General features: G+C 39.3%; 102 protein-coding genes, 2 tRNA genes, 5 pseudogenes and 1 CRISPR repeat array (1 of these 110 running past the window's edge). Of the genes and pseudogenes, 45 read left to right on the plus strand and 64 right to left on the minus strand.

Translation table 11 applies throughout. The annotated features are described in order from the left end of the window. A protein-coding gene (locus PL9214_RS05010; protein WP_072717735.1) for a HEAT repeat domain-containing protein crosses the window boundary here: on the minus strand, nucleotides 1-674 show its 5' portion. Its footprint begins 2065 nt before the window's first position; the window shows 674 of its 2739 coding nt (coding positions 1-674); the start codon lies at nucleotides 672-674; the stop codon falls past the left edge of the window. Nucleotides 675-841: 167 nt separating this feature from the next. On the opposite strand from PL9214_RS05010, the gene PL9214_RS05015 reads away from it, so the two are divergent. The 3 genes from PL9214_RS05015 to PL9214_RS05025 are packed head-to-tail and all read left to right on the plus strand — an operon-like array spanning nucleotide 842 to nucleotide 2182. Then, a complete protein-coding gene (locus PL9214_RS05015) occupies nucleotides 842-1414 on the plus strand; it encodes a Uma2 family endonuclease (protein WP_072717736.1) in 573 nt (190 codons plus the stop codon). A 34-nt stretch (nucleotides 1415-1448) separates the two neighbouring features. After that, entirely contained in the window at nucleotides 1449-1736 is a 288-nt protein-coding gene (locus PL9214_RS05020) for a hypothetical protein (protein ID WP_072718662.1), read from the plus strand. Further along, a complete protein-coding gene (locus tag PL9214_RS05025; protein WP_072717737.1) occupies nucleotides 1736-2182 on the plus strand; it encodes a type II toxin-antitoxin system VapC family toxin in 447 nt (148 codons plus the stop codon). The genes PL9214_RS05020 and PL9214_RS05025 overlap by 1 nt, the downstream gene beginning before the upstream one ends. 95 nt (nucleotides 2183-2277) lie before the next feature. Here the strand turns inward: PL9214_RS05025 and gltD are convergent, their stop codons facing one another. From gltD to gvpA, 5 genes are all read right to left on the minus strand, one after another. Continuing rightward, the gene (gltD, locus tag PL9214_RS05030; RefSeq protein WP_072717738.1) at nucleotides 2278-3762 is read right to left on the minus strand and encodes a glutamate synthase small subunit; all 1485 of its coding nucleotides are present in this window, start codon (nucleotides 3760-3762) and stop codon (nucleotides 2278-2280) included. A 917-nt stretch (nucleotides 3763-4679) separates the two neighbouring features. Further along, nucleotides 4680-5042, minus strand: a complete 363-nt coding sequence (locus tag PL9214_RS05035) for a gas vesicle protein (protein WP_072717739.1) — start codon at nucleotides 5040-5042, stop codon at nucleotides 4680-4682. An 8-nt stretch (nucleotides 5043-5050) separates the two neighbouring features. Then, nucleotides 5051-6232, minus strand: coding sequence for a gas vesicle protein GvpN (gene gvpN, locus PL9214_RS05040; protein WP_072717740.1), 1182 nt, complete (start codon nucleotides 6230-6232; stop codon nucleotides 5051-5053). 122 nt (nucleotides 6233-6354) lie between these two features. Further along, on the minus strand, nucleotides 6355-7377 hold the full coding sequence (gene gvpC, locus PL9214_RS05045; protein WP_072717741.1) for a gas vesicle protein GvpC: 1023 nt from the start codon (nucleotides 7375-7377) through the stop codon (nucleotides 6355-6357). Between the two features lie 205 nt (nucleotides 7378-7582). Further along, the gene (gvpA, locus tag PL9214_RS05050; protein ID WP_072717742.1) at nucleotides 7583-7801 is read right to left on the minus strand and encodes a gas vesicle structural protein GvpA; all 219 of its coding nucleotides are present in this window, start codon (nucleotides 7799-7801) and stop codon (nucleotides 7583-7585) included. A gap of 262 nt (nucleotides 7802-8063) precedes the next feature. Here gvpA and PL9214_RS05055 point away from each other — a divergent pair, with 262 nt between their 5' ends. Further along, complete coding sequence (locus tag PL9214_RS05055; RefSeq protein ID WP_072717743.1) at nucleotides 8064-8846, plus strand: response regulator transcription factor; 783 nt, start codon at nucleotides 8064-8066, stop codon at nucleotides 8844-8846. A gap of 102 nt (nucleotides 8847-8948) precedes the next feature. Here PL9214_RS05055 and PL9214_RS05060 read toward each other — a convergent pair whose 3' ends face one another. From PL9214_RS05060 to PL9214_RS05090, 7 genes and pseudogenes are all read right to left on the minus strand, one after another. After that, entirely contained in the window at nucleotides 8949-9365 is a 417-nt protein-coding gene (locus PL9214_RS05060; protein ID WP_072717744.1) for a CAAD domain-containing protein, read from the minus strand. 133 nt (nucleotides 9366-9498) lie between these two features. Continuing rightward, the gene (locus tag PL9214_RS05065) at nucleotides 9499-10215 is read right to left on the minus strand and encodes an energy-coupling factor ABC transporter ATP-binding protein (RefSeq protein ID WP_072718663.1); all 717 of its coding nucleotides are present in this window, start codon (nucleotides 10213-10215) and stop codon (nucleotides 9499-9501) included. A gap of 70 nt (nucleotides 10216-10285) precedes the next feature. Then, nucleotides 10286-11053, minus strand: a complete 768-nt coding sequence (gene cbiQ / locus PL9214_RS05070) for a cobalt ECF transporter T component CbiQ (protein ID WP_072717745.1) — start codon at nucleotides 11051-11053, stop codon at nucleotides 10286-10288. A 21-nt stretch (nucleotides 11054-11074) separates the two neighbouring features. Next, nucleotides 11075-11719: a cobalt transporter CbiM gene (gene cbiM / locus PL9214_RS05075; RefSeq protein WP_072717746.1), complete on the minus strand. Its 645-nt coding sequence runs from the start codon at nucleotides 11717-11719 to the stop codon at nucleotides 11075-11077. A gap of 135 nt (nucleotides 11720-11854) precedes the next feature. Continuing rightward, nucleotides 11855-12364: a hypothetical protein gene (locus PL9214_RS05080; protein ID WP_072717747.1), complete on the minus strand. Its 510-nt coding sequence runs from the start codon at nucleotides 12362-12364 to the stop codon at nucleotides 11855-11857. A gap of 62 nt (nucleotides 12365-12426) precedes the next feature. Beyond that, nucleotides 12427-13305 (minus strand): DUF4382 domain-containing protein, encoded by an 879-nt coding sequence (locus PL9214_RS05085; RefSeq protein WP_072717748.1) that lies wholly within the window; start codon nucleotides 13303-13305, stop codon nucleotides 12427-12429. Between the two features lie 175 nt (nucleotides 13306-13480). Next, nucleotides 13481-14414 (minus strand): annotated as a pseudogene (locus tag PL9214_RS05090) (RNA-guided endonuclease InsQ/TnpB family protein). Between the two features lie 170 nt (nucleotides 14415-14584). Between PL9214_RS05090 and PL9214_RS05095 the strand changes: the two are divergent. From PL9214_RS05095 to PL9214_RS05110, 4 genes are all read left to right on the plus strand, one after another. After that, nucleotides 14585-15019, plus strand: coding sequence for a ferritin-like domain-containing protein (locus PL9214_RS05095; RefSeq protein ID WP_072717749.1), 435 nt, complete (start codon nucleotides 14585-14587; stop codon nucleotides 15017-15019). 70 nt (nucleotides 15020-15089) lie between these two features. Beyond that, nucleotides 15090-16022 carry an FTR1 family iron permease gene (locus PL9214_RS05100; RefSeq protein WP_072717750.1) on the plus strand — a complete coding sequence of 311 codons (933 nt, stop codon included), beginning with the start codon at nucleotides 15090-15092 and terminating at the stop codon, nucleotides 16020-16022. Between the two features lie 174 nt (nucleotides 16023-16196). Beyond that, nucleotides 16197-16472, plus strand: a complete 276-nt coding sequence (locus tag PL9214_RS05105; protein ID WP_072717751.1) for a hypothetical protein — start codon at nucleotides 16197-16199, stop codon at nucleotides 16470-16472. Nucleotides 16473-16727: 255 nt separating this feature from the next. Further along, the gene (locus tag PL9214_RS05110; protein WP_072717752.1) at nucleotides 16728-17039 is read left to right on the plus strand and encodes a hypothetical protein; all 312 of its coding nucleotides are present in this window, start codon (nucleotides 16728-16730) and stop codon (nucleotides 17037-17039) included. A 257-nt stretch (nucleotides 17040-17296) separates the two neighbouring features. Here the strand turns inward: PL9214_RS05110 and PL9214_RS05115 are convergent, their stop codons facing one another. Further along, a complete protein-coding gene (locus PL9214_RS05115) occupies nucleotides 17297-18499 on the minus strand; it encodes an FtsW/RodA/SpoVE family cell cycle protein (RefSeq protein ID WP_072717753.1) in 1203 nt (400 codons plus the stop codon). Between the two features lie 330 nt (nucleotides 18500-18829). Between PL9214_RS05115 and PL9214_RS05120 the strand changes: the two genes are divergently transcribed. Beyond that, nucleotides 18830-20101, plus strand: a complete 1272-nt coding sequence (locus PL9214_RS05120; protein ID WP_072717754.1) for a glycosyltransferase — start codon at nucleotides 18830-18832, stop codon at nucleotides 20099-20101. Nucleotides 20102-20222: 121 nt separating this feature from the next. On the opposite strand, the gene ylqF is transcribed toward PL9214_RS05120, so the two are convergent. Together ylqF and PL9214_RS05130 are read right to left on the minus strand one after the other, a co-directional pair. Beyond that, nucleotides 20223-21056, minus strand: coding sequence for a ribosome biogenesis GTPase YlqF (gene ylqF / locus PL9214_RS05125; RefSeq protein WP_072717755.1), 834 nt, complete (start codon nucleotides 21054-21056; stop codon nucleotides 20223-20225). 114 nt (nucleotides 21057-21170) lie between these two features. Then, a complete protein-coding gene (locus PL9214_RS05130) occupies nucleotides 21171-21587 on the minus strand; it encodes a universal stress protein (RefSeq protein WP_072717756.1) in 417 nt (138 codons plus the stop codon). Nucleotides 21588-21752: 165 nt separating this feature from the next. Between PL9214_RS05130 and PL9214_RS05135 the strand changes: the two genes are divergently transcribed. Together PL9214_RS05135 and PL9214_RS30005 are read left to right on the plus strand one after the other, a co-directional pair. Beyond that, nucleotides 21753-22949 carry a phosphoglycerate kinase gene (locus PL9214_RS05135; protein WP_072717757.1) on the plus strand — a complete coding sequence of 399 codons (1197 nt, stop codon included), beginning with the start codon at nucleotides 21753-21755 and terminating at the stop codon, nucleotides 22947-22949. Nucleotides 22950-23067: 118 nt separating this feature from the next. Continuing rightward, nucleotides 23068-23391: pseudogene (locus PL9214_RS30005) on the plus strand (ISL3 family transposase); the annotation flags it as partial. 230 nt (nucleotides 23392-23621) lie between these two features. Here the strand turns inward: PL9214_RS30005 and PL9214_RS05150 are convergent. From PL9214_RS05150 to PL9214_RS05165, 4 genes are read right to left on the minus strand one after another with little or no spacing between them, the layout of a single operon-like run. Further along, nucleotides 23622-25289 carry a tyrosine-protein kinase family protein gene (locus tag PL9214_RS05150; protein WP_072717758.1) on the minus strand — a complete coding sequence of 556 codons (1668 nt, stop codon included), beginning with the start codon at nucleotides 25287-25289 and terminating at the stop codon, nucleotides 23622-23624. Beyond that, a complete protein-coding gene (locus PL9214_RS05155; RefSeq protein ID WP_072717759.1) occupies nucleotides 25286-25795 on the minus strand; it encodes a helix-turn-helix domain-containing protein in 510 nt (169 codons plus the stop codon). Before PL9214_RS05155 ends, PL9214_RS05150 begins: the two co-directional genes overlap by 4 nt. Next, nucleotides 25792-26175, minus strand: coding sequence for a type II toxin-antitoxin system RelE/ParE family toxin (locus PL9214_RS05160; RefSeq protein ID WP_072717760.1), 384 nt, complete (start codon nucleotides 26173-26175; stop codon nucleotides 25792-25794). Before PL9214_RS05160 ends, PL9214_RS05155 begins: the two co-directional genes overlap by 4 nt. Nucleotides 26176-26219: 44 nt before the next feature. Beyond that, nucleotides 26220-26939: a phospholipase D-like domain-containing protein gene (locus PL9214_RS05165; protein ID WP_072717761.1), complete on the minus strand. Its 720-nt coding sequence runs from the start codon at nucleotides 26937-26939 to the stop codon at nucleotides 26220-26222. A 160-nt stretch (nucleotides 26940-27099) separates the two neighbouring features. On the opposite strand from PL9214_RS05165, the gene uvrA reads away from it, so the two are divergent. Further along, nucleotides 27100-30126: an excinuclease ABC subunit UvrA gene (gene uvrA, locus PL9214_RS05170; protein ID WP_072717762.1), complete on the plus strand. Its 3027-nt coding sequence runs from the start codon at nucleotides 27100-27102 to the stop codon at nucleotides 30124-30126. A 145-nt stretch (nucleotides 30127-30271) separates the two neighbouring features. After that, nucleotides 30272-31188: pseudogene (locus tag PL9214_RS05175) on the plus strand (transposase). A 123-nt stretch (nucleotides 31189-31311) separates the two neighbouring features. Here PL9214_RS05175 and PL9214_RS05180 read toward each other — a convergent pair. The 3 genes from PL9214_RS05180 to PL9214_RS05190 form a co-directional block, all read right to left on the minus strand. Beyond that, nucleotides 31312-31647: an MliC family protein gene (locus tag PL9214_RS05180; RefSeq protein ID WP_083579888.1), complete on the minus strand. Its 336-nt coding sequence runs from the start codon at nucleotides 31645-31647 to the stop codon at nucleotides 31312-31314. A gap of 137 nt (nucleotides 31648-31784) precedes the next feature. Further along, entirely contained in the window at nucleotides 31785-32789 is a 1005-nt protein-coding gene (locus PL9214_RS05185) for a phosphoribulokinase (protein WP_072717764.1), read from the minus strand. Nucleotides 32790-33348: 559 nt separating this feature from the next. Continuing rightward, a complete protein-coding gene (locus PL9214_RS05190; protein ID WP_072717765.1) occupies nucleotides 33349-33633 on the minus strand; it encodes a hypothetical protein in 285 nt (94 codons plus the stop codon). Nucleotides 33634-33890: 257 nt separating this feature from the next. Between PL9214_RS05190 and PL9214_RS05195 the strand changes: the two genes are divergently transcribed. Further along, nucleotides 33891-34793, plus strand: a complete 903-nt coding sequence (locus PL9214_RS05195; protein WP_072717766.1) for a LysR family transcriptional regulator — start codon at nucleotides 33891-33893, stop codon at nucleotides 34791-34793. 13 nt (nucleotides 34794-34806) lie between these two features. On the opposite strand, the gene PL9214_RS05200 is transcribed toward PL9214_RS05195, so the two are convergent. After that, complete coding sequence (locus tag PL9214_RS05200; protein WP_072717767.1) at nucleotides 34807-36279, minus strand: site-2 protease family protein; 1473 nt, start codon at nucleotides 36277-36279, stop codon at nucleotides 34807-34809. Nucleotides 36280-36345: 66 nt separating this feature from the next. On the opposite strand from PL9214_RS05200, the gene PL9214_RS05205 reads away from it, so the two are divergent. From PL9214_RS05205 to PL9214_RS05220, 4 genes are all read left to right on the plus strand, one after another. Beyond that, nucleotides 36346-37020, plus strand: coding sequence for an MBL fold metallo-hydrolase (locus PL9214_RS05205; protein ID WP_072717768.1), 675 nt, complete (start codon nucleotides 36346-36348; stop codon nucleotides 37018-37020). Between the two features lie 95 nt (nucleotides 37021-37115). After that, complete coding sequence (locus PL9214_RS05210) at nucleotides 37116-38135, plus strand: ABC transporter ATP-binding protein (RefSeq protein WP_072717769.1); 1020 nt, start codon at nucleotides 37116-37118, stop codon at nucleotides 38133-38135. A 55-nt stretch (nucleotides 38136-38190) separates the two neighbouring features. Further along, a complete protein-coding gene (locus PL9214_RS05215; RefSeq protein ID WP_072717770.1) occupies nucleotides 38191-39066 on the plus strand; it encodes an ABC transporter permease in 876 nt (291 codons plus the stop codon). A gap of 154 nt (nucleotides 39067-39220) precedes the next feature. After that, complete coding sequence (locus PL9214_RS05220; protein ID WP_072717771.1) at nucleotides 39221-39595, plus strand: hypothetical protein; 375 nt, start codon at nucleotides 39221-39223, stop codon at nucleotides 39593-39595. Nucleotides 39596-39665: 70 nt separating this feature from the next. On the opposite strand, the gene PL9214_RS05225 is transcribed toward PL9214_RS05220, so the two are convergent. The 3 genes from PL9214_RS05225 to PL9214_RS05235 all read right to left on the minus strand — a co-directional run bounded on the left by PL9214_RS05225 (nucleotide 39666) and on the right by PL9214_RS05235 (nucleotide 46026). Then, on the minus strand, nucleotides 39666-40268 hold the full coding sequence (locus PL9214_RS05225) for a TetR/AcrR family transcriptional regulator (protein ID WP_072717772.1): 603 nt from the start codon (nucleotides 40266-40268) through the stop codon (nucleotides 39666-39668). Nucleotides 40269-40355: 87 nt separating this feature from the next. Beyond that, nucleotides 40356-45491 (minus strand): nSTAND1 domain-containing NTPase, encoded by a 5136-nt coding sequence (locus PL9214_RS05230; RefSeq protein ID WP_072717773.1) that lies wholly within the window; start codon nucleotides 45489-45491, stop codon nucleotides 40356-40358. Nucleotides 45492-45828: 337 nt separating this feature from the next. Beyond that, nucleotides 45829-46026: a hypothetical protein gene (locus PL9214_RS05235; RefSeq protein WP_072717774.1), complete on the minus strand. Its 198-nt coding sequence runs from the start codon at nucleotides 46024-46026 to the stop codon at nucleotides 45829-45831. A 587-nt stretch (nucleotides 46027-46613) separates the two neighbouring features. On the opposite strand from PL9214_RS05235, the gene PL9214_RS05240 reads away from it, so the two are divergent. After that, entirely contained in the window at nucleotides 46614-47117 is a 504-nt protein-coding gene (locus PL9214_RS05240; RefSeq protein WP_072717775.1) for a hypothetical protein, read from the plus strand. A 13-nt stretch (nucleotides 47118-47130) separates the two neighbouring features. On the opposite strand, the gene PL9214_RS05245 is transcribed toward PL9214_RS05240, so the two are convergent. The 3 genes from PL9214_RS05245 to PL9214_RS05255 all read right to left on the minus strand — a co-directional run bounded on the left by PL9214_RS05245 (nucleotide 47131) and on the right by PL9214_RS05255 (nucleotide 50308). Further along, a complete protein-coding gene (locus PL9214_RS05245; RefSeq protein ID WP_072717776.1) occupies nucleotides 47131-48165 on the minus strand; it encodes a phosphotransferase in 1035 nt (344 codons plus the stop codon). A 393-nt stretch (nucleotides 48166-48558) separates the two neighbouring features. Then, nucleotides 48559-49698 carry an ABC transporter ATP-binding protein gene (locus PL9214_RS05250; protein WP_072717777.1) on the minus strand — a complete coding sequence of 380 codons (1140 nt, stop codon included), beginning with the start codon at nucleotides 49696-49698 and terminating at the stop codon, nucleotides 48559-48561. 37 nt (nucleotides 49699-49735) lie between these two features. Continuing rightward, nucleotides 49736-50308, minus strand: a complete 573-nt coding sequence (locus PL9214_RS05255) for an HD domain-containing protein (RefSeq protein ID WP_072718664.1) — start codon at nucleotides 50306-50308, stop codon at nucleotides 49736-49738. 112 nt (nucleotides 50309-50420) lie between these two features. Here PL9214_RS05255 and thyX point away from each other — a divergent pair, with 112 nt between their 5' ends. From thyX to rph, 5 genes are all read left to right on the plus strand, one after another. Beyond that, a complete protein-coding gene (gene thyX / locus PL9214_RS05260) occupies nucleotides 50421-51143 on the plus strand; it encodes an FAD-dependent thymidylate synthase (protein WP_072717778.1) in 723 nt (240 codons plus the stop codon). A gap of 82 nt (nucleotides 51144-51225) precedes the next feature. Next, nucleotides 51226-51672, plus strand: a complete 447-nt coding sequence (dut, locus tag PL9214_RS05265) for a dUTP diphosphatase (RefSeq protein WP_072718665.1) — start codon at nucleotides 51226-51228, stop codon at nucleotides 51670-51672. A 19-nt stretch (nucleotides 51673-51691) separates the two neighbouring features. Then, complete coding sequence (locus PL9214_RS05270) at nucleotides 51692-52258, plus strand: deoxycytidylate deaminase (protein ID WP_072718666.1); 567 nt, start codon at nucleotides 51692-51694, stop codon at nucleotides 52256-52258. Nucleotides 52259-52350: 92 nt separating this feature from the next. Further along, entirely contained in the window at nucleotides 52351-52899 is a 549-nt protein-coding gene (locus PL9214_RS05275) for an adenylate kinase (RefSeq protein WP_072718667.1), read from the plus strand. A gap of 48 nt (nucleotides 52900-52947) precedes the next feature. Then, entirely contained in the window at nucleotides 52948-53694 is a 747-nt protein-coding gene (rph, locus tag PL9214_RS05280) for a ribonuclease PH (protein WP_072717779.1), read from the plus strand. An 87-nt stretch (nucleotides 53695-53781) separates the two neighbouring features. On the opposite strand, the gene fcmC is transcribed toward rph, so the two are convergent. Beyond that, complete coding sequence (gene fcmC / locus PL9214_RS05285; protein ID WP_072717780.1) at nucleotides 53782-54345, minus strand: filament morphology membrane protein FcmC; 564 nt, start codon at nucleotides 54343-54345, stop codon at nucleotides 53782-53784. Nucleotides 54346-54539: 194 nt separating this feature from the next. Further along, on the minus strand, nucleotides 54540-55652 hold the full coding sequence (gene fcmB, locus PL9214_RS05290; protein ID WP_072717781.1) for a filament morphology actin-like protein FcmB: 1113 nt from the start codon (nucleotides 55650-55652) through the stop codon (nucleotides 54540-54542). A 574-nt stretch (nucleotides 55653-56226) separates the two neighbouring features. On the opposite strand from fcmB, the gene ftsH2 reads away from it, so the two are divergent. From ftsH2 to PL9214_RS33385, 4 genes are all read left to right on the plus strand, one after another. Further along, nucleotides 56227-58110: an ATP-dependent zinc metalloprotease FtsH2 gene (gene ftsH2 / locus PL9214_RS05295; RefSeq protein WP_072717782.1), complete on the plus strand. Its 1884-nt coding sequence runs from the start codon at nucleotides 56227-56229 to the stop codon at nucleotides 58108-58110. Nucleotides 58111-58253: 143 nt separating this feature from the next. Continuing rightward, entirely contained in the window at nucleotides 58254-59564 is a 1311-nt protein-coding gene (locus tag PL9214_RS05300) for an aminopeptidase P N-terminal domain-containing protein (protein ID WP_072717783.1), read from the plus strand. Between the two features lie 263 nt (nucleotides 59565-59827). Beyond that, nucleotides 59828-60958 (plus strand): MGDG synthase family glycosyltransferase, encoded by a 1131-nt coding sequence (locus tag PL9214_RS05305; protein ID WP_072717784.1) that lies wholly within the window; start codon nucleotides 59828-59830, stop codon nucleotides 60956-60958. Between the two features lie 38 nt (nucleotides 60959-60996). Next, nucleotides 60997-62511 carry a glycoside hydrolase family 1 protein gene (locus PL9214_RS33385; RefSeq protein WP_072717785.1) on the plus strand — a complete coding sequence of 505 codons (1515 nt, stop codon included), beginning with the start codon at nucleotides 60997-60999 and terminating at the stop codon, nucleotides 62509-62511. A gap of 5 nt (nucleotides 62512-62516) precedes the next feature. Beyond that, a CRISPR array of direct repeats spans nucleotides 62517-63739; the repeat unit is 37 nt; unit sequence GTTTCAATTCTCAATCCCCATTGCTGAGGATTGTTAT. A gap of 340 nt (nucleotides 63740-64079) precedes the next feature. Here the strand turns inward: PL9214_RS33385 and cas7c are convergent. The 5 genes and pseudogenes from cas7c to cas5 (PL9214_RS30465) all read right to left on the minus strand — a co-directional run bounded on the left by cas7c (nucleotide 64080) and on the right by cas5 (PL9214_RS30465) (nucleotide 69703). Next, nucleotides 64080-64931, minus strand: coding sequence for a type I-C CRISPR-associated protein Cas7/Csd2 (gene cas7c / locus PL9214_RS05315; RefSeq protein ID WP_072717786.1), 852 nt, complete (start codon nucleotides 64929-64931; stop codon nucleotides 64080-64082). A 3-nt stretch (nucleotides 64932-64934) separates the two neighbouring features. Next, on the minus strand, nucleotides 64935-66608 hold the full coding sequence (locus tag PL9214_RS05320) for a type I-C CRISPR-associated protein Cas8c/Csd1 (RefSeq protein WP_072717787.1): 1674 nt from the start codon (nucleotides 66606-66608) through the stop codon (nucleotides 64935-64937). Next, the gene (locus tag PL9214_RS05325) at nucleotides 66602-67195 is read right to left on the minus strand and encodes a type I-E CRISPR-associated protein Cas5/CasD (RefSeq protein ID WP_083579889.1); all 594 of its coding nucleotides are present in this window, start codon (nucleotides 67193-67195) and stop codon (nucleotides 66602-66604) included. The genes PL9214_RS05320 and PL9214_RS05325 overlap by 7 nt, the downstream gene beginning before the upstream one ends. A gap of 110 nt (nucleotides 67196-67305) precedes the next feature. After that, nucleotides 67306-69026 (minus strand): annotated as a pseudogene (gene ltrA / locus PL9214_RS05330) (group II intron reverse transcriptase/maturase). A 584-nt stretch (nucleotides 69027-69610) separates the two neighbouring features. After that, nucleotides 69611-69703, minus strand: a complete 93-nt coding sequence (cas5, locus tag PL9214_RS30465; RefSeq protein ID WP_139294968.1) for a CRISPR-associated protein Cas5 — start codon at nucleotides 69701-69703, stop codon at nucleotides 69611-69613. A 45-nt stretch (nucleotides 69704-69748) separates the two neighbouring features. Between cas5 (PL9214_RS30465) and PL9214_RS05335 the strand changes: the two genes are divergently transcribed. After that, on the plus strand, nucleotides 69749-71728 hold the full coding sequence (locus PL9214_RS05335) for a CRISPR-associated helicase/endonuclease Cas3 (RefSeq protein WP_072717789.1): 1980 nt from the start codon (nucleotides 69749-69751) through the stop codon (nucleotides 71726-71728). Between the two features lie 231 nt (nucleotides 71729-71959). Here the strand turns inward: PL9214_RS05335 and PL9214_RS05340 are convergent. The 3 genes from PL9214_RS05340 to PL9214_RS05350 all read right to left on the minus strand — a co-directional run bounded on the left by PL9214_RS05340 (nucleotide 71960) and on the right by PL9214_RS05350 (nucleotide 74557). Beyond that, nucleotides 71960-72031: transfer RNA gene (locus PL9214_RS05340), tRNA-Val, on the minus strand. 45 nt (nucleotides 72032-72076) lie between these two features. After that, entirely contained in the window at nucleotides 72077-73303 is a 1227-nt protein-coding gene (locus PL9214_RS05345) for a glycosyltransferase (RefSeq protein ID WP_072717790.1), read from the minus strand. Between the two features lie 42 nt (nucleotides 73304-73345). Further along, entirely contained in the window at nucleotides 73346-74557 is a 1212-nt protein-coding gene (locus tag PL9214_RS05350; RefSeq protein WP_072717791.1) for a glycosyltransferase family 2 protein, read from the minus strand. Nucleotides 74558-74977: 420 nt separating this feature from the next. Here PL9214_RS05350 and PL9214_RS05355 point away from each other — a divergent pair, with 420 nt between their 5' ends. Both PL9214_RS05355 and PL9214_RS05360 read left to right on the plus strand, forming a co-directional pair. After that, complete coding sequence (locus PL9214_RS05355) at nucleotides 74978-76450, plus strand: SLBB domain-containing protein (RefSeq protein ID WP_072717792.1); 1473 nt, start codon at nucleotides 74978-74980, stop codon at nucleotides 76448-76450. A gap of 181 nt (nucleotides 76451-76631) precedes the next feature. Beyond that, nucleotides 76632-78947 carry a polysaccharide biosynthesis tyrosine autokinase gene (locus PL9214_RS05360; RefSeq protein ID WP_072717793.1) on the plus strand — a complete coding sequence of 772 codons (2316 nt, stop codon included), beginning with the start codon at nucleotides 76632-76634 and terminating at the stop codon, nucleotides 78945-78947. A gap of 115 nt (nucleotides 78948-79062) precedes the next feature. On the opposite strand, the gene argJ is transcribed toward PL9214_RS05360, so the two are convergent. The 8 genes and pseudogenes from argJ to PL9214_RS05390 form a co-directional block, all read right to left on the minus strand. Continuing rightward, nucleotides 79063-80304 (minus strand): bifunctional ornithine acetyltransferase/N-acetylglutamate synthase, encoded by a 1242-nt coding sequence (argJ, locus tag PL9214_RS05365; RefSeq protein ID WP_072717794.1) that lies wholly within the window; start codon nucleotides 80302-80304, stop codon nucleotides 79063-79065. Nucleotides 80305-80528: 224 nt separating this feature from the next. Beyond that, the gene (gene gifA, locus PL9214_RS05370) at nucleotides 80529-80720 is read right to left on the minus strand and encodes a glutamine synthetase inactivation factor IF7A (RefSeq protein ID WP_072717795.1); all 192 of its coding nucleotides are present in this window, start codon (nucleotides 80718-80720) and stop codon (nucleotides 80529-80531) included. A 64-nt stretch (nucleotides 80721-80784) separates the two neighbouring features. Next, nucleotides 80785-80976 (minus strand): glutamine synthetase inactivation factor IF7A, encoded by a 192-nt coding sequence (gene gifA / locus PL9214_RS05375; protein ID WP_072717796.1) that lies wholly within the window; start codon nucleotides 80974-80976, stop codon nucleotides 80785-80787. A gap of 81 nt (nucleotides 80977-81057) precedes the next feature. Then, nucleotides 81058-81249 (minus strand): glutamine synthetase inactivation factor IF7A, encoded by a 192-nt coding sequence (gene gifA / locus PL9214_RS05380; protein WP_072717797.1) that lies wholly within the window; start codon nucleotides 81247-81249, stop codon nucleotides 81058-81060. Nucleotides 81250-82031: 782 nt separating this feature from the next. Continuing rightward, a complete protein-coding gene (gene cas5, locus PL9214_RS30470) occupies nucleotides 82032-82124 on the minus strand; it encodes a CRISPR-associated protein Cas5 (RefSeq protein ID WP_139294968.1) in 93 nt (30 codons plus the stop codon). Nucleotides 82125-82238: 114 nt separating this feature from the next. After that, nucleotides 82239-83756: pseudogene (locus PL9214_RS05385) on the minus strand (glycoside hydrolase family 57 protein); the annotation flags it as partial. A 155-nt stretch (nucleotides 83757-83911) separates the two neighbouring features. Beyond that, on the minus strand, nucleotides 83912-84037 hold the full coding sequence (locus tag PL9214_RS32655) for a hypothetical protein (RefSeq protein ID WP_281250304.1): 126 nt from the start codon (nucleotides 84035-84037) through the stop codon (nucleotides 83912-83914). Nucleotides 84038-84194: 157 nt separating this feature from the next. After that, nucleotides 84195-84893 carry a pirin family protein gene (locus PL9214_RS05390; protein ID WP_072717799.1) on the minus strand — a complete coding sequence of 233 codons (699 nt, stop codon included), beginning with the start codon at nucleotides 84891-84893 and terminating at the stop codon, nucleotides 84195-84197. A gap of 98 nt (nucleotides 84894-84991) precedes the next feature. Between PL9214_RS05390 and PL9214_RS05395 the strand changes: the two genes are divergently transcribed. After that, a complete protein-coding gene (locus PL9214_RS05395) occupies nucleotides 84992-85318 on the plus strand; it encodes a winged helix-turn-helix transcriptional regulator (protein WP_072717800.1) in 327 nt (108 codons plus the stop codon). A gap of 87 nt (nucleotides 85319-85405) precedes the next feature. Here PL9214_RS05395 and PL9214_RS05400 read toward each other — a convergent pair whose 3' ends face one another. Together PL9214_RS05400 and PL9214_RS05405 are read right to left on the minus strand one after the other, a co-directional pair. After that, complete coding sequence (locus PL9214_RS05400; RefSeq protein WP_072718668.1) at nucleotides 85406-85570, minus strand: transcriptional regulator; 165 nt, start codon at nucleotides 85568-85570, stop codon at nucleotides 85406-85408. A 25-nt stretch (nucleotides 85571-85595) separates the two neighbouring features. Next, nucleotides 85596-85808, minus strand: coding sequence for a helix-turn-helix domain-containing protein (locus tag PL9214_RS05405; RefSeq protein ID WP_072717801.1), 213 nt, complete (start codon nucleotides 85806-85808; stop codon nucleotides 85596-85598). Between the two features lie 115 nt (nucleotides 85809-85923). Here PL9214_RS05405 and PL9214_RS05410 point away from each other — a divergent pair, with 115 nt between their 5' ends. Next, nucleotides 85924-86409 (plus strand): hypothetical protein, encoded by a 486-nt coding sequence (locus tag PL9214_RS05410; RefSeq protein ID WP_072717802.1) that lies wholly within the window; start codon nucleotides 85924-85926, stop codon nucleotides 86407-86409. Nucleotides 86410-86487: 78 nt separating this feature from the next. Here the strand turns inward: PL9214_RS05410 and PL9214_RS05415 are convergent, their stop codons facing one another. Both PL9214_RS05415 and PL9214_RS05420 read right to left on the minus strand, forming a co-directional pair. Further along, on the minus strand, nucleotides 86488-88434 hold the full coding sequence (locus tag PL9214_RS05415) for an ATP-binding protein (RefSeq protein ID WP_245824178.1): 1947 nt from the start codon (nucleotides 88432-88434) through the stop codon (nucleotides 86488-86490). A gap of 59 nt (nucleotides 88435-88493) precedes the next feature. Next, nucleotides 88494-89435: a phosphate/phosphite/phosphonate ABC transporter substrate-binding protein gene (locus PL9214_RS05420; RefSeq protein ID WP_072717804.1), complete on the minus strand. Its 942-nt coding sequence runs from the start codon at nucleotides 89433-89435 to the stop codon at nucleotides 88494-88496. A 706-nt stretch (nucleotides 89436-90141) separates the two neighbouring features. On the opposite strand from PL9214_RS05420, the gene PL9214_RS05425 reads away from it, so the two are divergent. The 4 genes from PL9214_RS05425 to PL9214_RS05440 all read left to right on the plus strand — a co-directional run bounded on the left by PL9214_RS05425 (nucleotide 90142) and on the right by PL9214_RS05440 (nucleotide 95857). Continuing rightward, nucleotides 90142-91914, plus strand: coding sequence for a choice-of-anchor I family protein (locus tag PL9214_RS05425; protein ID WP_072717805.1), 1773 nt, complete (start codon nucleotides 90142-90144; stop codon nucleotides 91912-91914). 187 nt (nucleotides 91915-92101) lie between these two features. Continuing rightward, nucleotides 92102-92482 (plus strand): DUF1823 family protein, encoded by a 381-nt coding sequence (locus tag PL9214_RS05430; RefSeq protein ID WP_072717806.1) that lies wholly within the window; start codon nucleotides 92102-92104, stop codon nucleotides 92480-92482. Between the two features lie 80 nt (nucleotides 92483-92562). Then, the gene (locus tag PL9214_RS05435) at nucleotides 92563-93171 is read left to right on the plus strand and encodes a hypothetical protein (RefSeq protein WP_072717807.1); all 609 of its coding nucleotides are present in this window, start codon (nucleotides 92563-92565) and stop codon (nucleotides 93169-93171) included. Between the two features lie 211 nt (nucleotides 93172-93382). Next, entirely contained in the window at nucleotides 93383-95857 is a 2475-nt protein-coding gene (locus tag PL9214_RS05440) for an ATP-dependent Clp protease ATP-binding subunit (protein WP_072717808.1), read from the plus strand. A 314-nt stretch (nucleotides 95858-96171) separates the two neighbouring features. Here the strand turns inward: PL9214_RS05440 and PL9214_RS31125 are convergent, their stop codons facing one another. Continuing rightward, nucleotides 96172-96312 carry a hypothetical protein gene (locus PL9214_RS31125; protein ID WP_186440298.1) on the minus strand — a complete coding sequence of 47 codons (141 nt, stop codon included), beginning with the start codon at nucleotides 96310-96312 and terminating at the stop codon, nucleotides 96172-96174. Between the two features lie 39 nt (nucleotides 96313-96351). Here PL9214_RS31125 and PL9214_RS05445 point away from each other — a divergent pair, with 39 nt between their 5' ends. The 4 genes from PL9214_RS05445 (at nucleotide 96352) to arfB (ending at nucleotide 100908) form a co-directional block, all read left to right on the plus strand. After that, nucleotides 96352-97569, plus strand: a complete 1218-nt coding sequence (locus PL9214_RS05445) for a glycosyltransferase family 4 protein (RefSeq protein ID WP_072717809.1) — start codon at nucleotides 96352-96354, stop codon at nucleotides 97567-97569. Nucleotides 97570-97749: 180 nt separating this feature from the next. Next, nucleotides 97750-97956: a hypothetical protein gene (locus PL9214_RS05450; protein ID WP_072717810.1), complete on the plus strand. Its 207-nt coding sequence runs from the start codon at nucleotides 97750-97752 to the stop codon at nucleotides 97954-97956. Nucleotides 97957-98065: 109 nt separating this feature from the next. Then, the gene (locus PL9214_RS05455) at nucleotides 98066-100411 is read left to right on the plus strand and encodes a hypothetical protein (protein ID WP_139294969.1); all 2346 of its coding nucleotides are present in this window, start codon (nucleotides 98066-98068) and stop codon (nucleotides 100409-100411) included. Between the two features lie 80 nt (nucleotides 100412-100491). Then, nucleotides 100492-100908, plus strand: a complete 417-nt coding sequence (gene arfB / locus PL9214_RS05460) for an alternative ribosome rescue aminoacyl-tRNA hydrolase ArfB (protein ID WP_072717812.1) — start codon at nucleotides 100492-100494, stop codon at nucleotides 100906-100908. A gap of 67 nt (nucleotides 100909-100975) precedes the next feature. On the opposite strand, the gene PL9214_RS05465 is transcribed toward arfB, so the two are convergent. From PL9214_RS05465 to PL9214_RS05480, 4 genes are read right to left on the minus strand one after another with little or no spacing between them, the layout of a single operon-like run. After that, nucleotides 100976-101587 (minus strand): cyclin-dependent kinase inhibitor 3 family protein, encoded by a 612-nt coding sequence (locus PL9214_RS05465; protein WP_072717813.1) that lies wholly within the window; start codon nucleotides 101585-101587, stop codon nucleotides 100976-100978. Nucleotides 101588-101640: 53 nt separating this feature from the next. Further along, nucleotides 101641-103119, minus strand: coding sequence for a DUF1802 family protein (locus PL9214_RS05470; protein ID WP_072717814.1), 1479 nt, complete (start codon nucleotides 103117-103119; stop codon nucleotides 101641-101643). A gap of 27 nt (nucleotides 103120-103146) precedes the next feature. Next, a complete protein-coding gene (locus tag PL9214_RS05475) occupies nucleotides 103147-105093 on the minus strand; it encodes a hypothetical protein (protein ID WP_072717815.1) in 1947 nt (648 codons plus the stop codon). A gap of 45 nt (nucleotides 105094-105138) precedes the next feature. Then, on the minus strand, nucleotides 105139-105834 hold the full coding sequence (locus PL9214_RS05480; RefSeq protein ID WP_072717816.1) for a hypothetical protein: 696 nt from the start codon (nucleotides 105832-105834) through the stop codon (nucleotides 105139-105141). Nucleotides 105835-106154: 320 nt separating this feature from the next. Here PL9214_RS05480 and PL9214_RS05485 point away from each other — a divergent pair, with 320 nt between their 5' ends. Beyond that, nucleotides 106155-107684 carry a carboxypeptidase M32 gene (locus PL9214_RS05485; protein ID WP_072717817.1) on the plus strand — a complete coding sequence of 510 codons (1530 nt, stop codon included), beginning with the start codon at nucleotides 106155-106157 and terminating at the stop codon, nucleotides 107682-107684. 4 nt (nucleotides 107685-107688) lie between these two features. On the opposite strand, the gene PL9214_RS05490 is transcribed toward PL9214_RS05485, so the two are convergent. From PL9214_RS05490 to PL9214_RS05500, 3 genes are all read right to left on the minus strand, one after another. Next, nucleotides 107689-107761: transfer RNA gene (locus PL9214_RS05490), tRNA-Ala, on the minus strand. A 104-nt stretch (nucleotides 107762-107865) separates the two neighbouring features. Continuing rightward, complete coding sequence (locus PL9214_RS05495) at nucleotides 107866-108078, minus strand: hypothetical protein (protein ID WP_072717818.1); 213 nt, start codon at nucleotides 108076-108078, stop codon at nucleotides 107866-107868. Between the two features lie 121 nt (nucleotides 108079-108199). Continuing rightward, nucleotides 108200-108664: a Fur family transcriptional regulator gene (locus tag PL9214_RS05500; protein ID WP_245824179.1), complete on the minus strand. Its 465-nt coding sequence runs from the start codon at nucleotides 108662-108664 to the stop codon at nucleotides 108200-108202. Nucleotides 108665-108800: 136 nt separating this feature from the next. Between PL9214_RS05500 and PL9214_RS32905 the strand changes: the two genes are divergently transcribed. After that, complete coding sequence (locus tag PL9214_RS32905; protein WP_072717819.1) at nucleotides 108801-109514, plus strand: rubrerythrin family protein; 714 nt, start codon at nucleotides 108801-108803, stop codon at nucleotides 109512-109514. Nucleotides 109515-109821: 307 nt separating this feature from the next. Here PL9214_RS32905 and PL9214_RS32660 read toward each other — a convergent pair whose 3' ends face one another. Continuing rightward, complete coding sequence (locus PL9214_RS32660; protein ID WP_281250305.1) at nucleotides 109822-109944, minus strand: hypothetical protein; 123 nt, start codon at nucleotides 109942-109944, stop codon at nucleotides 109822-109824. Between the two features lie 171 nt (nucleotides 109945-110115). After that, nucleotides 110116-110454, minus strand: coding sequence for a 2Fe-2S iron-sulfur cluster-binding protein (locus tag PL9214_RS05515; RefSeq protein WP_072718670.1), 339 nt, complete (start codon nucleotides 110452-110454; stop codon nucleotides 110116-110118). A 381-nt stretch (nucleotides 110455-110835) separates the two neighbouring features. Between PL9214_RS05515 and PL9214_RS05520 the strand changes: the two genes are divergently transcribed. Further along, nucleotides 110836-112209: a helix-turn-helix domain-containing protein gene (locus PL9214_RS05520; RefSeq protein WP_072717820.1), complete on the plus strand. Its 1374-nt coding sequence runs from the start codon at nucleotides 110836-110838 to the stop codon at nucleotides 112207-112209. Nucleotides 112210-112426: 217 nt separating this feature from the next. On the opposite strand, the gene hisF is transcribed toward PL9214_RS05520, so the two are convergent. Further along, nucleotides 112427-113206 carry an imidazole glycerol phosphate synthase subunit HisF gene (gene hisF / locus PL9214_RS05525; protein WP_072717821.1) on the minus strand — a complete coding sequence of 260 codons (780 nt, stop codon included), beginning with the start codon at nucleotides 113204-113206 and terminating at the stop codon, nucleotides 112427-112429. A 184-nt stretch (nucleotides 113207-113390) separates the two neighbouring features. On the opposite strand from hisF, the gene PL9214_RS05530 reads away from it, so the two are divergent. Further along, complete coding sequence (locus PL9214_RS05530; protein WP_072717822.1) at nucleotides 113391-114992, plus strand: tetratricopeptide repeat-containing S1 family peptidase; 1602 nt, start codon at nucleotides 113391-113393, stop codon at nucleotides 114990-114992. A 106-nt stretch (nucleotides 114993-115098) separates the two neighbouring features. Here PL9214_RS05530 and tatA read toward each other — a convergent pair whose 3' ends face one another. Then, the gene (gene tatA / locus PL9214_RS05535; protein ID WP_072717823.1) at nucleotides 115099-115293 is read right to left on the minus strand and encodes a twin-arginine translocase TatA/TatE family subunit; all 195 of its coding nucleotides are present in this window, start codon (nucleotides 115291-115293) and stop codon (nucleotides 115099-115101) included. Between the last annotated feature and the right edge of the window lie 50 nt (nucleotides 115294-115343).

Here is a 115343-nt window from a genome sequence, read left to right on the forward strand (position 1 = left end):
TGTATTGCTAACTCATTTCCCATGGCAATTTCCCCCAAATCAATGACAACCCAGTGGCGAGTAGTTTTATCCTCAGTAGTTTCTAAAACCCGAATTAACGCCTGTATTGCTAACTCATTTCCAACGGCAATTTCCTTTAAAATCTTGGTATTGGCAAACATATCTCGATACCCAGTGGTTTCTAAGACTTGAATTAAATTAGTAATAACTTTTTCTCTGATTTTCTCTGCTAATACTATTTTTGCACCTTGCCATATTAGGTAAATAAAAGTTATCCTTTCTTGCTTTTCAATATCAAAATAACCATAAGCCCATTTAACAATCTGTTCTATAATTTCATCAGATAAACTACATTGTTTAAAATTATTAATTCCCGCAGCAGCCAAAAGATAGGCATGATATTCATAAAAACCTCTATCTACTTTTGCATAACTCCACTCTCCACACCCATCATCAAAATTAACTAACTTCTGAATAAATGCTTCTTTTTCCTCTGAATTGATATCATCACGCCCCAACCAGAATAAAATGATCTGTTTCCATTGGGGTTGAAAAATCCGATACTCTTTGCCCTCCACCGGACTATTCACATGATTTCTGGGTAGAAAATAATCCCAATCGTTAATCCCTAAAGCGGTCTGATATTCCTGAGATGTGCGATCGCTAGTTTCCATTGTAACCTCCTAATTTTAAAGCCCAATCAAATATAGAATTTTCCCGTTGCGGTTTTCGTAAATACTGTTCAACAAATTTTTCCTCAAGATATAATTTGAGTCAAGTTAAAAGAGCGATCCCATTTTCTATCAAATCAGTCATAACAATCAATTTGGACTTCTTTACCATGCCTCAAATGACCGTCAAAGACCTAGAACGCATTGAGTCAGTCCTGAGTGAAGCTGGCTTGGACTATCAAATTGAAATCGAACAAGGTAATATTACCATTATCGGCCCATCAGATATCGTCGCCAGTGAAGTTTCCCTAGAATTTGCTTGTCAACTCAGTAATTGGGTCAAACCCCGTCGCCTGGGTCGTGTTTTTGACTCCGCAGGGGGGTTTATTTTACCCAATAGTGACTTAAAAGCGCCGGATGTGTCTTTTGTGTTGCGCCATCGCCTTCCCCGTAGTATTCGCTATTTTGCCACTCTCGTTCCCGATTTAGTTGTTGAAGTTAAATCTCAAAGCGATCGCCTCAAAAAAATCCGAGATAAAATTCAAGTGTATCTGCAACAAGGGGTTAAAGTTGCCATTCTAATTGATCCCGATACCTGTCAACTGGAAGTTTACCAACCTAATCAGCCTATCATTGTATTAGGAAATGGTGATATTTTAACCCTAAGCGATCTCCTCCCCGGATGGGAATTAGTCGTTTCAGAGATCTGGCCTCCTGTATTTGATGAAGATGAATCATCCTAGACTAAAATTAAACCCATTATCCTCTATTAATATTATGAATACTATTGAACTGCGAAAGCAAATCGAGAAAAATCTTTTACAAATCTCCCCTAAAAACCTAAAGACAATTGCTAAATTTGTTGAATTTATTAAACAACAAGAGAATTCCCAAAATATTCATCCCCTATTGTCAGAAACAATAGCCTATAAACCTGCTTCTGGTCAATCGGTATTACGAAACGCAGGTCAATGGGTTGGTGATGACTTAGAGGACTGTCTTGACTTCGTAAATCAAACTAGAGGAAAAGTATTAACCAATAAACATATTAATCCTTTTGAATAATGTACCTTTTAGATACCAATCACTGTAGCCTTATTCTCCTAGAAAACCAAGCTGTTATCCAAACCATAAAACAAATAGGAGAAACCAATATAGCCACCTCAGTTATTACAGCAGGTGAGCTAATTTACATGGCAGAAAATTCTAAAAATAAACAGCAAAACTTAAGCTTGATCAACCAATTTATTGAAGATATTAGAGTTTATTATATTGATGAAGAAATAGCCAAAGTCTATGGACAGATTAAAGCAGCCTTAATCAAGGAATTTGGCCCCCAACAAAAAACGAAACGAAAAACAACTAAAATTACAGAATTAGGTTTTGATGAAAATGATCTGTGGATAGCTGCTATTACTCGGTTTCATGATCTGACCTTAGTAACATCTGATAGCGACTTCACCCGCATCCAAACCGTTATCAATTTAACCCTAGAAAACTGGAGAACATAAAGAGTAAGGCGATCGCTAATTTCTTCAAACTCTCCAATAACACCCGCAAAACGTCAAAAATCCCCCCAAAAACAGGAGGGATTTCTAACAACAAATTAAGGTAAATCCGTCTGTCCCATCAAATATAAATCACATTCACGGGCAGCGCCACGACCTTCATTAAACGCCCAAACCACAAGGCTTTGACCCCGACGACAATCACCCGCCGCAAACACCCCCGGAATACTGGTAGCATACTTGCCATGTTCAGCTTTAACATTACTGCGGGCATCCCGTTCTAAACCCAAAGCATCTAATAGCGGTTGTTCCGGCCCTAAAAATCCCATCGCTAATAACACTAATTGCGCGGGGATCACCTTTTCTGTCCCCGGAATGTGCTGTGGAATAAACTGACCCTTCTCATTTTTCGCCCACTCCACCTCAACGGTATGAATGGCTGTAACATTGCCATTGTCATCCCCTTCAAACTTCGTGGCGGTGGTCAGATAAACACGGGGGTCAGCCCCAAATTTTGCTGCCGCTTCTTCCTGACCATAATCCATTTTGTAAACCTTCGGCCATTCCGGCCAGGGGTTATTGGCAGCCCGTTCTAAGGGAGGTTTGGGTAAAATTTCCAACTGCACCACACTGTTGCAACCGTGACGAATAGAAGTGCCTACACAGTCTGTCCCCGTATCTCCCCCTCCAATAATCACCACATCTTTCCCCTCGGCGGAGATAAAATCACTTCCGGGTTGTCGATTTAAAACCGCTTGGGTGTTAGCCGTCAGGAACTCCATCGCAAAATGAATTCCCTTGAGATCTCGCCCTGCAATGGGAAGATCACGGGGTTTGGTCGCCCCGGTACACAAAATCACCGCATCAAATTCTTTTAACAGGTTTTCGGCGGGAAAGTCCTTGCCAACTTCGGTATTGCAAATAAACTTAACGCCTTCGTCTTCCAGCACCTTCAGCCGTCGTAGTACCACCTGTTCTTTATCGAGTTTCATATTGGGGATACCATACATTAATAATCCCCCTGGACGGTCAGCCCGTTCAAAGACCGTGACCCAATGACCCGCTTTATTCAGTTGCGCCGCCGCACATAATCCCGCAGGGCCAGAACCAATCACCGCGACTTTCTTTCCCGTGCGTTTGCTAGGAGGTTCAGGAGTGATCCAACCTTCATCCCAGCCTTTATCAATAATTGAACATTCAATATTTTTAATCGTAACCGGAGGGTTGTGAATGCCCAGAACACAGGAACCCTCACAAGGCGCCGGACAAACCCGACCTGTAAATTCAGGGAAATTATTAGTTTTGTGGAGACGGTCTAAGGCTTCTTTCCAAAGTCCGCGATAAATTAAATCGTTCCATTCGGGAATCAGGTTATTGATCGGACAACCGCTTGCCATCCCACTAATAATGGTTCCTGTATGACAAAAGGGAGTGCCACAGTCCATACACCGGGCGGCTTGGGTGCGAAGTTTATCATCCTCCATCGGGAGATGAAATTCATCCCAATTCCCAACTCGATCTAGGGGGGCGAGTTCCGCAGCAAGTTCGCGGGCATATTCCAGAAAGCCAGTCGGTTTTCCCATAATTTTTTCCGTTAAACTGTTGAGTATTGGTTGTTAGCAATCTTGATTCGGTTTACGGTCAAGGTTGTTTAATATATTCGCAGGGCTGTTGTTGAAAGGCTTAAATTGTTAGTTTTTCAACCTTCAGCCTGTTTTTTTTCTGGAAATCGTCAACAACTGATGACAAATTAGTAATTAACAAATTTGAGATACTTTAATTTTCCTCATTGTGATTCGCCCTGTTGAATTTTAGGGCATTTTTCAGATTAATTTAAGGACTGTTCAATATTTCTTAATGATGCCGAGGGCAGAAATCCATCCGGTTTTATCCGTCGTGATCACAAAACCTTTGGCAAAACAGAGATATCGAATTCAGTAGAGAATTATCGAGAAAACTATTAATAATCAAAAGCTTAGGTGTAGAGGATACCGTTTAGACACTGGGCAGAGTTATCCCCATTTTATTATTAAATAACTCCCTTCAGAGATAACCTAAACATTCCCTTGTCATTGCGATGGGCTTCGCGCCACCGTAGGCGATCGCTATTTCCCCTCAATACATAAGTTATTGATTTTGTCAAGAGTCCTTTCTAGGGTTGAACTGTCCCTCTCAAAAACTCGTGCATCGCCAAGCAAGAATTCTGTCAGCAATTCAAGATATTTGACGATGGCATCAGGGTTTTAACCTCAATTTTGACCCATAGACAGAATAACCCCTTGGGTGGTGTTTTTTATAGTCTACCAGAACCCCCATCAATTCGTCAACTATTTGAGAGTAATTTTCAATAAAATATCAATATTTCCTGACAATCTTTTGAAAAACAAAACAATATTGAAAAATGGATTAGAAAACCCGAACATTAATCCCGATTAGAACCATAGGTTCACCTCGGCTACAATAGATGAAATCGGAAGCGATTTATAACCCAAAGTTCATATTATTGCGTTTCTTCGGGTTGTTTTTGTGCTGTTAAAGCTTTTAATGCTTTGACTTCCTCCTCTAATAATTTCACCTGTTCTAATAATTGTTGATTACTGGCGGCTAAAACTTTCGCCTGACTGCTTAAATAGGGATCACTTTCCCACCAATTAATCCCAATTTCTCTGGCTTTATCCACCGAAGCAATTAACAACCGAATTCTAATATTGAGGAGTTCTGTTGAACCGACGGAAACAGAAATATCCCCAGCGATAACAATCCCTTTATCTAATACCCGTTCTAAGATATCAGCTAAACTTGATCCTTGGGTAGATGTGGGAACACTCCGTTGCAAATTTGAGAGAGGTTGCTGTGAGTTCATAAGTTAAATTAATTCTCCTTCTGCACAGCAAAAAAACGATTATCCTGCTGTTTAAGATAACCTTGTTTTAATAAAGAGCGCAATACATTCGTGGTTTGGACTCGATTTAATCCTAACGCCACTTCAATTTCTGAAACCCTCGCCCCTGTAGATTGTTGTAAATATTCATAAACTTTTTCTTCAATTTCTAAGTCATTGTTTTCTGTTAATAGTGCTTCCAACAAGAGTAAAGAATTCTGCTCAGAAGTGTCACCATCAGTTAATAGAATTTTGATCACTTTTTCTAATTTCCGGCGAGATTCTATTGATGGTAAAGCTGTGCGAGATAATAATACATCCGCACAAACGTCGATAAAATCTTGACTGTCTGCCTCAATGGTAATATCATGTTCATGACAGATTTTGGAAATCATTAATCCCGGTCTTAAACCTGATAATTTATTAATAGGGGCACGGAGATATTTACCATCTTGGACAGGTTGAATTGCTTGTTTTGGGGTAGTTATTTCTAAATAAATTTTGATTAATTTAATGATTTTTTGAGCATCTTCTGAAGAAATGCCAATTTTTTGAACTAAAATTTCTTGCTGTGTTTCCTCGTCGGGTTCTGGCATATCAATGGTAATTAACCGATCTAATAACGCATCTTGAGTTGCATGAACTCCACAGTATTCCTCTGGGTTTGAAGTCAGAATGGCTCTAAAATGGGGATGAACTCGAATATATTCTGAATTATTATTACTAGGAGGAAGCACTAATAATCTTTCCTCTAAAGCAGAGAGTAAAACGTTATTTGCTTCGGGATGAGAACGGTTAAATTCATCATAAACCAGGGTAAACCCTTCTTTACAGGCTAGGGTTAGACGAGAATCAACCCAATTTTGTCGGAATTCATCTTCTAATTTAACCACACTATGAATAAAGTTATCGACTACTTTTTTGCGAGTATAGCCAAGTTGGTTGCCAATTAAATCGGAAGACTGGAGCTCGTCATCGCCAAAAATTAAGACAATGGGACGGTTTAATAAATCCGCTAAGTGCATCGCTATAGTCGTTTTCCCGGTTCCGGCTGGCCCTCGTAAATGGAGAGAAAACCCACTATGAAGATACCTCAACCCTCGAATGGTAAGTTGTTCAAGTGCTGGAGTATTGACAAAGCCTTTAGGACGAGCTTGAAGCACGGTAGTCATATTTTTAATTCAATTAACAGCTAAAACACTGCCGAGTTTAGACGTTATCGGCAGGCTTAATTAAATGTTATCGCAGGGAACAGAGAATAGAAACTAGGGAGGGTAAGGAAACCTCGCCCTTACTATTTTTTAACAGGAATATAAACGCGATCGCGTTGAGAAATACGTCCCTGTTGTAATAAGATCCGAATCGCATCGACAGTCTGCACCCGATTAATTCCCAGAGCTTGTTCAATTTCCGCTAATCGAGCACCGTTCTCATGGCTTTGGATATAGTTGTAGACCCGTTGATCGAGAGTGGCGGGTTCAAGTTGCAATGAGGTATTGGTGGGTTGCGGTTGAACTGAACGCGGGGGCGTTTGGGGTTTAGGGGCGGGAGACTTAGCTTTTAAAGGAGGTTTTGAACTGAGAGGAGGTTGGGGGGTAGTGATAGCTGTTTTGGGCGGAATCGATTTGGGAGGGGTGACAACTGGGCTAGGTTCCCGGCGAGAATCGCCCCAAATACTGTGTTGGAGTTTTAGGTGATAGTCTTTCAGTTCGGCGCGAAAATGCCCCAAATCTTCAAATAACGCCTTCACTGTCTCTTGTCTTTGTATCCGACTTTCTTGGAGTTGTTGTTGTAACCCTTGTGCCATTTGTTGGTGCAGGCTGTCTAACTCCGCCAAATACTTTTGTACCGATTGGGATAGGGTTTGGCGAAATAACGCTAAGTCCTCAAGCAAAGGTTCCCGTAAGTCAAAACGCTGTTGCTGATAGTCTGCTAACAAACTTGCCACCGTATTTCCCAGGTCTTCTCGAAATTGCGATAACCGTTGATGCAGGTCAGTTGCAATTTCAGACCGTTCCTCAGAGGTTTGTTGCAGAAACTCCTCTACCTCTTTGGACAATTGCTGCATGAACTCTTCGAGTTGCTGTTGCAGTTCCTCGGCGAGTAACAAACGTTCTTCTTGGTTATTCGTTAATAAACCGTGAATTTGCTGTTGCAAATTCGTGACAAACTCTTGTCGAATTGCTTGATCGTCTAATGCTTGATTGTGGCGTTCCTGTTGCCAAAGAGTTAATGTCGTTTGAACCTGCTGTTGACGGTCTTGAACCGTCTGTTGGCGCTGGATGCGATCTTGTTGCCACTGGTCTTTCAAAGCCATAATTTCCAAACCCTCGTATCGGTGGATTGTGTCGTATTGGGCAATGGGTATGAGCCTTTAATCGGGTTAGTTGAACTTACATCCTAGCTGGATCAATCCTATAAAAGATTACTCTTGACAACTCTGACGCGCTCAAGCAATTTTCCATAACCTTAGCAAATCTTGGTGCTTTTTTGTTTCATACCCGTTGCTAATTTCAGAATTCTTAGACCGCAGGAACAGCCGCCTGTGAGGTTAAACCAACGGCTTCTGCATATTTGAGATAGGTTTCTACAGAAGCGATTACAATTCTCGCTTCGATAGCCAAAAGTTCGATCCCAACCAGGGAAACACGCACCCAAGCGTCAATGACAATCCCTTTATCTAAAATCCGATCAATCACTTCAGCCAGACTGGAGGATGAATTTACTTTTTCAACAGCCATGAGTCTATTGCTCCTTTTTGGTGGAAAGAACTGGGTATATCCTGATACAGTCCTTTGATGTCATCATACCCTAAACAACGACATTTTTGAGTCCCTTTTGTTACTTCTTTTTACAATTGCCGATATGGGGCTGGCTATTTGTTCATCAAACTTTACATTCTCAATAATGCTCTAACAAAAGTTTAAAATTTTTTACTATTCTATTATGGAACCCAATTCACATACACTGTGAAGACCGTAGCCCAAATTACTAGAGTAAATGATGCCCCGGATATTAGTCATAGATGATGACCCTGCGATCGCGGAACTGGTAGCCATCAACCTAGAAATGGCTGGCTACGAAGTTAGCCAAGCTGAAGATGGTATAAAAGGACAAGCTTTGGCAATGCAACTGTTGCCAGACTTAATTATTTTGGATTTGATGTTACCTAAAGTCGATGGGTTTACCATCTGCCAACGTTTACGTCGGGATGAACGCACGGCAGATATTCCCATTCTGATGTTAACGGCGTTAGGACAAACCCAAAATAAAGTGGAAGGGTTTAATGCAGGTGCGGATGATTATCTAACCAAACCCTTTGAGTTAGAAGAAATGTTAGCGCGGGTCAGGGCGCTCTTACGACGAACCGATCGCATTCCGCAAGCGGCTAAACATAGCGAAATTCTCAGCTACGGTGCTTTAACCTTAGTTCCTGAACGGTTTGAGGCGATTTGGTTTGAGAAAACCGTCAAGTTAACCCATTTGGAATTTGAACTGTTACACTGCTTGCTGCAACGTCATGGTCAAACGGTTGCTCCCAGTGAAATTTTAAAAGAAGTTTGGGGTTATGATCCCGATGACGATATCGAAACCATCCGAGTTCATATTCGTCATCTGCGAACCAAGATGGAACCCGATCCCCGTCATCCTCGATATATTAAAACGGTCTATGGTGCAGGGTATTGTCTGGAACTTCCGGGGAACGGTAAAGGAAACGCGGACGACCCCGCCATCGCTACAGAGTCTTCTGTAGATGGTAATGGAGTCAAGGGGAAGAAAAAGTAGGCATCAAGGGGAATAGGGGGAGTAGAGGAAGCAGGGGAAGCAGCGGGGGGAGAAATCATTAACTCCTATTTTCTGTCTCCTGTCTCCTTCCTCTATCTAAAGTTAGTCCCCAGTGATTTGTTCTTTGTAGGAATTAAATTCTTGAACTAATTCTTGACGGGTTGAAGCTTTTAGTAAGTAGCGGTAAACAAACCAAGCTGTATATCCCATGCCAATTAACTCAAAGGTAGGAGATAAAAGCGGAACATCATTGAGAGCATCAATGACGGCAAATAATACCTTCAGAGAAACAAGACCAGCTAAAATCAGAACAACGGTAATAATCGGTTTTTGGTAGGAGCCAAAAAAACTGGAGATATAACCCGGAAGTTCAGATAAAACCACGACAACTTTTTCTTTAATTTCATCAAACTGGGCATTGGCTGAAGTGGAAGTAATTGCACCGCCTGTTTCCACACTCACGTCTATTTGTGTTCCGCTAGAGGTAGATGTGTCCGTGATTTTCGTGGGTTCTTGCATTTTTCGTCTCCTTGTTTAAAAAAATGTGCAGTACCAATCGATTTTAAGCGAGAGAGAACAAGTTTTTGTCAGAATTAAACGATTTAGAAGTTAATTTTCAGCCAATTGACAGACCTAGACTGTTCCCAAACGCTTAATAATCTAACGGTAAACCACACTGTTCTAGGGTGGATCGATTTTGCAACAATTCTTCAGTGGGTTCATCCACTTGTATCCTTCCTTGTTTGAGAATCATGGCCCGTTGGGTAACTTGGGAAATCCACTGTAAATCGTGGGACGCAATCAACATCACTTCCACCGGAAGTTGAGATAAAATTTGCGCCAGTTCCCGACGCCACCAAGGGTCAAGACCATTCGTGGGTTCATCTAAGATTAAAATGGCTGGTTCTAAAGCTAAAACCGCCGCTAAAGCCGCGAGTCGTTTTTGTCCCCCGGATAATTCATAAACAGAACGATTTACACAGTCGGCTAACCCAAAATCTGCTAACAAATGAGTCGCTTGTACTAAGGCTTGCTCTGGGTCAACGCCATAGTTACAGGGGCCAAACATCACATCTTCTAAAATACTGGGCATAAACAGTTGATCATCGGGATCTTGAAAACAAAATCCCACCCGGCGACGAACTTCGGGTAAGGTGGGGGGTTGAACCGGAATTCCTTGAATCAAAATTTGACCAGAATTGGGTTGTTTTAATCCAATTAAATTTTCCATTAAGGTACTTTTTCCGGTTCCCGTTTGCCCTAATAAAGCAATCCGTTCTCCGGCCGTTAAGGAAAAGGAAATGCCTTGCAAAATTGGATCGTGCTGTGAATAACCAAAGACTAAATCTTGGACAAAAACAGCAGGAATCGGGGGGGTAGTTTCTCCCACCACAGAAATAGAGGGGTTTAAATAAGAATAACTCAAGGTTCAAGATCCACTAAAGAAACAGTTCAAATCCAATTAAGCTAGAGGCTATTAGTAAGGTGAGCAATAGAGCGATCACACTATAACTATCTAGGGTAACTTTTTTTTGAGTTCGGAGTTGAGTTGGGACTCCATATCCTCTTAATTGCATAGCTTTGTAAACTTGTTGGGATTGTTGATAACTTCGGATTAACAAACTTCCCGTTAAAGCTGCATAAATTTGTAAATTCCTCCGACTGATATTCCGAGGTTGAAACCCTCGCAATTGGGTAGCTCGTTGCATTTTTTGGAATTGATGCCCTAATTCAAATAAATACCGATAGGAAATCAACATAATATCTGTTAAAATGGGGGATAAACCGAGCGATCGCAATCCTTTAATTAAGGTTAAAAAAGAACTGGTTCCCAATAAAACTAATCCTAACGTAAAAATTGCTAAAAATCGGCTTACAATTAACAAAACAGCTAGGCAACCTTCCTGTCTGATGGTGATAATTCCCCCCTGCCAAATAATGGTATTTCCTGACAAAAACGGTAATAATCCCACCACTCCGACTAAGAAAAAACCTGGATAAGTTAACCGACGCAGGAGAAATTCCAGGGGGAGTTGAGACAGGGAATAAAATAAAACGGTAATCGTTAAAATGACGGGGACTAAACGCAAATCCTCCACTGAAGCAAAAGCAAACATTAAAGCCAATAATCCAATAATTTTGGCACGCACATCCCATCGATGCACCGGGGAATTAAAATTTGCATACTCATCAAAACTAAAATTCATGGAGATAACCACAGGAAGAGATCAATTGATTAAGATTTCGGGTTTAACTCGCCGTAAAAAATTCACGACCATTGCGGTAAAAATTCCCTCAATAAAAATCAACGGGACATGAGCTAACATTAATCCATAAATCGCTGCTTTTTCAGTGTCCTGATCCCAAGCTGAGGGTAAATTAGTAATGACAATACTAAAAAATAAAAGAGCAGCTAAACCGACTCCCACAGCACCGGATAAAAATCCAAACAAATTTAAGGATAAATTTTCACTCAATTTCAGCTTGATTTTGTTGCGGAGATTAAAAATAAAACCCGCAATTAAAGCTGGAATTCCCATAATTACGGCATTGATTCCGAGTGTTGTTAATCCTCCATGTCCAAACATCACAGCTTGAAATAATAAACCCACAAAAATTGCGGGAAACGCATACCAACCTAATACCGCCCCTAATAGTCCATTTAAGACAAAATGCACACTTGCAGGGGGGATAGGAAGATGAATTCCCGACGCTACAAAAAAAGCGGCTGTCAGTAAAGCAGCTTGCGGAATGCCCTCACTGGGATTAGATTGTCGATTAAGTTGTCGTAGGGAATACCAAAGGGTTAAACTGGTGATTGCATAGCCACTAATTAGAATTTTACTAGGAAGAATTCCTTCGGAAATGTGCATAAAATTTTACTCGATAATTAGCATTATTCCATGATGGTTATGACCTTTATTTGAAAAATCGTTAAACGGATAATCAAATCCTAACGATTGAGATAAAATTATCCTCTATCTAAAGAATTAATTCTGATTGTAACATCAAGATTTAGGGCTAACTATCTCTCTGTCTAGCTCTGGAGATAAACGCGGTGCTTTTGAACGCTGAAAAAATAAAGCCGTCCCGATACAACCCCAAATCACAGAAGCGATCATCACGCCTTTTTGGAGAGGACTCAACTCAGCTTTATTTGGAGTTAAAGCAGTCGATTTCCCCGTGAGAAAATTTTTAGATTCCAGGGGAATACTAATTAACGCTCCATGACCCGCTTGACGCACTTTAACTTCCCAATAGCCTGTTTTTTTGACATCTGGTGTAAAGGTAAAAGAGCCTTCTTCATCGGTTAATCCTTCTTTCCAAGGTTGGGTAGGATTATCGGGGGCATAAACCGTGACCTGGGCTTTTTTCATCGGAAACCCTGAGTCATACAGAGCTTTAATTTCAACGGCTGAAGTGAGTTGATATTCGGCTTTTGCTCCATGAGCGATCGCTCGTTCTTGTACACTTAAAATGGGAAACAAGAGGAACACAATGATCCATTGGTATTTCATATTGTCTACCTCCTAATTTATGATTATTCTTCTGATTGTAAACAATTTTTGAACAATCGGTTTTACTTTTTCAACGTTAATTCTTGACAATGGCCTTCCCCAACGTGAGCAATACTGGATAAAATACCGATTAATTTTTGATAATCAGCCGGAGATAATTTTTGTTTGAGTGTGGGTAAATCTGCTACTAATTCTCCGTTTGTAGCAATTTTTGACAAAGGTTCAAAACCCAAAGCCGTCGTATTAGGTTCCTCCGTAGCTGCGATTTTTCCATTTCCAAATAAATGATCAAAATGGAAGGTTGCTTCTAAATCCGCTTTTCCTCCAGGCTGCAAAATGCCCTTTCGTTCCTCTCCCACATAATCTCCACACAAAAACTGCATTTCTTGATCAAATTTGAGAATAAAAGGAACTTGTTGATCTCCTTTTTTTGCCACCCCTTCTATGACCATTACTTGACCTGCTAATATTCCTTCCGTTCCCTTGTTCAAATTCCACGAAATCGCGTTATACTTGCCAGGAGGAGCCGGAACTTCATTAATGACAATCGCCTGAGTATTTTCATCCCCTTCGGCTAAATCAACCGTTTTTTTAACCACTAAACTAATACTTGTTTTAGCAATGGGTTGACCTCCAGCTTCCGGGTTATAAGGGGGATCAGATTGATAAGCTGTTGCTTCACCAAAGTTGAGATAAATATGATCAAAATTGATGTTCCACCCATCTTTAGAAACCAATCCTTTCCGCACAAAATCTTCTCCATTTGCTTGAAATTGTATTGAACCGATTTCCCCGGTTTGGGTTGAATTGGGAGTAATTTGGGCTTGGGGAGTTTCCGACGTAGATGTTGAAGCAGTTGGAGTCTGAGGTTGAGAACAGCCGATTAGCGTAGCTACAATGAACCCCATTAGACAACTGCGCTGAATTTGTTGTTTTTTCATCTAAAGCTGCTCAATACAATCCTTCATCCTCTAGGAAACAGGTTTTTTCCTGTTATTGCAATACCCCCCTAGGGCATTAAAATCTGATTTAAGTCTTAAGAATTAATTCTGAAGATAGGCAACAATTTTAACTTCTTTCTTCCCCTAGGGAGAAACTCTTTTGACACTCACCGCCCTACAAGTGCGGTGATTCTTCGTTCACAGATTCAACATGCTTTGGCAGGATTGCTCCAACCAAAGTAGAGGCTAAATCTCCCGTTAGCGAAGCTGCGGGTCAGCGCTAGCGTTCGGATTTAAAATCCAGGTTCCTATGTGACCCGTAGTACCCAAGGCTAAATTCAGAATATTAATTGCGGCGTTCCAGTCTCTATCTAATACAAATCCACATTTACAAATATGTGTTCTAGTTGATAAAGATTTTTTGACTGTAGTACCACAGCTAGAGCAATTTTGACTTGTATAAGCTGGATTAACTGCAACAGTTACCCTACCAAATTTAACACCAAAATACTCTAACCACTTTCTGAATTGATGCCAACCTGCATCATTAATAGATTTAGCAAGACAATGATTTTTCACTAAATTCTTGACCCTTAAATCTTCGTAGGCTACTAAATCGTTAGATTGGATTACGCAACGCGCTATTCTCTTAGCGTGTTCTTCACGTTGCCTACTTATCTTAAGGTGTGTCCTGCCTAATTTATTAATAGCTTTTTTTCGATTAGCAGAGCCTTTCTTTTTGCGAGAAACGCGACGTTGATAAAATTTCAACCGTTTCTCACCTGTTCGATAAAATCTGGGATTGGGTTCTGTATGTCCGTTGCTATCTGTGTAGAACTCCTTAAGTCCTACATCCAAACCCATCGTTTTACCCGTTGGTTTAACGTCTACTTTCACATCAGTTTTAATTAAAAACTGAAGGCTTTAACAAACGGGTATTCGGCTCTTAATGCTGTGTTATGACGATAAAGCTCTTTTTGTCCTATGCCTCGGTTATCCATCCAAAAACGGATACACTTGTTACGGACAAACTGAGCAGTTTTAATCGCCTCGTCTATAGCAGCGTATTGAGTTGTTTTCCCTTTTGCCTTAAACTCTAGGACGAGCATTTGACGTGGAAAAACTCTACGGCAATATCATAACACAAATAAAATCGCCCTAAAAGGCTTGCCCTGAGACTTCGGTGTGAACTCAGTCGAACGCTTATCGAATGGGGCGAGGCTTGTATCCCATTTTTTTGGTCATAATAGGTAAAGTGTTTTTAGGTTAAAGACAAAGCATGAGAGATCTAGATCAAGGAAAAGCGATTGAATTGCTCAACACGATTATGGAGTTTGAATTAGCTGGAGTGGTGCGCTATACCCATTATTCACTAATGGTAACAGGGCCAAATCGTTTACCCATTGTACAGTTTTTCAAAGCTCAAGCGACAGAATCTTTACTTCATGCTCAACAAGCGGGAGAAATTCTCACTGGTTTAGAAGGACATCCCAGTCAAAAAATTGCCCCCATTGAAGAAAGCTATCAACATTCTGTTAGGGACATTCTACAGGAAAGTTTGGCTCATGAACGCAAAGCTTTAGAATTATATAAAGATTTGCTAGAAATTGTTGAAAATGCGAGTATTTATTTGGAAGAATATGCTCGGACAATGATTGGTCAAGAAGAATTACATAATATTGAAATCAAGAAGATGTTACGAGATTTTAGTTAAGTACAAAAAATATTTGGAGGCTGGGTTACGCCCAGCTTATCTAATTTTTTAGATCATTAACAAAAGGGATATGGAGATTACAGCCGCTTTACCGACATTTTTAATTACTTTACGAGAAGGATTTGAAGCTGCTTTAGTGGTGGGAATTGTTCTCGCTTGTTTAAAAAAAGCCGAACAAAGTCATCTGAATTCCTGGGTCTTTTCAGGAGTTGTAATTGGCATTCTGGCGAGTGCAGTCTTTGGTGTTCTATTTGGCTGGTTAATTCAAGGAATTGCCACCTCTGAACATCCTTATGCTCCAGTCTTTGGCGAATTTTTAGAAGCCGGAATTGGGTTATTTGCCATTACAATGTTAAGTTGGATGTTGATTTGGATGACCCAACAAGCTAAATCCTTAAAAGCTGAAGTAGAAGGAGCAGTTAAAGCCGCGATTGAAAATCATCAAACCGCCGCAGGTTGGGGAATTTTTGGATTAATTTTTATTGCAGTTCTACGGGAAGGTCTGGAAACCGTTATTTTTATCTTAGCCACATTTCAACAAAGTATCATGGCTGCTATTGGGGCAATTTTAGGGTTATTTGTAGCCGCAGGATTAGGGCTATTATTATTTAAGTGGGGGGTAAAAATCAATATTCGGTTGTTTTTCCAAATCATGGGAGTGTTTTTGTTATTAATTGTTGCCGGATTAATCATTTCGGTTCTGACACATTTAGATGCAGGGGTGGGAATATTAGCTCAGATCAATTCTAACTATGCCGGATTCTGTTTAACTCAACCGACTTCCTGCTTATTAGGAAATTTAGTCTTAAATGCTGAGGGATTTTTACCCGATAAACAATTTCCCGGTATCGTGCTAAAAGCATTATTTGGCTATCGAGATCACTTATATTTTGTGCAAATTGTGAGTTACTTCCTGTTTTTAATTACAGTGGGAGGCTTTTATTTAAAAGAAGTTAATGGAAAAGCAAGCCTACCTTTAAAACCCGAAAAATCGGCTTCTTAATCAGATTAAAATCAGGTAAAATCTGACTTTATTAACAAGCAAACTTAAAGATATTTAAACCCAAACACAATTCCGGCTTTCAGGATTCCCACCTGTCAGGGATTAATAGTATGATTCTCTGACAAAATTGGGTATACTGATAGTAGTCCTTAATTTATCCAAAATAAGTCAATTATGCTAAAGTTTGTCATTGCAGCTTTAGTGGCTTTAGAAATCGTGTTACTGAATTCTTGGGCGCTTCCCCCTGCCAATGCCACATCTCCCGGTGCAGAAGTCTATATTTGGGATTATGCTTCTGTTGGAAGTCATGAACTCGTTTGTAAAAAAGTTGTTTTCCATCCCAAAAATCAATCTCTCCCTTCCAGTGCTGAAGTTCAACCGGTCAGGATTGATTCTCGAATTGTTAATGATGCTGATTGTAGTCATTTAACAAAACCTATCTTGAAATAAAATAGCCCAGGAAAGAAAATTGAAAAACTCTGAAAATGAAAAGTCTTCAATTTTCTTTCTTTTATATTGCGAATGAACCCTTTTCTATAAGGCAGAAATATTGATTAAGGTGCGCGGAAGAATCAGGGTACAAAGCAGAGTTGGAGGATGACAGCCGACCCTGATCAAAATTTAGGCATGAGATTGGTAACAGTTTGTGATAAAATTTTACAAAACTTAAAATTATTCACAACCGTAAATCGGTAGGAACGTAACATGGCAGGACTGTTTGGCTTGTTTGGCAAAAAAGCAGATTCCAATTCCCAGGAGACAACTGGAGACGGTTTCTATATGGAGGGTGATGTAGCCAAAGGTCTTGGAGAGATGGACAGATTCAAGAATATGCCTCCGGTGAAAAAGACTTTCCCGGTTGAGGTTGAGGTTCCTACATTGACAACCCTAAATGGTTTGAGCGGTACCACTTCTAATAATGTGACGGAGGAATCTGCGACCAAAACTGAACGCCGTCGTGCGGATAGCAGTATGGATATGTTTCGGAATCTTGCTCGTGAGATCAAAAAACCTTAACGTTTACTAGAAGAAATCTAATCTCGAATGGGGTTCACAGCCAATAGCAAGGGGGAGTTAAAGATGCTTCTCAGGCTATGTCTGTGAACCCTATTTTAATGTTGAAAAAGGGAATTTCCTTTCATCTTGATGGTAATTCTATTCTTCTTTTTTCTGCGCAATAGGATCTTGTTTACTGGAGTGTACGGTTTAGGTTTCAGCATCAGTCTATATCCTCACACCCCAGCCGCGACTGCTATCAAATTGACTCTCCTGATTTAACGTCTCCGTAATCGCTCTTTTCTGCTACGTTGGTCTTGAGTAGAACGATGTTCTGCTAAAGAAATCACACTGGCTTCATTTTCTTCTCTCGCTACGCGAATTAAGAACGCTGCTAAAGCCAAACTGGCAATCATTGAACTTCCGCCATAACTAAATAGAGGTAAAGGTAAACCAGTAGTAGGTAAAACACCCGTTGCTACCCCAATATTTAATAGAGATTGTCCGACCATAACGACCATCACCCCAATGGCTACTAATTGATGTTCAATTTGTTGTGCTTTCAGGGCGACTCGTAGAGCTAGAGTTCCATAAATTGTTAATAGAAATAATAATAAAATTCCGCCAATAAAGCCAAATTCTTCTGCATAAACCGAGAAAATAAAATCACTATACTGAATTGGTAAATAATAGATTTTTTGGTGAGATAATCCCAATCCTGTCCCCCAAAAACCACCAGAACCCACCGCTAGAAGACTTTGCACTAACTGGTATCCATCCCCCATCGAATCAGCCCAAGGATTTAAAAAGGATAAAACTCTTCGTCTTTGATATTCTTTAATACTAATACTTAAGGTGGCTAAAAGTATTCCCCCTAAAGCCGTCCCCCCTAAATAGTAAAACGGCAATCCTGCGGCTAAGGCAACTAACCAAAGGGTCATCCCACAAAGGGCGGTGGTACTTAAGTTGGGTTGCAATAAAATCGATAATAATACAGTTCCAAAAATTCCTAACCAAATCAACCGAAGTTTCCAACTTAAACGAAACCAATTACCAAAAAAACGGGCACTTTGTAAGACAAGAAAAGGCTTCATTAACTCTGAAGGTTGAATCGGAATCGGCCCGATAGAAATCCAGCGAGTTGCACCATTAATGGTTGTTCCTAATCCGGGAACTAAGGTGAGAAATAATAATCCTAGAACAATTAAAACTCCCCATTGGGCAATTTTTAACCAAAATCTCAGAGAAGATTGAACAATAAAACTAAATCCCAATAATCCTACAACTGTCCAGATTAATTGACGTTTAAAATAATATAATCCATCTCCCTGTTCTGCGTAAGCAATGGGATAAGAAGCGGAGAACATAATAATTAAACCCACAAATAACCAGAGAAAGGTTATCCAATGTAACCATCGAGCTTCCGTTGACCAATGGGTCACAGAAGAGGTAAAAAACGGGAAAATTTGTCTTAAATTCATCTCAAGAATACAACCGTAAACGGGAGTATAGAGTTATTGTTCATTCTCAGTATCTTACGTTCAAAAGGATTAAATTGGCATTCAACTCCCTATTAATTCTGTGTACAGCAACCCCAAATCGAAATTTAACCTTTAAACTTTGACTTGTTTTCCAGGAACAGCTAAAAGCACAATTCGTGATAAAATGATATAAGAATTTTGACTAATTTTTTCAAATCAACGGCAAAACTTGCCATTTTTTTCATAGTCCTTCCTCGAAAAATTCCCCCTGTTTCGGTGTAATGGGGGCTGTAACCGTCTCCCTCTTGACATCCGTTTAATTTCCTCTCTATGACATTTCAACCCCGAACACCCGTAGCATTAATTTCGATTCATGGCGATCCCGATATTACCATCGGACAGGAGGAAGCCGGAGGACAAAATGTGTATGTCCGTCAGGTAGGGGAAGCCTTAGCTGCGTTAGGATGGCCCGTGGATATGTTCACCCGCAGAAGTCATCCTGATCAACCTCTGATTGTTCAGCATCGTCCCAATTGTCGCACGATTCGATTAATTGCTGGCCCAGAAGAATTTATTCCTAGAGATCAAGGATTTCCTTATTTATTGGAATTTGTGGAAAAATTTCAAAAATATCAAGCCGAAACCGGGATACAATATGAATTAATCCATACCAATTATTGGTTATCAGGTTGGGTCGGATTGGAATTAAAAAAACATCAACTTTTACGACAAGTTCATACCTATCATTCTTTAGGAATTGTTAAATATCAAGCCGTTTCTGATATTCCTAAAATTGCTCACACTCGATTAAATGTTGATAAACTTTGTTTAGAAACCGCAGAACGAATTGTTGCGACTAGCCCCCAAGAACAACAGTTTTTACGAGAATTGGTGTCTGAGATTGGCAACATTAATATTATTCCCTGTGGAACTAATATTGATCAATTAGGTCAAGTTTCTAAGGCAGATGCCAGGGAAAAGTTAGGATTCGATCCCCAAGGAAAACTGGTATTTTATATTGGTCGATTTGATCCTCGAAAAGGAATAGAAACTTTAATCAGGGCGATCGCTAATTCTAAATTTCGCTATGATCCTCAGTTAAAATTAATCATTGGCGGGGGTTCTCGTCCGGGGTGTAGTGATGGATTAGAACGCCATCGTTTGGAAAAAATTGTTGATGAATTAGGGTTAAATGATATTACCCAATTTACAGGCAGAATTTTAGACGAAGAACTACCATTATATTATCGAGCGGCGGATGTTTGTGTGGTTCCCAGCCATTATGAACCCTTTGGTTTAGTCGCAATTGAATCCATGGCAAGTTATACTCCTGTAGTCGCTTCTAATGTGGGGGGATTAAAATTTACAGTTATTCCTGAAGTTACGGGGTTATTATGTCCGCCAAAAGATGAGATGGCTTTTACTGAAGCGATTGATCGAATTTTATCTAATCCTAACTGGTCAAAACAACTGGGAGAAGCGGGAAGAAAAGAAGTAGAAACCCAATTTAGTTGGCAAGGGGTTGCCTTAAAATTAAGCGATCTTTATACTCAAATTTTAAGTGAACCCGCCCAACTATTAAGAATAAAACATAAGTTTTAACAGGAGTCCCTTAGAAACCGGGTTTCTGATTGTTATTGATTATGTCGGTGAGATTATGAATTTACTCCGAGGCGACAAAGAATCTTCTATCAATGCCTATGTTTAATTACTATCCCTGTGATTAATGAGGGGGTAATTCTAACGCAATATTTCCTAATAATCCCTTACGAAAATCATTTAATAATTGACGAGCCGTTCTTTCAATATCCCCTTTATGTCGATGTTCTGCTAATTCTTGTAAATAAATATCCCCACTGAGGGCATTAAATTCTAATTGATACCGGGTGGCTAATAAATGTTGTAAATTCAAATCTTGTAAGAATTCTATTAATGCCACAGCGACTTGTTGATTTTCATAAGCTGCTTCCCCAATATCTTCACAGATGGCTAATTTTAACGCATCTTCTTGTTTTTTGATTTGAGTCGGAATCACCCCTGGGGCATCCAATAATTCCAAAGTCTCCGAAATTCTCACCCATCTTAACTGACGAGTCACCCCCGCTCGTCGTGCACTGTCCACAACCCGCCGCTTTAATAACCGATTAATTAACGCCGATTTTCCCACATTGGGAAACCCAATCACCACAGCCCGAACCGGACGGGGTAACATTCCCCGTGAGGCTCGTTTTTCATTCATCTGCACCCCGGCTAATTGGGCAGCTTTTGCGACCGCTTCCACCCCATTCCCCAACTGAGCATTGGTAAAATATGCCGTTTCCCCCCGTTGTTGAAACCACTCTTCCCACTGTTTCTGAATATGAGAAGGAATCATATCCATACGGTTAATCACTAAAACTTTGGTTTTACTCCCCACCCACTGGGGAACTTGGGGATGATGGGTCGCCAAAGGAATCCGAGCATCTCGTACCTCCAACACCACATCCACCCGTTTCAGTTGTTCGGTAAGGGTGCGTTCCGCTTTAGCAATATGACCGGGATACCATTGGATAGACATAGGGGTTTAGGGCTGGGGGAATGGGAGACAAGGGGACGGGGTGACAAGAGGGGACAGGGTGACAAGGGGACGGGGAGCGTTCTTGCTGGGTTACAGTTAAGCGTCAATACCTTGTTAGGGAACAACCAGAACTGGACAGGGAGACAAGTTAATGACGCGGTTAGTGACGCTATCGGCGGCACCTTCTTCAGTCAGACCAGTACCCCGACTGCCGATGACGATTAAATTAGCATCGATTTCATCAGCAACATCACAAATCGTGAAGGCTGGTTTTCCTTGTCGTTCTAGGGTTTGAACCTGAATCCCCTCCTTAGAAAACAGGGCTTGAGCTTGTTCGAGTAAGTCCGCCACTGCTTCCGGGGATGTCATTTGTTCATCGTGGGGCTGAGGGTCACGAACCTCAGTGTCAGGTTCCACAACAGCCAGAACATAGAGAGTAGACTGATAGGTCTTGACAAGGTTGGTCACAATTACAGCCGCTTCGTGGGCTTCACGGCTTTGATCAACAGCAAATAAAACAGTTTTAAACATAATCGCGCATCTCCGAGACGCGGACTTCGGTAGAATGTTTACTGTGAACGATTGGGTGGTAGACCTCATTGGGTTGACAGACAATATCAAACTGTCCGAAACCTGACCAATGCCACCTAAATTTAATCTGATTAAGACAAGAACACATCCTAGGAGGATAATCCTGTGTCAAAAAAAACTGTAGCAGATTTATCAGCATCAGATTTATCTGGGAAACGAGTATTAGTCCGCGTTGATTTTAATGTTCCCCTTGATAATGGTTCAATTTCCGATGATACACGGATTCGCGCTGCTCTGCCGACAATCCAAGATTTAACCTCCAAAGGTGCTAAAGTTATTTTAACTAGCCACTTTGGTCGTCCCAAAGGAATAGACGACTCCATGCGTTTAACCCCTGTGGCAGCCCGGTTATCGGAATTGTTAGGCAAACCGGTTAAGAAATGTGACGATTGTATTGGGGATGAAGTCGCCCAAGTTGTTGCTGCTATGGAAAATGGGGATGTCACTGTCTTAGAAAATGTCCGTTTCTATGCCGAAGAAGAAAAAAATGATCCTGAATTTGCTCAAAAATTAGCTTCTGTTGCCGATTTCTACGTTAATGATGCTTTTGGAACTGCCCACCGTGCCCATGCTTCTACTGAAGGCGTAACCCATTATTTGCCTTCTGTGGCGGGTTATTTAATTGAAAAAGAACTCCAGTTTTTGCAAGGTGCAATTGAAGAACCCAAACGTCCTTTAGCTGCTATTGTTGGCGGTTCTAAAGTGTCTTCTAAAATTGGTGTCATTGAAGCCCTTTTAGATAAATGCGATAAATTACTGTTAGGCGGTGGGATGATTTTCACCTTTTATAAAGCTCGTGGTTTAAATGTGGGTAAATCTTTGGTAGAAGAAGATAAACTCGATTTAGCTCGTGCTTTAGAAGCAAAAGCCAAAGAAAAAGGCGTAGCGTTCCTGTTACCGACCGATGTGGTTGTTGCGGATAAATTTGCCCCTGATGCAGAAGCCAAAACCGTTAGTATTAATGATATTCCCGATGGTTGGATGGGGTTAGATATTGGCCCTGATTCTGTTAAAGTTTTTCAAGCAGCTTTAGGCGACTGTAAAACCGTGATTTGGAACGGCCCTATGGGGGTTTTTGAGTTCGAGAAATTCGCGGCGGGAACCAAAGCGATCGCTTTAACTTTAGCAGATTTAACTAAAACAGGCACGATTACAATTATCGGTGGTGGTGATTCCGTTGCGGCTGTTGAACAGTTGAATTTAGGCGAACAAATGAGCCATATTTCCACTGGAGGTGGCGCGAGTTTAGAACTGTTAGAAGGAAAAGTATTACCTGGAATTGCAGCGTTAAATGACAAGTAATTTTAGGATAATTTAATCCGAACTGTAGGGGATATGGCCGTGTCATTCCCCTACTATTTTTTGACCCTGAACGTTTAATTATGGAACTTGAATAATAGGGTTCTTCTAGGCTAGTTATGAGATCTTAAATCAAATAGAAGAAGTCAGTATAGACTTGTGGGTTCCCTATAAAAGTGTAGTGGAAGAACTGATGCCGAATGCACAAGTAGTTGCCGATAGATTTCATGTCATCAAACAAGTCAATGAAGAGTTAGACTAAACAATCAAAAGGTGGATTGCCGAAATTCTCGCCTATTTCGACAATCGAACTACCCAAGGGGTCGTCGAAGGAATCAATCAGAAAATTAAGTTAATTAAGAGAAGAGCGTATGGCTTAAATAATTTTGCTAACTTTAGAAGAAGAGTTCTCTTAAATTGGCATTTTTCTTCTAATTTATCATAGTTAGTCTAGAAGAGCCTTAATTTTTACTATCCCATACTATAGTAACAGTCCCTTTTTAGATCCACAACTCCCAAATCCCAATGGTAACGCTAAGATAATAGCGATCGCCTCCTAAAACTTCCCTCCTCCCCCTCGTTTCTAGGTTCTACCTAGAAATGATATTAGGGTGGCTCTGCCACCTGTCAAAAATTCACTATCAACCATGATTAAAAAGAGGGAAATTAATTTAATTACAAATTATAATAACTTCTTTCATAAATTTTCAAAAAATAATCAGCTAATTTATGTAATTTTAATTTATTCATATCTTCATAAAGTGTCGGTTGATCTCTACTTAATTTTTGAAGATATTCAGCATCTTGTAAAACCTCTACTAAATCATCTATTCCATCAAACTTATAAGCAAGATCTACTGCTATTTGTAAGACAGGCTTACTATAAAAATATTTAAAAATTTCTTGTGAAACATAACAAATCTCTAGTTTATCTTTACATAAAGATAGAGCTACTAAAGATAGCTTTTCTGCTAATTCCGGCTGATTGTCTTTTGAGGCTGCTTTAACGGCAGTCAAACGAATGTAGATATGAGTTATATCATCTAATTGAACCCTGTTGCACAGAGGTAAAACAAGTTCTAAGCTTTTTTTATAGTTTCCTATGTCTGCAAGAAAAGAAGCAAAAATTTCTATCTTTTCAGGCTCTAATTTTCCTTGTATCCATCTTTTTTCTACAAACTTTAAAACATTTTCTATTAATTTTTTGTCTTTTCGGGTTTCCATTTTATTTTTATCGGAAATATTAGACAATATTTCCGATAATTTATTAGTTAATAAATTGTCAGCTTCTTCATCATTAGGTATTAAATCAACCATCTTAAATCCATAATTTATCCAGGCTTCTTCATTTTTAGTAAAATAGAAAAATCTCATTGCAGTTCTATATACTTCAGGATGAGGGTACATAGCTGCAATTTCAAGGATTCTTTTTTCCGTTTCTTGCGGAGGAAGAGACAGCAAACTCTTACTAATATTTTCTACTTGCTCACGAATATTTTTATCGGCTAATTCTATATTTAATCCATAGAATAAACTAACATAATTTTTTAATAGTTCTTCATCTTTATTAGAACTAACCAGTGCTAAAAACTCATTTTGTTCTAGCAAAGACGAAGAAAATAGAAAGAAAAGTTTATTATCTTCTACTTCAAAACGTTTACAACATCTTATTTTAAAAGTTGAAATATCGTTGGGTTTAGGGACACGAGAAACAACAACTTTAACATCAATTTTCTTGTCCAGTGCTTGAGCAACTTGACTTTTTTGAATTAAGTTTTTAATATGCTTCGTGACTTTGATACTTTCTGAACTCATAGAGGAAAGCATTACGACTTCATCAGCTAATTGTTGGGTGCATAAACCAGCAATTTCAGTAATACCTGTACGAGAGTCTATAATGACAAAATCTGCTTTTAAATCTTCCTTGATGTAGGCAATAAATTGTTGAAAAAAGGCAACCCCATTAAGTTCTTCAGAAAAAATTTTACCCCAATCTAACTGACTCAGTTGTTTATAATAATTTTCAGATAAATATTGACCTGATGGAATTAACCACAGGGGAATAGACTCAGTAGAATCACCAAAAGGGACTTTAAGACAAATATCTTGAATTTGACACAACTCTTGGTTATGAATTTGATAATGCAAAATATAATCTAAAAGCCCTTTGTGATCCTCTGGTACTTTCAAACTATGAAATTTAGCATCAATTCCTGGAGCTTCTAAATCAAAATCAATAATAACTGTTTTTAGCCCAAGTTTCGCAAGATAAACGGCAAAGTTAGCAGCAGCTAAGGTTCTACCCACACCACCTTTATAGGAATAGAATGTAATGGTTTTCATGCTGCTGTCCCCCAGAAACCATCCTTAGAAACAAGATTCTGTGCTTGTTTACATTTTGTTTTTTGTTCTGATGAAATTAGATCAAATTCTGGCGTTTGTGGATTTTCTTGAGGGGGTAATTCTTCTATATCATCTAAAACAGTTTTAATCGTTTCTTCAAACTCTTGGGGTGTTATCCCTAATTTAGCCGCAACTCCAGCAACTTTTTGACCATTCAGCAAAAATGATGCTTCAAAGTCAGCACCCAACGCATCTAAATAAGCTAAAACGGATTCAAATGTATGATCATTATTGGCGCTTTCTAATTTAGAAACCCAACTTTGACCTACTCCCATTTTTTCAGCTAACTCCGCCTGAGTTAACCCCATTTTTTTACGCAAATTTCGCATCACTTGAGTTAAAGCAACTCGAAATAATTCCTGTCTTTCTACCAGTCGAGTGTTTGGTGTGTCTGGAATAATTTCATTGAGGAATGCTAAAACATCTTGAGTTTGATTATGAGTCATTTTTCACCTTCCTGTTGTTTCATCAAGCGTTCACGCCGTCTTACTGCCTGGTCAATTTCTCGTTTAGGAGTTTTTTGAGTTTTCTTTTTAAAAGCGTGCAATAAGACAAACCGTTTACCGACTAAAGTACAGAAAAAGATGCGAGGATTATTCGGAGTATTATCTAACCGCAGTTCATATAAGTTAGTTTGGGTTGCAATTTTGTCTAAAATATCTGATCTTTCCCTCAATAACCTTAATCCGTAACTTTGTAATAGCTTTAGCCGTAGCTGGAGTTGCTTCAGTTCTCCGGGTGTGAGCGAAGGATCTTTCAGAAACTCCTTAACGGGGGCTGTTCCATCGGCATCGAAGTAAAATTCAATGTGCCATTGCTCCGTCACTCCTCTATCTCCCTAGTATAGCATGACATATTTAGAATAAAATTTCAACTCGCCGTTGCTTCTGAGACTAGGTTAGGATCATACTTTAAGTCAGGAGCGTTGAAAAAATCTTCAATCAAATCAGCAATCACACTCTGATCTGTTGTTTTTACACCCATCTCTCTTGGCGCAGATAGGCTGCTTTCGTGGGAACTCAGAACGTTGTGACTCCCGACCATCGCAAATTGGTGATCGCAAAGAATATACTTTTCATGGGTTCCCGTTAATTTGAGTTCCAATTGTTCAGGATAGCGTTTCCGTAGTTCTTGTAGCTTAGGGAAAGCACTGTAATGTCCTGCGGTATCAGCAGTCATATTAATGAAGCATTCACCTGATGGAAAAATATTAATGATCTTGCCATAGGGACTTATTCCTTTTATATCATAACTATAGCCCCAGCCAATATAGAGATAACAGCCTCGATCCAGTAAAGCCGTCATTCTTAACAAGATATCCTGATCAAGACTACGTTGGCTTAACCAAGGACTACTAATAATCACAAATTCCTTCGCTTTGGAAAGTGCATCAATGAGGATGATCCGGCTTTCTATACGACCTTTAACGGTTTCGATCACAGGATGTTGATCCGCTTGTACCTGTTGGTAGAACTCTTGATACTGTCTCAACAACTCAACCCCATTCGGGTGATCGACTAATTTGTCCAAGAGTAAAAGCGGGTTGAGAGACGATTGAACAGACAAAGGATCTGAGTTGATTAGTGACATTATTCTATTTTTAGAATTATTGGTTGATTCAGATTATGACATAAATAGAATTTAATCTGCAACCACACTAGATCTGTTGTTCTGAACCAAAATTTTGCTTGAGAAACAGCCTTTCTGTCAGAACGCTAAGATAATTAAGGACTGTACGACTTGAAATGCAGTGAACTCAACATCACTTTCTGACCCCCTACCCTATCCCAACAACACCCCCAACCGAATTCGCATTCGGGGTGCGAAACAACATAATTTGAAAAATATTGACTTAGAATTACCGCGCGATCGCTTAATTGTATTTACAGGGGTTTCCGGTTCGGGTAAATCTTCCTTAGCCTTTGATACCATTTTCGCCGAAGGTCAACGCCGCTATGTAGAATCACTGAGTGCTTATGCGCGCCAATTTCTCGGACAACTGGATAAACCCGATGTGGATGCCATTGAAGGGTTGAGTCCGGCGATTTCCATTGACCAAAAATCAACGTCCCATAACCCTCGGTCTACGGTGGGGACGGTTACGGAGATTTATGATTATCTGCGGTTGCTGTTTGGTCGTGCGGGTGAACCCCATTGTCCGATTTGCGATCGCAATATTGCGCCCCAAACGATTGATGAAATGTGCGATCGGATTATGGAACTCCCCGACCGTACCAAATTTATGATTCTCGCCCCTGTGGTGCGGGGGAAAAAGGGAACACACCGTAAACTTTTGTCCAGTTTAGCGTCTCAAGGATTTGTTCGCGTCAGGGTCAATTCTGAGATTTTTGACCTGTCCGAAAACATTGAGTTAGATAAAAATTATACCCATACCATTGAAATCGTCATTGACCGCTTAATTAAAAAGCCAGGACTGGAGGAGCGTCTAGCGGATTCCTTGAGTACCTGTTTAAAGCAATCCAGTGGAATTGCGGTGATAGAGGTATTAGATGATACATCGGACAAGGTATCCGCGTCGCGAGCTAATAATAAGTATATATCAACTGGCTCAAAAATTGCAAGATCTGGAGATAAAAAAGTTGCTGAAAATAGCGATAATTCTTACGAAGTAGAAACCGAAAATTTAGAAGCTTCATCTATTTCATCACAATTGGTTTTTTCTGAGAATTTCGCCTGTCCTGAACATGGGGCGGTGATGGAAGAACTTTCGCCTCGGTTATTTTCTTTTAATTCTCCCTTTGGTGCTTGTCCGAGTTGTCATGGTTTAGGACATTTGAAAACCTTTTCCCCGGAGTTAGTTGTTCCTGATTTAACTCAACCCGTTTATACAGCTATTGCGCCTTGGTCAGAAAAAGATAATTCCTATTATTTATCTCTCTTACATAGTGTGGGTCAAGCGTTTAATTTTGAAATTACCACTCCTTGGAATCAATTAACTCAAGAACAGCAACAAATTCTCCTCTATGGTTCAGAGGAACCGATTTTAATAGAAACGGATTCTCGCTATCGAGAAAATAAAGGATATTATCGTCCTTATATCGGGGTAATTCCGTTATTACAACGTCAATATCAAGAAACCGCTTCGGAATTACAAAAGCAAAAATTAGAACAATATTTAATTGATCAACCTTGCGAAGTTTGTCTAGGAAAACGATTAAAACCAGAAGCATTAGCGGTGCGTGTCGGACAATATCACATTCATCAATTAACAGCAGTTTCGATTCGAGACTGTTTAGACCGAATTAATCAGTTAAACCTAACAGAAAGACAGGCGAAAATTGCTGAATTAGTCTTGCGAGAAATTAAAGCGCGATTACAATTTTTACTCGATGTGGGATTAGATTATTTAACCTTAGCTCGAACCGCATCAACGCTATCAGGAGGAGAAGCTCAACGCATTCGGTTAGCCACTCAAATTGGCGCCGGATTAACGGGGGTTTTGTATGTTTTAGATGAACCGAGTATTGGGTTACATCAACGGGATAATACCAAACTATTAAATACGTTAATTAAATTACGAGATTTAGGGAATACTTTAATTGTCGTTGAACATGATGAAGAAACGATTCGGGCGGCGGATCATTTAGTAGATATTGGGCCAGGGGCGGGGGTGCATGGCGGTGAAATTGTAGCGCAAGGAAATTTAGAGATATTGTTAAAATCAGAACCTTCTTTAACAGGTGCTTATCTTTCAGGACGGAAAAAAATTGAAACTCCCCCAGAACGTCGAATAGGGAATGGAAAAAGCCTTAAATTAGTTAACGCTAGTCGAAATAATTTAAGAAACATTACTGTTGAGATTCCATTAGGAAAATTGGTCAGTATTACAGGGGTTTCGGGCTCAGGAAAATCAACGTTAATGAATGAATTACTTTATCCTGCATTACAACATCATTTTACCCGAAAAGTACCCTTTCCTAAAGATTTAAAAACAGTAGAAGGGTTAGACGCATTGGATAAAGTGATTGTGATTGATCAATCTCCTATTGGTCGAACTCCCAGATCTAACCCCGCCACTTATACCGGAGTTTTTGATATTATTCGAGAGGTGTTTACAGCAACCATTGAAGCCAAAGCTAGAGGTTATAAAGCCGGACAATTTTCCTTTAATGTTAAAGGCGGACGCTGTGAAGCTTGTGGCGGACAGGGAGTTAATATTATTGAAATGAACTTTTTACCGGATGTTTATGTTCAGTGTGAAGTGTGTAAAGGAGCGAGATATAATCGAGAAACATTACAGGTGAAATATAAAGGATATTCCATTGCAGATGTGTTAAATATGCCTGTAGAAACTGCTTTAGAAGCGTTTGAAAATATCCCCAGGGCGGCGAGTCGTTTACAAACGTTAGTGGATGTTGGTTTAGGTTATATTCGTTTAGGACAACCTGCACCGACGTTATCGGGAGGAGAAGCACAACGGGTTAAATTAGCGTCAGAATTATCGAAACGCGCAACGGGGAAAACGTTATATTTAATTGATGAACCAACAACGGGTTTATCGTTTTATGATGTGCATCAATTGTTAAATGTGTTACAACGGTTAGTGGATAAAGGCAATTCTATTTTAGTGATTGAACATAATTTAGATGTGATTCGTTGTGCAGATTGGGTGATTGATTTAGGGCCAGAAGGGGGAGATAAAGGCGGTGAAATTATTGCTGAAGGAACCCCGGAAGATATTGCTAAAAATGCTAAATCTTATACTGGGATTTATTTAAAACAGGTGTTAAAACAACATCCAACTGTGAACTTATAAGCAGAATAAGTAGCATAATATGTTTTTTTTGCCAACATAAAAATGCTATTGAATTAATAAAATTTAACCTATCCCTCTTCTGTCAGTCTCCGAGGAGTAAAATTAGAAAATAAACCAGATGGGTAGCTAGAAGGGAGATAGGGTAATGGATGTAGAATTACAGATGCTCAAACATTTAGCCCGAGATGCACAACCAACAGTTTCCGTGATTGATGAATATTGCCAAGGTTATAAAGACCTATTCCCAGAAGTTAGAAGTTACGAATGTTTTAAATACTTACATCTAGGAATCATCTCACCAATTCCGAGAAAATCTTTACCGGAAATTGCTAAAATAGTAGGAATTAGATCGCCACAATCACTCCATCATTTTTTAGCCAATTCGCCTTGGTCAGCAAGGGAATTAAAGGAAAGAAGATTAGCTCGAACTCTAAAAGGATTGAAAGAAGAGAAGATTATAGTAATAATTGATGAAACAAAGAATCAGAAACTAGATATATTAGAGAAATCATATTTGGGAAAAGAAGTCCGAGAACCTATTGGGAAATTACCACAGATCCAGAAACGATGCCAGAAGCCTCAACTTCGTTTGTGATGACAAATTTAACAGAGAACAGAAGCCAGCTTAAAAAGACATTAGGTAATTTATACGGGTTAAGAACATGGGTGGAATATGGATTTCGACAATGTAAACAAGAACTGGGTTGGACTGATTATCGGTTGACGGATTTTCCAGATATAGAAAAATGGTGGGAAATCATTTTCTGTGTGTATTTAATGATTAGTTTCAACTCCGAAGTTTTCCGGTCTTTAAGTCAAGGTATTCCCCGAGAATCTGAGAGCAAAAAAAACACCGCAGATTGCTCGAATCACCGACAATGGAATCATAAAGAGGGATGGAAAAATGTTTTAAATAATCTGCGTTTAATAATTCAGCCTACTATTATATTGTGGTTGATTGTCCCGTGGCTAGATATTTTTCCCGACCGCCATTTATTAGTGGGTTTTCATAAATTAATTGAGAATATTAATCAATTTCAATCTTATTTTCCCAATGGATAACTCTACTTTTTATTACTTGTTGATTTCGGAGAGTGACAGAAGAGGGATATTGAATAAGTTAACATTTTTGAAATCAAATTAAATTAGCTGCTAAGAGGTGCGACCAAGCAAAACTATCAGGTTTTACCACAACCCACGAATCATAGGTTTAGTGGTTTCTTGAGCTAGACATTGCTCATAGAGTTTGTGATCATTCTTCTCAATAAACGCTTCTTTTCCTTTGGTATAAAGGGTAATTTTCCCATCCGAATAGCGAACACCGGAAGCGGTGGGAACTTGAGTTAACGTGAGGGTTTCATCAGACGATAGTTGAACTTGGGCGGTGTTTGGGGAAAATTGGGCTTCAAAGGTTTTGTTTTGAGTACATTCGTAAGTAATACGCTGTTCTGCTTGGGCACTGAAAGAAGCGATCGCAACAAGCCCGACTCCCATTATTAAACTCAAACTGATTTTTTTCATAGCTTTATCGGGTAGGAATGTATTTTTACTTTTACTATAGCGCTTGGCTTTCTAATCTAAAATTAAGATAAAAAATAACGCGAGATCAGTTTATCCCGCGTTATGTTGGTTTGAGTTAATCACTAACAGTCAAAAACTTAGACCGTTGCTGCTACTTTTTCAGTAACTCCAACTAAGCGCTCGTAAGTTGCGCGCATTTTCAAGCCAACTAACACCTGGAATAATCCGCTACCATTATTGGAACCGGGATACTCTTGGTGTTCGCGGAGCAGATGGGTCATTTCCCCATAGTATTTTGTAGACAGGTTGCTTAAGTGTCCTTCGACGTAGATCATTTCATCGAGGTTATCGAATTGACCATCGACTTCAAGGATAGACACTTCATTTCCGTAGTAGTTATCAGGGCCATAATACATTTTTAAACCCGGATAAGAACAGGTGAGTTTGCGTCCGCAAGGTGTCCAATGAATTGTCGATCCTTGATCAAATAAGTAGGCGGGTTCGAGTCCTTCCACCCCTTCTTTCTGTACCAGACGCACCCGCAGGATTCTGTGTTCTTTATCTTCAGCAATCAGGTTCGTGGGCAGAATTTGAACCACCACATCAGCGTATTTCTTTTGGGGGTCAATATAAGCTTCAAAATCAGGACGACGGGCATTAATAGCGGCGAGAACATCTTCATAACGATGACCGCGTTCTGCCATGTCACGCTGAATTTTCCACGAAATTTTAACTTCGTCGCTGATATCGAGATAAACACTAAAATCTAGCAGCGAGCGCACCCGTTCGTCATATAACGGATGTAACCCTTCAATCACGATAATATGATTCGGATCGATCCGTTCGGGAGGATCGATCTCGCCAGTTTCGTGGTTATAAATGGGTTTATCAATAGAGACACCATTTTTAAGAGCGTTGATTTGCTCATACATTAAATCAAAATTATTAGCTCTAGGATCTAGAGCCGTAATTCCGGTTTCTTTACGTTGCTTTCGATCTAAACAATGATAGTCATCTAAACAGATAACCGTCACAAAATCTTTCCCAAAGATATCTGTTATCCGACGTAAAAATGTTGATTTTCCGCACCCGGAATCTCCAGCAACACCAATTAAAACCACGCGATCCGGCTTATTTCCCATCTTCCTCTAACCTAAAAGAAACTGTTGACAATTTAATCATTGAATTTTGAGTATTAAAACTATTACCAACGCCAGCATTGTCGAGTCCTCACCTCATCTGAAGGCAAAGTAAACCTCAACTTATGGTAGTGAACAGACTCCCGACTGACAGAAGGCCTTGCACTCAGGCAAGCTAAGTATTTAATACTAACTTTTGTTTCTGATTTTACCAGAAGGGGATCATCCCCACAAGGCTTAATCTGAATATAGTTACAGATTATGGGTCTTCGGTAAAGATGTTGAATCCCCAACTTTGTAATTTTCTTCCTTTTATCCGCTTTATGGAGGTCAATAACTCAGCTATGTCTAGGTTTACCCGCTTTGGGTCAAGTAATTGTCATCAGAATAACATTTTTGATTCTAACTTGAGATGATGTCATCACATCTGATCCCGATTGTCCCCCAAAATTATTGCAGGTCAGCAGGAAAAACCAGGATCAGTTTAACAGAAAGCATTCTTAGGTTGTAAAATCAGTTACACAGAGTTAAGAAGTGCTGTATCTTAACACCCAAATTCCCTTTAAAAATGATATCGCTCTTCAATCCAAATTCGCATTTCTCCTTCTGATAAATGTTCAACAAAGCAATGGGTTTGCGGATCAAAGGCATTCCAGTAGCGTTTGCCTTCCGCATCAGAGGATAACCAAATTTTGGGTTCTTTTCCCGCCGTTAGCATCGCGATCATTTTATTCCAAGTGGATTGAAATTTTGTCAGAAAATGGCGGGATGAGAAAGCGGGTTTTGAGGGAAACGGGTGAAGCGAGTTAAGGGAATCCAAAATTAAATAAACGGTGAGGTTATTCATAACAATTTCTCTCCTCATTACAGAAGAATTTGAGAGTTTTTAGCGGTTAAACTTACTCTATTTCCCTTACAATAAAAAATCAACGGATAACATCGATAGGTAATATCGATAAAATCGATAGATATAGCAGTCGCCAAGGCAGTTAGGACATAGACTGAGGCGACAAACTAAGAGGGGTTAAGTCTTTTTTCCTGCCTGTTCCCTGTTCCCTGTTCCCTGTTCCCTGTTCCCTGTTCCCTGTTCCCTGCTATTGTCCTATGAATCCCCAAAATTTGAAACTCTCCCAACTCCGGGCTTTAGTCGCCGTTGCTGAGACGGGAAACTTCAGCGAAGCTGCATTGAACCTGAATTTATCCCAGTCTACGGTTAGTCATGCGATCGCAACCTTGGAAGCTGAATTAGGCGTTATCTTGATCAAACGAGGACGATATGGAGCGGTTTTAACGCCTTTGGGAGAAAAGATGGTCACTCAAGCACGTCAAATTCAACAGCTTTTAGCGCAAATGGTTCAGGAAGCCAACCGCGAAAAAGGATTACAAGGTGGCAATATTCGGATTGTTTCGTTTCGCAGTGTTTCGACTCATATTTTACCGTCTGTGATTGCTCAATTTCGCAGCCATTTTCCAGACGTGACGGTGAGTTTAACAGAATTTGATGATACCCCAGAAATGGAACACGCAGTTCGCACGGGTCAAGCGGATATTGGATTTACTTATTTACCCACCAGTGCCGAATTTGAAGTTTGGGAAATCTTACAAGATGATTATATCGCCATTCTTCCTCCTCATTATAACATTAATAGTTCCCGTTTAACCTGGGAACAATTAGCCTCCTATCCCTTAATTTTGTCTTCAACCAGTTGTTGTTCTTCGTTGATTTTAAAATATTTAAAAAAAACGAATTTTCCTTTAAATATTGCCTATCATGTGCGAGAAGATTCAACAATTTTAGGCATGGTGGCTCAAGGTTTGGGAGTCTCAATTATTCCGGGTTTAGCAGCACGTCCGGTTCCTCCCCAGGTTCAAGTTTGTCAATTACCCGATCCCTTAATTCGAGTCATCGGTGTAATGGTCTTAAAAAATGCCCTCCATTCTCCGGCGGTTTATACCTTTTTAGATGCCTTAAGACAGGTTGGACGCTTCAATAAAAAAGCGGTTTAACCAGATTTTAAGATTAATAATTCAACCATTGACCAACAACAGAAGGCATGGGTAATAAAAGTAACAATAATAACCCCAAGGTTACAAACCCAATAATATCCCGAATATTATTCAATTCACTGACATCATTTAAGGCGGGTTCATCTTGTAACGGAAAAAAGAATAATAACAAAGCTAAGGCTATAAATTCACTGTGGATTAATGCTAAAATTAAGATAAAAAATCGAGTGAATTGACCCATCACGAAACTGGTTTTTTGACCAAACATAGCATGAACCAGATGACCCCCATCTAATTGTCCCACTGGTATTAAATTAATTGCTGTGACAATTAATCCTAAATATCCCGCGATCGCCAGAGGATGTAGATGAATGGCTTGTTCCGAAGTCAAGGCATCCCCTAATATTAATTTACTCAATATTGTTAATAAAAACGAAAAACTGGGATGCAAGGATTCAAAATTTAAAAATCCAGAGTTTTTCGGATCAAAGGGAACAACCGTTGACTGATTTAAGCCTAAAATTAATAACGGTAAACTGATGATAAATCCCGCCCAAGGGCCAGCAATACTGACATCAAATAACGCTTTCCGGTGGGGAAAGGGTGATCGCATTTGGATAAACGCCCCCAAGGTTCCTAACCAAAATGGAATCGGCAGAAAATAAGGTAATGTCGCTTTCATTTTATACCGAATCGAAGTTAAATAATGAGCTAACTCATGAACTCCTAAAATTGCCATTAAGGACAAACTATAAGGTAATCCAGATACTAATAAACGGGGATTTGCTTGCCAAGTATCTAGGGAAATATTCTCCATTTCCACACCCGCCACCGTTGTTGTAAATAAAGTAATTAATACCAGTGCTAAACCTAAAATTGGACGGTTTAAAGCATCAGGCTTGAGTAAATTTTCGGTATTTTCTGGATAAGGATTAGGAACTAAGGCAAAAAAGGGTTTATCTTTGAGATCTTGTTGAAAGGCAATCAAAAAGCGATCGCTAAATTTAGCTTTAATATTATCTCGAATCGTTCGATAAGCTACATCAGGATTTGACCGTAACTGACCCCGACAAATCACAGCTTGTAGCCGATATTCAATATTATGCAGAGGAAAAACAGTCCAAGGAAAACAAGTGCGAAGGGTTTCTTCTTCTTGTTGATCTAAAGGACGAGGTAAGTGGGGATTTTCCACAGGAAGACTAGGTTCGGTTGGAATGGCGGACTCTGATGATGTAGGCGGCGGAAGACGACCCCATTGGACTAAAAACCAATATAAACAGGGACAAGCAATAAAAGGAATAATCACTAATTCTGCTGGAATGGGTTTTTGATCATAAGCAAACATCCAGGTTCCCCAAATGAACGCTGGAGTCATCATCACCAACCATAGCAACCAAATGGGAGTTCGAGTAATTTGAGCAACTCCCCGTTGTAGAAGCCAATAGGTCATCAACCCTAAAATCAGTAACCAAAATAACATGATCATCTGTAGTTTTAATTCAATAAACAAGTTCGATTAAAATCAAAAATTGAACCTAAAAACAATAACGATATGTCCCAGGAGCGTTCTGTCCCCAAAACTCCCCGACTTGTACTGGAAAATATTTATGCTTTCCCACCCAACCGGGACACTTTGGGCGGAACTGCCTATTTTATTGTAGAGAACCAGATGAACATCTTGATCGATGCACCTTTATGGAATGAAACAAATCAGCAATTTTTAGAGCAACAGGGTGGTGTTCAAGGGTTATTCATTACCCATCGGGGTGCAATCGGTTCATCACGAGAGATTCAAAACAGATGGGGATGCAAGATTGTCATCCAAGAACAAGAAGCTTATTTATTACCGGAGTCAACGGTGACAACCTTTGAGAAAGAGTTAAGGCTGAGTTCCCAGAGTTCGGTTTTTTGGACACCTGGACATTCTCCCGGTTCATCTTGTCTTTATTTTAGTGGGCAAGTCGGGGTTTTGTTCACCGGACGTCATCTCTTACCCAATCTCCAAGGTCAACCCGTTCCCCTCCGCACCGCTAAAACCTTTCACTGGCCACGACAGTTAAACAGTATTCGATTCATATTGGAACGCTTTAATTGTGATACCTTGCACTATATTTGTCCCGGTGCAAATACAGGAGCATTACGAGGAGAACGCTTGATTAATCATGCTTATGAAAAATTGGCAAGTCTTGATTTAGATGCGTGTTTGTTGAGTCCAGCTATTCTCTAGGGAAAGAGAGATACAATACAAAAAAGGAACCTGACGGCGAATAAATTCCCCTCGGACTTACCCCATCAGTAATTTAGTTTATTTAAACGTGCACTATGATTCCTGCTGTTGTGATCCAAAATTTACAAAAATCCTATGGCTCTATCCAGGCTGTTAAAGATGTGTCTCTTGATGTCCAACCCGGAGAAATCTTTGGTTTACTTGGCCCCAATGGAGCCGGAAAAACCACAACCCTGCGTGCATTGTGTACGTTAATTACTCCTGATGCTGGACGTTTAGAAATATCGGGTATTTCTGTGATTGACCAACCGAGATTAGCTCGTCAACGCTTGGGTTATGTCGCTCAGGAAGTCGCCCTCGATAAAGTCTTAACCGGACGTGAATTATTGCAATTACAAGCCGCCCTGTATCATATCCCTCGTGCTACGATTGCCGAACGAATTCATCAGGTTACGAATTTATTAGGATTACAAGATTGGATTGATCAAAAAACTGGAACCTATTCCGGGGGAATTCGGAAACGCTTAGATTTAGCATCGGGGTTACTGCATCAACCGGATTTATTAGTATTAGATGAACCGACCGTTGGCTTAGATATTGAAAGCCGGGTCGCAGTGTGGAATTTCCTCCGTCAATTACGAGAAAATGGGACAACGGTTTTAATTACCAGTCACTATTTAGAAGAGGTAGATGCTTTAGCAGATCGAGTGGCAATTATTGATCAAGGGGTGGTGATTGCAACGGGTACACCGTCTGAGTTAAAAGATCAAGTTGGAGGCGATCGCATTACCCTGAGAATTCGAGAATTTTCGCCCTTGGAAGAAGCTGAAAAAGCCAAAGCTTTATTACAATCTCTCGCTTTTGTACAAGAGATTATTATTAATAATGCTCAAGGCAATTCTTTGAATTTAGTCGTTCAACCTCAAAGTGATGCGTTGTTTACGATTCAACAGGCGTTAAAAGATGCGGGTTTACCGACCTTTGGCATTGCCCAATCTCGACCCAGTTTAGATGATGTTTATTTAGCAGCAACAGGTCGAACTTTACTGGATGCTGAAATTGCAGCAGCCAGTAATCGAGATTTAAAAGCTGAGAAAAAGAAAAGTATGCGCTAGAAACTGGGTTTTTAATTCCCAACCCTGAACAGTCAACCCTCAATCGTTAACAACTATGAGCAGTTCAACAACATCTGTTAAATTATCAACTTCCCATCAAACGACTAATCAACAACCGAATTTAGTCGGAGAATTCCTACAAGAAACCCTAGCCTTAACCCGTCGGTTGTTTATTCAATTACAACGTCGTCCTTCTACCTTAATTGCTGGGATTATTCAACCTTTGATGTGGTTAATTTTGTTTGGAGCTTTATTTCAAAATGCCCCCAAAGGATTGTTTGGAGAAACGTTAAATTATGCTCAGTTTTTAGGGGCTGGGGTTATTGTTTTTACAGCCTTTGCGGGAGCTTTAAATGCAGGTTTACCTGTCATGTTTGACCGAGAATTTGGGTTTTTAAATCGGTTATTAGTCGCTCCTTTAGTGTCTCGCTTTTCTATTGTTTTAGCTTCAGCAATTTATATCGTTACCTTGAGCTTAATTCAAACTTCAGTGATTGTGGCAGCCGGAGCCTTTTTAGGGGCAGGATTACCCGGAATTGGGGGATTAAGTATCATTACTTTGATTGTGCTTTTATTAGTGCTAGGGGTAACGGGTTTAAGTTTAGGATTAGCCTTTGCTTTACCCGGTCATATTGAATTAATTGCTGTGATCTTTGTGACGAATTTACCGCTTTTATTTGCCAGTACCGCCCTCGCGCCTTTATCTTTTATGCCTACTTGGTTACAAGTTGTGGCTTCGCTGAATCCCCTCAGTTATGCCATTGAACCGATTCGTTATTTATACTTACATCAGGATTGGGCACTCAATAGTGTAGTGATGCACGCTCCCTTTGCAACCATTACTTTTGGGGGTGCATTATTGGTTTTATTCGGATTTGCAACGGTCGCTTTACTCTCAATTCAGCCGTTATTAAAGCGTCGGTTTGCTTAAAACCGGAATAAAATTTATCTAAAAATTAATCCCCCCAGCATTCCGAATTTCTCGAACGTTAGGGGGAATTTTTATTTTAAATTTTCCAAAAAATAGCTACAATATGGAAATCTAAGTTTTTATAGTTATTTTTTCAGGTAGTGAGGTTGTAATCATGCACTTTAATGGATTGAAATTGGGTCTAAGACTTTTCTCTTCTACAGTTGTGGCTGCTGGAATTGGGATTTTGGGATTCACTTCAGTTAGTTTTGCTCAGTCTACTTCAGTTACTCCTTTACAAGAATTTCAACGGTCTGATAATCCTGACCCTCTGAGTGGTTCCAATAGTCAGAAGACCATGTTAGATATTATTCATAATTCTCGATTAGGACGATTTAATGTTGATTATGAAGCCGTCGGTAATCAACAACGTCAAAATATTCAGGACGCAGCGACTCAATTTCGGCAAAAACAACGCCAACTTCTGGAAAACCCCCAACCTTCCACTCCTACCGAACCCTCAGCTAACCCTGTAAACGTTCAACCGTAGTCGGGTTTTGGAACCCCGTAGAGACGCGCCAAAAGCAAGTGCGGCATGGCTGGGCAAAGGCGCGTCTCTACTACGAATTACTGATTACTGTCAACAACTCTTTTTGATTAATAATTAAACGGATTAAACTATTAATCATCCGATCTTCTTCGATGGGCATAATTTCTTTGCCGGATAGAACTTCTTGAACCAACATAAAATGGATTAATGAACCAACGAAAATACGGGCTGTAGCTTCACAATCAATAATATTTAATTCGGGATGTTCTTGAAGATATTGGGTCAGAATAATCACCGCAGGTTGACAAAGTTTCTTTAAAAATAATTGCGCTAAATCTGGACGTTTTCCTGATTCAGCGACAATTAAACGAACAAAACACAAATATTCATTATCATTAATATTTTCCTTAACCAGGCGTTTCGCTAAATCCCGCAAGACTTCTTCAGGTTGACCTTCTAAAGGGTGTGACCAAACTAAATTAAATTTCTCAGTAGCAATGCGTTCAACTAATGCCGTAAATAATCCATCTTTATCGGAAAAATGGCTATAGAGGGTTTGTTTAGACACACCAGCCGATTTTGCTACCTTGTCCATACTTGTACAAGCATAGCCATTTTGCAAAAACTCCGGCATGGCACCATTGAGGATTTGTTCGGCTTTTTCTGTCACCATTGAAGATTAGGATTGAGGGTAATCGGGTTTGCCAAAATCATACACTGTCTTCCTGAATAAGGGAATAAGCAGACACTAAAGCAATATTTATTTGTTTATCCCATTCGCCCTTGAAGAATCCGTATTTACAGGATAATTACATAAATTGCGGTTTTGTTCCTGCAATTGGGTTGAGTTAGTGGTGAGATAATCGTGTAACCAGGTACAACTTTGTTCCATCTGATGATGTAAGTCTAAATTCGCTAAACTCCACAGAATCACTGTTCCATTATCCTTGGCAATAGCCAGAAGAGGGGCATCCCCAGAACTAAAACTAATATTATTGACAAAATCATTTTGTTCTAACACCATTAAAGGTTCAATACCATTGCAGTTTGATAAATCCCAAAGACGATCATTAATCTGCCACAATCTAACTTTTTTATCATCACTAGCCGTTGCTAAAATCTGCCCTTGGAAATAATAACTTAAACTTTGTACCGTTGCATGATGTCCTAATGGACAGGAAGAATGGGATTTTTTATCGTTCAATTCCCAAAGTGTAACCTGATCATTAACAGCAACAGCTAGTTGTTGAGAATTCCCTAAAAAACTTAACGTTGTTACGGGATTTTCCGCAGGTAATTTTGAGGTGGGTTGCCATTGTTTCCCTTGTTTTGTCCAGAGGGTAACGCCGTTAGCTGGCGGTTGGTTTGTGGGTTTGAGCGTACTCGCCGATGTGGCTAGGGTCTTGCCATCGGGACTAAAGCGGACATCCCAAACGGCATCTTGATGGGGTAAGGTGGTGATCAATTTTCCTTGTTTGTCCCATAATTTTACGGTTTTGTCTTCACTGGCGCTGGCTAAGGTTTGACCGTCAGGACTAAAGGTTACGGCTTTAACCGCTTGGGTATGACCGCTCAAGGTTTGTAACAACTGACCGTCTTTTCTCCAAACTCGCAGAATTTTATCTTCGCTGGCTGTGGCAATTTCTTGACTATTGGGACTGAAACTCACCCAGTTCACTTTACTAGGATGCTGTAAGGTCAAAAAAGGCTTTGAACTATATTGCAGAGGTTTTTGATATCCCCATAATTTTACGGTTTTATCTTCACTTCCAGTGGCTAAAATTTGATTATCGGGACTGAAACTCACACTCCATACCCGTCCAGTATGACCTTGTAAGGTTGTATTCAAGGGATCTCGACTTCGATCCCAAAGTCGGGCGGTGGTATCGGCACTGACAGATACCAAGGTTTGGCCATCGGGACTAAATTCTACACCCCAAACATCATCTCGATGACCAGTAAAAGTTTTGAGTAAGATGCCTTTTAGGTTCCAAAGTTTAACGGTGCGATCGCGGCTACCACTGACTAAAAATTGACCATCGGGACTAAAATTGACACTTAAAACATCATCATTATGACCTTTTAAGGGAACTTTAATTTCTACTCCGGTTTCTGCGTTCCAAAGTTTTAGGGTGCGATCGCCACTAGCAGAAACAATTAGTTTGCCATCGGGACTAAAATCTAAATCATAAACGGGTTGATTATGGGCTTTAATACTGTGAATTAAGGTTCCATCTATTGACCAAATTTTCAATTCTCCATCTTTACTACAACTGGCAATCTTTTGACCGTCAGGACTAAACTCAGCGTCAAAAACTCGATCCTTATGACCTTTAAATTCTCGAAGTAACGTTCCATCTAAGGCCCATACTTTAACGGTTTTATCATTACTAGAGGTGACTAATTTTTTGCCATCGTAACTAAAACTAATACTATTAATCACTTCTTGATGTTTCATCAGACGGTGGGGAATAGGCGTTCCGTTTTCTGTCCATAATAAAACTTGATTTTGATTGGGGTCATCAACACTAGCTGTGGTGGTAGCGATGATTTTGCCATCGGGACTATAGCGAACACTTTTAATCGGACTTGTATGCGGAAATTGCCCAGGTTTAGTTAATAATTTACCATCAAGGCTCCAAATTTTCAGCGTCCGATCACTGCTGGCTGTGGCAATTCGTTTACCATCGGGACTAAAATTAACGCCTAGAATTGTTCCTTGATGTCCCTCTAAACGATTTCGTTCTTGAATTCTCGAAATCATTTGCATTAACCCTTGGGCAATTTCGGTTTTTGTTGCTTCTGATGCTTTTGTTTCTAAGGTATTTTGACCAATTTGTACGGTGGTTGTTAATACCCCTAATTGATCTTGTTGATCTGCTAATAATAGGGCATCTTTGGCGGATGTCAAGGCTTGAATTCGAGCTTTCACTTGATTTTGGGCATTGAAATAAAACATCCCAGCAACACCAATAACCACTGTTCCAATAATTAATCCTAGAAATCGTTCTAAACGACGATTTTTTTCTTCAGCTTTGTGACGTTTTTCTTGTTCTTCTACCACTTTTTCCCTCTCTTTTGCTAGTTTTTCCTGTTCTTCAGCGAGTTTTTTACTCATTTCTTTTTCCCGAATTAGTTGGGCTTTTTCTTGTTGCAATTTAGCAATTTCTTCTTCTTGTTCATTTCTGTTTTGTCGTCGAATAAATCCGGCTAAATAATCATGCACCAGTTGATAAAATTCCCCTGTTGGGCTAACATCTCGATAAACTAAGCCAGATTTTTCTAAAATATAAAGAATGATATCTAAGCAGTTTAAGACCTGCTCTGGATTTAATTTTTGTTTTAACTCTTCAATTAATTCTGTTCTGGTTTTCAAGGGACGAGTATCATTTTCATCCGTTAAGGCATATAAAACGAAACGCGCCATTGCTTCATTTTCCGGGCCACAATCTTGAATGACTTCTTCTAAAAATCGTTCGACTAATTTTTGTTTGGGGCCTTGTTGTTGATAAGCTTCTAAGGTGGTAATATTTTCAGCTTGGAGTTGAGTCCCAACAACTTGCAATTCTATCGGACGGATTTCTCCCCTATCTCCTGCTAAATCTTGAACTAAGGCTTGAATTAAGGCATCTTCTAAATAAAAATGGGCGCGATCCGTTAAACTTTTGATCACGTTATAAGCTTCTGTCTCGCTAAAATTTCCTAAATAAAACAAAATGTCTTTACTTAAAATATCATTATTAATGGCTTCTAAATTAACTTGACGGCTTCCTTCTAGTAAATAATGTAAATAATCTTCCCTCAAGGAAATAATGACTTTTACAAAGGGGAGATTTAAAGCATCTTTTAAAAATTCAAAAAATAGCTTTTGATTATTGGGAGACTGGACAAAAAACAATTCTTCAAATTGATCAAAAATCAAAACAGTCAATAAATTTTGTCTGCCATTTTCTTGGAGTTTTTCAATAACTTTTGTTAAAATAATGGTATAATTTTGAGGTTCTAGTTGTGTCTCTGCGTCATTGAAATCAGTATCTAAAATTAAAGGAACAGCAGGATTTAAATCCTCTAAGTCCTGCTTCATGATTTTCTCCTCTAACTCAATAATAAAAGAATTATAGGTTTTAATAATAATTGGGATACTAATGCGAGCATCAATAATTTTTCGGAGTACGGCGGGAACTAATCCGGCTCTCAAAATCGAACTTTTTCCCACTCCTGATTGACCATAAATAACGGTTAATTTATGATAGTTACTCGCCATGCGTTTTAACAGATAGTTAATTGCTTCTTCCCGTCCTGAAGCGGTGATTTCATCGGTAAAATTGTCGGTAAATTGGCTGGGATCTAACGTTGAAGTAACCGCTTGTTTCCGAGGTTGTAATCGTCCGGCTCCGACAAAGGCGGTATAACCATAAGCACTGGATTGATTGCGATATTCCTCTTTAATTTGAAATGCTTCTTGATAATCTCCCCTTTCAAAATAAAGGTGACTTAAGGTTTGTAAAATATACAAATACAATCGGATCAAACTCACCGTTAACAAAGTCGTTTTAATGGTTTGAGCCGATGTTTTTAAGGTTTCAATCGCTTCTAATTTTAATCCTTGCTGTTCAAAAGCTCTTGCCAATACAAATAAACAAAAACTTTTGATAACTGGAATGCAAGGATTATCGGGATTTTTTCGAGACTCTAGAACCAAAATTTCTAAGGAAACAGACGCTAATTCTTGAGTATTATTCCAATCCTGATCCGCCAGGGCAACAAAAGCGAGAAATCCATAATCCTGGGCGAGTTGAATGAGGAAACGATCTCCTAATTTTTGATGTAATTTTCGTCCTTTTAAAGCTAAATTACGCAGACTTTTCCAATCCTGCAAATGGATTAAGGTTTCTCCAATCTTATTTAAAAATATAGCGACTAAATCAGGTTTTTGAGCATCTTCAAATCGTTTAACACACTGTTGAAAACAATCCCTTGCTTGCTTCCATTCTCGTTCCCCATTGCGATGACGATGTTGTTCTGCTAAATAACACCAACATAAGCCTATCTCAAACCAGATTAATCCTTGCCAGAGAAGGAAATTATCAGCAGTATCAGAAGAATTAATTAACTCCTGTAAAGACTTGCCATGCTGCGTTTCTAGGGCTAACTGCTGAGGATATTGTTGCCAAAATCTTAAGGCTTGTTGATACTGTTGCAGAGCCAGAGGAATGTGTTGTTGGGAATAAAAATAGCGACCATAAATCCATTTTAACTTCGCTTCTAATGATTGATCAATCGTAATTTCTCGCTTTTTTAAATCTTGATAAGCCGCCTGAAGTTCTGTTCCTGATTCTGAGCCTAAAATAGCAGCAGTAGGTAAAAATCCTTCTGCACCTGCGGCGAGAACTTTGGCAAAGACTAAGGATGATCTTTCCTCTAAAAACCGAATTAATTCATCGGAACTTAGCAAAAATTCATAGGTTGTTGCCCAACTGGTAAAATCCGGTGCATTGCGATTCAGTTTTTTCCATAATTTATCATTAATCCATAACACGATTGGAAAAGGGAAATTACGAAAAGCTTCTCTTCCTAAATTCGCCGAATGTAAAACTAAATCTATTGCAACAACCGATTCTAATCCATAAACCATTAATACGGAAGGATAATTCGATTCTACTTCAGTTTTAATCGAACCATATAAGGTTTGACTTGTTGGAGAAAGTTGGAATTCATCGATGAGAAGGGAAGATTCTTGTTTAAGTTGAGTAACAATTTGTTTCCGTAAACTTTCATAATTACACCGTACCAGCAATAAAGAAAAACTCCCTTGCATTTTCGCCAATGCTCGACCCAAGGTATGAATTTGCTGATGATTATGGCTAATAATATCGTTTACGGGATAAAGTGCCATCGTTAAAAATCTCCTTGAGGGATTGTCATTAAACGGTTACTTTAGCAAGGGATAGTTAAGTTTAAATTTCTAATTACCACTCCAAGCAGTTAACAAAAACCCCATAGTTCTTGTTAGCCGATAAAACTTGATTAAGTTTTAACAATTAGAAATAATTAAAAGAATCAATATGGGATTTTGAATAAAAATTTAGGCACATTCCGCCCCTGCTACCTCTTTAGCCAAAGAATGGCGGATAGATTCCAGCAAAGGAACTCTAACAGGATACGGCGCGTCTGTTGAAACTTAGTGAATCGAGGGTTGATCAGTACCATCGACTTTCACCAAGGGTTAATATCTAACATAACCCATTATCGTAGCATTCAGAAATCCGTCTGCTGACTTGGGGCCCCTTTAACAGGGATTCTAATGTTGAAGTCTGGGGCTGTATGGACTCAGAGGTTGAGGGTATAATCGTTGAAGGGGTAGAAGTTGCCCCCGGCGGATAAGCTAAACTAGGAGTAGCATTCATCACTCCAACTAATGATAATGCCATAATCCCACTGTATTTTTTTCTCAGGTTGTTCAACATAATATTCACGTCCTAATTCTGTTAGTTTCTATTATCTGTAATTAACAACGCCTTTATTCTCTATCCTGTGACAGTTCAATTCTAAGTTGGGGCGGATTTTACTGCTCCCTCTGTATTCTAGTCTGGCTGATCAACGGTTCTACCGCTTTCGATGGGAGATCAGTCGCTAAAATTTTTGCCAGGGTTATAAACACTTGAACAACTGACACAAGAGGCTAAGGCTACATCGAGCACATTCCTAGGGTTTTATCTCTTAAGCCGCCACAAACCGTTCAAGTAGAAATATAGCAAACGTTGATTAAAATGTTTAATTTCAATACCCTTAATCTAGTATTATTCAGTGGAAAAGGGGGTGTGGGCAAACCCACAGGAAAGGGTGGTTTTTCCCTACAATAGGCCAAAGAATTTCCTGATGAACAAATCTTACTCCTTTCGACAGATCCCGCCCATTCCTTGGGGGATATTTGACAAATTCCCGTTACAGAAAAAGCTGAGAACGTTGGAAATTTATCCAATTTAAAAGTTAGAGCGTTAGATGCGGAAAAATTAATATGATGAAAAATCCTTTCAATATTTTGCTTACGCTTCTCCTTCTGGGAAGTGGAGTTATAGCTTTTAATACTCTTCCCATTCCATTGGGAATTTCTGCAAGCGTGGCTGATCCTTCCCCAGAAAAAGAATTGGGTTTAGGAGAATTTCGCTTAGGAGATTTACCCTCAAAATTAGACGTTTTAGGAACACCCCTTCAAATTTTAAAACATCCTCCGGGGAACTATAATACCTATGCTCGACTGGTTTATCCTAATTTAATAGTTGATATCGGGGACGAAAAAATTGTGGTTTTAACGACCACTGATTCGAGTTTAGCCACACCGGACGGGGTGCGGGTGGGAGATTCTTTAAATCGTGTATTCGAGGTTTATGGTCAACAAGAACTTCACAGTCAGGGGGAAAATCAAGTTGTCAGCTATTCCTTTTCAGGGGGATCGTATCTCTATTTTAAATTAGAGAGCAATCGCATTATTGAAATTAGTTGTGGATTTCTCCCGGACTAATTTTGAATTGATTTTATTGCCAGTCTGGGGAATGTAAGCGTTTTAATTGTTGTAAATATCGAGTAAAATAACTCGGATCTAAACGGCTATAGTTAAACTGTTCTGCGTTAATAATACTAATTGCCCAAGCCCAAATATGAGCCGTTTGAGTTAAGGCTTGAATATTGCTTTTTTCCAGTTCAGTTAATGGGTTAATGCCTTCATACCCGACTAAAAAAGCTTCTCGAACTTTTTTACTCAGTCCCGACTGTAAGGAGACTTGTAAAAACTTAGCAATATCAAATGCTCGCCACCCATATCCACATTGATCAAAGTCAAATAGGGTAATTTGATCATCGGAAGTAAAATGAGCATTCCCACTATGGGGATCACCCCAACAAATTCCCCAAAAAGGAGGGTTTTGAGGTAAATTTTGCAATTGAGCTTTGAGTTGAAATACAATGTCTGCTAAACAGTTTAGATCTGTTGGTCTTTTTTTTAAATGGGGAGCAATGGTTAGGAAGGAACTCTCTAATAAATAATCAGAATTTAAAGGTTGGCGTTGAACCGAAGGTTGAAAATTTAAAGCCACTTGATGAATTTTACCAACGGTCGCGCCTAATTTTAAACTTTGGCTGATATTCAAATCTCCAATGGCAATTTGACCGGGCGCATTAACTAATAATACTGCATATCGTTTGCCTTCAGGTGCATTAATTTCAATGAATAATTCTCCCTCTGTTGTTCTTAAGGGATAAGCAACTGGGATTTGATGATCATGCAAAAAATCTAGCAATTCAAGCTCAAATTCAATTTCTGCTCGACATCGCCAATGTTGATGGGATATTCTTAAAAAATAACGAGAAGTTTGAGTTTTTATGAAATAAACATCACTTAACCCTCGATGCCAAAATTTACATTTTTCAACGGTATCAATAGGATAACAACTTAAAATTTCACTGATTAATGCTCTAACATCCAGGGTAGAGTAACTAATCGGAAAAATATCATTATGTTCCCTAATTTCAGATTCATCCTGTTTCAAATTAGGTTGATTTAAAAGCATCATATTGGTTTTAGGGGGGTAGGGAATAGTCCTGAATGGAGGATAGATGAGGATTTGGGTGAAACAACCCCAATAGTTGACGATTTCACTCTTCCCACCGGACAGCGTACTATCCTCATCGACTCAGGATTTATTTTTAAGTATGATTCAAAATTAGGAAAATAGAATATTTTTTATGTAGAGTTTAATTTTTTTTACGGATTTAATAAAAATCCATATTAGTTCAACTTTCTTTACTAATTTCTGGACTTTAATTGCCTCTCTTTTTGACTTTGAAGAGGATGTTTCTAAGATAATCTAAAAATCATAGTTTGTCAAGAATTTCAGTTACTTTAGATACAAAATTAATGAGTTGGGTGGTGCGTGGAACTTGACCTGACGCACCCGATGAAGATTTTAAGGATAGAGAGTATCGCCTGTTGTGGAATTAAAGATTAAAATCTGATTCAAATCTAGTTTGATGGTTAAGCGATCGCCGGGATGAAGGTGATGGTGAATAGGGACTTGAAATTGAATAGAATATTGTTCATGGGGTTGCGAAGAATTAGGAATATAAGCGCGAACTAATATTTCTCGACCCAAGGGTTCGACAACACTAACTTCCACATCCAGGGGGACTTTTTCAAAAGCCCAAACATCTTGTTGTAAATCATCAATAACATTCTCGGAAGTGATAAATTGAATATGTTCAGGACGAATACCTAAATCAAATTTTTGACCCTCCTGGGGTTGTAATTTTTCTCGAATTGCGCTTGGACAAGTTAAGGATTGATTGGCAATCCAAAATAAACTATTTCCATAGGTAATGGGTAAAATATTCATTGGAGGATTGCCTAAAAAAGTGGCAACCATCCGATTTTTAGGTCGAGAATAAACCCTTTGTGGATCACCGATTTGTTGAATTTTTCCTTGATGGAGAATTACCAGTTTATCGGCTAAAGTCATCGCCTCTACTTGATCATGGGTAACATAAATGGTTGTAATTCCTAAACGCTGATGCAGTTGTTTAAGTTCGGCACGGGTATCATCTCGCAGTTGAGCATCTAAATTTGATAAAGGTTCATCTAATAGGAAAACTTTCGGTTCACGGGCGATCGCTCGTCCTAATGCTACCCGTTGTTGTTGTCCTCCTGAAAGTTGTTTGGGTTTGCGATTTAATAAATGTTCAATGGAAAGAGATTGAGCTACTTTTTGAATAATTTCTTGCGTTTTTGTTGGGTCAACTCCCCGCATTTTTAAGCCGAACGCTAAATTTTCAGCAACACTGAGATGGGGATAAAGAGCATAATTTTGAAATACCATTGCCACATCTCGTTTACGCGCGGGAATCTCATTCACTAAGGTATTATCAATATAAACATTGCCAGAAGTAGCTGTTTCTAACCCAGCAATGGTTCTTAAAATTGTTGATTTTCCACAACCCGATGGCCCTACTAACACCCAGAATTCTCCATCGGGAACTTCAAAATTAATCTCTTCAATTGCAAGGGTGGTATGATAACGTCGGGTAATATTTTCTAAACGAACATTTGCCATTAGTAATCCATTAAAATAGAATAATTTTTTTTCAGCGTTAATCAGCCAGTTTAACTAATTGTTCAAGCTCAGAAACAACCCGATCTAATTCTTCAACTAAAGGTGTTGATTCCACTTGACGAAAGGCATCTACCAAGGATCGATAGTACCATAAAGTTCCTTCTTTTTTGCCTGTAAATCTTTGCCATAAATTCTCCCCGATTTGACGATAATCTTTTAAAATCGATTGAGCATTATAGAGTTTATCAGCCGCAGAAACCAACCGCACCGAAGCAGAAGCGTGGGGAATATGGGCAATATACTCTTCTTTTCGTTGTCGCCAAGGAGGTTTAGGGGTAATATCAGTATCGGTACATCCTTCAACAATTTGGGCGACGGTTTCCCCAAAACGGTGTTGAATTTCGTCTCGAATTTTAGCACCTCCTTGGTCTTCAATTGCATCATGTAAAAGGGCTGCCATCGCTTCTGATTCGTTAGCCCCATATTCTAAAGCAATACTGGCAACTCCCAACAGATGAGCAATATAAGGCACTCCTGAACCTTTACGAATTTGGGTGGCGTGGAGTTGCGCTGCATAAACTAAGGCTTCGGTAAATTTGTCGGAAAGCATAATTAAGAATTCTGTGGTTAATCTTAAAAATAACTTAAATTGATCCATTTGGTGCTTTAATGTTAAAGGCTTAAAATTGTAAAGTGTTTAATTGGGTTGGTTGTGATCAAAAATGGATCGATTTCGTGTAGAAGTAATTGCTAAAACTCCCTTTCCTCAGCAGGTGATTTACGCTGCAATGCACCAAGATTATAGCGATCAGTTTGTTGTTGAGGAACGAGAATCTTGGCCGTCTGAAGACAAAGCTGGGGAAATCATTGTTAAGCGTTTATTAGCGGGTGAACGGGGACATTATGGGCCGTTAGAACACTGTCAAATTGTGTTTAATTGTGGTTATTTTCCCCATAGTGTGATGCAGCAAGCGAGAACTCACAGGATAGGGATTAGTTTTGATTGTCAATCGTACCGCTATACTTCTGGAAAAGTATTAGCTGTTGCTGAAGGAAAAGTAGATATTGAAGAAGCTTTTTATTTACGTCCAGTGGGTTATTATAGCGATCGCCAAGGGAAAAAATATTACTATTCTCCTGAACAGCGCCAACAGGATTTAAACTGGTGTTTTGAAGCAGCAAAACGCTATAAAATTGATATTGAAAACGGAATGTCCGAAGAACACGCACGGGGAAAAGTTCCCTTTGATTATCGTCAACATTTTGTTGTCAGTTTTACCTTAAGGGCGTTATTACATTTTCTGGATTTACGGTTTAAAAAAGATGCTCAGTTAGAAATCCAAAAACTCTGTGATTTAATGTGGCCTCATGTGGAAGACTGGGTTCCTGATATTGCTAAATGGTATGAACACACTCGCCTTGGAAAAGCTCGACTTGCACCGTAATTCAGTTATCAGTTATCAGTTATCAGTTATCAGTTATCAGTTATCAGTTGTCAGCTTATTTCCTATTCCCTATTCCCTATTTATGAAATTAAACATTTTGAAACTGAAAGAAGAAGCAATTTTACCTCAATATGCTCATATTGGGGATGCGGGATTAGATTTATTTTCCCTAGCTGATACAACAATTGAACCTGGAGAAAGTCAATTAATTCCGACTGGAATTGCCATTGAATTACCCCTAGGAACAGAAGCCCAAATTCGGCCCAGAAGTGGGTTGGCTTTGAAACATCAAATCACCGTTTTGAATACCCCTGGAACCATTGATGCGGGATATCGGGGAGAAATTGGAGTGATTTTGATCAATCATGGTAAAACATCCTTTAATATTACTAAAGGAATGAAAATCGCTCAAATGGTAATTGCACCTGTTTTGCAGGTTGAGATTGAAGAAGTTCAACAGTTAAGTGATACCACAAGACGCGATAATGGATTTGGGTCTACGGGATTAACATCCGCAAAACTCAACTAATTTTTACTGTTTTATGGGTATGGAAAATTCACCTGAAACCTATCAACCGCCCCTACGACCCACTTGGGATGAGTATTTTATGATGATGGCTAAACTGGTCGCCACACGCTCGACCTGTTTAGTGTTTCCGGTGGGTGCAGTCATTGTTAAAGATCGACAAATCGTTGCTACGGGTTACAATGGTTCGCCCTCCGGTTCCATTCACTGCACGACTCAGGGCTATTGCTATCCGGGGTTAAGTACCTGTGATGCCAGTCCAGTTTTACCCTCTCGTGCGGTTCATGCTGAAGCCAATGCGATCGCTCAAGCCGCGAAACATGGAATTTCTTGTGGGGGAGCCAGTATTTATGTTACCTTAGAACCTTGTATTTCCTGTTTAAAATTAATTATTTCTACAGGAATTAAAGAAATCTTTTATGAGACTATTTTTAATAGCGGGGAAAAGGCAATGGTACGAGATTTATATATTAATGATGGCTTAGTGACATTAAAACAGATTTATCTTTCTGAAGAAATTACTCAAAAAGGAGCCTCATTTTTATTAAATCCGACTTCAGTTTCGACAATGGTTAAAGGGGGACAATAGATCATAAAGTTAGATTGATTTTTGGGATTTCAGGAATTAAATTCAGTGATTTTAATAAGGGTCAGATTTCAACATCGGAGGAGCTAAATATTGTGAGACTGGTAATTCTAGGGGGGCCGGGAGCCGGAAAGGGAACTCAAGCCAAACTGCTATGCAGCTATTTGGGTATTCCTTGCTTAGATATCGGTCAGATTTTGAGACAAAAGATCAGGGCTCAGACAGAACTAGGCCGACAAGCTAAACCCTTTGTTGAACAAGGGGAATTAGTTCCCGACGAAATCATGATTCAATTTGTCCGTCAACAATTGTTAGATCCTGATGTAGCAAAGGGTTGGCTTTTAGATGGTTATCCCCGCACAGCATTTCAGGCAGAAGAATTAGATTTTTTATTAGAAGATTTAGACCAACGGTTAAATTGGGTCATTTATTTGAATGTTCCAGAAAAAGTGTTAAAAAACCGTTCTTTAGAGCGATCGCGTGCGGATGATCAACTGGGAATTATTGAGCGCCGAATTGAATTATTTTATCAACGGACTATTCCGATTTTAGAATATTATGAACCTAGAGGTCATCTTTTAGATGTGAATGGGGAGCAACCTCCCGAACAAATTTATCAAGAGATTTGTCAACGTCTTAAGTAAGAATAGATTGATAAAGCCCTGAAAAGCTTACTACAATTACTGTTAATAATTATGTGGAAACGTCCTGATCATAGAGAACCCAATCAACTCCGTCCTGTGAGTTTTGAACGAAATTTTACTCGCTTTTCCCCGGGTTCTGTTTTAGCGAAAAGTGGAGATACAAAAGTTTTATGTAGTGTTAGTATTGAACCGGGAGTCCCTAAATTTTTACAGAATACAGGACAAGGGTGGTTAACAGCAGAATATCGAATGTTACCCGGAGCAACTCCACAACGTCAACCGAGAGAATTTTTAAAATTATCAGGACGAACCCAAGAAATTCAACGATTAATTGGACGGAGTTTAAGAGCCGCGCTCGATTTAAAAGCATTAGGGGAATATACCATTACCGTTGATGCGGATGTGATTCAAGCCGATGCTGGAACCCGAACCACAGCCATTACAGGGGGGTTTGTGGCGTTAGTAGATGCCTTAAATTCATTAATTCAAAAAGGACAACTTCAACAATTACCGATTTGTCATCAAATTGCAGCGATTTCTGTGGGGTTATTAGAAGGAGAACCTTATTTAGATTTGAATTATACCGAAGATGTGGCTGCTGACATCGATTTTAATTTAGTGATGACGGAAGAATTAGAAATTATTGAACTGCAAGGAACGGCTGAATTAGGGAGTTTTAGTCGAGAACAATTAGATAAAATTTTGAATGTTGCAGAATTAGGAATTCAAGAATTATTAAAAGCTCAACGTCAAATATTAGGAGAGTTTATCCTCCTAAAAAGTGGGGAATCATAAATAATAAACAGTAGATTTTTTTTCTATTACCCATTCGTAATTCGTAATTCGTAATTCGTAATTCGTAATTCGTAATTCGTAATTCCCCTAAAAATCATCTAATAAAGAACCTAAACGTTTAAGTAACGGATCAGCTTCTTCCATTGCTTCTTTAGAAACAGGTTCTGGATCTGTTGGGAACGGATTTGATTCTGTAACAATTACAGGTATAGATTGAGGTTGAGATTGAACCGCTTCTAAACCGGTAGCAATTTCAGTTAATTTTTGATTAATAGAGATTTGTAATTGAGTCATTTGTTGGGTTAACTGATGAAGTTGAACATCCAAACGGTCTGTTGGAGTTCCCTCTTCCGTTAATACTTTCTTTTCTAAATCTGTTAATTTATTTTGAATTTCAAATAACCGCTCTTCAACGCGCTGCAAATTGGGTAAAACTTGAGGAGGATTCGGGGTAGAATTTGCCGAAGGAGGAGTTGGAGATTCGGAACGAGAGATTAATAAAAATTGCCAAAGAGCTTGTTTACAAAGATTACTAAAGGTTTGATATTTTGCCTGCGATAATTCGGTCTCAATCGCATCTAATAATGTCTGATCTGCTGCATCTTCGGTGAATGTGACTGACTGAGTTTGTTTACGATTTGCCCACAGCATAATAGAAATCCAGACCTATTGTTATCCCATGACTAATTTTGGAGCCTGGAAAATTTAAGATCAAAAAATAATTAACCAGATCCACCTTTGTTAGTGTATCAGAATTTTGAGGGGGTTTGGAAAAAATTAAACCCATCCTTTTTCCATTTTTTAACCGATGTGAATGGAATCAAGGACGGGTTTAACGAGGGGAATTAACGTCGGGTTAACTGAGCTTCACCATAGACAAACTGCCCTAAAGCATTAGATTTACGCGAAGGTTGCACCAGATGTGCTCTCAGACCTGCGTTTTTCAGTAGGGGTTGCAGGTCTTCCCAGAAAAATTCCCCACCCCCTCCGGTGATAACAACATCCGTCACCCGTTCAGGGAGCCATCGGACAACGCGATCAGATAAATCACGGGCGAAATTTTTCCGTAATTCGGGGACAATATCATCTAAGTTAAACGGTTTAACGGCTCCACGAGGACGATATAACCGTTCTCCGGCGGGTTTGTGAACGGCTTCGAGTAAATAGAGAGACTGACTATCGGCCCCTTCAATTTTACTCGCCACTTCTTCATAGAATTTACCCATCGCAAAGGTATCACTTTGGGAAACCCCTCTAGCAAACCGGAACCGATCAACGGTTAAGAAATCAGTGGTTTGATGACCGACATCCACAATGGCGACGGAGAGATCCGCGAAATTGGGAACTGAGTTGCCACCTTGGGCTTCCAGCCAAATCAAGCTGCCATAGCCTTCGGGCATAACGCGAACATTCGTAACCGTAATTTTGATCTGCTCACCCCGATAGAACATTTCGTGGGTACCAATGAGTAACCGAGTGATATGTTCTTTTTCTTGCTCAAATTGGGCTTGAGAATAGAAGGGTAGACCTAGAACGACATCGATCTCCCCCTGTAGCTTGAAGTAGCCGACACAAGCAAACAGTTTAATTAAAGCATCATCAACTTTGGAAGGAGAATCGGAACCATCTTTAAATAATGCTGCTCCAAAGTCAGCCGCGAGTTGACCGACGGCATAACCCATGCCCTGATATTCTACCCAAATATCGAGCAGGGGATCAGTATTTTTGGACTCAAAGCCACCACCTCTGGCGGTATCCACCGTTAGGGCTTTGATATTAGAGGGAATGAAAACAACTTCATTCGGGTTACGACTGGTACAGGCTTTCGTTGATGTCCGCCCTAAATCAAGACTTAAAATCGTTTTTTTACCGCTTGTCGGCGTTGTTTGCCGATTCAGCATTGAAGCAGCGGCGGCTGCGGCTGCTGGTTGTCCGGGCTGTTTATTACCACCTTGCATCGGAATACGTTACCTCACGGAGATTCAAGATTTATAATGCCTTATCTGTTGCCAATTTCATCCCTGACCTGTTGACAATATAAATATAAAGTGGAAATTCCACTTATAAAATCAGGCACAATTTAGAACTTCTCAGGAGCAGGAGCCATTTCTGGAGAAACCCTCTCAGCCCCCTTATCAGGGGAAAGCCGTCCTCCGCACGACAACCCGTTAGTCCTACTGAATCAGACAATACTCAGCAGCCTAACCCTACCGTTTGAGTCTTCTTGAAAGCTGCATCATTGCATGGACGGTTTATTTCTAGTCTTGAATTCACCTATCCTTTCACAGAAGGTCAGGGGTTTGGGTCAATCGTGCGGGTTTAGCCTGAGTTATTGTATCTCGAAAGGGGTAACGGATGGCTAACTCTTGACGTCCCCTATCGAGCCCCTAGCACAAATTGAAGTGAGTGAGTTGCTTGATGCCCAAATCTTAAGTTAAATTTAGTTAAGATTATGAATAACAAAATGCGATCGCAGTCCACCCGCACTGCATCTGTACATTCAATACCCCATAACCTAGAGCAACGCACTTTATGAAGACGTCGTGGAAAACAATACTCCTTTGGACTTTACCCGCTTTGGTCATCGGGTTTTTTGTCTGGCAAGGAGCTTTTGCCACTGCACCCGCAGAATTTGGTAAAAACACCGCCAGCACCCGCATGAGCTATGGTCGTTTCTTAGATTATTTAGAGGCTGGTCGTGTTACCAGTGTAGAACTCTATGATGGCGGTCGTACAGCCATTGTCGATGCTGTTGATCCCCAACTGGATAACCGCATTCAACGGTTGCGGGTGGACTTACCCAATAATGCTCCAGAATTGATCGCCCGGTTAAGGGCATCTCAAATTAGTTTTGATAGCCATCCCCCTCGCAATGATGGTGCTTTATGGGGATTGTTAGGAAATCTGATCTTCCCTATTTTATTAATTGCTGGTTTATTCTTCCTCTTCCGTCGGTCTAATAATGTTCCGGGTGGCCCTGGTCAAGCCATGAATTTTGGCAAGTCCAAAGCTAAATTCCAAATGGAAGCCAAAACCGGAGTCTTATTTGATGATGTGGCTGGGGTGGAAGAAGCCAAAGAAGAATTACAAGAAGTTGTCACTTTCCTGAAAAAACCCGAACGGTTTACCGCCGTTGGGGCGAGAATTCCCAAAGGGGTGTTATTAGTTGGCCCCCCAGGAACTGGGAAAACCTTATTAGCTAAAGCCATCGCCGGGGAAGCGGGTGTTCCCTTCTTCAGTATCTCCGGTTCGGAATTTGTGGAAATGTTTGTCGGGGTGGGTGCGTCCCGGGTTCGTGATTTGTTCAAGAAAGCCAAAGAAACAGCCCCTTGTATTGTCTTTATTGATGAAATTGATGCCGTTGGTCGTCAACGGGGGGCTGGAATTGGTGGGGGAAATGATGAACGCGAACAAACCCTGAACCAATTGTTAACCGAAATGGATGGGTTTGAAGGCAATACGGGAATTATTATTATTGCCGCGACCAACCGTCCTGATGTTCTGGACTCTGCGTTACTGCGTCCGGGTCGTTTTGACCGTCAAATTACTGTTGACGCCCCGGATATTAAAGGTCGTTTAGCGGTGTTGGAAGTTCACGCCCGCAATAAGAAAATTTCTGAGGCAGTGTCCTTAGAAGCCATTGCCCGTCGGACTCCAGGGTTTACCGGGGCTGACTTAGCCAACTTGCTCAACGAAGCGGCGATTTTAACGGCCCGTCGTCGCAAAGAAGGCATCACCATGTTAGAAATTGATGATGCGGTGGATCGGGTGATTGCCGGGATGGAAGGAACCCCCTTAATTGATGGCAAGAGTAAACGATTAATTGCTTATCATGAAATTGGTCATGCTATTGTCGGAACTCTGCTCAAAGACCATGATCCGGTACAGAAAGTAACCTTAATTCCCAGGGGTCAAGCTCAGGGGTTAACTTGGTTTACCCCCGATGAAGATCAAGGGTTAATTTCTCGTTCTCAAATCCTAGCGCGGATTAGCGGAGCTTTGGGAGGACGGGCAGCCGAAGATATTATTTTCGGAGATTCGGAAGTGACGACGGGTGCAGGAGGCGACTTACAACAGGTTGCAGGTATGGCCCGCCAGATGGTGACTCGTTACGGAATGTCCGATTTAGGGCCGTTATCGCTAGAATCTCAGCAGGAAGTGTTCTTAGGTCGAGATTTTGCCACTCGCACGGAATATTCTAATGAAATTGCCTCTCGCATTGATGCTCAAATTCGGACTATTGCCGAACATTGTTATCAGCAAGCTTGTCAAATTATTCGGGATAATCGGGAAGTGATTGATCGGTTAGTGGATCTTTTAATTGAGAAAGAAACCATTGATGGCGATGAATTCCGGCAAATTGTGGCTGAGTACACAGAAGTTCCTGAAAAAGAACGGTTTGCGGTTGTTCTTTAATCTCAATTTCTGTCAAAATTAACCTAAAATTAACGAGGGTCAAGCATTGCTTACCCTTGTTTTTTATCCAACCGTAGTAAGCCCTTCAGGGCTTAATTTCTGAGGCGTTCACGCCTCACTACGATTTGTAGGAGATATTAAGGATGATTACTCAAGCAGAATATCGGCAACGACGAGAACAATTAATGGCAAATATGAAGCAGGGAACGGCTATTTTTAGAAGTTCGCCAATGGCTGTGATGCACAATGATGTTGAATATAATTTTCGCCAAGATAGTGATTTTTTCTATTTAACCGGGTTTAATGAACCCAATGCGGTTGCAGTTTTAGCTCCCCATCATGAAGAACATCGATATATTTTATTTGTGCAACCGAAAGACCCGGAAAAAGAAACCTGGTCAGGTTATATTACTGGAGTTGAAAAAGCCAAAGAACTGTATGGAGCGGATGAAGTTTATCCGATTAATGAATTAGATGAAAAATTACCTCAATATTTACAAAAAGCTGAACGGATTTATTATCGTTTAGGACGGGATGAAAAATTCAATGAAACCATTTTAAAACATTGGCAACGCTTATTAAGAGTATATCCTAAACATGGCACGGGGCCGATTGCAATTGAGGATGTTTGTACGATTTTACATCCCATGCGCTTAATTAAAAGTGAGGCGGAATTAGCATTAATGCGGAAAGCGACAGAAATATCGGTGAAAGCCCATAACCATGCTTTAGAATTTGCTCAACCCGGACGATATGAGTATGAAATTCAAGCGGAAATTGAACATATTTTTGGCTTAAATGGCGGAACCATTGCCTATCCTTCGATTGTTGCGTCTGGAAAAAATGCTTGTATTTTGCATTATGTTGAAAACAATTGTCAAATGCAAGACAATGATTTACTGTTAATTGATGCCGGATGTTGTTATCAATATTATAATGGAGATATTACTCGAACTTTTCCAGTAGGGGGTAAATTTACCCCGGAACAAAAAATTATTTATGAACTGGTTTTAAAGGCTCAATTAGCTGCTATTGAACAAGTAAAACCCGGAAATCCTTATAAAAATATTCATGATACAGCCGTGAGGGTTTTAGTGGAAGGGTTAATGGATTTAGGATTATTAGTAGGGGATATAGAGGAAATCATTAAAGAAGAAAAATATAAACCGTTTTATATGCACCGAACCGGACATTGGTTAGGGTTAGATGTGCATGATGTGGGGGTGTATCAATGGGGTGAAAATCCACAACCTTTACAACCCGGACAGGTGTTAACCATTGAACCCGGAATTTATATTTCTCCTAATATTAAACTTGTTGAAGGACAACCAGAAGTTCCCGAATGTTGGCGAGGAATAGGGGTGAGAATTGAAGATGATGTATTAGTCACTTCTGAAGGGTATGAGGTGTTAACCGCAGGGGTTTCTAAGTCTGTAGAAGCAATGGAACGTTAAACAGTAGAGACGTTTGATTTAACGTCTCTCTTTTGATTAATATCCGGGTGGGAAAACCCCGCCCCTACGATGGATTTTCTCAACTATTTCAACACAATACAGTAATAGCAGTTGCGTAAATCGGGTCATTGACATAAGCTGATGCTTAAACCCAGGACGGTGAAATATTTTTCTTTCTGTTACGCTGTTCCCTGCTATATAATAGAAATATCTATACTGAGTTAAATTAACCTTAATTTAGCCTTAACAATTCTTAATTCATTATGACTCATATTTTGATATTGTACTCGTCTTTAGGGGCTGGACATAATAGTGCTGCTAAAGCCTTAAATCAAGCGTTTTCCCATTTTACTGATGTCACTGTTACCGTAGAAGATGCGTTAGATTATGCGAGTTCTATTTATCGTAATACCGTTACCAGTATTTATAAACAATTAAGCGAAAAAGCCCCTCAAATTTATCGCGCTTATTATGAAGGAACGGATTTAGAAGATTTAGAACGGTCGTTAGAATTAAATATTGTTACGGCTAAATTAGAACGAGTTTTTTTTAGAAAGCTGCGACATTTTATTGAAAAAGTGAATCCTGATGCGATTGTTTGCGTTCAACAAATTCCTAGCCGCTTGTTACAATTATTAGAAGAGGAAGAACGGATTTCAAAACCTCATTATGTCGTTATTACTGATGTAATTGCTCACAGTAGTTGGATTAATAAAGAAGTCGATGGTTATTATTTACCCAACGATTTAACGGCTGATTTCATGATTAAACGGGGAGTAGACCCTGAAATTCTTCATGTTACTGGAATACCGATTAAACTGGAGATATTAGAACCTAAATCTCAAGTGGAAATGCGGGAACGTCATGATCTGCCAACTAACAAACCTGTTGTTACAATATTTGGAGGAGGGTTACATTATAAACGGGTGCGTTTGATGGTTTCTCAACTCATGGATAACCTGAAAACGGGTACATTAATTGTAGCAGCCGGACGCAATGAACAACTGTTAGATTCCTTAGCCGAATTAGACTCTACCCCAGATATAGAATTACGAAAATTAGGATTAATTGATTATGTTGATGATTTAGCGGTGGCGAGTGATTTAGTGATTACCAAAGCAGGGGGATTAATTGTTAGTGAAGTGTTAGCACGAGGAACACCGATGATTATTGTTGATCCCTTTCCCGGTCAAGAAGAATGGAATGCGGATTTAATCGTCGCCGCAGGTGCAGGAGTTCAGTTAAGATTACCTGAAATGGTAGCGCCTTGTGTAAAGTTTTTGTTAAACCATTCTGAACGTTTATCCCAAATGCAAACGGCTGCGTTAGAATTAGGAGAACCCCGTGCGGCTCTCAATATTGCTGAACATATCTTATCACAAACTAAGCATTAATTAATTTTATTTCAATATTACCAAAAGGAGTATTTATTTTGACTGGTCAAAGTAACTTTTTATGGGGCGTTGCTACGTCTGGTTATCAAAGTGAAGGGGGGTATAATGGTGTTGGACAACCCCAAAATAATTGGTCAGAGAGTGAACAAAAAGGCAGAGTCATGCGAACTGGGAACGCTTCTGAGTTTTGGACTCGTTACCCAGAAGACTTTAATCAATGTCAAAAATTAGGCTTAAATTCTTTCCGCTTAGGATTAGAATGGAGTCGCATTCAACCCACAACAACCCCGGAAATTTCTCCCGCCCCCAATTATGATTTTCAGGTGTTAGATGACTATGCAGAACGCATCGCGACTTGTCGTCAATATGGCTTAGAACCTATTGTCACCTTACATCACTTTACCCATCCCGCTTGGTTAGGAATTGATGCTTGGTTATCCTCAGAAACCATTGATTGTTTTATTGACTATGTGACCGTTACTGTTACCTATATTAACCAACGTTTAACGGATTACTATCAACAACCTCCGATTCATTGGTATATTACCATTAATGAACCCAATATTTTAGTTCTAAATACCTATCTAAGCGGTCAATTTCCCTCTGGGAATTTTACGGGAATTCTAGCGGTTTGGAAAGCTTATAATCATTTATTGGCGGCTCATATTCGCGCCTATAATGCAGTTCATGATATTTATGAAAAATATGGATGGACAAAACCGCTTGTGACCTTAAACACCTATTGTAGTGATTTATATTGGTCAGAAAAAGTGATTTGGGATTTGTTAGATACCCAGACCAGGAAAGTCAAGCCTAAGGAACTCAGAAATTATGTTTATGCTCAAGCCAAACATTTAGAAACCGCTTTGCGTCGAGCTTCTTTACCCTTTCGTAAAGATATTCCCTATCAATTGGGACGGTTAGCCCGTTGGATGGGAAATCGCATTGGTCATCGAACCTTTGATATTAAACATTTAGACTATTATTGGCAAGAATTAATGGTTTCTCCTCGCCAAAAAGTCTATGATTATCTCGCTATAGATTATTATGATCCCTTTATTGCTCATACGTTCCGTTTACCGTCTTTTTCTGATTTTGAATTTAAAACTAAAGGAATTAGAAATTGGTTAATGACCGGAATTACGAGTAAATGGTGGGACTGGCGAGCGCTCCCTGAAGGATTATCGTTTTTCTGTAAATATTATGCTCAGGAATATAACCTCCCGATTTTAATTGCTGAAAATGGCATGGCGTTACGTCGAAAACCGGATAATAGTATTGCAACTCGTCGTTCTGACCAACTGCACCGCAGTCAATTTTTAGAAGCCCATCTGCGCCAAATTCAACAGTTATTAAAGGAAAATATTCCGATTTTGGGATATATGCACTGGTCGTTAACAGATAATTATGAATGGGGGTCTTATACGCCCAGGTTTGGGTTATTTAGTATTGATTTTAATCGCGGAACAGAACGGGAAATTGAGGATCATTTAGGCGATCGCCCTGCGGAAACCTATGCTAAATTAATTCAAGAAATTCAAAATAGTGTCTGATTCTGGTTTCAATTCTCAATCCCCATTGCTGAGGATTGTTATTTTTCCTTGAATTTTATATGGGCATCCCAAAATAGTTTCAATTCTCAATCCCCATTGCTGAGGATTGTTATCATAATTCAGATTCTAGCACAATCCCCTAAATCTAGTTTTAAAATTCTCAATCCCCATTGCTGAGGATTGTTATAGGGATTAACCCAGGTGACTCTATTATAAAATCTGGTTTCAATTCTCAATCCCCATTGCTGAGGATTGTTATCGACGAGATTTTCCTTGTTCATTATAGGTGTTAACGTTTCAATTCTCAATCCCCATTGCTGAGGATTGTTATCAACAATGAGTTTAGAAAACATTGGAGGAGAAGAGAGTAGTTTCAATTCTCAATCCCCATTGCTGAGGATTGTTATGATTTATTAACTCAGGAGTGATCGCACTGGCTAGAGTTTCAATTCTCAATCCCCATTGCTGAGGATTGTTATTCTATAGGAGATGTTGCTAAAATCAAAGCAAGAAAATAAGTTTCAATTCTCAATCCCCATTGCTGAGGATTGTTATACATAGGCAATTAAATCTTTACGAGCTTGATAGATATCATGTTTCAATTCTCAATCCCCATTGCTGAGGATTGTTATTCAAGGCGGTCTATATCTGATTGAGTGAGATAGGGTTTCAATTCTCAATCCCCATTGCTGAGGATTGTTATCCCTCGTTTGATAGTTTGTTGGAATGGTTGATCCTTGTTTCAATTCTCAATCCCCATTGCTGAGGATTGTTATGGTTTTGCTGCCTCTGCCTTTTTTTCTTGTTTTTTTGTTTCAATTCTCAATCCCCATTGCTGAGGATTGTTATACTCCACCACCGCGAGGGGTTTAGTCCTTTCTGTATTTCAAGTTTCAATTCTCAATCCCCATTGCTGAGGATTGTTATAATGATTAATTAACATTTTGGAGCAACCTATGAGTCAAGTTTCAATTCTCAATCCCCATTGCTGAGGATTGTTATGTGAAGGATTTTATCGGATTTATGCCTTCAGACAAGAAAAGTTTCAATTCTCAATCCCCATTGCTGAGGATTGTTATTTAACCAATATTGAATACCCTCCTGCTAGTGGGAATTTTTGTTTCAATTCTCAATCCCCATTGCTGAGGATTGTTATCGGCTAGTCCTATTCTGATTGCTAGAAATTCATTAGTTTCAATTCTCAATCCCCATTGCTGAGGATTGTTATAGCAGGCTGCTGGAACCCCTGTGATATTTAATTTTCAAGGTGCAATTCCGCCAATCTAATTTAATAATAGCAAATCTTCCCATTATTTGTCAAATTTGTATTAAAAAAAAATCCTTGAATCCCTTTCAGATTAAGCCTTACACAGATTGCGCCAACCTATTTTTTAAATAAATGCCAGAACTCATACAGAATAAGGGTTCTGGCATAAACGCCCAAAAACAGCTAAGGGTTGTTTCAATTCGCAATCCCTATAACTGAGGATTGTTAGGTTCAGGCTGTTTCTCCCACACCTCGAAGTATTGTTTAAATTCTCAATCCCTATAAAAAGGGGTTGTTCTGGTTATTGATTAATATCCCAGAGATTCACACCATCAGGAATTTGCCCATCAATTTTAATCTCGTAATCATTAATACTTCGAGGGATATCAGATTGTTTTTCTACTGACAACAAATCAAACAATTTATGAGAAGGAAAATTTCCCCATTTGCTATCATGGGTAAACACAAATAAGCCACGACAATTCATTGAAGAACGGGAAGAACTGCGATCAAATTCCCAACAATTTAATAATGATTCCCAGAACAATTGGAGATCATCACTAGAAACCTTACCGCCCAAACCCGGGTTATAATGAATTTCAATCTTAAACAATCCATAAGGAATTAACTCTTTCCGTCCCATCGTTTTATTGTCTTTTTTCTCCTTAGCTTCCGTCGCCGCACACCGGGTAATAGTAGCAGAAATAGGCAAAACTGGATCATAAGAGCGCCCCCAAGAAATTTGTAATGGCCCCCAAACTTGACCCGCATTTAAACCCGTAGAAAGCACCGCCCCAAACATCCGAATATCATAGAAGTTTTCAATCATCCAGTTTCGAGCTTTTTCTTGTTGGTCAGACGTTGATTCCTTTTTCTTGACTTCAATTTTTAACTCTGAATAAGCTTTCTCAATTTTCTCATTTAAGACGCTGCCTTCTTCAACAAAAATTTTATAATTGACCTCTCCCTTTTTCGTCAGTCTAACATAGTTGCGAACCTTCCGTTTCATACAAGCATCACTGATTAAACCATGTCTGGTTTCTGGGTCAATTCGGGGTTGATTTCCTGCATCTGGGTCGCCGTTAGGATTACCGTCCAGACAATCAACTAACAGAATTGCATCGTGTTTTTTAGAAGGATCAAAGTGTAACATAGTTTATTCTTCCTCGTTATTTTTATTGGATTTTTTGGTAAAAAACTCAGCCCGTTTCTTAGCAAATCCTACAAAAAATAAGGATTGCTGACGGAGGGTAAAATTGTCGGGTAAATTGTCAGGAGAAATAGTTCGGAACTCCTCATCTAATAGAAGTTTAATGTACTTAGTTTCTTCTTCCAAAAGGTGATGAGCATAACACCCTTGATAAAGTCGTCCGAAAACTTGAGAGGGAGTTGTAGAAAGTGTTTTCAGAGAACGGGTAACATTAGTATCTTCTTTCTCCTGTTTTCGTGCTTTTATTTGTGCCATGTGCATTAGGAAAGTTATCCGTCCTAACTGATAGGCAATTTGATCATTTGGGTCGTTCATATTGGGATATTGGGTATAGAAAAATAAAGCTTTTGCCCGGTCAAAAGATGCAAAAGTGTCCTGTTCCGCACAGATTCTATCAATGACTTTCTTGGCATAAATTTGAGGAAGTTCTTTCCCTAATAATGCAAATTGAATCAAGGCAGTATCAATCACTTCCGTATGTTCTTTATTGGGATCAAAGAACGCAGCCTTACGGAAAACCCAGATCGGTTTGATCCATTGTTCAAACCACTGTTGAAGTTGACAAAACTGTTCAACATTATCTGCAATTGCATCCGGGGAAATGGAGTCAATTTTGTTGATGGCAACCCGCCCCATGTTCCCTTTAAGAATACCCAGATAAAACTTGCTGGAATAATGACGGGTATTTAAACTTTTCCCCGTGTTAATGCCTTGAATTAAACCCTTTAAACGGCAGGCTTGAACATCTTGCCAAAACTCAGGATTGATGCCTTCTTGGTTCTGATTTCCCCAAAAAACAAACATCTGATTCCCAAACTTCTGATGATGTCTGGGATTACTTTGCAACATTTCCACACCTCCTAAAAACCCTAATGCGGTATCAATTCCAATGGGTGCATTCTGACAGTTATCCCATGCCCAACTTTGATACGCTGACTTATCAAAACTGGAAATAGCAGAACCCGTTGATTGACCCCCTGGAATGCCTTTAAGTTTGCCGGGTAGGATATGGGTTAAAACTTGCGTTTCTTGACCTGTAATAATGCAATTACCCGCTTTTTTTGTCTGTTTAGATAGGAAATGTTGACTCCAAAACTGTTGAATTCTGGGACGATTGGTGACAAGTTCAGCTTGTTCTGTTTCCGGGTTTTGATAATAGAAAACAAACCGTTCCGACTCACCCGGCTTTTTGTCCTTGGGTGGCTTATTTCCCAGGGTTTCAAGCTGAGAAATAATAGATTCTGGGGTAGATTCCTGAATAAATTTTAGAACCTTTTCCAGAATCGGGTCTGATGTCACCTGCCAGCATTCTTGCAGGAGTTCTAAATAGCTGGATACTTTTTTATGGGTATCTTTACTTGACCCAATGCCAAATAAATATTCTCCCGTATCAGCAATTAATAGAGGAGCTACACCATTACGATTGAGATTAGGAAGAATCAGTTTTTCACCCGGCTTAAAGAAAACCTTATCTTCTTTCTTCCCGATTTTAATTGTTTTTGTTTGCAGGAGGGAAATTAAGCTTGTTTCCAGGTCAATACTATAATGAGCAGTATTCGTTGAATAACCCACAGGAGGAAGTTGAAGCTGTTTTGAAAACTCATAAAGTTCAGCTAACATCTCACGACCCCATCACGCATAATGGCTTCAAAGAATTCAGCTAAAACACGACCTTTAATAATCTTCTGAGATTCGTTATCTTTCCATTCCACATTCCCTTTTGGATCTTGGATAAAGTGCATTTTCTTCAGGATTCGTCCGAAGTTAAACGTCCCCAAGAGTTCAGGATGAATTTGCTCATTCCCATCAGGAAAACTGAAATTAGCGGTGAATTCCCGCACACCTAAACAAGGTTGTTTAAAGCATTGTCCTCGTTCAATTCTTCTAGAACAGATAGCATAATATTTATCTATGGGTTCTGTCGCTTTTGTTGTTAGGTGTAAGCTGAAATCTATGATGTAAGCCACATTTTTTAGAACAACATGATTTCGCTGGGATCTATCTTCATTAATCAAATACCGTCCAGAGGGGTTTTGAGTGGCCCAGGTTTTGACCGTGGAAACAGCAATTTTGCTTTGTCCCATATTACGGAATAGGGATTGATACCGAATCGGATTCAATACCGTGATCGTTTGGATACTGTAGGTTATTTCCGGTTTCCAGAAAATCGCCTTTAGGATTCCCTCTGCTGCCGATGGCGTTAGGATTGGTTAGAGTCGATAGGAGCGTTACCACTCCTACCTCTCCTTCAGAACCGTGCATGAGACTTTCATCTCACACGGCTCCTTGATAATTCCACCTTTGTTATAGGTACGATTCAAAACGGTTTATTGTCGTGATTCTTGATTAAGGAACCGTCGTGTGCCGTTTTTATGTCGTGACAATGTTTGTGTAGAAGTTGCAGATTATCATAGGTATCCTTTCCACCTAATGATATTGGTTTGATTGTGTCCCAACTTCCACAATGTCTGTACTTGTAAAATACAGACCACAGTGAGGACAAATACCTTTTTGTTTCTTGATTAATTTGGAAACCCTGGTAGGTGTTTCTGGGTATTCGCCTCGTCGCTTACTCCAATAAGTCCAGTTTCCATCAAACGGACTAGCTTCACCTTTGACCTTTGTATGCCTTACGATTGGCGTACTGCTATGGGTGAGTAATTCTAATCCATCTTCTGTACTGAAACACCAATTTCTGTCTTCTACTGTTCTCCAGTATTTGTTTTTATTGATGTTCCCTTTTCCCCTCATTCTTGCCCAAGCTCTCAGTTTGTCATAAGTTAGATGGTCAACCTTTGAGAAGGTTTCTTTACTAACAACTGTTGAATAATAGTTTGACCAGCCTCTAATAATTGGATTCAGCTGACTAATTAAAGCAGCTTGAGGCGCAGTCTTATGATTGTCTATTACTTCAGCTATCTTGATAAGATGAGTCTTGATTTTTGTTTTTGAGGGTGTGATTATTGTTTTAAAACCTAGTGGTGTTCCCTGGGAATTCTTAGCACTTCTGTAATTTCCTGTTGTGTGCTGTTGAATGTGGAACCCTAGGAACTCAAACCCAACATTTCCATCAATTTTATCGAGGGTGTGGGTTAATTTTGTTTTACTGGGTTTTAATTCCAGTCCCATATCACTTAACCATTCGGCGATTATCTCTTGACACTTTTTGACAACGTTTAAATCCTTGTGGATGATCACAAAGTCATCAGCATATCGGATTAGACTAAGGGATTCACGGTTAACCGATTTTTGCCCTTTTAGAGTTTCTGCATATTGCTTGACTCGTTCTTCCATACCATGTAGGGCAATATTCGCAAGTAGGGGTGAAATTACCCCCCCTTGCGGTGTACCATTATTGGTAAGAAAAAGTTCTTTTCCATCCATATACCCTGCCTTAAGCCATGATTTAATTTGTCTGCTTAATGTGGGGTATGTTTGTATTTTGGAGATTAATGCCTTGTGGTCTATCCGGTCGAAGCATTTTGATATATCAGCATCTAGCACATATTTAGCTTTTTGCTTAATACTGTTATAAATTGCATCAATCGCATCATGACAGGAACGTCCTGGTCTGAAACCATAACTGTTTGGCTCGAATTTAGCCTCCCATTCTGGTTCTAACGCTAGTTTGACTAACGCTTGTAATGCACGGTCGTTTATTGTGGGTATTCCTAATGGACGGGTTTCGGTTGTTCCGGGTTTGGGAATTATTACCCTACGAGTAGGTTTTACCTTACCTGTTAACTTTAATCGTCCTACAAGGTTCATCCGTTGTTTTGGTGTTAGAGATTTGACTCCATCCACACCTGCGGTATTTTTGCCTTGATTATCTTGTGTTACCCGACGTACCGCGATACATTTTGCCGACCAAGACCTAATCAGGGTCTTCTGAAGTTTGCGAACTGCTTTAACATCGCCTCGTTCACTCGCTCGAAATATTCTCTTTTGCAACTTAAAAGTCACCTGTTCTAGCTTGCGCCAGTTGATGTCTTTCCACTCCACCGTCTGATTTTTATTCAGCGTTTTAGATTTATTCATTGCTACTTGTTCTATTTCTTTGGAATTACCGAGTATCTGTCAGCATATCCCTTGCATTACCAAGGGCATTCGCTTTTGATACCATCCCTCCCCTAGTTACCATTCGTTAGCTACTTACTGGTTATCGACCTTTTTACCAGAGATAATTAGGGGTTACTTCGTTCCGATTACATATTTGTTTGAAGTCTTTAGCGTGATGCTCTCCACCGGGTTTATTGGGCTTGTGCTAATAAGTCGGGCTATCAACCGCTTATGCCCTTTCCTTGCCTTTTGGCTTGGTGTTTATCAAGTTTTATCTTGATTTAGCCATTACACCATTTCGTATCACGATGGTTCGGACACATCTTTGCTTACGCTACGCATGAACTTCTTGCTCGATAGTTACCAGATTTGGCTACCAGTAGTTCTACCTTTTAACCCCGCTTTAGTCTGTTAGTTGCTACCTAGTAAACTAGGGGTTATGCTTTCACCTCAGCACTTGAGGGATGGGACTTAATTCACAGAATTTCACCCATAAATGTAATCAGTTGTCACTAACTGTTTAGACAGTTAGGCTAACCTTCCCATAAGCTTTTCAGCTTATTTTAGGTTAAACGAATCGCACGATAGGAATACGGATCTGCTTTTGTTTCGGGGCGAGTAAACAATGCCAAGTCACCCCATACCTTTAATTTCATGTTCTATACTGTCATAAAGTGAGTATAAACTAACACAAGATAAAAATGTTTGCAAGGAAAATAAAAGGGACAGAAATCAAACAGCCTTTAATTGAACACCTAGAGGGAGTTGCAGCGAAGTCACGAGAACGCCTCCCAGAATTTCTCAAGGAACTTGGATACTATGGGGGACTGCTCCATGATTTAGGTAAAGCCAAGAAATCTTGGCAAAAATACTTATTAGAGGGAGGAAGTACAGTTTTTCATTCCTCTGAAGGAGCAAGAACAGTATATGAACTCACAGCAGAAGATGATACTCACCCATTGGTCTACATCATTCGGTCGCATCATGGGAAGCTAAAAAACACTGCTGTAGATAGAGATTTTTTTGAAAATTCAAAACACTGGGATAAATGCTTAAAGCGGTTATTTCCTGACCTAACTAATCTACCTAATCTAACGGTTAAAGGTTGTGAAAAAGAGTTAGCTATTAGAATGTTGTTTTCCGTTTTAGTGGATAGCGACAGATTAGATGCGATGGAATTTGAGCTAAAATACCAAAACTCCCAAAAGGAAGAATTTAAAACAAAATCCAGTTTGTTGCAATTCGCAATTTTGCCTCCTTCTCAAAACCAGTCAAAAATTGTTCAGGAGAGGGAAAATTTTCGCTCTCTGGTCATTCAGTATGCAACATCTAGTAAAAATATTTATCGGTTAATTGGAGTAACTGGAATTGGGAAAACACTAACTTCTTTACAGTTTGCTGTTGAGCATTGTAACCATCATAATATGGATGGAATTTTGTACGTTGCACCCTTCAAATCTATCCTTGACCAATCAGCCAAAGTGTATCGGGATGTCTTGGGAGATGAAGCAGTATTAGAGCATCATTCTGACTTTATCCCAAAATATGGAGAAGAAATAGCCTATCGTTTATCTTCTCAACGTTGGGATAGTCCGGTTATAGTAACTACTGCGATTCAATTCTTTGAATCCCTATTTTCTAATGATGCTTCCAAATGCAGAAAATTAGCCGGAATCATGAACCGGGTCATCCTGATTGATGAATATCAAACAATACCCACTGAATTCTTACCTTCTATTGCTAATGTCTTAAATGAATTAGTTATAAATTATGGATGCTCAGTTGTATTAATGTCTGCTACAGCACCTAATTTAAATGGCTTTCAACTCCCCCATATTGATATGATTCCCCAGGAAAAATTAGTTAATCAGTTTAAAAATCTGTCTCGTTGTAGCTATCAATTTATCAGTAAAAATATATCTTGGCAGGAAATTAGCACCATTCTCCAGAAAAAATTAGTCATCGTTAATACTACAAAAACTGCTCAGGAAGCCTTTGAAATATTCAATCATCAACAACCGTATCAATGGGTTCCTTTGTCCTCTCGGATGTGTGTAGCGCACCGCAAACAGGTTATTAATCTGATCAAGTCTTCTGATATTAATTGTGTTTCTACACAGATTGTAGAGGCAGGAATTGATATTGATTACCCAATCGTATTGAGTGAAGAATGTCCTCTCGATTCCCTGATTCAAAGAGGGGGAAGATGCAATCGCGAAGGGTTATTAGAGAACGGAGAAGTGTTGATCTTGAATTGTGATAATTTCCCTGATCAGATTTATCAATCTCTTGCTAAATTTTCCTCTAAATTGATTAAAAAATATGGATTAAACTCTGATAATTATTTAAATCTACTGAAAAATTATTTTGCCCAAAAGAATAAGCAAACAGGTCAAGATGAGATTCAAGAATTAAGGCGAGATTTACAGTTTGAATCTGTAGCAGAAAAGTTTAGTTTTATTAACAAAAAGCAACTTTCAGCCGTCTGTAGATGGGGAGATGGAGCCGATCTAATTGATTGTTTAAAAACCCAGGAAAAACTATCTTTGTCTGATTGGAAAAAATTGCAGCAATACACTGCAACAATTCCCCGTCAGGGGAAAGACTTAATCAAAGTATTTCCTAATGGTTTATCAGTTTGGGATGGCCAATATTCTGATGATTTTGGTGTTTTTTATTGAAGTTTTAGCATCTTATTTTCTAGTTTTGCTTCCCGGAAAGTAACAGAACTGGAAGTAAATCTGAAAGTTGACAGCGCCCCGGTAAGGGTAAAGGTGATGTGAAGGGTTACTGTCAAACTTGTATCTATCTTGTATCCTTGAAGAGTAACTAACTGGATACAAGCAAGGGCTATTAATACAGTGGTAGCGCAATTGCTTTACACTGAAGGGTTTATAGGTTTGTCGTCAAAATGGGCGATACAGGATTTGAACCTGTGACCCCTTCCGTGTGAAGGAAGTGCGCTACCACTGTGCTAATCGCCCGCACAACTTATTAATATAACACACCTTTCCTCGATTGACAACCCCTTACGGTTTCAGATCAGGATTGAGGATTGAGTCTCCTTGAAATAAGCGAATGAGTTTTTGGGCTTCAATGTCGATATTGTGATGTTCAGCCACTTTCAGGGCTCCGAATTTGCCCATTGTTGTTAATTCTTCTATAGGAGTTGTTAAGGCGGTTTTGAGAGCTAGGGTTAAATCCTCTAAAGACCCAGCAGGAACTAACCAACCATTTTTCCCCGGTTCAACCAATTCAGGAATTCCAGCAATATAGGTACTAATCACCGGACGAGATAAAGCCAAGGCTTCCATCAGAACAACGGGTAAGCCTTCCGCAAAACTGGGTAATACAAACACCTGGGAGGATAAAATCTGTTGTTGGACTTGAGTATTGGTTGCCCAACCTGTAATTTCAATATAATTTTCTAACCCAAAACGATTAATTAATTGTTCAATCTCTGGACGCAGGGGGCCATCTCCCACAAAAATTAATTTAAACTCAAATCCAGCCTTGACCAGTTGGTTAACGGCTTCTACCAACAATAAATGACCTTTTTGCTCACTTAAACGACCGACACAAACGAAGCGACGTTCTGAAGGTAACCGAACAAAAGGATGATCCAAAAACATCGGATCAACACCACAATGGACAATTTGAATTTTTGACCAATCTTGATAATCACACCAGCGTTGACATTGACTTTTTCCAAAGGAACTAATGGCTACTACAAATTGAGCGCGTTTGATTTTTTCCGGTAATGCGATCGCGCTCACCTTATCAAATTCTTCCGGCCCATGTATCGTCATACTATAAGGGGGGCCTCCTAAAGCTTGACATAATAACGCAACGGTAGCGGAATTAGTTCCAAAATGAACATGAAGATGGTCAATTTTGTCTTGAGATAACCAATGGAATAAAACACAAGCTTCAGCCAGATAAATACCGTGTAGGAAAACACCTCGTTCTGAACCCCAACCCAATTTTAATGCTAATCTTCCTGTCTGCCATAAACGTTGAGGATGAGTGAGTCCAACTTGTAATAAATGACTCAGTAAACCCCAAATCCCCACTTTCAGAATAAACCGAGTTTTTTCAGATTCCTGTTGATCGGCCGGATCAATTAATTCGGATTCTAAAGAACGAATTGCGAACCGACTGATCTCCAGTCCTTGAGCTTCAACGGCTAAGATTTCCCGACGAATAAAACTGTGACTGACTTTAGGATATTGATTAATCAGATAAGCAACTTTCATGCGGTTTAATGCGATGCAGGGTTATTGATTCAGGGTTAAAGGTTAAGGTTCTGAAGAGGGAATTGTATCTCGCTGAGTTCTGACCCATTCCTGTTGGGGTTTTTTCAAAAACCCGAAATACATCGGTAATTTCCAAAGAATATAAAAAGGAATACTCAGCAGCGTTTTTAACGATAGAATCGAACGACCAAACTTAAACCAAGTTAGAAGAATTGCAATTAATAATAGTATTCCTTCAAAAGCTAAACAGTAGAAGGGGAAGACAGAAATATTGAAGATTGCCACCCCGATACTGGCAATTAAAGTCGCAGTCCATAACAGAACTAATAAAGCTAAGGGAGGAACACAAAGGTCTAAGGCAATTGCTAATAAATCCAGGCGTTGTTGACGAAAAGAAGCAGAAATCAAGGGAGGAACTTGAGTCAGTAAGGTGTTTAAGTGTCCATGTTCCCAACGGGTTCTTTGGGTTTTTGCTGCGGTTTCTTGAGCGGGTAAAATTCCCAGGGTTTTAGCGTCTTCACAAAACAGAGGGGACGCTCCTGATAACGCTAAATCAATCCCAAGCTGCATATCTTCCACAAGATTAGAACTCGCTAGGGACACTTGACGAATTACAGACCAAGGAAATGCCATTCCCGTTCCTGTGAGCAGACAGGGAAATCTTAATCGAGCTAATCCTTTAGGACGAACCCAATTTTTCACTAAAAAAGCAAAGGCGGAAATAGAATCTTTGGGAGTTGGATTTTGGGGCGTTTCCATTAAATAAGTTGATTGTACAGGTCGCTGTTTGACCATCGCCAGTTGAGCAATTTTAGTGATTGTCCCAGGTTCTGCATGACAATCAGCATCAATCATGACCACGACATCAGGTGGGCCTTGAGCTAAAAACTTTAAACCATAGTCTAAAGCATAGCCTTTGCCACGGTGTTCTAAATCCTGACGTTCTAAAACCGTTGTTCCCATTTGACGCGCTATTGCTGCGGTTTCGTCAGTGCAGTTATCTGCGATTACGACAATTCTTCTGGGAGAATCAACTTGAGGCAAAATAGCCTTTAACGTCCCTTCAATTCCCGATGCTTCATTGTGTGCCGGAATCAGAATAGAAACTTTAGGAATAAAACTTTCCCCATCTTGAAGAGATGAATGCTTCTGCATCAATGCAGCAAGGCATTCGAGAAAAAAGACTGAAACCGGGATGCCAAGGGCTACAGCAATTATCGTTAATCCAATAATCAGTTGAGTTGCTAGGCTCATAGGTAAAAGCGATCAACAGGGAAGTTAAGCCTGATCATATCTTGTCTATGTTAAGATGTCTCAAATGCTTAGATCATGAATTTCTCACATGGGGAAAAGGTTTACATAAATTTTACAATTTTACACATTAAGAGTCGTTATTTGGACTTGTGGATATCTCCCGCGTGCAGACAAAATCAGATTATCAGAAAGCACACCTCCTAGTCCTAGTTTCCAGACCCGATCGTCAAAATATTTAGGCTATCTGTTAGCTGTTGTTTTACACCCAACTTCACTATCCGTGACTTAAGGCAGAGTCGTCTTGTGATTTATAAGATAAGCTATTAACAGAGATCAAAAAAACGCACTTAGTCATGAACTGGGACGTGCCAGAGTAAAACCTTTGCTCGGTTTATGTTTTAATTCGCACCCAATCATTATATGTTTGTTCGATGTGTTAGTTGTTCTTTAACGCACTTAATTTTAGGCCTAGGAGTTCCCGCGATCTCCACCCTAGCTGTTCAGGCTCAAAGCCAACCCCCAGAGTATCCTGCTCCTCAACACCGTCAACAGGAACGTACTGAAAATCGGCTTCAGGATTTTCCTTACCTTTTAGGAGTGGGCGATCGCATCCGAGTGGATGTATTCGGTGTTGAGAAATACACGGGTGACCAACTGGTTCTTACTGATGGAACGATTAATTTGCAGGGTATTGGGTCTGTATCCGTTGCGGGTTTAACGCTTCCACAAACCCAAGTATTGATTGCTCAACGATATTCTAGTTTACTCCGACAACCGATTATCACCATTACTTTAATCGCACCCCGTTCTGTACAGGTTGCAATTGCTGGGGAAGTAGTTCGTCCGGGTTCCTATAATTTATCTTCCAACGCTCAACAATTTTCTCGACTCAGCCAAGCCATCTTAACAGCCGGAGGCATTACGCAATCTGCCGATTTAGCCTTAGTCCAACTGCGACGGGCTGATCCTCGCCAACCCGTTGTCACTTTAAATTTAAAGGAATTATTGGATACGGGAGATTTAAACCAAGATCCGATTCTCCGAGATGGAGACAGTATTTTTATTCCCACTCTCACCACCTTTGAACCCGCCCAAGTGCGTGAGATGGCTACTTCGAGTTTAGCCGCCCCTCCTAACCAATCAATTCAAGTTGTGGTGGTTGGAGAAGTTTTTCGTCCTGGTGCTTATTCCCTTAATCAAGATGGAGGTCTTACCGATGCAGGTACTGGAGGAACTGGACTAAAAATTGTCAAAAGCAATTTACCAACCTTAACCCGTGCCATTCAGACGGCCGGAGGAATTACGAATATGGCTGATATTCGCAATATTGAAGTCCAACGTCTGACTAATACAGGAGTGAAAAGCACAAAAGTTAATCTTTGGGAACTATTGCAATCGGGAGATATCAATCAAGATATATTTTTACAACAGGGAGATACAGTCATTATCCCCACTGCAACTGAAATTAATCCGACCGAATTAGAAGAATTAGCGTCTGCTAGTTTTTCACCCGCAACGATCAGTGTAAATGTAGTCGGGGAAATTAAACAGCCCGGCTTGATTCAAGTTCGTCCAAATACTCCCTTGAATCAAGCTTTATTAGCTGCTGGAGGGTTTGATAGCATCCGAGCTAATCGGGGTACAGTCGAACTGATCCGTCTAAATCCCAATGGTTCTGTGACTCGCAGAAAAATCCAGGTGGATTTTAAATTAGGAAATGCAGCCGTCAATAATCCCGTCTTACATCATAATGATGTGGTTATCGTGCATCGGTCTTTAGTTAGTAGAATTACTGACACCACTTCCTCTGTGTTACAGCCTGTGGATAATGCCTTTACATTTTACAGGTTATTTGAAAGTTTAATTCTGCAGAGAAACTCTAACTCTAATTAAAAATAAAATTGAGCATTAATTGATAGAAAGCCTTTTAGAACTTCTTAAAATTTATCCCATTATGGGTTATAATCTTGATATGTATCTGTTTTAGAAAAGTTCAGAAAAGGTCAGATCAGATAAAACTTTAGGGTAAATTCTCGAAGGGTTAAAATAATAATAATAGGGGTATTCAGTCACTATGTCACAAGATATTCAAGTTTTTGAAGATTCACAACAGATAATCGAACCTAAAAAGAAAAGTCCGGGTATCCGTCCGGTGTTACGGACATTACAACGCAGGGTGGTTCTGATTATTGGAACCGCAGGAATAACAACTCTAGTGGGTCTTTCCTTGATGGGTGGAGAAGCTCCTCCGGTTTATAAAGGAAATTTTCAATTGTTAGTTGAACCTGCCACATCTGAACAGCAGTTAGCTGATCCCTTAACCCTAACTCGTTCCGAAGGACAACCCAGTGATAAATTTTTCAGCTTAGACTACCCTACCCAAATCCGCATTTTAACCAGTCCTGAAATTTTAAATAATATTACCCAACAAATTCAAGTTCGTTATCCTAAATTTAAAGTAGAGGATTTAACAGATAAGTTACAACTGGAACGAGTTTCTAACGGTTCTGGTATCAAGGATGAAACCAAAATTTTAGAAATTTCTTATGAAGGAAAAAATACTGATGAAATTTTATTTGTATTGCAAAAAACGGCTGATAAATATTTAAAATATAGTTTAGACGAACGCAAAACTAGGATTAGTCAAGGGGTTGAATTCATTGATGAGCAATTACCCTTATTACAAAAACGAGTCGCTGAAGATCGAGGAAAACTTCAGAAGATTCAACAGCAGTATGAATTACTTGACCCAATGGTACGGGGACAAACATTATATGAACAAATTCGGACTCTGGAAACTCAGAGCCAAGACGTAGACAGACAACTTCAAGAATTGAGAGCTTTATACCAACATCTACAAACGCAATTATCCTTTAGTCCAGATGAAGCCGTAGCTGCTTCTGCCTTAAGTGAAAGTCCCTTCCGTAAACAAGTCTTAGATGCTTTAATGACAGTTGAAACTCAAATTGCGATTCAATCTGCAACCTTCAGTGCTAATAGTCCAGAAGTGCAACAATTAAAAGAACAACAAGCTAATTTATTAAAATTATTAGAACAAGAAAACCAGAAGATTTTGGGAGAAAAAACTTCAAAACTGCAAAATAATTCTTCAGTAATGGCTTTTCAAACTTCTATCCGTCAAAAATTAATTGGGCAACTTGTAGATACAGATAATCAAATAAAATCTTTAGAAGTTCGATTAAAAGGATTAAATAATGCACTCAATACTTTAACTCGGGAAGCTCAACTTTTTCCAGGTGTTGCTCGTGAATATAATGAAATACAGCAACAGCTTGATTTAACTAATAAACGACTCAATTTATTTTTGGATGAGCGAGAAAAATTAAGAATTGAAGCCGCTCAAACTAATATCCCCTGGGAGATGATTTCTAAGCCGAAAATTCTTTCTGATAGTCAAGGGATTCCCATTGGTTCCGAGCCTGGAAGTCCAGCCAAGAAGCTGATCCTAATCTTGGGTGGAGGACTTGCATTAGGAATAGGATTATCACTTCTTTTGGAACGGCTTCGCAATATCTTTTATACCAGCCAGGATATAGAGGATATTATTTCATTTCCTCTGTTGGGAAAAATTCCTCAACACAATAATTTTTTCATGGTTTCTCATCTTCCACTAGAGAATAATCTTGGCTCATCAGGATTAACAAAATCTCACCGTCGTGCGTTAGAAAAAATGACTCAATTCTTGAGGGCTTTCGATGACACTTACGCCAATCTTAGATTTTTATATGCCGATTCTTTAATCCGATCTATTGGAATTTGCTCCGCAGAATCTAAGGATGGTAAATCAACAATTGCCTTACACTTAGCACAAACGATGGCTCATATGGGGCAGCAGGTACTATTAGTAGATGCTAATTTACGTTATCCCCAACTTCATGCTGTTTTAGGGGTATCTAATCAAAAAGGACTCAGCGATTTATTAACCGAAAAAGCAACACCTAATGCCGTTATTCAAAGGACTTCGCTCTCCGAAAATCTCTTTATTTTAACCGCAGGAGTTCCCTACGCTAATACCTTTAAATTGCTTGCTTCAGATCAAATGCGACACGTCGTGGAGTCACTCCAAGAAACTTATGATTTAGTGATTTATGATACGCCTGAATTGCATGGATATAATGATGCTATTTTCTTGGCTGAATATTTAGATAGTTTAATTTTAGTCACTGCGATTCACAAAACCCGTAAAACGGTTTTTAGAAAAATATTAGATAAACTCGATACCTATAGGATGCCTTGTATTGGTGTCATTGCTAATCATCTTCAACTCAATTCTTCTATTACTTATCCCTTTTATTTAACACAATCTTTGAATTCCACCGAATCCGTTCTTGTCAATGATTCAGTCATCAGTAATCAGTACAATAGTTAAGAGTTAATGAATGACCTAATAATTGATAACTAATAACTAATAACTGATAACTGATACAGACGCGCCATGGCGCGTCTCTACACTGATAACTGATAACTGATAACTGATAACTGATTTAAGTTGTATATTCAGCGTTAATTTTCACATAGTCATAACTTAAATCGCATCCCCAAGCTTTGCTGGTTCCAGGGCCATTGCCGATTTGAACTGAAATTAACACGGTATCTTCTTTGAGATATTCTCCCGTTGGTGCTTTCTTTAAATATTCATTAGCTGCATTGCGATCAAACGCTAAGGGTTGACCATATTGCATTAAAAGAAAATCCCCTAACTTAATTTCTAAATGATTCTGGTCAAAATGGACTCCAGCACGTCCAGCCGCCGCCGCAATGCGTCCCCAGTTGGGATCACGACCAAAAATTGCCGACTTCACCAAGGATGAACCCACAATAGTTTTCGCAACTTTACTCGCGGAGGCTTCATCTTCTGCACCAGAAACTTGAACTTCAATTAAACAAGTAGCGCCTTCTCCATCCCGCGCAATTGCTTTGGCTAAATATTCACAAACCGCCGTTAACATCCCTTCTAATTTTTCGGCTTCTGGCCCCATGGCGGTAATGGCCGGAGTCCGAGAGGCACCATTGGCTAAAGCAATTAAAGAATCATTGGTACTGGTATCTCCATCAACAGTCACTTGGTTAAAACTCCGGTTGGTCGCACGAGTTAACATTTCTTGCCAAAGGGGAGGAGAAACCGCAGCATCGCAGGTGACAAAGGCTAACATAGTGGCCATATTGGGGTGGATCATTCCCGAACCCTTGCAAATTCCGCCAATTCTCACCGGACGATCCCCAAACTGGGTTTCTAAAGCAATGGTTTTGGGAACTAAATCCGTTGTCATGATCGCTTTGGATGCGGCTTGATTACCCGTTTCTGACAATTCGGCGACTAACTTCGGAATTCCTGCTTTGAGTGCATCCATTTTAATCCGTTGACCGATGACTCCGGTGGAAGCGAGTAAAATTGATTCCGGTGCAATATTTAAAACAGCAGCTAAAGCTTGGGCTGATTCTACGGCATCTGTCCAACCTGCTTCTCCTGTGGCGGCATTGGCTTGTCCTGAATTACATAAAATTGCTTTCGCACTAGGTTTGGCTTGCAGCTGTTGACGGCAATAGTCTACACAGGCGGCTCTAACTTGACTGGTGGTAAACACCCCCGCCGCGATCGCATCAACATCAGACACAATTAAGGCTAAATCGGGTAATCCTGATAGTTTTAATCCGGCTGTAATTCCCGATGCTCGATATCCTCTAGGTGCTGTGACTCCACCCTCAATCACTTTCCAATCTGACATGATTTCCCCTTCCAATATTACTGACAAGCGATTATATCAATAACCGTAGGCAGGGGGAGAAGAGGAGTACTCCTGAGTAGGGGAAGAGAAGGAAATAATTAACACCCGTCAACCGTCAATAACAGGCAAGATGCCTGTTCCACAAAAAATATCCCCACTTGCTACAGCAAAGCGGGGGCATTGATAGATTCATGGTAAATTTCAGGTTATGTAACAACAATCAATTAACTCATGGATGATCCACTACGATCATAGTTGCTTGCATTTTCAGTCGGTTTGCCTTGAATTGTTGTCCGATAATCACCCGGTTCAATGCCAACTTCATCCGCCACACGATTGAGTAAAGATTGTTGACGATTTTTGATCAGTTTATGGTGACGCATCATTAAAGAACGAGCTTGATCTTGGGTATCCATAATCTGTTTCTCCTTTTTTTAAAATTGAATGTTTTCCTGATTTTAAAAGAACTCAAGTTGAGACTTAGCTCATCGTGGCATTGCTACGTCCATAATTATTGGTAGCATTGGAGTTGGGTTTGCCTTGAATCATCGTGCAATCACCCGGTTCTGTACCCACTTCATCCGCCACACGATTGAGTAAAGATTGTTGACGGTTTTTGATCATTTGATGATGACGCATCATTAAAGAACGAGCTTGATCTTGAGTACCCATAATCTGTTTCTCCTGTTGTCGCTTGTGTAAGTTAAGGTTTGTTGAACGAAATATTAAGAAAGATTAAAATTCTTAATCGGACTAACTCATTGTGGCATTGCTGCGATCATAGCTAGTTGCAGAATGGTTGTTGGGTTTGCCTTGAATCATGGTGCAATCACCGGGATCTGTACCGACTTCATCCGCCACGCGATTCAGTAAGGACTGTTGACGATTTTTGATGGTGTGGTGATGACGCATCATTAAGGCGCGAGCTTGATCTTGAGTACCCATGAGTTTGTCCTCCTAAGTAACGAGCCTAAAAAAGAACAGGCTGTTTTTGTCTTCAATTTTTAATATACCAGAAGATTCTGTATTCTATTTTACAAAATGCCTCAACTTAACAAAAATTTACAAATTTCTTATCATTCACACATCTACAAAAAAACCTCTACCGCAGGGGAGAGGAGTGGGGGGACGGGGGGACAAGGGGANCTAGTAAACTAGGGGTTATGCTTTCACCTCAGCACTTGAGGGATGGGACTTAATTCACAGAATTTCACCCATAAATGTAATCAGTTGTCACNGTTACCATTCGTTAGCTACTTACTGGTTATCGACCTTTTTACCAGAGATAATTAGGGGTTACTTCGTTCCGATTACATATTTGTTTGAAGTCTTTAGCGTGATGCTCTCCACCGGGTTTATTGGGCTTGTGCTAATAAGTCGGGCTATCAACCGCTTATGCCCTTTCCTTGCCTTTTGGCTTGGTGTTTATCAAGTTTTATCTTGATTTAGCCATTACACCATTTCGTATCACGATGGTTCGGACACATCTTTGCTTACGCTACGCATGAACTTCTTGCTCGATAGTTACCAGATTTGGCTACCAGTAGTTCTACCTTTTAACCCCGCTTTAGTCTGTTAGTTGCTACCTAGTAAACTAGGGGTTATGCTTTCACCTCAGCACTTGAGGGATGGGACTTAATTCACAGAATTTCACCCATAAATGTAATCAGTTGTCACTAACTGTTTAGACAGTTAGGCTAACCTTCCCATAAGCTTTTCAGCTTATTTTAGGTTAAACGAATCGCACGATAGGAATACGGATCTGCTTTTGTTTCGGGGCGAGTAAACAATGCCAAGTCACCCCATACCTTTAATTTCATGTTCTATACTGTCATAAAGTGAGTATAAACTAACACAAGATAAAAATGTTTGCAAGGAAAATAAAAGGGACAGAAATCAAACAGCCTTTAATTGAACACCTAGAGGGAGTTGNAACCGGAATCAACTTTACCAATTTTGATATCTTCGTAGATTTTATTAAATCGCATCAGGTGAGAACGGGTACGACGCACAGCATAGGGGGTCATGGTTCCCGAACTCATGATAAAAGCCCAGTCGGAGGACTGTGCTAACAATAATTCTCGTGCGGCTTGATTCAGGGCGCGTAACTCTAATTCACTACAGGGTTCTCGACCTGCCATTTTAATCATCCGTTCTGCGGCTTTGTGAAGATGGGGATAAATCCAAGCATTGGTATGATTGAGCCAATATTCATGGAATCCTTTATATCCCCAACTCGACTGAGCCGGATGACACACTTGTTGGGTGGGGAAGGCTTGAAGATAATCGGCTAAATGGGTCATTCCATAGATCTTTTGATCTTGCCAAGTTTTACGGAATAATTGATCCAGAAACCAAGGCCCCTCATACCACCAATGTCCGAAAAGTTCCGCATCATAGGGAGAGACAATAATCGGGGGGCGCTGCATAATCCCATGCAGATGTTCCACTTGGCGTTCACGGTTAAACACAAAATTCGCAGCGTGTTCGACGGTTTTCAACTTTGCCCAATAGGGATCATAAAGTTCCTTATCGGATAATCCTAAACCCCGACCCGTAATTTTGTAATACTTCACCCCGGTATTTTTACGCTGACCATTCGGCATAATGTAGGGCTTAATATACTCATATTCCGCTTCCCATCCCAAATCTTTGTAAAATTCTCGATATTCAGATGCTCCTGGATAACCCACTTCTGAAGACCACACCTGCTGAGAAGATTCGTTATCCCGTGCAAATACCGCTACACCGGATTCTGTAAAAATCGGGGAATAGGTTCCAAAGCGAGGACGGGGACGGGCGTAGAGAATTCCATGTCCATCGGTGAGAAAATACCGAATTCCCGCATCGGCTAACATTCGTTCTAAGCCATTATAGTAGGCACATTCGGGCAACCAAATTCCACGGGGACGACAGCCGAAGGTTTCTTCATAATGTTGACAGGCGACTTCAATTTGTCCCCAAACCGCTTGGGGATACATATTCATCAAGGGTAAATAGCCATGAGTCGCACCGCAGGTGATAATTTCTAAATTATTGGTATCTTGAAATTGTTTAAAAGCCGTAACTAAATCACCGTTGTAGCGTTCCCAAAGTTTACGGGCGTTCTGCCATTCTTCAGCATAATGTTCCGCCAGATAACGAAGATGCCCATTTTTTTGATGACGATCTATTTCCTGTTCGATTAAGTCTTGGAGGAGAGTGAGATGTTGATCATAGCGTTCCTGAAGGAGCGGGTCTCGCAACATGGACACCAGAGGAGGAGTTAAACTCATGGTCATCTTGAAATCAATTCCGTCCCGCTTTAACCCTTCAAACATTTGGATTAAGGGGATGTAGGTTTCGGTAATTGCTTCAAATAACCATTCTTCCTCTAATACATAGTCACTTTCAGGATGGCGGACAAAAGGAAGATGGGCATGGAGAACCAGGGCGAGATAGCCAATAGCCATAGGGAGTTAATGGAAATACTAGGTTATCGGAGCTAGATAGATTTACAATATTTTAAGATTTTAAAACGAAAAGGTAAGATCCGAGCCAATAGAATTTTGATTAGTCATTTTAGAGGAATTTTTGTAACAAAGCTACCCTAGGAAGTGAAATTTGATCAGTCAAAGTCGCTGTGTTGATCCGCAGGTGTTAAATTGAAGGGTTTGGTGAGAATTGTCACGACATCCGATTGTTTTGCTAACGGTGCGATCGCACCTAGGACAAATCCAACCCTAAACTGCATTCAATCTTACTGTAAATATGACGTTGATCGAGAATTAATTTTTTAAACAAAAAGTTATTAGAGATACGGTTATTTCACAATCCGTATGTTAGAGTTTTATGTTCAGTGCAGAACTAGAGTAAAGATGTTCTCGCAACATCCTTACTCTGTTGAAAAATTAGGCTAAATCAAACAGCAGAATTTCTGCATCACTAGAAGCGGTGAGAGTGATTTCAGGTTCTTGGGAAATCGCTACACCATCACCTGTTGTCAAAGAGACTTGATTGAGAATCACGTCACCTTTAGCCACTTGTACCCAAGCATAACGTTGGAGAGGAAGGGAATAGGAAATGCGATCATTAGGTTGCAAAAGGGCTGCATATAAATTAACATCTTGATGAATTTTTACAGCTTGATCGACACCATGGGGTGAAGCAATTAATTGTAATTGACCTGGATGTTCTAATAGATTAAATGATTGCTGTTCATAGCTCGGTGATAAACCTTCAGTATCAGGAAGCAGCCAGATTTGTAATAAATGCACCGCCTCAGTTGTAGATGGATTAAATTCACTATGACGAATTCCTGTACCTGCACTCATGCGTTGAACTTCACCTCGTTGAATAATTGAACCTGTTCCTAAACTATCTTTATGTTCAAGGGAACCCTGCAAAATATAGGTAATAATTTCCATATCTCGATGGGGGTGAGTGGGGAAACCTTTACCCGGTTGTACCCAATCTTCATTAATCACTCGTAGGGATCTCCATCCTATATATTCAGGATCATAATAATTCCCAAAGGAAAACGTATGATAGCTTTCTAGCCAATCAATATTAACGTGTCCTCGATCTTGAGACTTGCGAATTGTAATCATATTTTTCTTAGATTTAACCCTACTCTTTTTAATTTAGAAAAAAAACACTAGAATGGGAAGTACGCACTTTTTCGTTCGTCACGCCCGAACTTGGAACTATGCAAGGGTCTGAATTACCTTCAAACAAATCAACCTGTCCGGCTGAAATCACGTTAAAAGTGATGAGTGGACGCTGGAAAATTTTAATTATTCAAGAATTATGGACAGAGGTAAAACGGTTTAATCAACTCCAACGTTCAATTCAGGGAATTACCCATAAAATGCTCACAGAACAATTGCGGGAACTCGAAGCCGATGGGGTTATTCATCGACAAGTTTATGCTGAAATTCCCCCTAAAGTTGAATATTCATTAACAGAATTAGGAGAAGGATTAAAACCGATTTTAGAACAAATGCACCATTGGGGAAAATCCCCAACTAACTGATAATGTATAGGGGTTATTATTATAATACCTAATCCTCGGACTTTTACTTTAATTAAACCCATATTATTTTGATAAAAAATGACAATTTTATTCTTCTATAATTTCTACTAAATTTTCAATCATCACATCAAATGTTCTTGCTAATTTGTGTTTAACACTGTTATAAAATACACCAGAACGCTCTGCAACTTCCTTTAATGTCCAACCTCTTTCGGCTGCCAGTTCTTGAACTTTTACTCTGATTAAACCCACGTTATTTTGATAAAAAATAAACATTTTATTCTTCTATAATTTCTACTAAATCTTCAATCATCACATCAAATGTTCTTGCTAATTTGTGTAATGCCGTAAAATCAACCATTGCCATCCCAGAACGCCGAGCATAACTTCTGACGGTGCTATAAATTACGCCAGAACGTTCAGAAACCTCCTTCAATGTCCAGCCTTTCTCTTCTGCTAATTCTTTAACTTTGACTCTAACTAAACCCATACTTGACAAATGATGTAATTACATCATAGTATTAGAGAAAATCAAAAGCGATCGCCCCAGTCTCGCAAACAAACGGCGATCGCTGTGACTCCCTAAAACCAAGGAGACAATTTATATGATAGCAACACTCACGCCAAACGCACCCATTATTACCGAATCAAAAATTCTTCATAAATCTGCTATTTTGCATCCCTTAGCCAGATTTGTGAGTGAACAGACGGTGGCGTTAATGTTTAACCTTCAGCTAGAACAGATCTATCAAATTCAATGCTGGCGATATGTGGTTTATGTTCATGGTCAGGGAATTAGCCAGTTTGTGAGTTATGCCGATTTTCCCGCTATCCTAGAAGTAGAACCCCCCAAAGCCCAGGATTTCGTGCGGTGGCGTCAACGCTGGTACAGAAGCCGTCGCAGTCAAAAAGCACCAGAGTTTTGGACAAAATTTTATAGTTTTCAATTTCATTACGCCGCATCCTGCAAACAATTGTATCAATGGGGTGAATTAGTGGGGTTAGTGAAAACTGCGATCGCACCCTCCGCAATAGAAAGATTAAGACAAGCTTATCGGGAAGAACAAGAAATCTGGGATAATCGGAATTAATCTGATCAAAACAGTCAGGAATTGTAACATTAGTCTAGGTTAGGGCGAGATCTTCAGGGTCAATATATTCTATTTTTTTTATACCTGTCTTCTGTTGCTAGTGTGTTTGAGTTTGTCTTTTGCTTCCGGCTTTGAGGTTATCTCTTCAATGATTCTAGGTAAGAAAAAAGTAAACGTTGAACCCACATTAATTTCACTAGAGACAGTAATATTTCCTCCCATTAATTCACAAAGCTGTTTAGTAATCGATAATCCTAATCCAGTACCTCCATACTTACGAGTGGTAGAATTATCAGCTTGAATAAACGGATCAAAGATTTTCTTAATTTGTTCAGGAGTCATACCAATTCCGGTATCAGAAACACTAAATGTAATCCAATCTTCGGCTTTTAAAGAGAGAGCTTGATTAACGGAAGAAGAATGTAAATTAGGTTGATGTTGACTAGAGATTTGCCGAATAGAAGAATGAGAAATCGTGAGAGTAATAATTCCTGCCTCTGTAAATTTAGTAGCATTACTCAATAAATTAAATAAAATTTGCTTAACTTTTGTTCGGTCTGCAACCATTTTGCCTAAATAATTCGCGCCCTTAATAATCAAAGTATTATTATTGGTTTGAATCAGAGGTTGAATCGTAGATTGAACTTCATTAATTAACGTAGAAATATCAAAAGTTTCTAAATGAAGAGTCATTTCTCCCGATTCCAATTTAGAAATATCTAAAATATCTTGAATAATCGTTAGTAAGTGCAGTCCTGATACTTTAATTTGTTCTAAATCCGGGACTAAATCCAAATATCCTAAATCTTTAGCATCTTCTTGCAGTAAATCACTATAACCAATAATTGCATTTAAAGGAGTCCGTAATTCATGGCTCATTCGCGCTAAAAATTCACTTTTAGCTTGGTTCGCGGCTTCAGCCACTTCCATCGCTTGCTGCAATTCTATTTGGGCTAATTTACTGTCGGTAATATCCCGAACAATGGCTAAGACTTCTTCCTGACCACTGACCACAATTCGAGCTTCAAAATGACGGCGTTTCCCCTGAACAAACCATTCATACTCAAAAATCTGTATGTTGTGGGTTTCTAAAGCAGTGGTAACATAGTGAACATAAATCTGGGCAATATAATCGGGCAATAAATCATAAACCGTCCGATTCATAAATTTACCCAGCGATCGTAAGAAATGATCTCCTCTAGGGGCTTTAAAATCCAAAAACAAGCCATCTCGATTAAACCGAAACATCAAATCGGGGATAGCATTTAATAAGGCTCGATTTTTCGCTTCACTTTGCCGTAAATCTTCAGCCCTTAATTCCAAACTTTTAATTAACTGTTCTTTACTCTGAATTAAATCCCGCAATTGATCCGTCATACTATTAAACGAATCCGCCAAAACTTTTAATTCATCCTGGCTATTAATCTCAATTTTTAAACTCAAATCTCCGGCGGCTAATTGTTGCGTTGCTACGGTCATCTGTTGTAGGGGTTCAGTAATAGACCGACTAATTAACAACGCCAAAGACGTTCCTGCACCTGCTGCAATTAACGCAACAATAATCCCTTGAGTGCGAACTTCTTCCATTTTTTTGTATAAAGGGGCTGTAGGCAACCCCACACTGACAGCACCCAAACGTTGACGGCCCACTACGACCGCACGACCCGCCAATAATTGATCGGCTTCCCACAGGAAAATCGGCTGATCACTCTTAATTAATTGTTGACCTAACGGATCTGGTTTAATCCCATAGGTTAGAACTGAATTACTATAAGCATCCGCCACCACCCGTCCGTCTTTTTCATAAACTCGACCCGCAACTAAGACATTATTTCGTCCCAATTGCTGCATAATTTCTTCTAAGAAATCTGCATCTAAAGTGTAAAGCGGATCGGAAGTGGTAACTGCTAAAGTATTAAGTAGAAGTTCAGCTTGTTGTTCCAACTCTTGGCGAAACGTTTGTTGTTGACGGTGGAGTGAGAGCCAAGTAACACCCGCCACCGCCACAATGACCAAGCTGGTCATAGCTAACGAAAGTTTCGTGGCTAGTGATAATCGTTTGTGTCGGAATGGGAGCATCCAACTCACCTGTTTTGAACTTGTTCATATAACTCTTGCATTCTGGCGATGTCCTTTTGAGTCGGGAACGTGTCAAACTTTGCCGTTTCCTCAAACTGTTCTAAGACAGCCTTTCCTTCCGGGGTTTTATCCATGTCTAGCATGATCTGCTTAATGGCTTCCACCTGTTCAGGGGGTAAACCGGATCGAACTAAAACAACGTGTCTGGCTACTTCCTCAGTTTCCCCTAAAATTACCATTGCATTGCGACTTTCTTCGGGAATTTCTAAATAACTGCGATAATCAACTGCTGCTGCATCGACTTTACCGCTAATCACCCATTGAATATTATTTTGATCATCTTTACTAAACACATACCCCACTTCATCACTCGCTACCTCATCGGTAGCAGAGTCTTTTTCCTTCAGTTTTAAACCAGTTTCCTTAAGATAAACAAAGGGTAAAACAAATCCAGAAGTTGAAGTGACATCATCAAAAGCCATCATTTTTCCCTGCAAATCTTCGGAGCGTTCAATCCCACGATCTTTTAAGGCAAAAATAATCGTGTGATAAGTTGGATCTCCCCCCTTCCAACGCCTCAAAATAGCTTGAGCACCTGATTTGTTAGTCGCAATCATGGCTGGATAGGGACTATCAAAGTAGAGATCGACTTGACCCGACTTGAGAAATTCTGCCATTGTTCCCACATCTGGCGCTACTTTGACCTCCCCCATCCCAATCCCAAATTGAGATAAGCGTGCTGCTAAGTAGTCTGCCAAAGGTTGATAGCGGGTAATTTTTTTAGCGGGTTGGTTCGTTACATCCCCAATCACAAGGGTTTTTGTACCCGTGGGAGTAGGGGTAGTTGTTGGTGTCGTCGCCGAGGGAGTTGGTGAAGTCTGAGTGCAACCCACCATTAGGCTGACAACACTTACAAGTAAGAGGTTTCCCAAAATTTTATGCAACATTATCTATGATTCTCTCAAGGAGATGGGGTAGGGGGAAGTTCTCTGTATTTCTTAATTTGTTGACGATTGCACCGGAGTTCAATAGACCAATTTTGACCCTGGGGTAGATGCCAAAAGCCGAACTTTGGAGGCTTAGTCCTGAATTGCTCGAATCATGCCATGATGATTTTCAGGTGTGATCAGAGAAATCTCGAACAGAGGTCTGTCCTGAAATTGCAACTTATCCGTGATCTTAACAAAATCTGAACCCATTGTCTGTATTAGTACGGAGTCATGATTCCGAAAATTTACAGGGGATAATCGAAATTCTGAAGCACTTTTTTAAAGATTCTGTAAAAATATCCGTATTTTCTCTGATAAAAACTTGTCTTTTTCGGGAAGCCATGTAAAAATTCCCTATATTTCCAAAAATTAATGTTCTAAAATTCCTTGTGAGTTGCCCTTATTCAAGGCTTAGGATACACCCTAACTCCTGACAACAGATTCTCACCTGCACTGAAGTAAGGAGTTTTGAGAAGTGATAAGGATATTCTCCCAAAATATAGCCAACAAAATCTTAAAATTTTGGGTTCTTTATTTTTTCCTTTGTGGTGTTAAATCAGCTAATTTTAGGAAAAATGGCTTAAATCTTAGAGTTTAAACCGGTTTTGATCAGGGCAAATGAACATTAGTCGTACAAAAATTAATATCAGGAGACAATGGCTTTATGTTAAACAATCAGGGTCAAAGCATCAGTTTCATTAAGACACAAGGCTGGCTCAATTTAGTAATTCCCTCAACTTTTGTATTCGGTTTGATGGCTACGCCGACAATGGCTTTTGAATTAAAAAAATTAGGAACCTACTCAACAGGGATTTTTGATGATGGTGCTTCATTAATCTCTGCCTTTGATCCTAAATCAGCTAATTTGTTTGTTACGAATCAAAGTACAAATTCTATTGATATTCTTAATATTCAAGATCCAACCAATCCTTTCCTGAAGCAAAGTATTGATGTCACTCAGTTTGATCCTAGCTTTGGAACCGTTTTAAGTGTAGGTCAAACGAAATATCAAAATACAAGTTTATTTGCTGTTGCTGTTAAAAATGTCGATACTCAAGCGCCTGGAAGCATCCTTTTTTTTAATCCTGATGGAACTTTATTTAATGGCACTTTAGAAAAATCTTCTGTACAGGTTGGTTCGTTACCCGATGCTTTAACCTTTACCCCGGATGGTAAAAAAGTATTAGTAGCCAATGAAGGCGAAGCTAACTATGTAACGAATGTTAACCCAGAAGGTTCTGTGAGTTTAATCGACTTAGAAAAACTCTTTTTGGGGGAAAGTCCAACCCAAAAATTTATTGGTTTAACAGATTTCAACGTTGGCGGTTCAAAACATGATCAACTCGGTGAAAGTGTCCGAATTTTTGGGCCCGATGGCATCACCGTTGCTCAGTCCCTAGAACCTGAATATATTACTGTTTCTAAAAATGGAAAGAAAGCTTGGGTGACATTCCAAGAAAATAATGCTTTGGGTTTATTAGATCTGGTAACAGAAGAATTTACCAAGATTGTTGGATTAGGAGTCAAGGATTATAGCCTACCTCAAAACAGTTTAGATGTCAGCGATAGAGATAAGGCTATTAATATTAAAAACTATTCTAATCTCTACGGATTTTATCAGCCTGATGAGGCAAAATCCTATCAGGTGGGTGGGAAAAACTATGTAGTTATTGCCAATGAAGGTTCTAGTATTGATGAAGATGGGTTTAGTGAAGAAGTCCGAGTGGCAGATTTAAAACTTGATCCCACTGCTTTCCCCAATGCCGCACAATTACAAAAAAAAGAAAATTTAGGTCGTTTGATTGTAACGAATCAACAGGGAGATACGGATGGGGATGGAGACTTTGACGAACTTTATACCTTTGGGGGTCGTAGTTTTTCCATTTTGGATGAGGAAGGTAATTTAGTCTTTGATAGTGGTAATCAGTTTGAAAAAATTACAGCCGATTTATATCCCAAGTTTTTCAATGCTGATAATTCAGTCAATGATTTTGACAGTCGCAGTGATGCTAAAGGGCCTGAACCAGAAGGGATAACGATTGGCAAAATTCAGAATCGTACCTATGCGTTTATTGGTTTAGAACGAATCAGTGGCGTGATGATTTATGATATTACAAACCCGTTAAAACCTTCCTTTGTTAACTATTCTAATAATCGCAACTTTAATGTTGCTTTTGATGTTAATGCAGACGGTGATCCGGCACCTACCCCTGAACAATTATTAGCCGTTGGCGATTTGGGTACAGAAGGTGTCTTGTTTATTTCAGCTAAGGATAGTCCTACAGGTCAACCTTTAATTGTTACCGCCAATGAAGTCAGTGGAACTACAACCATTAATGCAGTTGTTCCTGAGCCTGGAACGATTGTAGGATTATTAACTTCCGGTGTTTTAGGTGGATTATTCCTCAAACGCAAACGTTCAGGAACTCTCGCTTAAAATTTTGAATGTTCATTCATTAAATATCTAAGTTTTACCTCAATCCCTATTTCATCAGGAATAGGGATTTTCTCAATCCAGGGTTCAAAAATTTCCCTCTACTAACCCAGACAATTGCGATCGCCCCTCTATCCTAATAATATATCAATAGATTAAACTTACAGTCTAAAAATCAAACTGTCTTATCATGGCTCAATTTCTTGAACTTCCCCCCTTGACTTCTGATACCATTTGGGCAATTATCAACGAAGAAATTGATGATACAATGGTTAATCAATTGGTTTGGTATTATTTAGGATATCAATATAATCCTGAAACCGATCAATGGGATGGAACAAATGCTGATCCTCATTGGAAACAAGACTATCCAGAACCTCCTGATTTTATTGAAAGTCGTCCAGCAACAATAAAATTAACTCGTTCTATCCCTGCTGAAAATAAACAAATGTTAAAGGAAACATTGGGTTTTAAAGGTTATAAAATTGGAGAATTTACTCCCCGACATACCCGACGAGCAACGATGGCAAATTGGTTATTATCTCAAATGAGAATTATGAAATTAATCTAAAAACCAGATTAAAAAAGTTAAAATCTTGATAAAATAGGGGAGTTAATACTTCCCTATTTGTTTAAATTACCCCATCAAAAATGCAAAGATTCAACGGCTCAAAACGTTTAAGCCTATCTCTTATAACCGGAGGAATCAGTTTAATCTTAAGTCTTCCCACTTTAGCTGAACCCGAAAGAAAAATTATCGGAAATTGTGAACCTGAATCGTGTGAAACCCTCTGGAAAATTCTACAGTCTAACTTTTCAGAAAAAACCCAAAGTTATCAAAAGGACTGTTTACCTCCTCAACTCTTAGGGTTATCAGTAAACTCTAATTCCGACCAACAGAAAGTTGTTTATTTAAGTTGTTGGGAAGCGAAAGTAGAAAATGGAGAACGACCCGGACTACCATTAGGGATTCTTCCCTTACCAGGTTATGAACAACAATTTGGGGTAAAAATTTCGAGCGATGATCCCCAAATTCAAGCTATTTTAAATCGAAATACCGAACAAGTCGAACGCATGAGTTTTGAATGTGGGACTTATGGCGGTGATATTAATATTTTAGTTTCAGAAGATCAAAAAGTCTCTTTACAATGTTATTTTCAAGCCGGAGCCAACTTATTTGATTCAAATGCGGATGGTGTTCCCGATGGTATGTATGGCAAAGGTACAGGAGTTGATTTTACCGAAGATTTAAAAAATTAATAGGGAGGGAATTACGAATTACGAATTACGAATTACGAATTACGAATGGGGAATAGGCAATCTTGCTATAGACAATCTTGCTATAGATAAGGGTTAGAGGTGGAGTTCCCTATAGCAGTCCTATTTAATTTGTATCCCAAATTTCTGATCAGCTTAACAAAATATCTTTTCTCCCTTACCCCATCTCCCCCNACGGGAGTGAGCACAGAGAATGTTTGAATATTTTTCTGATAAAGCAATTAAGGCGGTGATGTTATCTCAGGAAGAAGCGCGACGCCTGGGACATAACTTTGTGGGAACCGAACAACTGTTAGTCGGTTTAATTAGCGAAGGCAGCAATGTAGCCGCTAAAATACTGGTAGCCCAAGGGTTAGTCCTGCGCGACGTACAGAAAGAAGTTGAAGCCATTATTGGTCGGGGATCAGGTTTTGTCCCGGTTGAAATTCCCTTTACCCCTAGGGCGAAACGCATCTTTGAAATGGCGATGAAAGAAGCTCGCCAAATGGGGAATAACTATATTGGCCCAGAACATCTGTTATTAGGATTATTGCAGGATAACGAAGGCGTTGCCGCCAAAGTCCTAGAAAATCTGGGCGTTGACCGTTCTCAACTGCGTACCGAAGTTATTAAAGCTTTAGGGGAGGAAACAACGGTTTCCGCCGCAGGAAGCGGTCGTCGGGGTTCTGCTAAAACAGCCACCTTAGATGAATTTGGCACGAACTTAACACAATTAGCCGCCGAAGGTAAACTCGATCCAATGATCGGTCGGGAACGGGAAATTGAGCGGGTGATCCAAATTCTCGGTCGGCGGACGAAAAATAACCCTGTGTTAGTTGGGGAACCCGGCGTTGGGAAAACAGCCATTGCGGAAGGCTTGGCTCAACGCATTGTCAATAATGATGTTCCCGATGTGCTGGAAAATAAACAAGTGATCAGCTTGAGCATGGGAACCTTAGTGGCGGGAACCCGTTTCCGGGGTGAATTTGAAGAACGGCTAAAAACCATTGTTGAAGAAATTCGCACCGCCGGAAATATTATTTTAGTCATCGATGAACTTCATACAATGGTGGGTGCAGGGGCCATTGAAGGCACAATGGATGCGTCCAATATGCTGAAACCAGCTTTAGCGCGGGGTGAGTTGCAATGTTTGGGGGCGACGACCCTGGATGAATATCGCAAATATATTGAACGGGATGCAGCCTTAGAACGTCGGTTTCAACCGGTGATGGTGGGTGAACCCTCTGTTGAAGAAACCGTTGAAATTTTGTTTGGGTTGCGTCGTGCCTATGAACAACACCATCAATTAACCATTTCTGATCAAGCCTTGTATGCCGCCGCGACTTTATCCGACCGCTATATTAGCGATCGCTTTTTACCCGATAAAGCCATTGATTTAATTGATGAAGCGGGTTCACGAGTTCGGGTGATGAATTCTAAAGTTCCCCCTGAATTGCGGGAATTAAAACGGGAATTAACGAAAGTTATTGCAGAAAAAGAAACGGCGGTGAAGCTGCAAGATTTCGATAAAGCCAGCCAATTGCGCGATCGCGAATTAGAAATTAAAGACAAACTGGAAACCCCCAGTGAAAAAGTCAATTCTGCTTCTGGGTCTTTAATTGTTACCGAAGAAGATATCGCCGATGTGTTAGCGGCTTGGACAGGAATTCCAGTCAATAAATTAACGGAATCTGAATCGGTTAAATTATTGAAGTTGGAAGATATTTTACATCAACGATTAATTGGTCAACATGAAGCCGTCAATGCCGTTTCTCGCGCCATTCGTCGGGCTCGTGTGGGGTTAAAAAATCCCAATCGACCCATTGCCAGTTTCATTTTTTCTGGCCCTACAGGAGTCGGAAAAACGGAATTAACAAAAGCCTTAGCTGCCTATTTCTTTGGGTCAGAAGAAGCGATGATTCGTTTAGATATGTCGGAATATATGGAACGACATACGGTATCTAAATTAATCGGTTCTCCCCCAGGGTTTGTCGGTTATGATGAAGGCGGACAATTAACCGAAGCGGTGCGTCGTCGTCCCTATACGGTGGTGTTATTTGATGAAATTGAAAAAGCCCACCCGGATGTCTTCAATTTGTTATTACAAATCTTAGAAGATGGACGATTAACCGATGCTAAAGGTCGCGTTGTCAGTTTCAAAAACACCTTAATTATCATGACCTCTAACGTCGGGTCTAAGGTGATTGAAAAAGGCGGCGGCGGTTTAGGATTTGAGTGGTCAGCTTCGGAAGAAGATCAACAATATAACCGCATTCGTAACTTAGTCAATGAGGAACTGAAACAATATTTCCGTCCTGAATTCCTCAACCGTTTGGATGAAATTATTGTCTTCCGTCAATTACAGAAATCTGAAGTTAAGGAAATTGCAGATATCTTATTGCGAGAACTCTTAGCTCGGTTAACTGAACGGGAGATTACCTTAACGGTGAGTGAACGGTTTAAGGAACATTTAGTTAATGTTGGTTTTGATCCCAAGTATGGCGCAAGACCGTTACGTCGGGCGATTATGAATCTGTTAGAAGATGTTTTAGCAGAAGCATTATTAGCCGGAACCCTTAAAGATGGGGATAGCGCCTTGGTTGACTTAGATGCTGACGGGAAAGTTATTATTTTACCCGGAGAACAAGCCCTAAATTCAATGAGTGAATACGCTATTACTCACTCATAATTCCTTTGAGGAAAACCCATTTTACTGAGTAGGATGGGTTTTTCTTTCTTTTTCTTTTCTCGTAAATTCCATTGAGAAATTTTATAAATTAAATCAGGATTGGTAACTATTAATCACCATGCCAATACCCGCAATAAGTGCAGCAGAAACGAGATTACCAATCACTCCGGCTTTATCCCAAATATCTTTTTGATTGTCTGCCATATTTTTGTAAAGTTAAAAAAATCCCCTGTAAACCGATGAATCCCAAAACTTATATTTTTAGGTTATTCTATCGTTACAATAAATTGAATAAGCTATTGTACATCTAAAATTTAATTGTCTTCAATTTCCTCTCTCCCCCACTCAGTCACTCCACAGCCTACATTCCGATGCCAACTTGCCCCAATAACGTGAGCCATCTGATGAGTTCCACTAATATTGCGGACAGAAAGCGGTAATCGTGGTAAAGTCATGCTCAACAAACAAATTCTAAGAAATTCCAAATCACTTGAATGCACATTGCTTGGCTTGGAAAAAAATCACCCTTTTGCGGTAACGTTACTTATTCTAGGGAAATCACGAACGCCCTGTTAGACCGGGGCCATCGAGTCAGCTTTCTGCACTTTGCCCATGAAGCAACGAATGACCGCACCCCTGAATGGCAACTGGAAAATGGCAGTTGGAAAATTTCTACACGGGACAAAAATAGTAAGGTGACACCCTTCCCCATGACTCAGGAGGTGTCTTTGCCTTGTCTGTATAAGTCCCAAGTTTATACAATTCCCACCCTCAGTTCCAGCAAAGTCCTAACGGAGTCTCTACAACGGTTGAAACCGGATATTGTTCATGCGTCCCTGACCCTTTCACCGTTAGATTTCGTTTTACCTGAAATTTGTGCAGAACTGAATATTCCTTTAGTAGCGACATTTCACACCCCTTTTGACCACAAATTACGCAATATCAAATCGGGAACCCAACATTTAACGTATCAAATCTACGCGCCGTTTTTGGCGAACTATGACCGTGTAATTGTCTTTTCCCAAGTCCAACGGGAAATGCTCAACCGTTTGGGAGTCGCGAAACATCGGGTTGCTGTGATTCCTAATGGCGTAGATGTGGAGAAATATTCTCCAGGGCCATCCCGGTTTAAGGAAGAATTGGGTGCAGACCGGGTTTTCGTTTATCAAGGCCGTTTAGCAACGGAAAAAAATGTAGAGTCCCTGCTCAAAGCTTGGAAAAAGTCGGAAATGGGGCCAGGTTGTCTCTTAGTGATCGTCGGTGATGGGCCGTTAGAAGCTTCGTTACAAGCCTCTTATAACGGAGAAGAGGGGATTATCTGGTTTGGGTTCGTGGGAGATGAAGACCGACGGATTGAAATTCTGCGGGGGGCGGATGTGTTTGTGTTACCGTCGATGGTGGAAGGGTTATCGATTTCGTTATTAGAGGCGATGTCCTGTGGGACGGCTTGTGTGGCGACGGATGCGGGGGCCGATGGGGAAGTCATGGAAGGCGGCGCCGGAATTATTATGAAGACTCAAGGCGTTACGTCCCAACTGCGAACCCTATTACCGTTGTTACGAGATCATCCTGAAATGATTCCCATTGTCGGTCAAAAAGCCCGTCAACGGGTTTTAGAACGTTATACCCTCAGCCAAAATATTACCCAATTAGAACATCTCTATCGAGATTTGGTTCAAGAACAACGTTTAGAATTCAGCCATGTTGTTTAATCCGTAGGGGCGGGGTTTTCCCGCCCTTACTCAGTTATAATGCCCTGAACTAAAGTTCGGGCTGAAAGCTAAAGTGATCTAAAGATAACTAAATACCTGTCTTTCTTAACCCGTTTTAACGGGTTTGAGCTTTTAGCCTGAAATTTATTTCAAGGCTTTTGGCGCGATTGTTGACGGACTTTGGATCACTTCGCCCCGACAGTAGGGTTTAGTAAAAACGCGAAACCAAAAACAGATAGACCCAACAATAAGGAGGGGCAAGATCGGGCTTATGAAGGTTATGTTACGCAATATGCGATCGCCCGCAATCAAAAACTAATTGCCACGTTTGATGCTTTATCTCTAGGAATTTGCATGGGTGTTAGTGAAGAACAGCAGTTTGAGTAAAATCTCTCGGTAAACAAAGAAATTTGTAAGAAAGCCTTTTCAAAGACTATACTAAGAAATAGTTAGTGATAATGTTCGAGAAATGCTGAAATCAAACTACAGACTAAATGTGTCATCACAGACTAACCATCCATACCATGAATGGATTGCTCAAATACAGGAAAAAATCTTTCTAGCAGTTTCTATAGGGCTGCTAAATAGATTAGCCAAGGGTCAGGAAAAAATAATAGATGAAAAATTAAAAGTTATACTTGAGGACAATAATGTTTGGAATAATATAAAGACAATTAAGGACTTTAAGAAAAACAAAAGAGAGATTAGTGATTTACTTGTTGATTCTAGCCGAAAGCTTTTATTATTTAGAAAATTAGTTTCATGTTTTTCTAAGATTGCAGATCCTTTCACAAAATCAGAATTAGTAATAGAGATTTTAAATAAAATTCCAGATGATACAACTTCTATAGTTTTAGAAGAAATACTAGATCGGTTTATGGAAGAAGAACAATATAAACTTTCTCCACATCAAGACAATCCTTTCATAAAACAAGTCGCTCAAGTAAGAACAATTGATGAGTTTTTTGCGGAAATACCAGAGATTGCTGATGAGGCAAAATATTATGCTGATAGAGTAGATGAAGGGATTCAGTCTATTCAGCTTCAAAAGCAGAAAACTGTTTTTATATCTAATAATATTAATCAGGATAATTCTGAAGAAAGCTTGAAGACAATTGACTCTCAGTTTAGAGAATATATTCACCCTGTTTTACAGAGTTTATATGGTGAACGTAAGCTTAAGCTAGAAAACCCAACAAAAAAGTATATTGTTTTATTAGAAAATCAGCCAGAAATTCTACTTTATATTGATAGACCTATTTATAAAATTGCATTAAGAGTTAGGAACATTCTAATATTTGATTATATTGATAAAAATCCATCTTTTTCAAAAGAAGGGATTTCGAGTATTTTTGATTTTTTTAAAAAAACATTAACTGAAAATTTGGAGATACATTTATTCTTAAGCTTTATTGAAAAAGTTGATAATAAACAAAAACATATGCAAAAAATTGTTTATAAAATAGTCTGTAAAATTTATAATACAATTATTAATAAAGATATTGATAAAACTATAAACCTACCGAAAAATATTGAACCTGGCTCCAGAGAATATATAGATATTCTTAAAAATACATATATAGATTTTCTTAGGAATAATATTCAATACTTAGATGATTACCGTGAAATTTCTATAGATAGTCTCCCCATTTCAATAGATGATATATTCAATCAATTTTCTCAAGTTTTGGCTTTGAAATGTATTGGTAGTTTAGCACATATAAGAAAAAATTTAAGTGATATTTTTCTTGATGTTGCAAAGCAAATAGCTTTCAAACAAAAAGCAGAATTAGAATCTGCCAAAAAAAATTTTGAAAATAATTTTTTTGAGAATAATTCTTCAAATATACTTATTGAAGTATCTCGTCATTTTCTAGCGGGTACAAGTTTTTTATTTGATGATTTTAGTAATGCAGTTAATGAGCTATTTAAAAAACAAGATTTTAATAATGAAATATGCCTTAGCTTAGATGAAAAGTTTATGATGGATTATTCATGGAGTATTCTTTTCCCCGTAGTTGGTATTAATGTTATTAAAAACTCTCATCAAGCCTTGTTTCATGACTTAGCAGATTCCTTGAGTGAAATTTATGAAATTAAGTTTATTTCACCAGAAATTCTAAAATTTATTTCAATGGAAGCAACTTCATCAGTTGAAGGAGGCCCTATAATTATTGAGTTTAAGAACGCAACTGCCTGTGCATCATTTAAAGGTATTAAAGCTGGGGACTCTTTACAAGCTTTGAAGATAGCTATTACTAAATTAACTGATGTGATGGAAACTCAATGGTTTTTAACAAATCATGGACATCGATATAAAGTTGAACCTCTCGTAGAGCAGTCTCTAGTCACAGCTTTCTGTAAAAAAGAATTTAATAATACATTTGCTAATTCTAATTCTGTATGGTGGATTAGTCGTTTATATTTCAATAGAGGAAGAACTTGCAATTACACTTTAAGTGAGGAAACAAGAAAGTATTTAGCAATTCCATCTCGTCTCGTTAAAATATTGATAGATAGAACGAAATCTGGGGATGTATTAGGTAGGCTTGCACTTAATATTGTACACTGCATCAAGCTATTTAGACAAGGATATTTTTCAGAGCGTTTGTCCGAACGATTTCGACTATATTGGACAGTTATAGAAATTTTATTTTCTACAGAAGCTGTTTCTAGCAAAAATATAAAAATAAAACAAGTTGTTTCTTCAATTTTGAGGGAGTTAGTAATTATAGTGATTTATAAAACCCTTCCAGATGATTTTTTAGAAAAAGGGATAGAAGGAATTATTGAATATATGGAAATGCAACAACCTAGTCTTGATTATATCCCAATACTATAATAATCTTCACTTTAGCCTTAGTGCAATATTGTTGTTACTTCAAAAACACTACTATTTCTTTCTAAAATCATTGATAAACTATGCTAGAAATTTCTAAAACGGTAAGTATCCCAGAGAATGAAATTGAAATGAGTGCAGTTCGTTCTCAGGGTGCGGGGGGACAAAATGTTAATAAAGTTGCCAGTGCCATTCATCTACGCTTTAATATTATTGCTTCTTCATTACCTGAACATTACAAACAGCGAGTATTAAAGATTAATGATCAACGGATTACTAAAGAAGGGGTGATCGTGATCAAAGCTCAAGAACACCGTACTCAAGAACAGAATCGAGAAGAAGCATTACAACGACTTCAAACTTTAATTAAAAGTGCGATCGCTATTCCTAAACCCCGCAAACCCAGTAAACCCACTCGCAGTTCCCAAAGAAAGCGGCTGGAGAGTAAAACCAAGCGATCGCACCTAAAAATGATGCGCGGAAAAGTCGATGCAGAGTGAGAGTAGATTTAGGGTTACAAAAAGCCCAGAAATTAGCGTGTAGCATCGTCGTTAAAACCTCAGTTATTTACTGATAACTGATAACTGGTACAGACGCGCCATGGCACGTCTCTACTGATAACTGATTCCACGCTTGGGAAAATAGGCTGACATATTCTTCTTGTTCGCTGGTTTCAACGCAATATTCACGGGTATGGCGGACAATGGCGATCGCATTTTCTGGAGTATAACCTAACGTCACTAAACAGCAAGATACAATGGTTCCCGTGCGTCCAAATCCCCCCATACAGTGAACAACAACGGTTTTACCTGCTTTAGCTCGGTTGAGAATTTGGGGGACGAGGTTAATGACGCCTTGCATTGAGGTGGGAACTTTGAGGTCGGGAATGGGGAACCAAATTGTTTCCATTCCTCTGGCTTCGGCTTCGGGAAAGAGGGTGGGAATTTGGACTTTATGAAATTCGTGGGGTTCAATGAGGGATACCAAAACATCGGTGTGATAAAAATAGCGTAGACGGTCTAGGTCATGATATAAGCTGCGATCCCAGAGAACGTGCATTCCTTGATGGGATTTTCCGGGGGCGTAGGTCATGCCGATTTTTCCAGTAAAGGGTATGACGTCAGGGGGGAGAAAATCAACGTTAATCGGGAAGTTGTTTGATGTTCTGGCGTAATTCATAGTTATGTCAATAAATTTGACGTCAAACTGCTTTACGAATTTTAATCAAAACATCAGGTTTGGTCTACTGTGAGTTCTCTTAGGAAGTAAAAGCGATCATTTCGCCAGTCTTCCGCTTTTTTTCGTCCGATATATCCGGCTAGAGGGGAAGACAGTTCGATTAGGATTTCATAAAGTTGCCATTCTGATAGGGGTTGAGGCGGATTAGCACAATAACTTCCATGAATTCCTGAAACGGTTGCTTCGCTGACTTGAGCATTATTCAGATATTTTTTAACGACTTGAATAATATGCGATCGCAATTTTAAACGATTAAACACGATTTTAATATATTCATCTATTCTATCATCTACTTGACCTTTTTGTAAATAGTTTTTGAGTTCAATTAAGTCAACTGAACCGGGATATTGAGCTTGGAGTTTAACCAGTTTTTCTAATGTTTCAGGATTAATAATTGTCATACCATGTACTTTTGCTGCCTTGTTCAGTTGTTGAGTTGGTTCACCAGGGCCTATAATTAATTTAGTGGTGTCTTTGAGCAGTTTTTCATCATTTAAACGCAGTGTTCCTAAATTTAAGAGTTGAACTGCGGTATCATTGGGGATTTTTCTCCCAGCTTTACATTCTCCTACTAAGGGATAGGGTTGTGAACAAAATAAGTCTAATCCACCTGCACCTCCTTTATGAGCATAGTCTATAGTAAAACCTAAAAATTCTAAGCTTTGTTTGACAATATTCTCAAAGTCTGTTCCAGCTTGATAGTTACTTTTCCCTTCATCTAGTTCTTTGCTTCGGTTTCCTAATGCTGCTATTTCATTAATCCAATTTAAGCTGGAATCATCGGTTAAATTGGCAGGTTTTGAAGTTTTCCAGCCTAAGAATTGATGAATGTTGGCTTTTAAAAGGTTTAAACCGAGTTGTTCTTCCTGAGATAAAGGGTTAGTTTGGAATTGGGCGATCGCAGTTTCTAATTCTTCTAATTCAGGATGTTCTGGCGGTTGACGGTTGAGAATTTTTCGATATAGATGTTCAAATTGATTAGAATCAAGAATTGCTTGACTTTCATCAACGGTTATGGAAGCAGGAAGACAAATAAACCGACTATTAGAAACTGGATCAATTTCTAGGGGTTGGGGAAGTCGATAAACGCGAAAATAAGCGAGAAAAATACGACCCCGTTGTTCTAGGGTTTTGTGTAAGGCTTCTGCTGTCCAAACGGTTAATTTTGATAAGGTTTCTAACTCTTCTGGTTCATCCAAGGTTTGACAAAGTTCACATTTAGCCCAAACTTTTATTTTAACTTTATTTTGATTGAGTTCTGCTAGACTTTGTTGAGCAATGGAAATAAAACCGGGACGATAATATTGTTCTAACGGTAAGGAATTAAATTCAATATCCGTCGGATAAAGGGCAAATAATCGCCCTGGGTTCATAAATATTCGAGGCATTACTAAGATATTTCGACCTTGGTTTAATGCTTCAATATCAGGCGCAGGTAAACAGAAAGCTGTTGCTATAGGTAGCTGATTCATGATAAGCCTTGATGTTAATTTTATCCTTTAATTTCCACTGAAAAAACTTCCCCCCCAATCAATGAGCGATTGGAGAGGATTTTGATCATCACTACTAGGAGGAATAATAATGGGGATATCTTCATCAATTAAACCATCAGGTGCTTGACCGGAAGGGTCACTTAGAATTTCACAAATGATCGGATTTTTAACAACTAATTCTGATTTTTCGATAAAATCAAAAATTTGTTCGGGTTTTAACCCATAACTTTCTTGATTTTTGTAAACTGCGTATATGGCTAATAAAGGTTTAATATCTTCCTCTGGGATACGAACCCATTCTCCACCTTTTTCCTCTTGCAGTTCTTTAAGATATTTTTGCGCTGATCTGGCATTACGACCAATTGTTTTAGACCGAACTAAACACCCTCGCGTTAAATCAAATTTTTGATAATCTCCAAGTTGTCTAAGAATGGCTTGGACTATAGCTCCTCCTGATTGCTGAATCACAGCTAGTCCAATTTTAACAGGTTGGCTGTTTTCTATGCCATTGATTTTGAAATGAAGATAACAGGTGTTTTGTTTAAATCTTTGAATACTTTTAATTTCGACATTTTCAATTGTTTTTCCGATGATTCGTTCAAAGCTAAAAGCTAGGGTTTCCGCAAGTTGATCACTGTCTTCTAAAAGGTCGGTAATTTTCTGTTCAACTTCAATAATTTCGGTTTCAAAGGCAGATTTAACTAAATTATCATTAATGATAATTGGGGGTTGAGGTTTAACACTATTATCCTTGATGGAAATAGGAACAATTTTGCTTTTCCAATTAGCACTACACCAACTTAAAATACTTCTAGCCATTGGTCTTTGCTTCCCTAATTCTATCAGTTGATCTTGGGTAAATGGATATAAATAATGAGGAGGAACGACCTGATGCTTGGTGTAAAATTCTTCCAACCATTGAGATACTAATACTATGATATCATCTGGTTTTAAATAGTTTAAATAAATCGGTTCTCCCAATTGAGGATAACTAGCAATTCTATGAATAACGGCTTCTGCTTGGGGCAAAGCTCTAACATTCTGTGACCAAGTGTCTTTATACATTGCTAGAAGAAATAAACCTCGCTTAATGTTATTGAATAAATCTTTAGCCAAACTAGCAGTGATTTGAGGTAGGGAAAAACCCGTTAACTCATCAAACAAAGGTGCATCAAGTTCATCAAAACAGATAAGCGGAATTTTATATTGACTAACTAAATTCAGAATTTGGCAAGTTGTCTTAAAAGATTCGGCTTCTTTTTCTCCCGTTTTGAAGTTGGGTAATCCCATATCTTGAGCTTGTCTTTCTGCTAACTCCATTCCCGATAACCAATAAGTTGCATACATGGCGTGGGGACTAGAAAGTGTCCATAAAATAGCTCTGACTATATATGGATTTTCAATGATTTGATTTTGTTTGGAAAAAATTAAGTTTGTAAAATGATCTATAGCCTTAGTTGAATGTTGATTTAACCAATCAGGAAATCTGGGAATATATTGTTCTGCGGTATAGTTCCATCCTTTAGCTTGATTAATTAAATGAGCAGCTATTTCTTGCCATTGCATGATTCCTTGATATTGACCATAAGCTCTTAAACTGGAAGTTAGGGTTTCCAGAAACTTGCTTTTGATTTTAGAGAGTTTTTCTCCATATTCGCCCATATAAATAAACAAAACTTGATCGGTTTGTTTGAAATGATGACGAATGCGGCTAATAACTTGAGTTTTTCCTAATCCTCGTTCACCAACAACTGTAATCCCTACAGTTTGCATAGAGTCTTGATTTATTTTACTAATAGCCTCAAAAACGGTATCGGAAACATGGGCATTAATCGAGGGTGCATCGGGTAAACTTTTATTCCAGACTTGAGAATTTCTAACTACTGTATGTCCAGCAAATGGGTTATGTTGCTGAATCAGATCGTCAATATTACTAAACTCAGAAACAGTCATAATTTAACCAAAAATAAGGGGTGAATAATGAACAAATGAGAAATTTTATAACCGTTTAGCATAACAACGTAAGCCAACCAGTTCTGTGCTGATAGAATCTTCAATTTTGTCTGATGCGCTATCTTCCACACTCCCTCCAATGAATTGAAAAATATCATTAGCTTGCATTTCTAACATCCATTCATTGAACTGTGAACGAGTAACTTGATCCCCTATCGTCCGTCGAATGCGATAAATGGGGACTAAGTTATCATAGTTATAATCTTTATTTAATTGATCATACACCTGAAGGGCGATCGCTTTAAACTCCTCATAAGAAGCAATAACAGCTTGTTTAACAGATGTGTTAGGAATTCCACCTTGATATAATTCTCGAATTAACTCAATTAACCCATTGGCTAACCGAGACGCCACAACCGTTGCATCAAAAACAAAGTCAGGATGTGTTAACGCCACGATTAACTGTTGTTTTCCCGTATCAGTAAGCGATACCATAGGGATTTGATTTCGCTTATAAATTTTGATGACATCCGCCGCTTGTAGTTCGTCGTAAAGACTTTGAGAAACACCAACTTTTTTCCCTTTGCGTTTTTGCTTAACTTTACTGGTCAATTCACTTTTTTTGACCTCGCCATCTTTACAACTCATAGCCCATAATGTCAAGAGGAAACGAGTCGTTTCAATCGTTTCAGTTGTAGAAGAAACGGAATTAGAAGCATCTATAGAAGGTGTTGATGACATATTATCGATGACGGTATTGAATAAGCCGCTTAAATTCTACATCAAATCAGGCTCAATTAAAACCTTGAATGTTCATTTTAATGAGCGTTTATCCGTATATTCTTGTAAAGTTTAAAAAATTTTGATACCAAGGTTAATTTTAATTTCCCCATTTCCCTGTTCCCTATTGCCCATTCGTAATTCGTAATTCGTAATTCCCTATTCCCTGTTCCCTGTTCCCTGTTCCCTCTTAATTAAAACAATTGCACGGATTGATCAACATCTGTCCAACATCGATTAAGCTGTTCTTAAATCACAACATCCGATTGATCGGTTTCCTCATGTCCGCTTCTCTGTCCCCAAACCCTAAATTCACAGAACTGCTTAATCGCCTCACGGAAATTAACGATATTAAAGCAGCCATTTCCCTATTGCATTGGGATCAAGCAACCTATATGCCTCCTGGTGGTGCGATCGCCAGAGGGCGACAAATGGCAACCTTACGCCGTCTCGCCCATGAAAAATTGATTGATCCAGTTTTGGGGGAACTATTAGAAGACTTACGAACCGAAGAAACTCATCTTCCCTATAATTCCCTAGAAGCCAGTTTAATTCGTGTCACCCGTCGAGATTATGATCGGGCGGTGCGGGTTCCCTCGCAACTCATGGCCGAGATTTCCCAACATCAATCAGCCACCTATAATGCTTGGGGAAAAGCACGGGAAGCCGACAGTTTTGCCATTGTTCAGCCTTATTTACAAACAACCCTAGAATTGAGCCAAGAGTATGCTCGGTGTTTTCCAGGGTATGACCATATTGCCGATCCCTTAATTGATTTACAGGATGAGGGAATGACGGTGGCGACGGTGCGATCGCTGTTTGAACCTTTGCGTCAACAATTAGTTCCCATCGTCGAGACAATTACAGCTTGTCAGCCTTTAAATGATTCTTATTTGTATCAAATTTTCTCTTCAAAAGAACAATTAGAATTTACAATTGGCGTGATTCACTGTTTGGGTTATGACTTACAACGGGGACGACAAGATAAAAGTCTCCATCCCTTTATGACGAAGTTCTCCATTGATGATGTCCGAATTACCACCCGTGTTTATGAACACCATCTTGAACAAGCATTATTTAGTACCATTCATGAAGCGGGTCATGGTCTCTATGAACAGAGAATTTCTCCAGAGTTAGAAGGGACACCTTTAGCGGGGGGTGCGTCCTCTAGTTTGCATGAAAGTCAAGCCCGTTTATGGGAAAATATTATTGGTCGTAGTCGTGGATTTTGGGAATGGTTTTATCCTCGGTTACAAGGGGTATTTATGCGACAGTTAGGACAAGTTACCACCCAGCAATTTTATCAAGCCATTAATAAAGTGACACCTTCTTTAATTCGGACGGATGCGGATGAAGTTACCTATAATTTACACATCATGATTCGCTTCGATTTAGAGTTAGCGATGTTAGAAGGAAAATTAGCAATTTCTGATTTACCTGAAGCGTGGAATGAACGATATAGACAGGATTTAGGCGTTATTCCAAAAACAGATGTCGAGGGAGTTTTACAAGATGTGCATTGGTATGTTGGATTGATTGGCGGAATGTTCCAAAGTTATACATTAGGAAATTTAATCGCGGCTCAAATTTATGATAAAGTTGTTCATAACGATCCTGAAATTCCCTTTGAAATTGAACGGGGAAACGTAAAGCGACTATTAGACTGGTTGCAACACAATATTTATCAACACGGTCGTAAATTTACAACCCAAGAGTTAATTGAACAGGTCACAGGTTCCCCGTTAACCATTGATCCATTTCTGGACTATATTCGTCATAAATATGAATATCTCTACAAATGCAAATTGTAAAATATGGAGCTAAGGAGACTCGAACTCCTGACCCCCGCAATGCCATTGCGGTGCTCTACCAACTGAGCTATAACCCCTTGCAGTATTTCAATATAGTCGTTAATTCGATGGTTTGTCAAGGGGTTTAGAAAAATTTTTTTGGAGTGTCAGACAAGGGTGTCTGGGACACTCCGAATCGGCGCTAAAAATAAGAATAAGCGTGTTGAGACATTTGGGCAATGTGGTCAATGCAAGATCCCATCAGGAAATACACAACCCCCATAGCAGCGGCTGATAAGGCCACTAAAATACCAGCCAGCATAAAGGAAAATTCTTTGCACTCGACGGCTTGTTTCATCAGGTGTAATGACCAAGCAACGAGGGCGACATCAATTATTAGAATAGGAATCAGCATAAGTTACGTTTCGTAACATTTCTTCTATTCTAACAGGTGTTCGGAACAGAATGCGAGTACAACGGATTCTGTAAAAGTACAGATCGCCTCAAAATGTTCTCTGCTCTTGCTCTGTGTAATTTTACGGATTTTGATCTTCTACCCGCTCTAAATTACACCGATCGCAACACCCTTTAACCGTAATCTCATAAGCATTAACCTGAAACCCTGATGGTAAGGGGTTAAGCTGTAAATTTTTGAACACATCCCAGGCTAAATCTTTAATTTGACCGCAGCCTTCACAGACAAAATGGTGATGGGGCTCCACCTTGGCATCATAGCGAGTTACGCCTTCATCCAGAAGCACTTCCCGCACTAATCCCACTTCGCGTAAAACACTCAAAGCACTATATACACTGGCTTTTGAGGCAATAGGAAGTTCCCGATTAATCTCCGTGAGAATATCATCCACCGTAGGATGATCGCAACGGGACAAGAGATTAGCATAAACCGCAAACCGTTGCGGCGTAATGCGTAAGCCCTTCTCTTTCATCTGTTGACTAATCTCAGCCGTTTTATTGTGACCTTCCATAACTGGGTATAACATTCGCTTGAATCTAGTGTTACATATCATAACGTTTATTTTAAGCTACTTAACTTTACATCAATCTCATTCAAACTCTTGACAAACTCAAAACTAAGAATTATTCTTAGATATAACAAGTTCAAAAACAGGAGACACGATGGACTTATCCAACAAACAAACCGTCAAAAACCTGGAAGCAGCCTTTGGTGGCGAATCCATGGCGAACCGCAAATATCTGTTTTTCGCAGAAGTCACCAAAAAATTAGGGATGGGGGATTTGTCCAAACTCTTTCGGGAAACCGCAAACCAAGAAACAGAGCACGCTTTTGCCCATTTCCGGCTTCTGCATCCTGAATTAGTCGTGACTGACCCTGAATCTTTATCCGATGAAGAAAAGAAAAAAATTGCAGCCCGGTGTTTAGAGTTGGCGATTGAAGGGGAAACCTACGAATACACCACGATGTACCCCGAATTCACCGCCCAAGCTGTTACTGACCGAGATGAAAAGGCTGTAGCAGAATTCCAAGAACAAGAAGCCGAATCTCGTGAGCACGCCGGAATTTTCCGCAAAGCCGCTTCTAACTTTGGCTTTTTAACTCCCATTGAACATCATCACGCCAACCAATATACTGAAGCCCTGAACGCTTTAGATGGAGTCGCACCGACCCCAAAATCTGCAAGTTCCGATCCTCAAACTCAAAAATGGATTTGTCGTCAATGTTCTATGATTTATGATCCGGTTATGGGTGATCCTGATTCTGGAATCGCCCCAGGAACACCTTTTGAAGCCATTCCTGATGATTGGTCTTGTCCGATTTGTGGCGCGACGAAAAAGACCTTTATGGTTTACGAAGAAGCGATCGCAGCCTAATCTTAGAAACCGGGTTTCTGAAACTATCTGGATTTGATGCCATTAATTGAATTAGAAACCTGGTTTCTTGAGTTTTTTTAAGGATTTTCTAACAATAAAGCTCTAAAACCAGCTTGAATAAAAACCGTATCTAATAGTAAACGGGAATTGCTCATTGAGAATTATCTGGGTAACGTTTTGCTGTTCCATATAAGTAATGATCATGATTGATTGACCAATCTGGAGGAGCCTCAACAGTTCTCATTATTGATTCTAAGACATCCCAAACATTTTGTTGATTTTGAACACAAGTTACCTTTTGCTCAGTTTATTCTTCGTGTTCTGTATTCCCTTCAGTATTCAGATAAGTTTGTAACCATTCTGCTAGTTGACGGACTTCAATAGCAGATAATTTTTGAATAGCCGCTTCAACTTCTGTTAGTGAATTCATTCTATTTTAGCGGTTAAGTAACAATTTGATTTTAACATTATTTCTAAATCCCTTGTTCCCTCGTTTCTAGGTTCTACCTAGAAATGCTCAAAAGGTGGCTCTGCCACCAATAAATAATAGAGGCGGAGCCTCAATCATAGCATTCCCAGGCTGGAGCTTGGGAACGAGAGACTACTTAAATATCTCGTCTTGATGGGTTATAATAGTACAATCTGAAGTTGCATAAGCAATACAAGTTAAAACATAACCGTCTCCAATTTGATCATCATCTAAAAAGGAATTATCCCATTGATCTACAGTACCAGAAAGCAATTTTCCAACACAAGCAGAACAAGCACCAGCACGACAACTATAGGGTAAATCAACTCCAGATTCTTCGGCTGCGTCTAAGATATACTCATCATCATTTACTCCTATTTTATAAGTCCCATCTGGAGTGATTAAAGTAACTTCATAATCACCTGATTTGCGACTTGTTTTATTTTCTACAACATAATCACCTTCTTTAATGTTTTCTGCAAAGGTAAAAGTCGCTACTGAAGTTCTAGTTTTTGGTGTTTGTGTATAATAATTTATTAGGGCTTTAGCTGCTTCTTGAGTGGCTGCTTTAGCTACTTCTTTGACAATAATTTCTAGCAAAGGATTTAACATTTTTAACCTCCAACAATAGCAATAATTGTGTTTACCCCAAAAAACAGACTTTTTAAAATTTAGGGTTTAAGTTCTGATTGACTTTCAGTATGGCAAACACATCGGGAATTTCACATCTCTGAAAATCCTGATTTAAACGGGAGTTTTGTTACAAAATATTAATCAAAAAACGGAAAAGATCGGAAAAAAACGGTTCAGGTTCAGCTATAATGGTTGAAACCTTGACCCTGTATAGTTTCAATGGATGTAAACGAAGTGTTACAATTTGTAGATCAGTTAGTCGTTGAACGCACAGGAAAACACCTAGATGATCTTCAAAGGGCGGTAGTTGAGGGAACCTGGCAAAAACAAACTTATGATGATATTGCCCAGAAGTATCATGTGACTAAAAATCATGTAGGAGATGTCGCTTATCAGTTATGGCAGCTTTTATCTAAAGAATTGGGTGAAGATGTAAAAAAATATAATTTTCGTTCAGTCCTAGAAAGAGTACATAGTAAATCATCTCAAAATATTTGTATTGGAACTAATCATAACTTTTATTTAGGTTCACAAATCTTGAATCAACCTAATCAAAAAAAGGAAGAAATAAATACCAATAATCAATCTAAATTATTAGATTATGACTTAACCCTGGCTCCTCAAATTATTAATTTTTATAATAGAGAAACAGAGTTAGACAAACTATCGGATTGGATATTTAATAAAAATATTCGGTTAATTTCGGTTTTAGGATTAAGTGGGACTGGTAAAACAGCCTTAGTTAAAAGATTTGTTGACCTCAATTTACAAGAATTTGAAGTCATTATTTGGAAAAGTTTAAAATTTCCTAAATCCTTAGATTTAATGGTTTATGAATTATTGAAAATCTCTGAACCAAAACTTCCAGAAAGTATAGAAGATAAATTCAAACAATTATTAACTTTGCTCACCAATAAAAAATGTTTAATCATCTTTGATGACTTACAAAATATCTTTGTTTCGGGTCAATTTGCGGGACAATATCAAACGGATTATCTAGCTTACCAAAAATTTTTTAAAATTATAACAGAAGTTGAACATCAGAGTAGTTTTATTTTAATCAGTCAAGAGCAATACTCAGAAATGCAGTGTTTAGATGAGGACTTTTATTCAATGAGAAGTTTAGAATTAGACGGACTCTATAATATAGAAATTTTCCAAAATCTAGGACTAACCCAAGATGAAAAATGGTTACAACTTATTGATTTATATGAAGGAAATCTTTTTTATTTAAAAGATGTGATTCAGTTAATTAAAAATGTTTTTGGCGGTAAAGTCGATGAATTTTTAGCTGAAAATAGTTTAGTGATAACCCAAGTTATTAATTTTTACTTAACGGGATTATTTAACCGATTATCACCTATAGAACAAAAAATAGTATTACACATCAGCAAATCTGAACAATTCTTATCAAGAGAGGATTTAAGGCAAAGTCTATCTTTATCATCAATGGATTTAATTAATGGTTTACAGTCATTGGTTCAGCGTTATTTAATTAAAAGAATAGAAGGAGACAAAGTTTTATTCAAGTTATCTCCTGTTTTTAAGGAATATGTGAACTATCATATACTCAATACCCCGGACAGTTTTTGAGTAAAAGGCTAGAACCCTTATTCTACCGTTAGCGATCGCAGCTTAATCTTAGAAACCGGGTTTTTCAAAATATCTTAATTAGAAAATAATAGAGGCGGAGCCTCAATCATAGCATTCCCAGGCTGGAGCCTGGGAACGAGGGAAACAGAAACCGGGTTTCTGAAACTATCTGGATTTGATCCCATTAATTGAATTAGAAACCCGGTTTCTTGAGGATCTAGGAAATTTGAGGATTTCTAACCGGAACGTGATGTTCTGCTAAATAGGTTTTAATTTCTTCCATCCGTAATTGACCATAATGTAATAAGGAGGCTAACAAAGCAGCTTCCGCTTTTCCCTGAGTTAACGCTTCATAGATATGCTGACAAGTACCTGCACCCCCCGATGCAATCACCGGAATTTCCACAGATTCAGCAATTTTTCGCGTTAATTCTAAGTCATATCCCGCCTGGGTTCCATCCGCATCCATACTCGTAACTAACAGTTCCCCAGCGCCTCGTTGCGTCACTTCTTTTGCCCATTTGAGAGCATCAATTCCGGTATTTTCTCGACCGCCTCGGACATAAACATCCCAACCCGGATTATCAGGATCACTGCGACGACGAGCATCAATGGCTACCACAATACACTGTACCCCAAAGCGATCGCTGGCTCGATTAATTAAGTCAGGATCACGAACCGCCGCCGAATTAATACTAACTTTATCCGCCCCGGCTCTTAACAAATTTTTAATCATATCTAAGTTTTGAATTCCCCCCCCGACGGTTAAGGGAATAAACACTTGTTCCGCCGTGCGATAGACCACATCAAAAATAATATCTCGGTCTTCATGGGTCGCCGTAATATCCAAAAAGACTAATTCATCGGCTCCTGCATCGTTATAAGCCGCCGCCAGTTCTACGGGGTCTCCAGCATCTTTCAAATCAACAAAATTCACCCCCTTCACCACTCGACCCGCTTTAACATCCAAACAAGGCAAAATTCGTTTCGCAAGCATAATTACGCTTTGTGCATTGGGACACCAAAATTTAGGGTAAAAATCCCTTGTTTCAGTTTATAGCAATTTTAGCCAGGAAACTCTTTTCCAGTTTTGGGGGGAATGAGAAACCGGAACCGGATGAATCTGAAGTTACTGGAAGTAATAAGCAGTCATCATTCAGAAAAAATTAGGAAGAGCAAAAATGGGTTTTCAATTCATCGGTTATCGAGGTTTTAAACTAGGGGTTTTTACAATCACGAGCTTGATATTTGTTTTAATTTTTAATTCTAAAACAATAGCATTAACCGCCCAAGAAATCAACCGCATCAGTCAACCGATTACAGTATTAATTGAAGGGGTAAATTCAGGGTCGGGAGTGATTATTGCTAAAAATAACAATACTTATTCTGTATTAACGGCGAATCATGTTGTTAAAACTCCTGATGAATATACCGTTATCACCGTTGATGGAGAACAGTATCCTATTGATTACAATCAAGTAATAAAATTACCGGGTATTGATTTAGCAATTTTGTCTTTTACCAGTGATAAAATTTATAGCATTGCCCATTTAGCAGATTATGATTATGAGCGGAAAGCTCAATATATTTTTATTTCAGGATGGCCGGATTCTAAATTACCTTTTGCTGACCGCAGACGACTATTTACAGCCGGAGTATTAATGGGTGAAGCGGAAAAAGCTACCTTAATTAAAGAACCCTTTACCAGAGGATATGATTTATTTTATACGAATCGGACACAAGTGGGAATGAGTGGCTCACCCATTTTAGATACTGAGGGTCGGGTGATTGGAATTCATGGAAAATCCGAAGGACAAATCTTTGAAAATCCCGAATTCGGATCAGTTTCCCGTGTGACTTTAGGATATAGTGCGGGAATTCCCATTCAGAAGTTTTTACAATCAGGAATTGGGTTAAATTTAAACATCACTCGTCAACCGCCTTCACCCCTAAAAGCAACGGAATTACAATCAATTAATCAAGTTTTAAAAGCCCCGGAATTAGGGGGAGAATCAACGGCTTTAGAGTGGTCAAACCGGGGAAATCAATTCTACAGATTAGAACAATGGTATGAGGCGTTAAATGCCTTTGATCAAGCCCTAGCCATTCAGTCTAATTTTTATCCCGCGTGGTACGGACGGGGTAATACTTTAGCACAATTAAAGCAGTATTCAGAAGCAATTGAAGCTTATTCTCGGACGACACAAATTCAGCCCGATTTTTATTTAGCTTGGCGAGAAAAAGGTAAAGTTTTAATTAAATTACAACAGTATGAAGATGCGTTATCAGCCTGGAATATCGCTATTAAGATTAAACCCGATGATTATCAAATTTGGTATCTGCGGGGAAATTTATTGATGAATCATTTAAAACAATATGAACAGGCGATTAAATCCTATGAGCAAGTTGTAAATTTAAAACCAGATTTCGTTGAAGCTTGGACAAATCGAGGCATGGCTTATGAGCAATTAAAAAATTATGAAGAAGCAATTCTATCCTTTGACCAAGCGTTAAAATTAGATAAACAACAAGAAAAAGTTTGGCAGCTACGGGGCGAAATCTTATTAAAATTACAACTTTATTCTCAAGCGTTAAATTCGGCTGAAAAGGCTTTAGCTTTAAATTCAGAAAATCCTCAATTGTGGATCTTAAAAGCTCAAATTCTAGCTAAAATGAAGGAATATCAACAAGCTAGGACTTCAGCATTAACCGCCTTAAGATTTAAACCCCGTGATCAAGAAATTCTTAATTTTATTCGTTCCTTAAATTCACCCCGTCGTTAAAATTTGAACTCAATTGAGTCAAAATTACCCCGGTCGGAATAGTGCGTCCAATTAGAAAAAAGATAAAAATAATTAACGCAATATCCGACACTGGATACCCAACTGATCAAGATTTATGGGAATTTTGTTCAGTCTCTTCTGAAATAGACTCAGATTCATCGGGAGGGTTAGAGAGTTCATCTTTAAACCCTCGTAGACTTTGACCTAAACTTTTTCCAATTTCAGGTATTTTCTTCGGGCCAAAAATTAAGAGTGCCACGACTAAAATAATCGCGATTTCCGGCCATCCTAAACCAAACATAATCTTAAACTCCTTGTTCTGCCAGCCTACTGAGTCAAACTATATCCTAA

This window comes from Planktothrix tepida PCC 9214, assembly GCF_900009145.1.
In the GTDB taxonomy this organism is placed as follows: Bacteria; Cyanobacteriota; Cyanobacteriia; order Cyanobacteriales; family Microcoleaceae; genus Planktothrix; species Planktothrix tepida.

Bases quoted from the DNA above. Each gene is read 5' to 3' on its own strand.
- PL9214_RS05500 (WP_245824179.1), bottom strand. From the start codon at position 108,664: ATGTTATACCCAGTTATGGAAGGTCACAATAAAACGGCTGAGATTAGT.
- PL9214_RS05205 (WP_072717768.1), top strand. From the start codon at position 36,346: ATGTCCCAGGAGCGTTCTGTCCCCAAAACTCCCCGACTTGTACTGGAA.
- PL9214_RS05480 (WP_072717816.1), bottom strand. From the start codon at position 105,834: ATGTCATCAACACCTTCTATAGATGCTTCTAATTCCGTTTCTTCTACA.
- PL9214_RS05335 (WP_072717789.1), top strand. From the start codon at position 69,749: ATGTTTGCAAGGAAAATAAAAGGGACAGAAATCAAACAGCCTTTAATT.
- PL9214_RS05130 (WP_072717756.1), bottom strand. From the start codon at position 21,587: ATGTTTAAAACTGTTTTATTTGCTGTTGATCAAAGCCGTGAAGCCCAC.
- PL9214_RS05355 (WP_072717792.1), top strand. From the start codon at position 74,978: ATGTTTGTTCGATGTGTTAGTTGTTCTTTAACGCACTTAATTTTAGGC.
- PL9214_RS05470 (WP_072717814.1), bottom strand. From the start codon at position 103,119: ATGAATCAGCTACCTATAGCAACAGCTTTCTGTTTACCTGCGCCTGAT.
- PL9214_RS05235 (WP_072717774.1), bottom strand. From the start codon at position 46,026: ATGGCATTATCATTAGTTGGAGTGATGAATGCTACTCCTAGTTTAGCT.
- PL9214_RS32905 (WP_072717819.1), top strand. From the start codon at position 108,801: ATGGACTTATCCAACAAACAAACCGTCAAAAACCTGGAAGCAGCCTTT.
- cas7c (WP_072717786.1), bottom strand. From the start codon at position 64,931: ATGTTACACTTTGATCCTTCTAAAAAACACGATGCAATTCTGTTAGTT.
- PL9214_RS05240 (WP_072717775.1), top strand. From the start codon at position 46,614: ATGATGAAAAATCCTTTCAATATTTTGCTTACGCTTCTCCTTCTGGGA.
- PL9214_RS05405 (WP_072717801.1), bottom strand. From the start codon at position 85,808: ATGGGTTTAGTTAGAGTCAAAGTTAAAGAATTAGCAGAAGAGAAAGGC.
- PL9214_RS05425 (WP_072717805.1), top strand. From the start codon at position 90,142: ATGTTAAACAATCAGGGTCAAAGCATCAGTTTCATTAAGACACAAGGC.
- PL9214_RS05120 (WP_072717754.1), top strand. From the start codon at position 18,830: ATGACATTTCAACCCCGAACACCCGTAGCATTAATTTCGATTCATGGC.
- PL9214_RS05255 (WP_072718664.1), bottom strand. From the start codon at position 50,308: ATGCTTTCCGACAAATTTACCGAAGCCTTAGTTTATGCAGCGCAACTC.
- gvpA (WP_072717742.1), bottom strand. From the start codon at position 7,801: ATGGCTGTTGAAAAAGTAAATTCATCCTCCAGTCTGGCTGAAGTGATT.
- PL9214_RS05185 (WP_072717764.1), bottom strand. From the start codon at position 32,789: ATGGGAAATAAGCCGGATCGCGTGGTTTTAATTGGTGTTGCTGGAGAT.
- PL9214_RS05420 (WP_072717804.1), bottom strand. From the start codon at position 89,435: ATGTTGCATAAAATTTTGGGAAACCTCTTACTTGTAAGTGTTGTCAGC.
- ftsH2 (WP_072717782.1), top strand. From the start codon at position 56,227: ATGAAGACGTCGTGGAAAACAATACTCCTTTGGACTTTACCCGCTTTG.
- gvpC (WP_072717741.1), bottom strand. From the start codon at position 7,377: ATGGCTTTGAAAGACCAGTGGCAACAAGATCGCATCCAGCGCCAACAG.
- gifA (WP_072717796.1), bottom strand. From the start codon at position 80,976: ATGGGTACTCAAGATCAAGCTCGTTCTTTAATGATGCGTCATCATCAA.
- PL9214_RS05225 (WP_072717772.1), bottom strand. From the start codon at position 40,268: ATGGTGACAGAAAAAGCCGAACAAATCCTCAATGGTGCCATGCCGGAG.
- PL9214_RS05100 (WP_072717750.1), top strand. From the start codon at position 15,090: ATGGAGATTACAGCCGCTTTACCGACATTTTTAATTACTTTACGAGAA.
- PL9214_RS05200 (WP_072717767.1), bottom strand. From the start codon at position 36,279: ATGATCATGTTATTTTGGTTACTGATTTTAGGGTTGATGACCTATTGG.
- PL9214_RS05435 (WP_072717807.1), top strand. From the start codon at position 92,563: ATGCAAAGATTCAACGGCTCAAAACGTTTAAGCCTATCTCTTATAACC.
- PL9214_RS05495 (WP_072717818.1), bottom strand. From the start codon at position 108,078: ATGCTGATTCCTATTCTAATAATTGATGTCGCCCTCGTTGCTTGGTCA.
- PL9214_RS05115 (WP_072717753.1), bottom strand. From the start codon at position 18,499: ATGAATTTAAGACAAATTTTCCCGTTTTTTACCTCTTCTGTGACCCAT.
- PL9214_RS05485 (WP_072717817.1), top strand. From the start codon at position 106,155: ATGTCCGCTTCTCTGTCCCCAAACCCTAAATTCACAGAACTGCTTAAT.
- PL9214_RS05035 (WP_072717739.1), bottom strand. From the start codon at position 5,042: ATGAACTCACAGCAACCTCTCTCAAATTTGCAACGGAGTGTTCCCACA.
- PL9214_RS05530 (WP_072717822.1), top strand. From the start codon at position 113,391: ATGGGTTTTCAATTCATCGGTTATCGAGGTTTTAAACTAGGGGTTTTT.
- PL9214_RS05025 (WP_072717737.1), top strand. From the start codon at position 1,736: ATGTACCTTTTAGATACCAATCACTGTAGCCTTATTCTCCTAGAAAAC.
- fcmC (WP_072717780.1), bottom strand. From the start codon at position 54,345: ATGCTGTGGGCAAATCGTAAACAAACTCAGTCAGTCACATTCACCGAA.
- PL9214_RS05410 (WP_072717802.1), top strand. From the start codon at position 85,924: ATGATAGCAACACTCACGCCAAACGCACCCATTATTACCGAATCAAAA.
- tatA (WP_072717823.1), bottom strand. From the start codon at position 115,293: ATGTTTGGTTTAGGATGGCCGGAAATCGCGATTATTTTAGTCGTGGCA.
- PL9214_RS05060 (WP_072717744.1), bottom strand. From the start codon at position 9,365: ATGCAAGAACCCACGAAAATCACGGACACATCTACCTCTAGCGGAACA.
- PL9214_RS05465 (WP_072717813.1), bottom strand. From the start codon at position 101,587: ATGAATTACGCCAGAACATCAAACAACTTCCCGATTAACGTTGATTTT.
- PL9214_RS05215 (WP_072717770.1), top strand. From the start codon at position 38,191: ATGAGCAGTTCAACAACATCTGTTAAATTATCAACTTCCCATCAAACG.
- PL9214_RS05055 (WP_072717743.1), top strand. From the start codon at position 8,064: ATGCCCCGGATATTAGTCATAGATGATGACCCTGCGATCGCGGAACTG.
- PL9214_RS05345 (WP_072717790.1), bottom strand. From the start codon at position 73,303: ATGAAAGTTGCTTATCTGATTAATCAATATCCTAAAGTCAGTCACAGT.
- PL9214_RS05150 (WP_072717758.1), bottom strand. From the start codon at position 25,289: ATGAAAACCATTACATTCTATTCCTATAAAGGTGGTGTGGGTAGAACC.
- PL9214_RS05230 (WP_072717773.1), bottom strand. From the start codon at position 45,491: ATGGCACTTTATCCCGTAAACGATATTATTAGCCATAATCATCAGCAA.
- PL9214_RS05475 (WP_072717815.1), bottom strand. From the start codon at position 105,093: ATGACTGTTTCTGAGTTTAGTAATATTGACGATCTGATTCAGCAACAT.
- PL9214_RS05305 (WP_072717784.1), top strand. From the start codon at position 59,828: ATGACTCATATTTTGATATTGTACTCGTCTTTAGGGGCTGGACATAAT.
- PL9214_RS05085 (WP_072717748.1), bottom strand. From the start codon at position 13,305: ATGAAAAAACAACAAATTCAGCGCAGTTGTCTAATGGGGTTCATTGTA.
- arfB (WP_072717812.1), top strand. From the start codon at position 100,492: ATGCTAGAAATTTCTAAAACGGTAAGTATCCCAGAGAATGAAATTGAA.
- gvpN (WP_072717740.1), bottom strand. From the start codon at position 6,232: ATGACTACCGTGCTTCAAGCTCGTCCTAAAGGCTTTGTCAATACTCCA.
- PL9214_RS05105 (WP_072717751.1), top strand. From the start codon at position 16,197: ATGCTAAAGTTTGTCATTGCAGCTTTAGTGGCTTTAGAAATCGTGTTA.
- PL9214_RS05390 (WP_072717799.1), bottom strand. From the start codon at position 84,893: ATGATTACAATTCGCAAGTCTCAAGATCGAGGACACGTTAATATTGAT.
- PL9214_RS05300 (WP_072717783.1), top strand. From the start codon at position 58,254: ATGATTACTCAAGCAGAATATCGGCAACGACGAGAACAATTAATGGCA.
- PL9214_RS05015 (WP_072717736.1), top strand. From the start codon at position 842: ATGCCTCAAATGACCGTCAAAGACCTAGAACGCATTGAGTCAGTCCTG.
- PL9214_RS05360 (WP_072717793.1), top strand. From the start codon at position 76,632: ATGTCACAAGATATTCAAGTTTTTGAAGATTCACAACAGATAATCGAA.
- cbiM (WP_072717746.1), bottom strand. From the start codon at position 11,719: ATGCACATTTCCGAAGGAATTCTTCCTAGTAAAATTCTAATTAGTGGC.
- PL9214_RS05445 (WP_072717809.1), top strand. From the start codon at position 96,352: ATGCACATTGCTTGGCTTGGAAAAAAATCACCCTTTTGCGGTAACGTT.
- PL9214_RS05110 (WP_072717752.1), top strand. From the start codon at position 16,728: ATGGCAGGACTGTTTGGCTTGTTTGGCAAAAAAGCAGATTCCAATTCC.
- cas5 (WP_139294968.1), bottom strand. From the start codon at position 69,703: ATGAAATTAAAGGTATGGGGTGACTTGGCATTGTTTACTCGCCCCGAA.
- ylqF (WP_072717755.1), bottom strand. From the start codon at position 21,056: ATGTCTATCCAATGGTATCCCGGTCATATTGCTAAAGCGGAACGCACC.
- PL9214_RS05250 (WP_072717777.1), bottom strand. From the start codon at position 49,698: ATGGCAAATGTTCGTTTAGAAAATATTACCCGACGTTATCATACCACC.
- dut (WP_072718665.1), top strand. From the start codon at position 51,226: ATGAAATTAAACATTTTGAAACTGAAAGAAGAAGCAATTTTACCTCAA.
- PL9214_RS05190 (WP_072717765.1), bottom strand. From the start codon at position 33,633: ATGAATAACCTCACCGTTTATTTAATTTTGGATTCCCTTAACTCGCTT.
- fcmB (WP_072717781.1), bottom strand. From the start codon at position 55,652: ATGCAAGGTGGTAATAAACAGCCCGGACAACCAGCAGCCGCAGCCGCC.
- PL9214_RS05095 (WP_072717749.1), top strand. From the start codon at position 14,585: ATGAGAGATCTAGATCAAGGAAAAGCGATTGAATTGCTCAACACGATT.
- PL9214_RS05165 (WP_072717761.1), bottom strand. From the start codon at position 26,939: ATGTCACTAATCAACTCAGATCCTTTGTCTGTTCAATCGTCTCTCAAC.
- argJ (WP_072717794.1), bottom strand. From the start codon at position 80,304: ATGTCAGATTGGAAAGTGATTGAGGGTGGAGTCACAGCACCTAGAGGA.
- hisF (WP_072717821.1), bottom strand. From the start codon at position 113,206: ATGCTTGCGAAACGAATTTTGCCTTGTTTGGATGTTAAAGCGGGTCGA.
- gifA (WP_072717795.1), bottom strand. From the start codon at position 80,720: ATGGATACCCAAGATCAAGCTCGTTCTTTAATGATGCGTCACCATAAA.
- PL9214_RS05520 (WP_072717820.1), top strand. From the start codon at position 110,836: ATGGATGTAAACGAAGTGTTACAATTTGTAGATCAGTTAGTCGTTGAA.
- PL9214_RS05180 (WP_083579888.1), bottom strand. From the start codon at position 31,647: ATGAAAAAAATCAGTTTGAGTTTAATAATGGGAGTCGGGCTTGTTGCG.
- gltD (WP_072717738.1), bottom strand. From the start codon at position 3,762: ATGGGAAAACCGACTGGCTTTCTGGAATATGCCCGCGAACTTGCTGCG.
- PL9214_RS05440 (WP_072717808.1), top strand. From the start codon at position 93,383: ATGTTTGAATATTTTTCTGATAAAGCAATTAAGGCGGTGATGTTATCT.
- PL9214_RS05395 (WP_072717800.1), top strand. From the start codon at position 84,992: ATGCAAGGGTCTGAATTACCTTCAAACAAATCAACCTGTCCGGCTGAA.
- PL9214_RS05430 (WP_072717806.1), top strand. From the start codon at position 92,102: ATGGCTCAATTTCTTGAACTTCCCCCCTTGACTTCTGATACCATTTGG.
- PL9214_RS05320 (WP_072717787.1), bottom strand. From the start codon at position 66,608: ATGTTAGCTGAACTTTATGAGTTTTCAAAACAGCTTCAACTTCCTCCT.
- PL9214_RS05350 (WP_072717791.1), bottom strand. From the start codon at position 74,557: ATGAGCCTAGCAACTCAACTGATTATTGGATTAACGATAATTGCTGTA.
- cas5 (WP_139294968.1), bottom strand. From the start codon at position 82,124: ATGAAATTAAAGGTATGGGGTGACTTGGCATTGTTTACTCGCCCCGAA.
- PL9214_RS05415 (WP_245824178.1), bottom strand. From the start codon at position 88,434: ATGACCAGCTTGGTCATTGTGGCGGTGGCGGGTGTTACTTGGCTCTCA.
- PL9214_RS31125 (WP_186440298.1), bottom strand. From the start codon at position 96,312: ATGACTTTACCACGATTACCGCTTTCTGTCCGCAATATTAGTGGAACT.
- PL9214_RS05080 (WP_072717747.1), bottom strand. From the start codon at position 12,364: ATGAAATACCAATGGATCATTGTGTTCCTCTTGTTTCCCATTTTAAGT.
- PL9214_RS05270 (WP_072718666.1), top strand. From the start codon at position 51,692: ATGGAAAATTCACCTGAAACCTATCAACCGCCCCTACGACCCACTTGG.
- PL9214_RS32655 (WP_281250304.1), bottom strand. From the start codon at position 84,037: ATGCAGTTTAGGGTTGGATTTGTCCTAGGTGCGATCGCACCGTTAGCA.
- PL9214_RS05020 (WP_072718662.1), top strand. From the start codon at position 1,449: ATGAATACTATTGAACTGCGAAAGCAAATCGAGAAAAATCTTTTACAA.
- PL9214_RS05155 (WP_072717759.1), bottom strand. From the start codon at position 25,795: ATGACTCATAATCAAACTCAAGATGTTTTAGCATTCCTCAATGAAATT.
- PL9214_RS05210 (WP_072717769.1), top strand. From the start codon at position 37,116: ATGATTCCTGCTGTTGTGATCCAAAATTTACAAAAATCCTATGGCTCT.
- PL9214_RS05220 (WP_072717771.1), top strand. From the start codon at position 39,221: ATGCACTTTAATGGATTGAAATTGGGTCTAAGACTTTTCTCTTCTACA.
- PL9214_RS05195 (WP_072717766.1), top strand. From the start codon at position 33,891: ATGAATCCCCAAAATTTGAAACTCTCCCAACTCCGGGCTTTAGTCGCC.
- PL9214_RS32660 (WP_281250305.1), bottom strand. From the start codon at position 109,944: ATGAATTCACTAACAGAAGTTGAAGCGGCTATTCAAAAATTATCTGCT.
- gifA (WP_072717797.1), bottom strand. From the start codon at position 81,249: ATGGGTACTCAAGATCAAGCTCGCGCCTTAATGATGCGTCATCACCAC.
- cbiQ (WP_072717745.1), bottom strand. From the start codon at position 11,053: ATGAATTTTAGTTTTGATGAGTATGCAAATTTTAATTCCCCGGTGCAT.
- thyX (WP_072717778.1), top strand. From the start codon at position 50,421: ATGGATCGATTTCGTGTAGAAGTAATTGCTAAAACTCCCTTTCCTCAG.
- PL9214_RS05245 (WP_072717776.1), bottom strand. From the start codon at position 48,165: ATGATGCTTTTAAATCAACCTAATTTGAAACAGGATGAATCTGAAATT.